Raw genomic sequence first — 115343 nt, forward strand, 5'->3', positions numbered from 1 at the left:
AACTGGGTAGAGTTAATTCGAAACAGCAGTAGTTCGAGCCGATTTTCACCGACGAGTTTGGTTCGTTGATCTACGGTTGCAAGCACGTTTGCCATAATGCGACTTCTCTACTTTGGAGGAACAGCTTTCCTCACCAGTGACGGATTAAGCTAAATTATAGCGGTAAACTCACCATGAGAACCATGCGATAAGTCGATTTTATCTAAAAATTACAATCACTCGGCAATCCTTTATCCTTCGCAATCACCCCAATAAATAAATGATTCGCTTACGGCTATCGCCGCAATTTATCCCCTTTATGCCATGCGTTTTTGGGCCAGCACCATGCCCGAAAGGTTGAGAAGATTTCTCTCGCAGCGGATCTCAAATCCCCCTTGGCGCAGTCCAGTTAACCATTCTTGATGGTTAAATCGATTCTGTTGTGGATGCTCAAACAACCGTCGACTCAAGGGATTGCAAATGGCGGCGTGGTATAAATCCTCTATAACAAAGTAGCCGTTGGGTTTTAGCACCCTTGCCACCTCGGCAACCGCCGCTTGCCAATCGGGAATATGGTGAAACACGGCGAAATTGAACACCACATCAAACTGGGCATTTGCAAAAGGCAATGCAGTAGCATCGGCAACACTGAATGCCAATTGGCTTAACCCATGGGGTGAATCATCCCAGCGCGCTTTAGCGGCGGCGACCATCTCAGGATCAAGATCAACGGCCGTCACTTGCTCGGCCCCAAAATGATCGCGGATCAGCTGAACTCCGTTACCAAAACCACAACCAATTTCGAGAGCGTGACGTAGATAAGGAAGGGGGTTGGGCATCATAGAAGTCAGTAATGGCGCTTCAACATGGTTTTGCAACCAAAAACGCAGCGGATGCTGGACTAACTTTTTCTCGAATGGATTTAACTTCATCTCATCCCCTTAAATGAATCGGTTATTGCTTGGTACACTGATCAAATTCTGTATATGGTACGTAATGATATAGACATAAGTTCACTTGAGGCCACTATGAAATTACCTCTTTTTCCTTTGCCAATCTGTTTATTACCAGAGGGATATACTCAGTTGCGCATTTTTGAACCTAGGTATAAACGCTTAGTCGCTGAATCCCTAAAATCAGGCGACGGCTTTGGGTTGTGCATGACATCGGAAGATGGCAAAACCATTTATCCCATCGGCACACTCGTGCATATCATCGATTTTGAAACCTTACCCGATGGTATGCTCGGAATTAGCATTCAAGGAAACCAACGCTTCACCCTCGGCGATATTGCAGTCGAGCCAGATGGTTTAAAGCGCGCCGAAGTTAACTTTATCGATAATTGGCCGCCATCGCCTATCCAAGAAAATGAACGTTACTTGAGCAAAATGCTACAAAACATTCTCAAGGAGTACCCGCAGCACCTTCAACATTATCAAGTAGAACAATTTGAGGATATCGCCTGGGTTTGCCAACGCTGGTTAGAAATTCTGCCCGTGCAAGCATCAGAGAAATACACTTGTATCAATGCCTTAGATCATCAACTGACACTGGACTTATTACGCACTGTGATTAAGTAAACCTAAGTGATCCATTATTCAGCACTCTACGTATTACTCCGCATGCTTATCGAACGTCGGCCGTGAGGAAACATCCTTTGCGATGTTCTGACTGGATTGAACCTTAAGAAAGAGCTCAATAATGGAAAATTTTCAATCACATTTAGCGCAAAATCGCTATGATAGGCAGTTATCACCTCCTATCGACATGGCTATGGAAAACGATAGCACTATTTCAACCGCCAATGAGCTAATCACAGATCCCGATCCTTTGGCTCGTGCCATTGCTAAGGTTGCAAATCAAAGGGATAAAGCAGCCTTTGCTGAGCTGTTTAACCACTTTATGCCCAAAATTCGCGCATTCGGTCTGCAAAGATTAAATCAACAGGGTCTTGCTATGGATCTGGTACAAGAAACCATGACCCTAGTTTGGACCAAGGCCCATTTATACAATGCGGACAAAGGGTCGGTGGCGACCTGGGTATTTACCATTATGCGTAATCAGTGTTTCGATATGCTAAGACGGGTACAGCATAATCGAGAGGATGCTTTCGGTGACGATATCTGGCCACTTTGCGATGTTGCCGTTAGCCAAGAGAACAACACCGACCATAAATTGACTGCCAAACTACTCGCACATTTAGATGCCCTGCCCCTACCTCAACGCCAAGTGGTGCAAGGGATCTATATGCAAGAACTCACGCAACAAGAATTAGCCGATGCCTTAAAAGTCCCGATTGGCACGATAAAATCGCGACTCAGATTGGGGTTAGAAAAGCTGAAAAGCTTTTTGGAGACACAACATGATTAAACATCATCCCCATACCGATTTACTGTTAGCCCATGCACAAGGCGAGCTGCCTTTATCCATGTCTATCGCAATCTCGGCCCATTGTGCCCTATGTCATGAGTGCCAATCCCAAGTCAGCCGCTTTACAGAGCAGGCGGCTGAACTCGCCTTTTTAGCGCCGAGCAAAATCACTGAACAAGCTTTAATCAGCGAAACCGATTCAGCACAAGATGACGCTTGGCAGCAAATGATGTCACAGATTATGGCCTTACCCGAATCAACGCCAACTGAAAGCGACTATCCTGCTAAAACTACGGTTTCCCTTAATCATAAACATGTGCGTTATGAGATCCCGAGAGTGTTTCGTCAGCATATCGCCCATCCATGGCAACAAATTGGCAAGGTCAGCCGCATGCGTTTCGATGTGGATGAAAATAATACCCGCGCGAGCCTTTTACATATCGATGCTTTAGGTGAGATCCCGCAGCACACCCATAAAGGATACGAACTGACCTTGTTATTAGCGGGCGAATTTTCGGATCTTCACGGCCAATATGTTCCTGGTGATTTTATTATCTTAGACGGGAAAACCCATCATTCTCCCAAGACCCAAACAGGATGCCTCTGTTACACAGTGTTAGACGCACCGCTGTATTTTACAAAAGGGCTCAGTAAATTATTGAACCCGATTGGAGAACTGATTTATTAAATTGATCATTGCCAAATAAACAAATCGAGCATTTAAGCAACAATTAATACAAAATTTAAACACCGATATTTCCCGCTGAGTAAAAAATAAACTTGCCAGCGGGGGTTTTACTGCTATACTGCGCTGCGTTTTGAGAAGTTTCTTGTCGTTATCCTTTTTACATCGATTTGTACATCCGCCTAAGCAATGGCAAAATCGATCCTCACGAAGAAAGCCTACAACAAGTAAGTCCCACAAAAATAATGAGTTAGTGATTTTCTACATCGACTCAAAAACAGTGAACTAATTAATTCAGCCAATGTCATAGTATTGTCACTTTTCTATGGTCAACTTGGCTAATTGAGATGTTCCATTGACATAATCGCTGATATGCATTAGTTATCAATAAAGCATCTCTTGATTAATCATGGTGGAATGGGTAACCTCAAGACTCATTAGTATCATCTTTCGCAGCTATGCTAAGGATATTTTATCGTTATTACTTGCTCACCTAAGGGTGAATAAAATTAAAAGGAGTGTGGCCTATGTCATACAAAATTAACGGACATGAAATCACAGTGAACTTCCCTGTAGATTCAATTTCAGTCAACAAAACATCAATTGCTTTTACCGATAGACAAGGTAAAAACAGACAAACTTTTTCAAAACGTACCGAAGCCTTAAACTTTATGAAATGGCTTTTGTCGTCAAATAAATAAGTTTGATTTAGTATTCATTGAATACAAATAACGGCATGTTGGTTTATTCGGTTCTCATTTTCCTCGCCATACCGAAATCGACTCGCCTTTATTGATAGCCTAATATCACGATCCGCTATCCCTTCACGTCGATATGACGAACTCGTTTGGTTCAGCCAGTATCTAACTCACACAGATACATGCTGAGCCAAATGTGTATTCCTAATCTAGATCAAATTAATCTGTATATGCCTCTGCTAATATAGTCACTCACTTCGTTTGTGAATATATTTTCTATGTCAAAACCCGATACCAAAACGGCGATGCAAGCCTTGATAACCCATATCCAACAGCTGATCCCACTCAATTTAGATGAAGCACAAATGTGCCAAGGTGAGTGTTTAGGCTGCTCTAAAAAAATGCTCGAAATGCTCGATACCGAAATAAGTTACTGGCAATATTCAGCCGATACTCCGGGATTAAAAGATCTCAAACATCTTGAAAAGATAGCCACTCGCACCCACAAAATTTTAAAACGCAATCACCTGATTGAGTAATCGTTATCGTTCAGCAGCCTCTCCAAATTTTCGCCGATATCTCGGTAACATAGTTTCATTACCTAATAATCCGCCCTGATGAATGTAAAGAATGGGAGAAATTTTATCACGCCGTAAATAATCCTCTAACACAATAAAACCTAAGGGGTCGTAGAGTAGTTCAAATTGCACGCCGCTGGCACTGAGCCGCTGCCACATGGCATAAAACTCAGGATAGAGTTTCCCGAAATGGTATTTCTTCCCCACATTCAAAATCTGTGGATGTTCAGCAGAGTTGGGATTTAACTCATAAAACTGCTGCGTTAAATACTCATCGCCGCCGACAACGGCGCAGGTAAGCACTCGAATATTCAATTGCTGACGCACAAAATACTGATTTAAAAATAATGCAGTGGTGCCTGTACCTGCCGGTAAAAACACTTTTAGATCTATCATCCCCCGTTGCATTGCCCAAGTTTCAATATCAGCCGCTAATTGACTAACACCATATTCTGCATACAGGCAGCGTCCGCCTTCAGGAATAAACAAAGCGTTAGGCTCAGCCGGCAAGACATGCTGCTCAATATAGTCATGGCAAGTCCAGTTAAACTCTTGCTGCAGTGAGGGGGTTGCTGTAATAAGACTTGATAAATCAATGATGCGCGTACCGTTAGCTATGGCCGCAGCATAGTTTCCCGTAGGCAACGTGAGCACATGGCTGGCAATATGATCCACATAAAAATCGCACTGCCAGCCTTTCAGTTTTGCGAGTGCCGAAAGGGAATAAAGCGAGTTGGCCTGCGCAGAGCCATGGCCAATCACCTTAGTGACACTGGCAAACTCATGATCTAGAAAATAGGCAAACTTGCGCGCCTTATTACCACTAAAAGCGGGATGCAATAAATCATCTCTCTTGAGAAAGATCTCGCGTCCAGCGAAGGAAAAAGACTCTATAGGACTTTGAGCGAGCAGACTGTTTGCAAACTGGCTATTGGTTAGCATGGATACTCTCTAATGAAAACAAGCTGTTTAGTGTAACGCGAGCTTGCCTAAATCGTCCGTAATTATTAAGCGTTTTCGCGAAAATCTAGCATTTTTTACCACGTCATACAGTCGCCAAGATAAATATTACACTGATAAATAAGGAAAAATATTTTGGCACAATTCTCGCTTACTCCATTTAAGTATCAATTAATGATCCTGTGTGTTGGCTCAGAGATTCCCAACACAATTTTGAGAAACGTTAAGGAGTGTTCAATGTCGTTATTACGGTTAATTTTCAATATTGCTTGGTTTGTCCTTGGCGGATTTGTGATGGGTCTTGCCTGGTGGCTTGCGGGAATTTTGTGTTTTATCAGTATTATCGGTATTCCCTTCGGCAGAGCTTGTTTTGTTATTGGTGAATTAACCTTTTGGCCCTTTGGGCAGGAGCAAATGAATCGCCGCCATTTAACCGGACGTGAGGATTTAGGCACTGGCGCCTTCGGTATGGTCGGCAATATTATTTGGTTCTTGCTGTTTGGGATTTGGTTGACCATAGGTCATTTGGCCCATGCCCTCGCCTGCTTTGTGACGATTATTGGTATCCCCTTCGGGATCCAACATATCAAGCTGGCGCTATTAAGCCTGACACCGATTGGGCAAACCATTGTAGCGAAAGCGTAATAACCATAGTCGCGAAAGCGTAACTGGTGTCACTCAGCACGACTCAGCGTCTTTGGGTAGTGCTAATGAATCGTTTGGAAGTACAGCACTAACCTTGCCTCATGACTAATCTTGTCTCATGAAAGTCCGTTTCCTCATCGAGCAAGTCACCACAATCAGCGAAAGGCTCACTGGCTTCCCCTAGGGGTGGACTGATGATTTCAAAGAGATAATGCGCCAGTTTAGCAGGAGCATCTATAGTGATGTCGTGGCCACAATAGGCTAAGACAACTAAATCAACCTTAAAATGCTGTGCCAGCGCCCTGCTGGTTTGAATATTCACTAACGCATCCCGATCACCCGCTAAAATACTCACGGGCACAGGCAAAAACATAGAACATTCATAGCGAAATGCTGCCCACAATTGCCTGCAACCGTTGATAAACGTCGGGCTCGCCTCTTGCCGATATTGGCTCCAGCGTGCAATCAAGACCCTATCACGTCGATGTCGAAAACTGGTTAAGCGGACAATAGTGGATTCGATAGGATGAAGCTGTCGTCCTCGGCAACGTTTAACCAAGGCACTCAGCGCATTCAATAAGTTAAATCTATGATACCAAGGCGATAAATTAGCGGCGCTGCTATTAAGCACAAACACATGCTTTACCTGCCAAGGGCGTTGCTTGGCCATTTCTATCGCTAACATGCCGCCCATCGATAAACCGAGCAGATAAAAAGCTTGTCCCGCTAGGCTTGCATCCAGTTGCAGCCACACAGAGCTGGCATATTCGGCGATGGTCAAAGGACTGGTTTGACGATTAAGGATCCCATTGCCGGGTAAATCGGGCGTCACGACAGTGCAGCCCCGTTGCCTTAACCTCTGATCAAAGCCATTCCAATGGCGTTGATCCCGCATTAAGCCCCTGAGTAATACCCAAGTCGTCATCACAAGTTCTCCCGATACCAAAATTGCTGTGCACTCAGTGCCAATTGTGTGAGATGTTCAGGCGTCAGTCCTTCTAGTTCTCGTGCGTACGCCGCCTCCATCAAGAACTGCATCAGTACTGTGTGCCGACGTAAAATTCTGTGGTGCCTGTGTGTTTTTTGCGGATTAAAAAAGCCCGCAAAATTGAAGATTTGCCTTGGATTTTTCTTAATCCATGCCCATGACCCCATCTCTAAGGTCAAAGGTAAAAAGGGAATGTTCGCTTGAGGATCCTGGGTATGATGCTGGCGGTACAAGTAATCCCAAATATCGCCGTGGGTGCGATAAAACTGGCTCTGGGGGGCAAGTCGATAATGACCATGGTGGGGATAACTGGCTTCAAACAATTGTTTTAAGTGGAAAATAAAATGAGCGTTTTCAAAGGATGCGCGTGTATGGGCATAGGGAAACCAAATATGATCCGTCAAACCAAAGCCGGAATGCGCATCGAGGGAAATCAGACTAGTGCTTTGTTTGAGCAGTTGTTGCACATAGGCCACCAGCCCCGCAGTTTCAAGCTCCATGCCGCCAAGGCCACGAAACCAAGGCAGCTTAGAGGATAACCGCTGCCCGCCCACCATAAAAGAGACTTTTTCCCGGGACTCTATCGGCGCGTTACGCATCAAGTCGACCTGATTTCCATTACCACGGCTCCCCAGCAACAAACCGACAGGATTCACCACAGGTACAAAGGCTAAGCGAATGTCCGTTAATAACTGTTGTAGGTGTTTGTCCCACGCAAGGCGCTGCAACAGACTGTTAAGTAAGGCCAAAACCACCTGAGAACCAATCCGCTCCACCCCATGCACACCACCAACAAATAACACAGTTGGACAAGGTCTATCGGTCACCCCTAACTCAATGCTGTAGAGTGGGAAATGTTGGTGCCGAAATGGTATATCAGCGAGTACCTGATATTTCAGCTTAAGATAATGAGTATCAATGAGTTGCGATAAGGTATCTAACTCAAAAGGAATGTTTTCGAAGGGAGTGTTCTTCATACCATCCTAGAAAATGAAATGAGCACCGACTCATAGCCTTAGGACAATATTAATAACGAACCACGACAAATTTATGACAACAGATTAAGCGAAAACCGGCGTGATTTAGCGGAGGGAAGCTTCTTCATGAAACAATAATTCCCCCATAATGCTTTCAATATCTAATTGAGCTAAGCCTTGGTCGAAAACATCCCGCCAATGCCGCCCCTCCTCCGTATTGCGAAACGCAACATACAACTGTTTGTTAGCAAGCAGTTGTTTATTCACCTGTAATTTATCCGCCAATGGCTGCAAATGAGGTTGCTTTAACAGGAAATAGAGTACGTTGACATCAATCACTGCGCCATCGATGCGACCAGCTGCCACCTTCTTGATGTTTTGTTCATCGGAGGTCACGGCTTCGACTGGTTGACTCCCTGAAGCAATCATCAGATCCAGCGAATCTGTGTTCACATAGTCTTTTACGACGCCTAAGGTATAGCGATTTAAATCGGTTAAATAGTGCCAACTTATGGGGTGAGATTTTTGCTCAACAAGACCTAATGGACTGATCCCTATTGGTTTTGAAAAAACAAACTTATCTGTTTCAAAATAATATTCAGGAAAATAGCCAATGTAATCAGAACTTGGCATGGCCGCTAACTTAATCGCCCTGCTCCAAGGATAAAAATCTACTAGAAGTTGTTGCTCCATGCGCGCAAAGGCGGCTTGGGCAACAGCAACACTGGCACCTTGTTGTGCCAGTTGCTGACCAGAATAAGGGGGCCACAGTAAAGACGTGAGCTTTAGCGTGTCTGCAAAGACTGTATTAGCCATGCTTAACAGGCAACAGAGCATCAGTGGGTACCAACGATTCATAACACCTCCCTCAAAAACTCATCTGTTTAATGGCTTGAAAAACAAACAATTCATCACTTGATCATCGGTTGAACTCTTTTCAGTATAATCAGCCATGCCTCAAGGTACAGTGAATATTTGTTACATACTTTAGCCGATAGAAATCTAGCTAAGGGAGAAATGATAGGAGTACACTGAGTTAATATTGCCACTGGTTGTACACCATTTGCGGCAGTACTGGTTCATTAGATAAAACCTTTGGGAGCGTCCTATGCCGATTTCCTTCAAAGACAATAAGTTAATATTTGCTCATCCCGCGATAAACCGAACAGTCATCACAGTGTTAGGTGCATGTTTTACCTTAGTCGGCGGGATTTTCTTACTCTTACCTGGGCCAGGATTGCTCTTTATCCTTATCGGATTAACCCTCTTGAGCACCCAATATCCTTGGGCGAAACGTTGGTTGCGCTTAAGCCAGCGTCAATTAAGCAAGAGTGCGGCTTGGCTCGACAATCAAATTCGGCATTACCGACGTTAATCTAGGGCGCACAGCTAAAAAGAAACCCAAGCCATCGGACTTGGGTTTCTTCTTAATGCACCCTAGGCATTAATATCCTCATATAGCTCTTGATACATCAGCTCACGCATTTTAAATTTCTGGATTTTGCCCGTGACAGTCATGGGGTATTGCTCCACAAACTTGATGTAGCGAGGTACTTTAAAATAGGCGAACTTTTCGGTGAGGAAATGACGAATATCCTCCTCTGAAATCGTGGCGCCACTGCGAATCTTGATCCACGCGCACACTTCTTCGCCGTATTTATCACTATGAACCCCAAACACTGCTGCATCTTGCACATCTTTATGAGTATAGAGTTTCTCTTCAATTTCACGGGGATAGATATTCTCGCCACCGCGAATAATCATATCTTTAATACGGCCAACGATTTGCACATAACCTTGCTCATCCATTTGCCCAATATCGCCAGAATGTAGCCAGCCTTCACTGTCGATAGTTGCCGCCGTTTTTTCGGGATCATTCCAGTAACACTGCATGATGCAATAGCCACGGCTACAGACTTCACCGGGCGTATTGATTGGCAGCACTTCACCAAATTCATCGACGATTTTCACTTCGGTATGGGGTAAAGCACGGCCAACGGTAAGCACACGTTTCTCAACTGGTGAGTCGATTTCAGTAATGTGGTTCAGCGGGCTGCACTCGGTTTGCCCATACCCAATTAACACTTCCTGCATATACATCAGGTTTTGTACCCGGCGCATCACTTCTTCTGGGCAAGTCGCTCCCGCCATAACACCGGTACGCAGCGAGCTTAAGTCAAAGCGTTTAAATTCGGGGTGCTCTAACTCGGCAATAAACATAGTGGGAACACCGTGTAGTGCGGTGCAGCGTTCACGCTCAACCACCTCTAGGGTGGTCAGCGGATCGAAGGAATCCCCAGGAAAGACCGCCGCCGCGCCCTTAGCGAGGCACACAAGGTTACCCAACACCATGCCAAAACAATGGTATAAAGGCACAGGAATGCAGAGCTTATCTTCACAGGTAAACTTCATTGCCTCGGCCACTAAGTAGCCATTATTCAGGATGTTGTGGTGCGATAAGGTCGCCCCCTTTGGGCTGCCCGTGGTGCCAGAGGTAAATTGAATATTAATGGCGTCATAAGGGCTAAGTGACTCGGCGATTTGCTCGAGCGCCGCCTTGTCATCTGGCGTCACTTCAAGCAATAAATCATCAAAGTTCAACATACCGGGAGACTGCTCCGCCCCCATGCGGATCACAAATTGTAACTCGGGCAACGCTTTGGCCTGTAATTGCCCTGCGGCGCACACCTTAAGCTCTGGCGCTAACTCGTAGAGCATCTGTAAATAGTTACTGGACTTGAATTTATCGGCGCAAATCACCGCCCTACAGCCCACGTTAGTCAGGGCATATTGTAATTCTTCAGGGCGATAAGCGGGGTTGATGCACACCATGATGGCGCCAATTTTGGCGGTGGCGAATTGGGTTAAGCACCACTCAATATTATTGGGCGACCAAATGCCCACGCGATCCCCTGGACCTATGCCCAGTTTGAGTAAGCCTGTGGCCAAGGCATCGATTTGTGCAAGGTATTGGCGGTAATTCCAACGGATATCTTGATGATTCACGACAACGGCTAACTGTTCGGGATAAGTGTTAGCGATATCGTTAAGGTACTGTCCTATGGTTTTTTCAACAAGCTCCGGGGAATTAGGTCCCCGGAACTCACTGTATTTAAGTGGGTTTGTTGCTTGAGTCGTTGAAACAGACATTAAGGCCTCCGTGCTTTTTTATTATGTTTAGCATGGTCCAAACTAACCAATCCTCGGAACATCTCACAAGTAAAAAAGCATGGTATTAGACTAAAGAGTAAGGATATTCTGTTACTCGAAAACCGGAATTAACGGGTAATAAACGCCACCTGTTTATCAGTGGTTAAAACCTCTAAACGCTGTAAACGTTCCATAATCGCCAGCAATACCCCTTGGCGACGCATATTCTCTAACACCCCAGGGCTAAACACTTCGAGACGAGTCATCGCGGTTAATAGCAGACGGCATTGAGCGACACTGGCATCACGGATATAAGCGGGTTTATCGACTAAGTAACTGTTGTTATACCAGTAATCCCAGGTAAAATTCGCCAGTAACCAGCCCTGAGTGGTTAAATCGCTGATGAATTCCAACATGCGTTCGCGGTGCAGGCTCACATCCCCTGCGGTAAAATCTTTAAGGTATTTAGTGTATAGGCCACTGTCTGTGGTCATTGCTGAAGTTTCCATAACACACCTCACTGTTTCAACATCACTCATATAAGAAGTCGGGTATTGAAATAAAGCTTGGATTGGGACCTAAAGCTGCCAACTTTGCATCGATTTGCGGCGTCATAGCACCAACTGCATAAGGCATACCAGACTCGATAGTGACGACAGAGTAAGCTGGGTTAACTGAACACTGACTTAACGCGCCGGATAATGCTTAACGTCAGGAGATCAGAGAACGGTTAACTGTGAGGCAAACAAAAACTAGGATAAACTCAACGCATTAACGCGATGAGACGGCTATTTCAGTAAAGGATAAAAGATGAACTACTGGCTTATGAAATCGGAACCCGACGAATTTAGTATCGACGATCTTAAGGCTTGCCCTAATCAAACCGAAGCCTGGTTTGGGATCCGTAACTACCAAGCACGTAACTTTATGCGAGATGCGATGCAAATTGGCGATCAAGTCTTCTTTTACCACTCAAGTTGCAAAGTCCCCGGCATCGTCGGCATTGCCGAAGTCGTGACCAATGCCTATCCTGACAGCTCGGCCTTTGACCCCGAATCAAAGTATTTTGATCCTAAGTCCGATCCACAGCAGCCACGATGGTTAAGGGTAGATATTCGTTTCGTCAAACAATTTAAGGAAATCATCCCCTTAAGTTTGATCAAAAGTTTGCCGCAACTGGCCGATATGTACTTAGTCTCTAAAGGTTCTAGGCTGAGCATTCAACCTGTTACCGAAGAACAATGGCAAGCCGTGCTTATGCTCGCCCGCTAAGGGCAGATATTCAGCTAAAGTTCATTTAAGCTAAACTAGAGTGACACACAACAACCTCATTATTCCCTAAGGGAGCTAGTATGAATAAATTAACAGCAACACTGATAGGTGGAGTCGTACTCAGTCTGGTCGCCCCGATAGCGGCTTTTGCAAAGCACGATAATGATAAGAAGGACAAAGATCTGCCCCCTGGTCTACAAAAGAAAGTCGACAAGGGGCAGCCTCTTCCCCCTGGATGGCAGAAAAAACTGCGTCGTGGCGATATCCTAGATTACGATATTTATGACCGCGGCCGCGTTGTCGTCCCCATCGACAGAGACGGCAGAATCAGCATTGAAGTCGAAGGCTCCATCATCAAGCTCGATGAAAAGAGCCGTAAGATCCTCGATATCATCAATGTGGTCACCTATTGATCTGAATTTACAAACAGCTTCCTGCGCACACTTAACCCGTTAAGTGTGCGCATTTTGCTTTTAGGGTTAACGCCCGTCGAGCATGCGGCCAAGCCCGCCGAGGACTGAACCTTCACCGCGGTCACTTCCACCAGCAGAGGGAGCGTGAGCGATAATGCGATCCGCCATCCGCGAGAATGGTAGACTCTGCAACCACACAGTGCCATGGCCTTTTAAGGTCGCTAAAAACAGCCCTTCTCCACCAAATACCATCGATTTTAACGAGCCAGCCCGCTCGATATCGTAATCAATCCCAGGGGTAAAACCGACCAAACAACCTGTATCGACACGTAAGGTTTCGCCTTTGAGTTCTTTCTTTATTAAGGTGCCGCCCGCATGAATAAACGCCATGCCATCACCCTGTAAGCTTTGAAGAATAAAACCTTCACCGCCAAAAAAGCCCGTACCTAGGCGGCGATTAAACTTCATGCTCACTCGCGTCCCAAGGGCCGCTGCGAGGAAGCTGTCTTTCTGGCAGATCAGTTCTCCGCCATATTGGGCAAGATCGAGAGCCAAAATCGTCCCAGGATAGGGCGCGGCAAACGCCACTTTACGTTTCTGATGTCCAAGGTTTGTAAAGTGCGTCATAAAGATGCTTTCACCCGTCAGCACACGTTTACCCGCCCCCATCAACTTGCCAAAAAAGCCAGATTCAGGCTCGGAGCCATCACCCATTTTGGCCTCGAAGCTAATGTCTTGCTCTAGATAATTCATCGCGCCGGCTTCGGCGATCACCGTCTCATGCGGGTCGAGTTCGACCTCAACCAACTGCATGCTGTGACCGATAATCTCATAGTCCACTTCATGGCAACGTCTAGACATACAATTCCCCTTACTCTGTCAGTCCAATTAATGTGGCGAACCAAATTCATCAGTGCCACGATATTGGACTCACTTTATGACATAAAATGTCAAAAGGCGATCGTTTTTATCCCAAGGTTGCGTCAGTAAGTTGTTTCAAAAGATGACAAGTAGTAGAGGATTAACCTAATCCCACCCCATTAAACTGCCCTGCTTTAGCAAATTCCTCTAGGATTAATTCGGTAAAGAGTTTGCCAGCGCGGCCCAAGGGGCGCTCAAGGGTCGACACTAATTGGGGAGTAAAGGTATAGCGACTGCCACCGACAAAGTCGACCTCCACAAGCTCACCGCTCAACAACTCCTCCTGCACCAGAAAATCAGGCAACCAACCAAAACCGAGCCCTTTTAACAAGGCGTTCTTTTTCATAATAAAACCAGAAAGATAGAACACTTTATCGCCACCGAATTGCAGCTCATCTCGATAAGTCTTATTGGGGGAGGAATCTTCGATGGTCAGCTCAACATGTTGCTGTAACTCGGGCAAACTGATGTGTTTTTGTTGAGCCAAGGGATGTAAAGCACTCGTCACCAGTACACTGGTTATCGCAGGGAGGGGCTGTGGGTGATAATAGGGGCCTGTGCGGTAGTCTTTAACCAACATCAGATCTGCATTGTCACGCTCGAATCTGTGCTGCACACCACCCAAAAACTCCATATTGAGCTGAATTTTTGTCGGAATTTGATGCTCTGCCATCCGTTTAAGTGCCGTCATAATCGGCTCCATCGGCAAGGCGCCATCGATCACTAACTCAAGCTTAGGCTCCCAACCTTCACTGAAACGACTGGCAAGATGTTCAATATTGGCAAGGTGTTGCAACAGTCTTTGCCCCTCGGCCAAGATCACCCGCCCTTCACTCGTCAACTCGGCGCGGTATTGATCCCGACTAAAAAGTTGCACACCTAAATGTTCTTCCAGCTTTTTGACCTGATAGCTGACCGCCGATTGCGCCTTGTGTAAACGCTCGGCGGCTTTGGCAAAACTGCCCTCTTCCACCAGCACTTGCAGCACATTAAAAGCATCAATATCGATGCGCATGGGGACTCCTAAGCTTTCATTAACATGTCACGGAAACGCTACGAAGCGTAAAGCAGTTAATACCATCTAATTTTTAGATTGAGATAACAGATTTATTATTCTTTTTTTTGTTCATTCAAGCAACTAAATTGATAAGAAGATCACACTAATGCAACTTGCAGCATAACGACTCGCGGTGTAGGCAAGCCTGCAGCGTAACTTTGAAGGAATCACCATGCCATTTTATGTGAAACAAGGCCAAGTCCCCCATAAGCGCCATATCGCATTTGAGAAAGAAAACGGCGAGCTATACCGTGAGGAGCTGTTTTCAACCCATGGTTTTTCCAATATTTACTCGAATAAATATCACCACAATATGCCGACTAAGGCCTTGGAAGTGGCACCCTACCGCCTCGGTCACGGTGCCCAATGGGAAGATTCATTAGTTCAAAATTATAAATTGGACTCTCGTACGGCCGATCGCGAAGGCAACTTCTTTAGCGCCCGCAATAAAATCTTTTATAACAATGATGTGGCCATTTATACCGCAAAAGTGACTCAAGACACGCCGGAGTTTTACCGCAATGCCTACGCCGATGAAGTGGTGTTTGTACATGAAGGTGAAGGTACGCTCTACAGTGAATATGGCACTCTAGAGATCAAGAAATGGGACTACTTAGTGATCCCACGCGGCACCACACATCAGCTCAAATTCAACGATTACAGTAATGTGCGCTTATTTGTGATTGAAGCCTTTTCAATGGTGGAAGTGCCAAAACATTTCCGTAATGAATACGGTCAGTTACTCGAGTCTGCACCCTATTGTGAACGCGATATACGCACGCCCGTATTGCAAGATGCCGTGGTTGAACGTGGCGCCTTCCCGCTGGTGTGTAAATTTGGTAATAAGTACCAACTGACTACCTTAGAGTGGCATCCCTTTGACCTTGTGGGTTGGGACGGCTGTGTTTACCCCTGGGCATTTAACATCACCGAATACGCACCTAAAGTCGGCAAAATTCACTTACCGCCTTCAGACCACTTAGTGTTTACCGCCCACAACTTTGTGGTGTGTAACTTTGTGCCGCGTCCTTATGACTTCCACGAGCGTGCCATTCCTGCGCCTTACTATCACAACAATATTGATAGTGATGAAGTGCTGTACTACGTCGACGGCGACTTTATGAGTCGCACAGGGATTGAAGCCGGTTACATCACCCTACATCAAAAAGGGGTAGCGCACGGTCCACAACCCGGCCGCACCGAAGCCTCGATAGGCAAAAAAGAAACCTATGAATATGCAGTGATGGTGGACACCTTCGCCCCACTGAAATTAACCGAACATGTGCAAAATTGCATGAGTAAAGACTACAACCGCTCTTGGCTAGAAAACTAACGCTGCACCGCAGCATGAGTGAATGGCTTAACTAAGCCTACTAGCCGTAAGTCACCACAGCGAACAAGGCAAAAAGAGTGACTGCGTGTTGAATTAATCAAGAGGAACAGATCATGGCAAGCGAACTCAATCCACTGGGCTTACTCGGTATCGAATTTACCGAATTTGCAAGCCCCGATAGCGATTTTATGCACAAAGTGTTTATCGACTTTGGTTTTTCACTGCTGAAAAAAGCCAAAAATAAAGACATTTTGTACTACAAACAAAATGACATTAACTTCCTGCTCAATAATGAGCGCGAAGGGTTTTCAGCAGAATTTGCCAAATCCCACGGCCCTGCTATTAGCTCTATGGGCTGGCGCGTAGAAGATGCCAGCTTTGCTCACCGTGTGGCGGTAGAGCGCGGCGCCAAAGCCGTGGCTGATTCGGCCAAGGATCTGCCTTATCCAGCCATTTATGGTATTGGTGACAGCTTAATTTATTTTATCGACACCTTCGGTGCCGACAACAATATCTATGCAACTGACTTTGAAGACTTAAGTGAGCCTGTGATCACTCAAGAGAAAGGCTTTGTCGAAGTAGACCACTTAACCAATAACGTCTACAAAGGCACCATGGAACATTGGGCGAACTTCTACAAAAACATCTTTGGTTTTACCGAAGTGCGCTATTTCGACATCAGCGGCGTACAAACCGCATTGGTGTCTTACGCCCTGCGCTCACCCGATGGCAGCTTCTGTATCCCGATTAACGAAGGTAAAGGCAACGATAAGAACCAAATCGATGAATACCTGAAGGAATACAATGGTCCAGGTGTACAACACTTAGCCTTTAGAAGCCGTGATATCGTTAAATCCTTGGATGCGATGGAAGGTAGCTCGATTCAATGCTTGGATATTATTCCCGAATATTACGACACCATTTTCGATAAAGTCCCACAAGTGACCGAAAACCGTGAGCGTATCAAGCATCACCAAATTTTGGTGGACGGCGACGAGTCAGGCTATTTATTACAGATCTTCACTAAAAACCTGTTTGGCCCGATCTTTATCGAAATCATTCAACGTAAGAACAACTTAGGTTTTGGCGAAGGTAACTTCACCGCCCTGTTCCAATCGATTGAACGTGACCAAATGCGCCGCGGCGTGCTGTAATCGCGACCATTAATGTTATAAGAAAAAACGGTACGCACTGCGTACCGTTTTTTTATGCCCTATAGTGACCCGTTGTTTGTCACGCTTCGCGTATGGCCTTTCGATTATTTTCTTTCGACATCACCTTTTGAGTATCGCCCCTTACGGTACGCTGGAGCATCGCACTTTCGAACAAAGCTTCTTGGCGTGGTCCTTAAGCTTGATACTTTACAATCGTGTTTTTGCCCTGTGCCTTAGCTTGATATAAAGCCTTGTCCGCCAAATGCAGCAACGACTCGCCAGCGATACCTTGCTGATACTCCACCCAACCAATGCTCACAGTGCAGTAAATCGTGTGCTCCTCGGCTGCTATCGACATCTCAGCAAAGGATTTTCGAATACGCTCAAGCACGGGATACACCTGCTCGGCATCAATATCCCTTAGCACAAGGGCGAACTCTTCACCGCCTAGGCGCGCGGCAATATCTTGGCTACGGCTATGATTGTGTATCAACTGCGCCAACAGCTGGATGACCCTATCGCCCACACTGTGACCATAGGTGTCGTTAATCATCTTAAAGTTATCGAGATCCAACATAGCGACCGAATAACGCGCTGTCGGGCCATTAAGATTTGTCAGCTGTGGCATAAAGCCGCGGCGATTCAGTAGCCCCGACAAGGGATCATAGAGCGCCTCTTGCACCGCGGTCTGCTTATCTCTCTCGGTTCGGCGCAGCTGTGCCCGTTGTAACGACACCCCAAAAATGGTTAATGCCGATGACAACACAAAAGCCATCATCTCCGCATTGGTTTGATACGGCGTGGCATTGATAAACGGACCATAGCCCTGAGCTGTCGCTAAAATCATAAACAGCATGGAGGCGCTGCTAAACAGTGCGAGGTAAAAGCGAGTGACCTCAAAGGAGAGCACAACCAACAGCGGCGGGATCACATAAAATAACCAGCCCAGATCGAACTTAACCCCAACCAAACAAAACAGTGGCAAGCCAATCAAGGGCAAAAGGATATGGCGGGTTTTGGCTATGCTTAGCGCATTGGGTTCCACCCATCCGGCATACAGCTGATACACCAACACTATGCCCAGAATATCGGCAAAGAAAAACATTTGCCCCATACTCCAAAACGCGCTGGGTAAAATATAACCGCCAAGCACTAAGTTAGCGGATAACAATGCGCTGGAGCCGAAAATGGGGATGATGCCTGCGACCACCACAAACTTCATCAAGTCATTCGCACTTCCCGTCCCCTGTGGCAAGAAGCGTCTGAGTAACAACATCGACATCGCAGGCGCGAGCATATCGCTTAACGCAGCAATCGAAGTATGCAGCAGCGAAAGACCAAGGGAGTCCTGTTGTAACATACCTTGAAAATTCAAGGTAAAACTGCCGAGGAATATCAGCACCAATGCCTTACGCCCCCACATGAGTAACATCACCAAGGCAATGCCGGAGGGCAGCCAAATCAAGGTGATATTCTCAGGTTGCAAGCTAAATAACGTTTGGCCTAAGGCGCCGGTTAGCCAGTAGATAATGCCTGCGCACAGCAGTGCGATATGGCTTTGTCTTGCTGGCAATAAAGGCGAAAAAAGTGTCTTCAATCGGTAATCAACCTCAAAGAGCGCTAACGCGATAAAATTAAACGGTTTATTGGGTCGCTATAAAGCTTATGCCATGTGCATTAAATGGCAGTATAACCAAGTTTACATATAAACTCGGCGAGGCTTTAACCTCAGCGACCAAAAGCCCTGCGACCTAAAACCAGTACGATTGAGCTTTAGTCCGCGTTAGGTGTAGTGATTTGCTTAATCACCCTACAAGGATTACCCACAGCCACACTATTGGCTGGAATATCTTTATTCACCACACTGCCCGCGCCAATCACGCAGTTATCGCCAATGGTGACACCGGGCAATACACTGACATTACCGCCGAGCCACACATGGTGACCAATATGAATAGGCTTACCAAATTCTGTTGTAAGACGAGCAATGGGGTCAATAGGATGGGTCGCAGTAGAAATCAGTACATTGGGCCCAAACATCACATGGTTGCCAATCGTGACCTGACAAACGTCGAGTATGGTTAAGTTGTGATTCGCATAAAATTGCTGGCCAATTTGGATGTTATAGCCGTAATCACAAAAGAAGTTAGGCTCGATATGGGCACAACTAGGCACATTGAGTAGCTCGCGCAAGTGGGCCATACACGCCTCAAGCTGGGTAGGGTCGGCATGATTAAATTGATGACACATTAATTTAGCCCGCATTCTTTCGGCTAATAAGGTTTCATCGCAGGCTTGATAGGGTTCACCCGCCAACATTTTTTGCTTTTCCGTCATCTGAGTTCAACAAAAATCCCTGTTGTAATGACGCAACCCTAACAATCGACTATCAATATTTCAAGAGCATCAATAAATTAGATGCCATTATTCCGTTTCTTTTAAACTCTCTTGTAGTGTTTAGCGACGATTACCCCGCCAAAGTTCAAGATGCCAAGATAAGCCATAAAAAGCCGCTCATTACAGGATGAATAGGTCGAAAAACATTGGACCAAAGCCGATAGAGTCAAACTTACGGCCATTCTTGCCTGAGTGCTATTTGACACATTGGCTAACTCAGCCATTTTCATTACACTAGCGTTCCTTCATTCTTCTAGTAGACCGTTTAGACCATGCCAGATTTTGCCTTACTCGCTGTGTTTATCCCGACCTTTTTCTTTGTTTCTATCACCCCGGGAATGTGTATGACGCTCGCCATGACGCTTGGGATGAGCATTGGTGTGCGCCGTACCCTGTGGATGATGCTCGGTGAGCTTGTTGGGGTTGCCTTGGTCGCTACCGCAGCGGTCATGGGGGTGGCGAGTATTATGCTTAACTACCCTGAGGTTTTTCAGGTATTTAAATGGGTTGGCGGCATTTACTTAGGCTATATCGGCGTGCAGATGTGGCGCGCCCGAGGCAAGATGGCCATACTTAGCGATGATGACACTAACCCAAGAGCCAGTAACTTTACGCTGATTTCACAGGGTTTTATTACCGCCATCGCTAACCCTAAGGGTTGGGCGTTTATGGTGTCGCTATTACCGCCATTTATTAATGCCGAGCGCGAGGTCGCGCCGCAGCTCCTAGCCCTCCTTAGTATTATCATGGTGACAGAGTTTACTTCTATGTTGGCCTACGCCAGTGGCGGTAAGAGTCTGAGAATATTTTTAAGTCGCGGCGATAATATTCGTTGGCTAAATCGTATCGCCGGAAGCCTTATGATTGGCGTTGGCATCTGGTTAGCAGTGAGCTAGTTAAACATGCTGTCTTGAGTGATATGTGCTTAGTACATCACTCTTTTGTGTAGACCCATTCGCGTCGCGCCAACGTATTTGTTGACGTGACGCTCTACGTTTATGGTGGTTATTAGCCCTTTTTATAGGGCAACACCTCGCGCATCTGCTGCATATACGCTTCCATTTGTGCAGCTTCCTCCTCGGTAAAATGCGCTATGGCTCGCTTAAAGTCGGGATGAGCAATATTGTGGTAGGAATAAAGCGCCACAGGCTCGAAGCCGCGCAGCACTTTATGTTCGCCCTGAGCGCCTGCATCAAAGATATCAATCCCATGGGCGATACAGTATTCAATACCCTGATAATAACAGGCCTCAAAGTGCAATCCCTCAAGCTCGACAATACTGCCCCAGTAACGACCAAATAAGCATGTCTGCCCTTGCTCGTTGCGGCCCGTAAAATACAGCGCGCCCGCTAACATCTGCCCTTTCGCATCACTTATTACGAGCAAAACAATTTGCTCACTCAACCGCTCGGCAATCAAGTTAAAAAATGTTGGGGTTAAATAGCCACGATGGCCGGAGCGCTTAAGGTAGGTTAATTGATAACATTCAATAAAATGCTGCCATTGCTGACGGCTAATATCCGCTCCCGCGACAAATTGATATTGCAAGCCATAGGGCTGTAGCTGGGCGCGCTCCTTAAGAATATTTTTACGCTTACGGGAGGTGAGCGCCGCTAAAAAGGCTTCAAAATCTTTATAGCCACGGTTATGCCAATGGAACTGGGTGCTTAAACGCTTAAGGGAAGTGGGATTGGATGCCTCAGTAAATAGCGTTTGCTGCGAAGGCGAGACAAATAAGCAATGCCACGAGGACATTGGCGCATCCACGTTCACTAATTGCTCATTTAAGCAGGTAAATACGGCGCAGCTTAGCTGCTGCGCTTCCTCTGCCAAAAGCGTAGACGATAGCCCCAACCGCCGCCCCTGCACCGGCGTAAATGGAATGGCATTTAACAATTTAGGATAATATTCAAAACCATGGCGCTCATAGGCCTGCGCCCATGCCCAATCAAACACGTATTCACCATAGGAGTGGGATTTTTGATAAAGCGGCATCAATGCCAGCAGGGGTAAATCCATAAAATCTGCGGCATCTTTTTGGCTAACAATAACGGCATCTGGCGCTAATTCTCGCGCAAATTCACTGCCAGTTGCGTCGAACACACATAAATGATGTGGGCGCCAGCCCGTCGCGGCACAGGCCGACAAGCTCTGCTCTAAGCTGAGGAAATAAGCATGCTGGCAGAAGGGATTATCCGTCCCCATCAATCGGTCCCAGCTGTTAGCGTCAATACTCTGCGCCGCGCTGGCAAAGGCCAATATCAGTTGTCTCATTCGTTGAATTCTTATCCGTTAAACACACTAAGCAAAGATCCAAGGTTGCAATTAAGCCTAATTCTCGGCACATTGCATAGCCAAAATGAAAATAAATTCAGGATTGAATATGCGCCGCGCAGGAACTTTTAGACCTCTTATTCTCGCCATTGCCATGGCACTGCCTTTGTTGTCTTCGCCCACTCTCCATGCCGAAGAACCTTCGATTTTCAGCCAAATGGCCACGGCACAACCCGTATGGGCAAAACATGGAATGGTCGCCAGCCAAGAAGCGCTGGCAAGCCGCACTGGCATCGAAATTTTGAAGCAAGGCGGTAATGCCGTCGATGCTGCGGTGGCGGTCGCATTCAGTTTAGCCGTCACGCTACCCCGCGCGGGCAATATTGGTGGTGGTGGCTTTATGCTTGTCCATCTGGCTAAAGAAAACAAAACCATCGCCATCGATTACCGTGAAATGGCGCCATCAAAGGCGAAAAAAGACATATTCCTCGATGAGAATGGCGATGCGGTAACTAAATTAAGCCGTGAACATGGCCTTGCAGTCGGCGTCCCCGGCACTGTGATGGGCATGAGTTTAGCCCTTGAAAAATATGGCACGATGACCATGGCGCAAGTCACGGCGCCCGCCATCAAAATGGCACAGGAAGGCATTAGCGTGACCCCAGATCTTGCGGTATCCCTTGCAGGCTTAAAGCGCCGCATGAGCCAATGGCCCAGCACGGCAACCATCTTCTATAAGGCCGACGGTAGTGACTACCAAGTGGATGATATTTTAAAACAGCCAGAACTCGCCCACTCCCTGCAACTTATCGCCGAGAAAGGCACTAAAGGGTTCTACGAAGGTGAAACTGCGGAGAAACTGGTTAAGGCCGTGCAAGATGCTGGCGGCATCATGACCTTAGCGGATTTAGAACACTATAAGGCCGTCGAGCGTGAACCGGTTCGCGGTCAGTACCGTGGGTATGACGTGGTTTCTATGCCACCACCATCCTCGGGCGGCGTGCACATTGTCGAGATGCTCAATGTGTTGCAGCAGTTCCCTATCGATAAGTTCGGTCACAACACGGCGCAAACCATTCATGTCATGGCCGAAACCATGAAACATGCCTACGCCGATCGCAGCGAATACTTAGGCGATCCCGATTTTTATAAGGTGCCCGTCAAGCAGTTAACCAATAAGGACTACGCCAAAAAAATCGCCAGCCAAATTGCGCTAAATAAAACTACGCCCAGCACCGAAATCAAACCCGGCAATCTAGCGCCCTATGAGAGTGACCAAACCACCCACTTCTCGGTGGTCGATAAATGGGGCAATGCAGTGTCTAACACTTACACCTTAAACTTTAGCTACGGCTCGGGTTTAGTCGCCAAAGGCACGGGCATTTTACTCAATAACGAAATGGATGATTTTTCCGCAAAACCCGGCACACCTAACGGTTATGGCCTAGTGGGTGGCGATGCCAACGCGGTGGAAGGTAATAAACGTCCGTTGAGCTCAATGAGCCCAACCATAGTGATGAAAGACGGCAAACCCTTCTTAGTTACGGGCAGCCCAGGCGGTTCACGCATCATTACCACCACGCTGCAAATCATTATGAATGTAATTGATCACGGCTTAAACATTGCCGAAGCCAGCAATGCCGCGCGGGTACACCACCAATGGCTACCCGATGAACTGCGAGTCGAAAGCAGCCTGAACCGCGATACCATTTCGTTACTCGAAGCTAAAGGCCATAAGGTGAAAGTGCAATCGGCCATGGGTAGCACTCAATCCATCATGGTGACAGACCAAGGGATTTTTGGCGCCTCTGACCCACGCCATTCGGGTAGCGAAGCCGTCGGTTACTAATCACTGATTGGCATACTAGCGATATGTATAAAGGCAAGGAAACCATGGATTGGAGTGATAAGGCTAAGCGCAAAGCTGCTCGATATTGAGCATTCAAGCTAAGCCGCGATATCGAATCGTTCAGGAAGAGTCAGCCGCATCAACAAGCCCTGCTATACACCACTGTATACGCAGGGCTTTTTACTCTTTGAGATAAAAGCCTAGCCCGGTCACATCATTCAGCCTTTACCATCTTCGACCGCGCTACGGTCGCGATACCAAGATGATAATACCGCTATCCCAACACAAAATTGCAAGCAGAACAGACGCTAAGCCATCACGCAGATAAAGCAAGTTTAACTTTAACGTGGTTTACTCAATGAAAAGATAAAATGTAACTGAATGTCTTTCTGGAGGGGAATGGATTGACCCAGCATTAACTCGCTCTATAGTATCCAGCTCTAACATATTAATTAAAAAGGAATTTATTGTGACAATAGTATCACTGATTTTGCTATTGCTCTTAGCTAGCATGATGTTTTTCGGTATGTTGAGTTATTCGCTCGGTCGCAAAAAGACCACGAACCCTAAGCTCACAGGGATGCTAGGCGCAGTATTGGGATTGTTTCCGTTATTAGGTGTTATTTTCTTGATTGTCTTAGTGCTAAAAGCCGACATCACAACCCCAAGCATGCCCCAAGGAAATAGCCTGCTCTAGCTAAAATGCGGTTAACCGACCTAGATTTATTTCAACAGTTAATTTAGAGCGAACATATCGCAATGAGTTTTAAGCCAGAAGAACGCTTCAAGAGACAGTTGGGTTTGTGTTGATTCCAACTGTCATTTTCGGATGCCGATTTTAAAGAAGTTACCTGACTCACTTTTTGATATAAGCAATTGATTTTTATATCTATTTGTTGGGTGTTGTCATTATTTCCCCAGTGACACGCCGCCTCTTTATTTAACATGAAGTATCCCTATAGGCTCGACGGCGACATCTGCAATACATGGAAGTGTAAATGCCGCGTTCACATGGATGTGAAAGAGCGGCCATGTCGCCAACGGTCAATGGTGCCCCAATGCCAATTTTAACTACCCATTTGCGATATATACGTAAAAAGAAAAGGGACAAAAACGTGTCAGGACATCGGCTGCATCAGGTGAATTTCGGATAAAAATTTATATGGAGATAACTTCTAATTAAACGGCGGCACGCAGTGCCGTCCAGTGAACGAAGTGAACGTGTTTGAATTATTTGTTATGCGCTTTTGTTGGCAAATGAAACCAGACACTAATGCTAATAAATCAGCAAGAAGGCTATGCGTTAATGCGAACATCAGAAAACCAAACCGCTTGCCAACGCGCAATTTTTTCAGCGGTGGAGAGTTTCTTGGGAGACGCAGAACAGGTATCACCAAAACCAGCCTCTTTGATGATATTCGCATTGATGGTGGCGTAAATATTTTGAGCTTGTTGAAAAGACACACCGACTAATACGCCGCATTGACGACAAAAGAGAAAATCAGCAGTACCACTGCCTTGATGATATCGGCCTAACAAAGAAGGTTCATTCACAGAGAGAGTGAGTTTGCCTTTAGGGTCGGAAATGTAAGCAGCACCATGTTCACGGCAGAAATCGCAATCACATGCGCGAGGATTTAATGCTGCGGGTGGTGAGGTGAGTTCAATATCAGCGGTGATATTGCCACAATGACAGCGACCTTTCAGTTTACAAACAGACATAAATCATCCTTGAAAAAGGTTGGAATTCAACACAGATAATTGAGCAGAAAGCATAACGCCCTAATCTAGCAAATCCCCAGATAAATTCTACAACTAAATTCGGCCAACTAAATTCGGCCACCCATTTTAGATCAACAACATAATGCACTTTCCGTTTACCTACAACTTGTAAAAGTTAATATTGTTTACACAAGAACCATCAAAGTCACAGGGACAGTATCTGAGGCAATAAATTACGCTACTCCCTTAAAAAAATGGAGCATTTCAGACGAGGTAAGTCATCCCTTAGTGCTTAGGATGTGTTCTGGATGGGGGCTTTTGAAGTGATATAAGCAGTTGTTAGTTACTGTTAAAGTGCTGGCAGCTTGCCGCAAAATGCCGTCGTCGCTTTTCGAGATGTTCGCAGTAATCGGTCAGCTCTTGCAATGTACCTACAGGGCCATGAAATAACTTGCCAAACTCGGTAGTCAGCTTGAGCCAATTGTCATGGGGGATATTTAATTTTGTCAGTATCTTGGCACTACTTTCACTGATGTATCCACGTTTATCATTACGAATAATTCGACCAGTATCATCCACCAACAGAAGGTAATCAGTTAATGAAAACGCAATGCCATTGGGTTGGTCGTTGCACTCGTTACCGATAAAAGGTAGGAGATTGCTTGGCTGCTCACCTTTTAATGCGGCCCGAATACGTAGTTGAATACTGGTATGGTCGGATTGTTCTGGTGTATCAGCGAGTTTCGCTCTTATGGGATTCAAATCCACATAAGCCATACAGGCTAATACCGCAGCTTCATCGAGTAGGGCTTGGGATTTAAACCGACCTTCCCAGAACCTGCCCGTACAGTTATCTTCTTGATTTGCTTGCCTTGCTATTGGTTCATTCAAACAGCGCATAAACCATGAAATATCACACAAACGACTGCGATAAATGGCAATTGAATGCTTTAATCTGTTCACCTCATGCGCTTCAACTAACTCACCTTTAGCGAATTTTTGCGTTAATTCATCGCCTTTAAACAACTTATGCCACTGCTCAAGAACTTCGCGGTCAGTCCAACGATTTGCCGTCTCGATATCCACCCGCAACACCACATGCAGATGATTCGACATCACAGCAAATGCCGCGATATCAATAGAAAAAACTGCTTCAAGTTCAAACAGTAGCGATTCTACCCAAGCGCGGCGATGGTCATAGTTTTTACCCGAATAGGCATCATCGCCACATAAAAATGCCCGCCGAACAACGCGGCTACAGCAATGGTAATAGGGCGTGTCTTCAAGACTTATTTGAGTTCTGCGAGGGCGCGGCATACAAACCTCCTTGTTCAATGCTTAACCAAAGCATAGTCGGAGGTTAACTAACGCGCTATTAAGGTTGGGTGTCCAAGTTTTGCTTTAATTAGCGGCCATGTCGCCAACGGTCACTGGTGTCCCAATGCCAATTTTAACTACCCATTTGCGATATGTACGTAAAAAGCTAAGGGACAAAAGCGTGCCAGGACATCGGTTGCATCTGGTGAATTTAGGATAAAAATTTATATGGCGATAACGCCCGCTTAAGGGGCAGACAACGCTACTACCAACTTTCCGCATAACATCGTAACCACAAAAACCAACGCATGGTAAAAATGCCGCGCGTTGGCTGTCCCTCTTGAAGCGTTTGTTAGGCTTTTTGATCAACGTTAAATATAGCTGTACAACCCAATCCAGTAGAATGAAGTATCATATTTACGCCCCCTTTATTCTGCATCCAGATGTAATCTCCAGTTTCAGCAACATAGTCAAAAGCAGACATTTCCTTAGCGTATGCCATACATGATTTTGAAGATTGAATTACTGTAGTAAGGTCATACTTGCATTGAGTTCCAACTTTAAACAACGTAACTTTGTCAAAAACAGAATCCCCTTTGCTACCCCAAGTACCAATCATTGTAAGTTGATTTGGGTTGTCATTATGTTTGGTAACATTAATGCGTATGTCAGAGCCTCCCGCATTTTCATATATCTTTTTTATAGCAGTATCACAACCTGTAAAGCCTTGGTTATGAGCTTGTTTTACTGCAAAAGCTATAAACTCAGGATCTCCAGAAAAGGATGGAGATGAGATAAAAAGTAATGATAGTAACGTAGTTCTAATTTTCACAAATATTCCTCAATAGTAATTTTTAAGCCTAACGCCTCAAACACCGGCTTGGTGAAGTTGGCGGCTTTTTTGGAACAAAAAAGGTGACAGCTTTACCAAGTCCGAGTGCTTTGACTTGTTAAGCATTGTTTAGCAGAGGGTTAACCAAGTCAAAAGATGACTCGGGTAAAACCTCACCAGTAATAACGCCTAATACTGCCATATCAAACCTTTCCTTGAACTCGTAAAGTTGCTCACCTTTTAGATTTGTGATTTTAAAAACATCATTCTCGGCAAAATGTGCTGCAACTAAATTAAGCACTCTTTGTTGTAAATATAGGAGCATATATGCAAGGTTACGATCTACCGGATTTTCATCAGCTAACTGGGCTAGCTCGACCAGTTCTCGATGCAGTAGCCAAAAGGCCTTGTGATCCCATTCTCCATACTCGGTGAGTCTTTCGAAGAAAGAGCCTTCCCAATTTGAATGGCCGGGTATATTTCTTTCTAGTTCTTGCACGAAATCTCCGAGATGCTTAACATTTTATTCATGCGCATGCGCGTTTACCTCGTTGGACCAGTGAAAACGCGCACGGTTAACTATCTGTATGCAAAGAACTTATCAGCTTTTTGTTTAATACACCATCTGGAAAAACGCGCATGCGCGTTTTCCAAACCTATTAACTAAAACTCAGCCTCTATAGTCAATTGATTTTATAGCGTTTTATTTATTGCGGATGGAATTAGTGCGCACTAATTTTGTCTAAAAATCATACCAAAACACCTAAACTTAAATATGACTGTATACCCATACATTGTTAGCCGATTTCTGGTAAGGCCAAATACTAGGTCAATGGATGAGATTTTGTATGGCAACAAGAGTGGGAATTTTCGACTGAACTAACGAGCCAAAACACGGAATGGGGCAAAAAGCTTTTAGCAAGATGAACGGTTCAATGGTCGTAAAGATTGCCATTGTTGCAACTGTTACCGTTGGCGGCATGGCCGCTCTTTCACATCTGACCCATAGGGATATAGGAAATGCCACTATGATGTCGGGAACATCATAGGCCATGTGAACGCGGTATTTACACTTCCATGTGTTGCAGATACCGCCGTCGAGCCCTCAGGGATGCTTCTTGTGAAATAAAAGGGTGGCGTGTCACAGTGGAAACAATGACAATTCATCCTGCACACCTGACGACAAACTTATCTAGATTTGAGGCAATAGTTTTAGCCAGATGAACTGTTGTTATCTCGTGTTAACAATTAAAAAAGCAATGGCGGTTATCTAAGATTAACCGCCATTTACTTATAAACGTGCGAAGCAAACTTCTTTCAGTCTTCGAAGTATTTCACCCATAACTTCAATTAATCACATTAAAAAACGCACTATTTTGCAGCAGTTAACTCAATAAAGGCGGCGGTGTACATTTTCAGATTCAGCATAAACTGTTTATGGGTAATAAATTCTTTCTCCGTGTGGCCAGTGTATTCCACGCCCGGCATGGCGGGGCCAAAACTTAAGGCGTTGGGGAATAATTTACTGTTGGTTGAGCCGCCAATGGCCACAGGTTTGGGAGATGCTATGCCGGTAAAGTGGGCAAATACATCGAGTAAGGTCTGTTGATGCGGTGCATCCTTCATCACCATAGGCTCGCCCCAATAACTTTCTACGTCGATGAGTGTCACTTGATGCTCAGCTTGCCATTTGTTCAGCGCGTCCTTGGCTTGGGCTGAGAGTAACTCAGGCGTTTTGCCCACAGGGCGACGTAAATTAATGGTGACTTCCGTCCCTTTGCTCGTTTGCGCAACGACAGTGGGGGCAAGCGTTAAAGCGCCCATAAAATCATCTTTATAGGCCAGCTCGCCAAACTGCTCGGCATAAATCCCCAACCCCACTAACTCATTCATGGCAGCCACAGTGAGTGCTGCCGTGGTTTTTGGCCAAGTGTATGGCTGCAGTAATGCGGCCAAATGCGTCACGGCATTCACCCCATCTTCTGGTGTGGAGGAATGGGCCGCCTTACCGTCGGCAAAAATATGCAAGTCGCACACGACCTGCTCGCAAGTTCGCTCGAATCGATACTTCATCCCCTGCTGGTTGGTGGCGCTAGTTTGTAATTTTTCAAACAAGCTTGGGGTGATGGCATGAACTTTAGCCTCGGCTTGCTGTGGTACTTGGCTTGCAAAATAGCCGCCGGAAAATGCCGTTAGGCTCGGAACATTCGCTGCCGCGCCCTGCTCCTGCGTTAACTCGAGATTCGGTACAGTAAAGCCAATCTTACTCCAACCCTTTTCGGCGGTAACCACAGGATACTCAGCATCTATGGTGATATTCATCTGCGCTGGGGTGTAATGGGCTAAAAAGGCCTTTAGCGGATCCCAATCGGACTCTTCGGCTAAATACACCAACAGTTCAATGCGTTTTTCCCGTTTGAGTTGTTTATCTTTGATGGCCTTCATCGCATACATGGCGGTGACAATCGCGCCTTTATCATCTTCAGTGCCGCGACCTATCAACTTGCCAGGTTCAGACTCGGTATCCAGCACATAGGGGCTCTTGGCCCATAGCGCGGGATTGGCGGGTTGCACATCGCCGTGGGTGACGATGCCCAATTTCTCAACCTGTGAGCGTTGGGCATCGACAACATTGGCATCGAGACCTATCAGCACCACATAACCGTGATCGGCATAATCGAGCCCGAGTTCTTGGCTCAAGCTTTTTAAACTCGACTTAAAACCAATAAAGGCAGGGTTGGTATCGGGCGTTTGCCCCTCCACCGCTTGGGTATTAAAACTGATTAAATGCGCCAGACTCTCGACCATCTGCGCGTCATAGGTGCTCACCGCATAATCGGCCACCTTAAGCGCATCTTGGCTAAGCGTGATTGGCGATGCTGCAGCTTGCGTCGATGTCCACAGCGCAGCGGCTAATAGGGAATAAGAAAAACGACGATAGAGGCTCGTACAGTTAAACTGAGGCAATTCCATAGAGGTCCTATTTATTATTTGTATGATTAGGGACTTACATTAAAACGCACCAAAGCAATAGCTTTATCCTTTGCCCAATATTGCTTTAGTGCGCGGCTCAGTTTGCCATAGTTCTTCCGTTAAAAACCGCAGACTAACCATTTGTTACAAACAAAACACAAAATCGATGGAACCCTTAGTCGGATACATGCTAAACAGTCACCTTAAAATAACATTAATGGTCTGCAGTACCATTAATCCAACAGAATAATAATCACCTAACGGGGAATTGACATGAAGGGACTAAGCCTAAAATCACAGGCCCTTAACGCGCGCACACTCAAACCACACGCTATTAAACTGACCTTTAGCGCCATCACGCTCGCCCTCGCCTTAAGTGGCTGCAGCGCACAGCACAGCGATACTGCGGCGCAGGCGACAGTCGCACCGAATGCGATGTCGGCGCAGATCATCAGCCAAAATGCCAGCAACCCATTCTTTAAACCCTATGATACGTTTATGGAAATTCCGGCCTTCGACAAGATTAAGCCTGAGCATTTCCTCCCTGCATTTAAGGCGGGTATCGCCCAGCAACACGAAGAAATTCAAGCGATTGTCGATAACAAAGACAAGCCTACCTTCGCCAATACCATCGAAGCAATGGAATTTTCGGGCGATCTCGTTACCCGCGTATCCAACGTCTTCTTTAACTTAACTGGCGCGGATACCACTCCTGAGCTGCAAGCTATTTCCAAGGAAGTCTCGCCGATGTTATCGTCTGCCGAAGACGATATCTTATTGAACGATAAACTATTTCAACGTGTTAAAGCCGTTTATGACAGCAAAGGCAGCCTAAAGCTCAACACGGCGCAGGCCAAATTACTCGAAGACACCTATAAGTCGTTCACCCGTGGCGGTGCTAACCTCAGCGAGCAGGATAAAACCAAGCTGCGCGCCCTGAATGAAGAAATCGGCAAGCTTAACTTAGCCTTTGGTGACAATCTGTTAGCCGAAACCAATGCCTTCGAGCTGGTGATTGATAAGCAAGCTGACCTGTCTGGTTTACCCGCCGATGTGATTGCCACTGCCGCCGAAACCGCGAAAAAGCGTGGCCATGAAGGCAAATGGGTATTTACTACATCACGCCCATCTATCACGCCGTTTTTAACCTATGCCGATAATCGCGAGTTACGCGAAAAGCTCTATAAGGGTTATATCGAGCGCGGTAACAACAATAATGCCAATGATAACAAAGTCATTCTGGCAAAAATTGCCGCACTGCGCGCCGAACGTGCACAGCTCATGGGCTATAAAACCCATGCAGATTTTGTGTTAGAAGAGCGCACCGCCAAGACACCAGAAAATGTCTATGGCTTACTCAATAAAGTCTGGCCAGCAGCCCTTGCCCAAGCCAAGGCCGAAGTTGCGGATATGCAGGCATTAATCGACAGCCAAGGCGGCAAGTTTAAGCTGCAAGCTTGGGATTGGGATTACTACGCCGACAAAATCCGTGTCGCGAAGTACAGCTTTAACGAGCAGCAAACTCGCCCTTACTTCTCCCTCGACAGCACTTTAAAAGGCGTGTTCTATACGGCCAATCGCCTCTATGGCTTAACCTTTAAAGAACGTACTGACTTACCTAAATACAACCCAGAAGTACGTACTTGGGAAGTGTACGATAAAGACGGCAAGCTTATGGCCATCTTTATGGGCGACTATTTTACCCGTGATAGCAAACGCGGCGGCGCCTGGATGAACTCGTTCCGCAAGCAATACCATATGAATGGTGTCGATTCGAAACCCATTATTGTCAACGTGTTGAACTACCCTCGCCCAGCGGGTAATGAGCCTGCGTTACTCACCTTCGATGAAGCCAGCACCCTGTTCCATGAGTTTGGCCATGCGCTCCACGGCATGTTATCCAATGTCGAATATCGCTCTCAAGGCGGAACGGCAGTACCTCGCGACTATGTAGAGTTCCCTTCACAGGTCAACGAAAACTGGATGACTCAGCCTGAAGTGCTCGCGCAATTTGCTAAGCACTACAAAACTGGTGAAGTAATCCCGCAGGAACTGGTGAAAAAAATCCAAGCCGCCAGCAAATTCAACCAAGGCTTTGCGACCGTTGAATATATGGCCGCCACTAAGCTCGATTTAGATTGGCACACCCTAACCGATACCACGCCTAAGGATGCCGCCAAGTTTGAGGCCGACTCCTTAGCCGCCATGGGATTGATTAATGAGATCAGCCCACGTTACCGCAGCACTTACTTCTCGCATATCTTCGCGGGCGGTTATTCTGCTGGGTACTACAGCTACCTCTGGTCTGATATTTTAGGTGCCGATGCCTTCGAAGCCTTTAAAGAAAATGGCATTTTCGATAAAGCGACAGCCGATGCCTTCCGTAACAACATCTTGTCTAAGGGTGGCAGTGATGACCCTATGCTGATGTATAAAAACTTCCGTGGTAAAGAAGCTGGCATTGAGCCACTGCTACGTAGTCGTGGTCTGTTAGCGGAGTAATCGCATTCCCTAAGGGGAAAGCAAAAGAGATAAAAATGGGGAGCTAAGCTCCCCATTTTATTGCGCGTAAACGCACTCACCGCACATAAAACCACTGCTTAGCTAAATAACTCCACCGGCGCATCGTTAGGAGTAAGCTGCAACAGGGTTTCAAACGACATGCCTAATTTATTCAGCAGCGACTTAGAGGCCTGATTATGCGGGCTGACGATCGCGACAATCCGTTCAATCCCTAAGGTTTTACCAAACTCCAGTGAGGCCTTAGCGGCTTCAAACGCATAACCTTTACCCCAATACTGCGGCAAAAAGGCATAGCCTAAGTCCACATCCGCCAGCGTTGGCCGTTTAATCAGGCCGCAAATGCCAATCGGAAAACCATTTTCGGCCAGCACCACGGCAAACAAGCCAAAACCATGCTCGCGATAGCTAATCGCGGGTCCATTGGCGATATAGTCCTTGGCATCCTGCAAACTACGCACGCCCTTATCGCCGATATTATCGATAAATCCTTGGGTATTGAGTAATACCAAAATAAATGACGCATCATCGGGCGTTAACTGCCGCAGCAGCAATCTTGGGGTTTGGGCAACTTGCATACTAAGGACTCCCATTCAGAGGGGATAAACTAGGTTATAGGTAGCGGGCGTACTGGCTGCCATCCTTTTGCGGTTTTTTCGGTGCGGCTACCGCTGGGGTGCCCACGTATAAAAAGCCGACGATTTGATCCTCTGGCGCTAAGCCTAATGCCGTATTCACGTTGGCGTCGAAGGCAAAATCCCCGGTGCGCCACACAGCGCCTAATCCTAGCGCGAATGCCGCTTGCTGCATCGCCATTGTGGCGCAGCCCGCAGCGATTTGCTGCTCAAGCACTGGCACTTTAGGGTGCTGTTGGGTTTTCGCCACAACTGTAATCACCATAGGAGCGCGCATCGGCATCCCTCTGGCTTTATTGATAAAATCTTCATCGGCGCCGCTGGCTTTGGCCGCGTTAACATAGATATCTGCTAAGGTGTCTAACCCTTGGCCTGTGGCAATAATAAATTCCCACGGTGCTAAGGCGCCATGATCTGGCACTCGAATCGCCGCATCTAAAATGATTTTAAGCTCATGCTCGTTGGGCGCAGGCGCGGTTAATCTTGGAGTGGATTGGCGGGTGAGTAAAAGTTCGATAGCGTCCAAGTGATTATCCCTGTTCTGAAAAATAGGTGCGTGTAAATTGGCTCAAGCATAGCAAATTGCGGCTAAAGAGGTACAAAAAATCCCACGTAAAGGTGGGATTGAAAGTGTTGCAAGCAAAGTCACTTGGCTTACTTTACGTTATAACACTTCGCGATAAAGTAATCGAGACTGGTATAACGCCCGCCTCCTAGGCTAAAGAGTGCCAGCAACATAATAAAATAGGTCGCTGCGAACTCAATGCCATTATTCAGCACCACCAAGTTACCCGAGCTGGTCAACCAATCGTAATTGCCGTATTCCTGCAACAGGGATTTGGCCTTATCCAGCTTATCACCCGCATCGAGCACCCGCTCATTGGCGAGCCATGAACTGCCATCGGCAATCGCCAACCAACCATTAGGCCAATGCACAGTAAACGCCGCCACCAGCATGGTTATCATCAAAGGGATAGAAATCAGCCGCGTCGCTAAGCCAACGAGTAATAAAAATGCGCCAAAAAACTCAGTGCCCGCCGCCAAGGCAGCCATTAACGTCGGCATAGGTAAACCCAATCCCCAATCGGGATTAGCAAACCAAGCCACAGTGTCTTCAAAGTGCGCGAGTTTGTTATAGCCAGCTTGCATTAGCACTGGCGCGAGATACAGCCTAAGGGCTAAGGGGGCAAGCCCCTCACCATAACGGCTCGCATTGAGGAATTTTTGATAAAGGTTAACAAGGGACATGGGCAATCTCAACATTAGATGGAGTTGCCCAATAGACCTTGGCTTAGGGATTAATCTTTCGTGGCTTTTGCCACTTTTTCGATCCCCTCTTGATTTAGTTCACGAAGATCCTGAATAAGCTTATTCAGCTTTTTATAAAAATGCTTGGACTGCTTCGCCGACAGACTGGCATTGATCGTGAGTAACAAGCCGCCGAAGGCTTCGGTGTTTTGCCTTAAAATGGCGCGGTGCTTTTCCGACTTAAGCTCGTCAGGGCGCGTCATCAACAGGGTCAATCGTTCGGTCAACAGCGGAATATCGCTGCGCTGCCCAAGGGCAACCTCAAATTGGCGCAGCCATTCGTGGCGGTAATCGAGCCACATATCTAAGGTCGACAGTCGCTGCTGATTATATTGATGAATAAGCGTTTTTTGCTCATCCGTTACACTACCCAGCCAGTCATCAAATTGCTCAATAAGATTCTCATCGGCCTCTTGTTGTAACTGCTCGGGGGTTTTACCAGCAAATTCCTTAATCAATTCCTGCTCGTCTTTTCGCGACTGGGCAAGAATTTGCTTCACCTGTTCATCGGTTAATGATGAGATGATCGGCAACATTTCCGGCAGTGCAAACTCAAATAGCCGAAACCAATGCCGTTTGGCGAGTGTGACATGCTCGGCCCACAATGCGGGAGTTAAGGTATTGGTTTGGATCTGCTGCTCAACTTCGGTTAGCTGCGCCACATAATGGCCGAGTTCTTCGGATTGGTGCCAAAGTACAAACTTGTCGATAAGCCCATCGACGACCTTTTGCTGGTTTTTATCAAGGCTGACATAGTCATCCAGCTCCCAACCTATGGCCCAGTCGAGAAAATGATAACTAAATTTGGTCGAGCAGGCCGTTAAGCCAAACAGCAACACCAGTAACAACACACCTTTTTTCATCAATTTGCATCCGTTCAGCCTTAGTCATCCTATGACACTGAGGTTAATAGAAAGTTTATTTTTTTAACACAACAACCTTAACCAAGCCGTGGCAATGAGAAACAAAATACTTAGGATGCATGGCTGATAAGTGGCCAGAATTGATCGAACCAGTCGAAGTATTCCTGCTGCCGCTCGCCATGGGTGTGCGCCGCCATCAATAATGCCCAATACACGGCAAACACCCAATACATCTCGATGGCAGCGGGTATCGCCTTGATGGCATCCGAGGTTAAGCCGGTGTGTCCAGTCAGATACTGTCGCACTAACAGATGCCGCTGCGCGGGCGTTAATAGGTGCGTGGCGAGCACAACGGCCAGTTCACACAGTGGATGGGAGGCGGTTGTATACTCAAAATCGATGCAATACAACTGATTATCTTTAAGCAGCAGATTATGGGGATTTAAGTCGCGATGGCAAAACTGCGGTTTCACTAAACAATCGGCTAAGGTTGCCGTCCAGCCATGGATCTGCCTTTGAATGCTGAGCAATTGCGCCAATCGGCTCTGCCACGCCTCGCCCTTATCCGCTGCGGCAAAGTCTAACAACTGCGTGTGATATTCCTGCCATTGCTCAGTGATACTGATGTGGTACGGCCCAGTCGCTTGCTCGCGAAGCTGTTGCAGCAATTGCAGTAACAGGCTGTGGGCGCGATTCGGCGTTAAGGCTTCCAATAAGGGGAACCGTTCGGACGGATACCAAGCCTGCTTGTATGCTGCACCCTTGATATCGGCATGAGATTGCAACCAAGCCTCAATATGCGCTTCACCTTGGCAAAAGGTCGCCGCACAGCATTGAGACTCTAATTCTTTCCAGCTTAAGTTTGGCAAGCTCAGTTCTTGATAACCTGATGCCATACTTGGCTCGCGTGGCAACTCGGGTTGCTCAAGTTTATAAGTCCCACTTGCCGCAATAGACTTTTCGGTAAGCAGATTTGCCCTGCCCTCAATATCCTCCATCAGCGGCGCAAACTGAGATGCTATAGGAAGGCTTGGGAGAGATTGCGCAAAGATAAACTCGCTTAGGTAATAACGCTGATCGCCACTCACCCACAGCAACTCGGGGGCAAGCTTTGCCTTGGCAAGATGGCGCCAATAGAACAACTCTTGCTCCCGCGAACAAAAGCTGTCGGCGGCATCGGCGTTTTCACGCAAGACATAATGCGCCGTCGGCGTCTCGATATGATAGTTGTGGTTACTTAATCCATGCGCTAACGGCTGGATTTGGCTGATATCAGTAAGGCCTGCCTGTGCTAATACCGCAAGCAGCGTATCCTTGTGCTGTCCAATAATCGGCGGCATTAGCGGCTTACCACAACAATCATGTTAAATAGCGTATTAGGCATTCGCAGCCCTTGTGTATTGGCCATCATCTATTCATATCTGCCACCGTTAGCCGAGTAGTTTTGCGGCGCTCGACTCCAGATGGGGATTGCGGCTATCGGCAAGGGCAGCGCGCCACAGGAAATAGCCGACAACCGCCAGGCCAACATAGAGCACAAATAATAAGGAGGTCAGCATCAGTCCCTTACTGAGATAAAGGTAAATCGATACCAAATCGATAACCACCCAATACAGCCAATTCTCCAATACTTTTTTGGCGACCAAATAGGTCGTCATCACCGCAAAACAAGTGGTCGCCGCATCGAGATAGGGAAAAGAAGCCTGGGTAAAGGTTGCCATTCCATGCCCAACGCCAAGGGAGACAATTCCGGTCGCGACAATTAGCTTTAAATGGGTTTTCAGCGGCCAAGTAGTCACTTTCACCCCTTGGTGTTTGTCGCCGCCTTGGGTCCAGAGCCAGTAACCATAGAGTGCCATGGCCATGTAATAGATATTCAGCACCGACTCCATCAGCAGTGCGACTTTCCAAAACAAGACAGTGTAAATGGCCGTGCTGGTAAATGCCGCCGCCCAGCACCAAACGCTTGCCTTCATAGCCAGTAGCAAATAGGCCATGGCCAATACCACGGCTAAGGCTTCCCATGCGGTCATCACATGGACTTCCCCTAGGGCCGCATAAACACTATTGACCAGCGTTAACCATAATTCTGTCATTGCCTTACTCTCACTCTATATCGCTTGCTTGAACCACTTCGCTTTAGCGTTCAAGTTAACTCAGGGCGTTACTCGCTGTGGGCTAAATTCAGCTCACCACCAATAAACTTACATACAAACACCGCTTTGCCCCATTTTTCATGGGCGGCTTGCATCTCGGTCGCCAGCATGGCCATCACGTCTTGATATTCGCCACAGACTTGCGTCGCCATGGCATTGGTAACACGTTGAATCGTGGGGTAACTGTCCAAGCGATGGATAAACCATTTGATCGGATCGAGATAATTTTCATTAAAGGGATACATGCTAATTTCGGCGGTGAGTTTCATCTTCACTCCTTAGGTCAAATGCTAATAATGCAATCGTCAGGCGGTGGCGCAATGAGCGAGCACAGCCTGACATCTGATGTATCATTCTCAAGGGATTACATAAACTTAACGTTTAGTGTGACCCCAATTTGGCGTGGGTCGCCGTAGCGGATATATTGCTTTTCCGCCCAGCCGTTATCCGGCTCATTGCCAAAATAGAAACCACGCACACCATATTCTTCATCGAACAGGTTGCGGCCCCATAAATACGCCGACCAAGCACTCGCCTCGTAACCTAAGCGCGCATTCACAATGGTGTATGGCTCAGAGCGCGAGTCGTTGCTGTCTGAGTAGTAAAACTCACTCTTACCACTCATGTTGACGTTGGCAAACCAACCCGAGTTCGCACGATAGGTGCCGCCTAAGCTGTAGGTCAAGTGTGGTGAATGGGCCAAATCGCGACCCGTTAAATCCACATCGCTACCGTATTTATCTTGGTACTGGTAATCGCCGTACGCCGTCTCTAACCAACCTAGGCTTGAGTAAAACTGGAGATTATCGGTGGCATACCAAGTGGCGTCCAACTCGGCACCGTAGTTGTGTGAGCTACCCGCATTTTCAGTGTAGAGGATAAAGCGTTGTGGCTTGTTAGGATCTTGCTGGGATGCGGCCACTTGCTGATCCTGTCTGTCCATATAGAACAGCGCCAGATTCGTATCGATAAGCCCTTCAAACCAATGGGATTTAAGACCGATTTCGTAGTTGTATAGGGTTTCGGTATCAAACTCTTTTTTATCATTGAGTTCGACTGGCAAGGTCATGTTAAAACCGCCCGCCTTGTAACCGCGCGCCACACGGGCGTACACATTATGGGATTCATTCAGCACTTTGCTCAGCGCAATATGGCCGCCCCACATGGTTTCACTCGGATCAAAATTATCATTGTTAGTGTCTGAGTAGTGGCTATTGCGACGCTCAACACGCAGCCCCACAGACAAGGCATAATCGGCGCCTAAATCCGTATCCAGCTGACCAAATACGGCGTAATTAGTTGCTTCATATTCGGAATCTAACACCTCATCGGGCCAAGTATTATATTCAGAATACAGTTGGTTATCTTCTTTAAGGTTCATCGCATAAACCCCAAGTAACCAGTCGGTTGAGCCGGCAAAAATACGACCTTGGTCGGTCGAGCTTAAGCGGAACTCTTGGGATAAGGTCTTACGCTGACCGGTTTTGTCCCAGAAGTAATCGTACTGACAAGGGGCGAGATTGCCCTCATCCTCACATTGCTTGGAGGCCCAATATTCAGGGTTCGCCCAATCGCCATCGTAACTATAATGGTGATCGGTATTGGCAAATGAAGTCAGCGAGGTTAACTCAAACGACTCAGCGCCCGAGTAAGTTGCTTTAAATCCTGCGCCCGTGGTGCGCTGGCTATCGACACCCGGCTGATCCGAAATAGTATGTTTAGGATCGTTGGTTAAGCTCCAGGCATCGTAGCCGTTATCAAAATCGGCATGCAGCAGAGTTAAATCGAGTTGCAGATTGTCGGTGGCATACCAGCGTAATTTAGCGCGACCAGTAAATTCATCACGACCATTGGTATCTTCTTTATTTAAATACAGATTATCGCGATAACCGTTTTGTTGATGTTGCTGCAGCGACACACGGTACAACAATTTACCCGAATCGGTTAACGGCCCTGAGCTAAAACCGCTAAAGGTTTGCAAATCGTCATTGCCTAAAGAGGCCTCGGCGCCATGTTCAAACACATCGGTCGGGTCATTACTCTTAAGGTAAATCAAGCCCGCTAACGCATTGGCGCCATAGCGGGTACCCTGCGGGCCGCGTAACACTTCGACCTGCTGCAGATCGTACATACTCGACACCATGCCAATACCAGATAAATCAATATCATCAATGATATAACCCACAGATGAGTTAGGTGCACCTTGATATTGCTCCTGCTCCCCTACGCCACGGATCTGGAAATACTTAGGACGTGAGCTGCCACCCGACCAGTTAAAGTTAGCGATGGAATTCATCACGTCTTCAAAGTGTTGGGCGCTTTCATCTTGGATTTGCTGGGCATCGATAACGGTAATGCTCGATGGCATTTTTTCTAAACTGGCACTGCGAAAATCCGCAGTCACCACCATGATTTCCATATCATTGCTAGGCTCAGGTTTATCGATAGCATCGGTTTGCGCCCATGCGGCCGTGCTTAACGCAGCCGAAATGGCCAGCGCTAATGGCGCACGCGTTAACGAAAAGGAGAAGTTGGAACTCTTGGTAGACTTTTTGTTATACATAGGACCTCAAATACATGTTTGAGATCCGGCAACGAATAAGCGATTCAGAAGTGTGCTGTTGATTGGCCCATTCCTACGCCGGTATTAGCCGGATCAGGTTCTAAGGGTTCGTCTGATGACATCTCAGTCTGCCACTTTGTTGGCAAACACCCCTTGGCGGCGCTAAGTATACATGACAAGCAGGAAAGAAAGACACTTTGAAATTAAAAATGCCAGCATTGCTGGCATTTTTTGGCTTAATGGCCGTTTAATCGATATCGACTGGGGGTTAGCGTAATGAAATGCCGCTGTATTCTTTAGCCCACACTCACATTCACACTAACACTCGCAAAACATTAGTTTGAATAGGTCTCGCGCACATAAACATCGAATTTCGCCACTTGCGCATTTGGGGCTACGGCCGACACTTGTAGCTGTTGTTTACCGTGTAATTTCACCGATTTCCAACTGGTGGCTTCATCTTCGATGGTAAAGCCGCTGGCATCATACCAAGTGAACTTATATTGCACTCGCATATCGCTTGAGGACTTGCTGACAATCAACGCCGAACCTTGGATAAGATCGCCAACACGGCGCGCCTCAACCCCTTCAACACTGATATCACGGGCAAAACTTTTGCTATCGACGCGGGTTTCTCCCAGTGAGTTCACCGAAATGCCCGCCGTATTAGTACAGGCACCGAGTGTCAGTGCTGCAGCCAAGATTAATCCACTGTAAATTGCTTTCATTTTGTTTTCCCTCACTCACAAAAACCTAGGTGCCGAACAACGGATGGGCAATGACACTACGCGACGCCAGCTGAACTTATGCTTAACATAGTCATCGGCAAAACGTGCTCATCCTGCCCCGCCCTCGCGATTAATCGATTAAAAAGTGCGCCCTTGCGGTTGCGATCAACTGCTTACGATTGGTTTGCCAACAATTGATATTCACGTTGGCGACCCGTCGCCCCTGACGGGTGATACGACATTCGGCAAAACTGTCCTTATGCAGGCCTGCTCGCAGGTAATCAATCGAGAAATCAACTACTTTTGGCACTTTTGCCGTTTGCATAAACACCATTAATTGCACTATGGCTGACATTTCCATAAAACCAGCAATTACCCCACCATGAATCGCGGGCAGGATGGGATTACCGATATTGTCGTCCTTAGCGGGGAGTTTGAAAATCAGCTCGTCGCCAAAGCGCTCGACCTTCATACCAATAAACTTAGCATAGGGCACATGTTCGAGTAGATGACCAAAGTCATTCAGCTCGGTGGCGCGTTTTACAATTCCCTGCACATCGAGGGTTTTCTGCTCGGTCGGCTTATTTGAGTTCATCTGTCTCTCCTAAGGGCGGCACGGCTTCTCCCATCAAGGCTTGTCTAAATGCATCGCCCACCATTTCGGGGCTGATCCGCATAAAAGAGCCCACCGCATGGGCGATAGGATCATCGATGCTGTCCTGATAGGCGATGGCGCGGGTAAAGGCGATATTAGATGACAACTTATAGCATTCCGCAAAGCCATAAACTGGCTTATGGGGCTGGGCGGGCTTCATATAATCGACCCGTAAGTCGAGGGTGGGCGAAATTTCTAAGGATTGATATTTTTGAAAAATCGCACTCACCACCGCGCTGCCACAGGCGGTGTCCATCAGGGTGGTTATCACCCCGCCGTGGATAACACCCGTATCGGGATAACCAATTAACTCAGTGCTATAGGGCAACTCAATCAGTACGTGGTGCTCACTGGCTTCGAGCACGGTTAACCCTAAGCGACGGCACTGGGCGAGCTGATCGACAAATCGCTGCGCCATTTGAGTCAGCGGAAAAAAATCAGGATTTACCTTCATTGACCTTGGCTCAACATGGGTCCCAGTGGCTCTCCGCCAACGAGATGAATATGGATATGGTACACTTCTTGTCCGCCATGTTTGTTGCAGTTCATGATCAAACGATAACCATCTTTGGCAATCCCCGCCTCTGCCGCCAGTTTAGCCGCCACTGTCATCATCCGGCCGAGTGCAGGTTCATCCGAGGCTTTCATATCATTTGCAGTTGGGATCAAATGATTCGGCACAATCAGAATATGGGTTGGCGCCTTTGGTGAGATGTCTCTAAATGCGGTCACCAGCTCGTCTTGATACAGGATGTCGGCGGGAATTTCGCGGCGGATAATTTTGCTGAAAATGGTTTCTTCGGCCATGGGGAGTCCTCCTTGGGTTAATTGGGATAGTATACTAGCAATTCAACGCTTTGTGTCTCCAGATATTTTGCGTTTCATTTGCCTGTTGTGCGCATTTTTGGCAGCATGACGCCCATTAAAACGCATCGGTTTTACAGGATAAATTATGATCCACTATCACATCATTCCCGTCGATCCCAAGGCGCACTTGTTCGCCGTCACCATGACGGTACAAAAGCCTCACCCTAAGCAAGTTTTTAGCCTGCCCGCGTGGCTTCCCGGCAGTTATATGGTGCGGGATTTTGCCAAGAATATTATCGACCTTAAAGCCACAGGCGATAACGGCGAGCCGCTTAAGCTCACTCAACTGGATAAACAAACCTGGTCGGTCGAACATCTCTGCACCCAACTTACCTTAACCTATCAAGTTTATGCTTGGGACTTGTCGGTACGCACCGCGCACCTCGATATGACCCACGGTTTCTTTAACGGCAGCAGTGTGTTTTTAGCCGCCCACGGCTTTGAGGCAGGTTTACACACAGTAACAATGGCGGCGCCGACCGAGCCAAGCCTAAACGAATGGCGACTCGCTACTAGCATGACACGCCAAAGTGGCGATGAATTTGCCTTTGGTGAGTTTTGCGCGCAAAGCTATGACGAACTTATCGATCATCCGGTTGAGATGGGCCTATTCACCCACGCTAGTTTTGAAGCCTGCGGCGTAAGACACGATATCGTACTAAACGGTCGCCACCGCGCCCATATGCCGAGACTCTGCCAAGATTTAAAGGCGATTTGCGAATATCAAATCAAGCTGTTTGGCACGCCAGCGCCCTTCGAACGTTATCTGTTTATGACAACAGTGCTCGACAATGGCTTTGGAGGTTTGGAACACAGGGCATCGACAGCACTCATGTGCTCGCGCAAGGATTTACCGCTGTCGATGGATGCGCCGATTAATAATGACTACCGCACCTATTTATCGCTCTGCAGCCATGAATATTTCCACAGCTGGAATGTCAAGCGCATCAAGCCAGAATGCTTCTTACCCTATCAACTCGAGGCGGAAACCTATACGCCGCAGCTGTGGGCCTATGAGGGCATCACCTCCTATTATGATGATTTCCTTACCTATCGCGCAGGCTTAGTCGATGAGCAAAGCTACTTAGATATGCTGAGCGAAACCTTTACCCGGGTATACCGCAGTCAAGGCCGCTTTAAACAAAGCATTAAGGACTCGAGTTTTAACGCTTGGACTAAGTTCTACAAACAGGATGAGAACGCCCAAAACGCAATTATCAGTTATTACACTAAGGGCGCCCTGTTTGCCCTGTATCTGGATTTAACCCTCAGAAGCGAGACTCAAGGAAAATACAACCTCGACGATCTAATGACCATTCTGTGGCAGGAATATGCCCTGCAAAATCGCGGCACCACGGATGAATGTCATCAAAGGATTGTTGAACGCTTATTGGGGCGCGATTGCCAAGATCTCTTCGCCTATTTAGACAATACCGACGATATCCCGCTGGCACCGCTACTGGCCGAGTTTGGGGTTGAATTGACACTGAGAGCGAGCCAAGGCGCACAGGATGTCGGCGGTGGCTCGGCCAAAGGGTATGAGATTGCCTTTGGTGCTAAGACTCAAGCCGCACCAATCGGCCTTAAAGTAACCACTGTCGCCCAAGGCAGCCCTGCGCACCTTGCGGGCTTAAGCGCCGGAGATATCTTAATTGCGGCGGATAATCTGCAGGTGACAGGTCAATTTGAAGCGCTGCTTCAGCAATACCCACTCGGACAACGCCTAAGCCTGCATTGGTTTAGACGCGATGAATTGATGACGGGAGAACTGATTATTGCCGAGGCGCCAAAGGATACGGTTGCCTTAAGCATCACAGATAAAGATAAGCTCCACGCTTGGCTAGGTCGTTGATCTTTAATGTATTAGTCTTTAACCCATAAAGCACAAAAGGGGCAATCGTATCGACGATTGCCCCTTTCTATTTGTTTCTTTGTTTGTGTAATTGAATATTGGCTTAGCGACCCATCAACAATGGGTTACACCACCACATCGTGTAAATAGGTTTGCGCCCAAGCGATGGCTTGACCACGGCTAGACACACCAATCTTACGGAAGACACGGTACAAGTGAGTCTTAATGGTGCTTTCACTCACAAACAATTGATTGGCGATATCGAGGTTAGTGCTGCCAGACAGCAGGGCTTGTAACACTTCGCGCTCACGGATAGTTAATGGCTCGGTATCTTCGAACAGTCCAAAGTCATCATTCACCCCGTTCACCAATTGGATAGGGATCACTCTGTGTCCACGTAGGATGTTGGAGAGGCCAAGGCTGATTTCAGTCAGTCCTGCATCCAGATAAAACACCCCAGCCGTAGTCGAGGCTTGCATTAAGAAACGGGCATCAACCTGCTTAGGAAATTGGATATAGACGACTCGCACACTCGGGTGTTCGCGGGCGAGCAAGCGTTGAAATTGATAGGCTTTCTGAAGGTCGACGGTGGAAAGATCAATCACCACCATGGAAGCTTGGTTATCTTTGATTTGATCACACATCTCGTCAGGGTTCACCTGCGATAGCTTCACCAGAAATTCCTGTGGCCAGCGTCCTGCCAGTAATTCCATCAGCACTTGTGATCTTGACACTACAATCCAATGTAATATTTTGAACATCCTGCTCACTCCCTGTCTGGTTAACGATTATTCATTTTGAAAGATGAAACATCTCTCAATACCACTTCAACATCCGTTCAATAGACTTCCAAGTCTACCGTGCACACGATATTAGCATTAGATAAAACAGATTCAAAAGACTTACGATAAAAATATTTACCGTACGCAAATCAAAAACTTCTGCAACTTTAGCGCCGAACATTGTCAATCAGAAGGCTGAATCTAAACTGAAAATAATGCGCTATTCATAATTGAAAGGCGTAAAATAAAACGACACAAACTATAAGGAAATATCATGCCCAATCAACAGCCAACATCAATCGAAATGCAATCATATCGGGTATGGGACAGACCTACCCGCCTCTTTCATTGGATCAATCTTATTCTTGTGCTCGCCATGCTCATCATTGGAGGCATGATGATGTTTCGCAGTGACTTAGGCATTACCGAACTCTCCGGTAAAATCGGGCTTAAAACCCTGCATGTCATCATTGGCTATGCCTTTGCGATTAATTTACTTATGCGTTTAGTGTGGGGGTTTATGGGCAATAAATACGCCCGCTTTAGCCATATGTTCCCCGATGCCAATAGCAAGGCCGAGTTACAAACCTATAAAGCAGAACTTGCCGCGGGTAAAAATCCCCAATACCTAGGCCACAATCCTAAGGGAAAATTTGCCGTACTCGCCATCATGCTCTTATTGATCACCATAATGGCGACAGGCCTAATTCGCGCTGGCACAGATATTTACTATCCACCGCTCGGCAGCACAGTACAACAGTATTTAGCGGCAGCGAATGTTGACCCGAGTAGTTTAAAACCCTACGATGCCACAGGCGTAGATACAGATAAAGCCAATGCCATCAAGCCCATGAAGGGACTGGCCGGTGAAGTCCACGTATACGCAGTGTACTTATTAATGCTCCTTATCGTGCTGCATGTGTTTGCGGTGATTTACACCGAAATCAAACGCCAACCAGGGATCATTTCGGCCATGTTTTCCGGTAATAAACTGATCCAAGGGCAGCCGAAGGACGAGTAAAAGAAATAATGAACATAAAAAACGCCAGCGATCGCTGGCGTTTTTTTATAAAGCTAATTCTGCAGAAAAACTTATTTCTTCAGGACAGAGTCAGAAGTACGACCATCGTCGTGGCAGCTTTCACAGGTAGGCTTTTGACCTACGTTCATATCGTGCGGTGCGTGACAGTCAGCACACACTAAGTTGCCATCGTGTGGCTTATGCACTGCGTCCATTTCAGCCAAAGAGCCGTGGCAGCTTTGACATTGTTCAAATTCGAAAGCACCATCAGCAGAAGGCGTACCATCCTTATGACAGCTTTCACAACCACCTGACTCAGCATGGAAGTCTGATAATTTTTGATCCGCGGCAAATGCGGTTGGTGACAGCGCCAGCGCTGCAAGACTTGCCCCGAAAAGCGCACTTAATAGTTTTTTGCTCACAATTGTATCCTCCAATGGCGATTGACAGTGGAAATTCTTGTCAGGGTGACTTCCATCTCGCAACCAATGTAAATAGCACGACTCGATTTAACTTAGCTAAGGATTGAGCAATAAGCAACCCAATCTTAATGCAAAGTAACTTTATCAATATACCAAGGGGTAAAATGTGCGCTGCATCATGTAACCACATGCTTATATAAGAGTTTTACATTGACTTAACCTATCGCTCACAACTAAAAACGGCCCTAGCCTAATCCGTAGAAAAAGAAAAGCCCCAATAAAAAAAGGAGACGCTAGGTCTCCTTTTTTGATCTGCGCTTACGACTACCTAGTCAGATTACCCCACGAGAGCATCGGCATAACCCATGCGGGTTAAGGTCGTGCGGACTAAATCGAGGGTCTGCGGATCTTCAATGGTCGCTGGCGCCGTATATTGCTGATTATCGGCAATTTTACGCATAGTGCCGCGCAGGATTTTACCCGAGCGGGTTTTTGGCAGCTTTTGAATCGCACTCACCAACCTAAAGGACGCGACGGGACCAATTTCTTGGCGAACGAGGGCAATTAACTGCTTATGCAGCTCCTCGTCCGTAATGGTCACGCCCTTTTTCAGCACCACTAAGCCCAAGGGCACTTGGCCTTTGAGTTTATCGTCGACACCAATCACGGCCGCTTCGGCCACATCGGGATGCTGACACAAAACCTCTTCAAACCGCCCGGTGGAGAGTCGATGGCCCGCTACGTTAATAATGTCATCGATACGGCTCATGATATACAGATAACCATCTTCATCCATATAACCCGCATCCCCAGTGAGGTAATAACCTGGGTACATAGATAAGTAACTATCTTGATAGCGTTTATTATTTTGCCAGAGTGTAGTGAGCGTGCCCGGTGGCAGCGGCAATTTGATGACCACATTACCAGAGACATTCGCCGCCACTTTGGCGCCCATCTCATCGACCACATCGACCTCATATCCTGGGACGGGTCGACCGGGCGATCCCGCTTTAACGGCAATCGGTGCCACACCCATCAGGTTTGCCGCCACTGGCCAGCCCGTTTCAGTTTGCCACCAATGGTCGATAACCGGTTTATTCAGTTTGGCTTCGGCCCAATGTAAGGTATCGGGATCACAGCGCTCCCCAGCCAAAAAGACATTCTTCAAGCAGCTTAAATCGACACCTTGGATAAATTCGCCGTCGGGATCTTCGCGCTTAATGGCGCGGATCGCCGTGGGCGCGGTGAAAAAGCTTTTGACTCGATACTTTGCAATTGTGCGCCAAAAGGCACCTGGGTCTGGCGTACCTACGGGTTTACCTTCATATAACAAGGTCGTCGCCCCGACAAGTAGCGGACCATAGACAATATAGGAGTGTCCCACCACCCAGCCCACATCCGATGCCGCCCAAAATACATCCCCTTGGGCAATATCGTAAATATTGGCCATGGACCAAGCCAATGCCACCGCATGGCCGCCATTATCCCGCACCACGCCTTTGGGTTGACCCGTGGTCCCCGAGGTATAAAGCACATACAGGGGATCGGTGGCTTTCACCGTCACACAATCGGCATTGTTGCTAGCGCTTAAGGCTGTTTGCCAGTCCTTATCGCGCCCCGCTTGCATCTGCGCCTCATATTGGGGGCGATTTAAAATCAAGCAATGCTCAACCTTGTGCGTTGCTTCATTTAATGCTTTATCTAGTAAGGGTTTATAGGGCACAACGCCTGAAGGCTCAATCCCGCAGGAGGCAGACATCACCAATTTTGGTTTGGCATCATTGATACGGGTCGCCAGCTCATTGGCCGCAAAGCCACCGAAGACCACCGAATGAATAGCGCCAATTCGCGCGCAGGCAAGCATCGCATAGGCGGTCTCGGGCACCATGGGCATGTAGATGACCACGCGGTCTCCCTTAGTCACGCCAACGCTTTGCAAATAGCCCGCAAGCCTTGCCACTTGGGCCAGTAACTCACGGTAAGTAATGCTGTATTCGGTTTCAGTCACAGGGCTAACATAATGAAGAGCAATCTGATCACCGCGCCCCGCCAAAACATGCCTATCCACCGCGTTGTAGCAAGTGTTTAACTCGCCATCGCTAAACCAGTGATAAAACGGTGCCTCGCTTTCATCTAATATTTGTTTGCTCGGCGTAACCCAGTCTAAGGCCTTGGCCGCTTGTTGCCAAAATGCCTGTTTATTCGCAATAGATGTCTGATGTAATTGTTGTCCAACATCTGTCATAAGGCCTCCCATCATGACACTCACCCATGTCACCACAGATGAAACTCTCCCCTTCCTTCCCTCAGGGATTATGACCTGCCCAGCGCTATTCCCCCATTAGACTAAGGGATATAACCGCTAAAATTGTTAAACATGTTGGATAATTGTACATCTCGCTTGCTGTGCGAAATGATTCAACATAGTCTTATGTCTTTAATGGTTTTTTTCATGGAAAGAAATACTCATTATGATGCGCTTCAAACAATTCAAACCTGCCTTACTCCTGATCCTCAGTCTCGTTAGCGCGAGCAGCTTTGCATCAACCCAACAGCTAGAGACTTTACTCGAACCCTTATCTATCGGTGAGCGAGCCAAAGTCGACAACACTCAGGTCATTAGTGCCAAGTTGCTGTCGAGGGTCTACCAAGTGCGTCAATACCAGCCGCTCTGGCAAGACAGAGACTACGCGGGCACAATGCTCGATGTGATAAAAAGTGCCGATGATGAAGGATTGTCGAAGGAAGATTATCACTACTCCAAGTTAGTCGAACTTTACCAACAGCTCAGTGCCTCGAGTTGGCAGGATGAATACCGCAGTAACATATTTGAAGTGCTGCTAAGCGATGGGATCATCACCTACGCCATTCATTTACTGAATGGCAAAGTGAACCCCAGTATGCTCGGCAAAACTTGGAACTATGATGAAACCCATCTGGATTTCGACACCACATTAAAGCAGCTCGAAGAACACATTAAAGCCCATACCGTGGCTGACGCTATTGCAGGCTTAGCGCCTAAGATTGCGCCCTATCAACAGCTTAAACAGTATCTAGCCCAGTACAAAGACTTGGTGACGCGTTATCCTTTTAGCCCCATTCCCTATACGGAAGTCATCAAACCGGGCAGTACTTCCCCCTCGGTACAAGGCATTGCCACACGGCTAACAGAGTTAGGTTACTTAGCTGCAAGTGCGCCAGCGGACAATAGCGCCGCCGTGAACCAGCCCTTAACGTACGACAGCACACTTGAAGCCGCGGTGCGTCAATTCCAAACCGACCATAGTCTTAAAGCCGATGGCGTGATTGGTGCGGGCACAATGGCGGCGCTCAATGTGCCCTACTCGCAACGGGTCGAACAGATCCGTATTAACCTCGAGCGTGCCCGTTGGTTATCGGCAAACTTGCCCGCCAATTACCTTATCGTCAATTTAGCAGGTTACGAGCTGTTACTCTTTAAAGACAACAGCTTAAGCTGGCGAACCGACATTATCATCGGCAAAATTAACGCTAAAACGCCGCTGTTTAAATCCAAGTTAAAATACGTGGTCGTTAATCCGACTTGGACTGTGCCCCGCAGCATTTCCACAGAGATCATCAATCACTTACGTAAAGATCCCGATTATTTACAGAAGAAACACTTTAAAGTGGTCGAAGGCTCAGGCACGCCCGTGGATGCAAGCGGCATCGATTGGCACAGCATGACGCGCAAGAACTTCCCCTACTGGTTTGTGCAAGAACCGGGTGAGGATAACTCCCTTGGGGTAGTCAAGTTTATCTTCCCTAACCAATACTCGATTTATCTGCATGATACGCCAGCTAAAAGTCTGTTTGAACAAACGGATAGGGCCTTCAGTCATGGCTGTATTCGAGTCAAAGATCCACTCGTGCTGGCGGATAAATTGCTGAGTGCCAATGCCAATTGGTCAAGTAACACGCTCAGTAGCAAACTGAGTGAGGGAAAAACGGAGAACCTGTTCTTAGATGAACCCTTAGATATTTTGATCATGTATTGGACCGTCACCTTAAAGGACGGGAAAATCAAGTTTTACAATGACGTATATAAACGCGATCCGGTACTTATTGAAGCATTAAACCGCCCTACCTATGAGGGTGTGTTAGCCGATGATGGTTTACTCAACACCATGGAGTAAGTCCGATAATCGCGGCATTTGATACAAGTTGTTTGCTCAATCCACAGCGCTGCGTTGCCCAATAGTAAGACGAGGGCAGCGCGGCACGTCACCGCTTCACCAGAGCCTTTATCTCTCACGCTTACATCATTAATATCAATAGTTTGAACTGAAGTCGCTAGAGCGAGTGGCAACAAGAATTGACAAAAGTATCAGACTAACCACGTCGCAATCTTTACCTTTACGTAAACTTCATATATCTTGCATAAAAATGATTAACTAAGGTGCCTGAATGAGCGCAACTAACACGCCACAAACGACTTATTCGATCAGTGATCTCTCCAAAGAGTTTGATATCACGACCCGAAGCATTCGTTTTTACGAAGACCAAGGCTTACTTAAGCCAAAACGTCGCGGTCAAACCCGCATTTACAGTCTCAAAGACAGGGTTCGACTCAAACTCATTCTGCGCGGCAAGCGCCTTGGGTTCTCCCTCGCAGAAACCCGTCGTCTGTTCGAACTCTACGATGCCGACAAGAGCAGCACCACCCAGCTCAATACCATGCTTGCCCTAGTGGAAGAGAAAAAATCCGCACTGCAGCAGCAAATGGACGACATTAAAGTGGTACTGATGGAGCTGAATTCGGCCGAGCAACAATGCCGCCTCGCTTTAGAAGAAAGCAAGGCCAAGGCCTAATTCCTTCGAGGCTTGCGAGCATAGCATTAATCAACACCTCAGTTGGTACGACCGCGTGACAGGGACATATCACGCACTGTAAGACGGTTTTAAAGACTCAAGCACCTAATAATCATAAAAATATAAATTAGAACCTAAGATAGGACACAAGCAATGAACTCACTCTACACCAGTCTCAATTTTGGCCTAGGCGAAGAAGTCGATATGCTGCGCGATGCGGTGCAAGATTTCGCTAAACACGAAATCGCCCCCATTGCCGCGAAAGTCGACCACGACAATGCCTTTCCTAACGAAATTTGGCCCGTGCTCGGTGGAATGGGGCTCTTAGGTGTCACTGTGCCTGAGGAATACGGCGGTGCAAACATGGGCTATCTTGCCCACGTGGTCGCCATGGAAGAGATTTCCCGCGCCTCGGCCTCTATCGGATTAAGTTACGGCGCCCACTCTAACCTGTGCGTAAACCAAATTAACCGCAACGGTAATGCAGAACAAAAAGCCAAGTATTTACCAAAGCTGGTCAGCGGTGAACATATTGGCGCTCTGGCAATGAGTGAGCCCAATGCAGGGTCAGATGTGGTTTCGATGAAGCTGCACGCCCGTAAAGAAGGCGACCACTATATCCTCAATGGCAACAAGATGTGGATCACCAACGGTCCCGATGCCAATACCTATGTAATTTATGCCAAAACCGACTTAACCAAAGGCGCACACGGCATCACGGCCTTTATCGTTGAGCGTGGTTTTAAAGGTTTCAGCCAAGCGCAAAAACTCGACAAGCTGGGGATGCGCGGTTCAAATACCTGTGAACTGGTGTTTGAAGATGTCGAAGTGCCAGAGGAAAACATTCTCGGCGGCCTCAACAATGGCGTCAAAGTGCTGATGAGCGGCTTAGATTACGAGCGCGTCGTGCTCTCAGGCGGCCCGCTGGGGATCATGAACGCCTGTATGGACATCGTCGTACCTTACATCCACGAGCGTGAGCAATTTGGTAAATCCATCGGTGAATTCCAATTAGTACAAGGCAAATTAGCCGATATGTACACCGGCATGAACGCCGCTAAAGCCTATGTGTATAGCGTGGCGAAATCCTGCGATCGCGGTGAAACCACTCGCAAAGACGCCGCGGGCGCCATTCTTTACAGCGCGGAGCTGGCGACCAAAATGGCACTGGATGCGATTCAATTACTCGGCGGTAACGGTTACGTCAACGAGTATGCCACTGGCCGCTTACTGCGCGATGCCAAACTCTATGAGATTGGCGCCGGCACCTCAGAAATTCGCCGTATGCTGATTGGCCGTGAGCTCTTTAACGAATCGAAATAAGCAGCCTAGGGCGAGCGGCGCATGACGAGCGTTAGCCTTTCATGCCCCTCGCCCACCGAGCCAACTGATACTGAGTTACCGCTTTATAAGGACAATCAAAGTGACGCAATTAAGCAGTCGTATCAACGCGCGTAGCGATGAATTTAAAGCCAAATCCGACGATATGGCCGCCCTCGTGGCCGATCTCAAAACCAAGCTCGCCAAAATTGAACTCGGCGGCGGCCCCGTTGCCCTAGAGCGCCATTTGGCCCGCGGTAAACTCCTTCCTCGTCAACGGGTTGAGAAACTCCTCGACGCAGGTTCGCCCTTTTTAGAATTGTCGCAATTTGCGGCATTTGAAGTCTATGACGAAGAAGTCCCCGCCGCAGGGATTATCGCCGGTATTGGCCGTGTGAGCGGCGTAGAGTGCATGATTATCGCCAACGATGCCACGGTCAAAGGCGGCACTTACTACCCTATCACGGTCAAAAAACACTTAAGGGCACAGGAGATTGCCAGCCGCTGTCATCTGCCCTGTATCTATTTAGTCGACTCGGGCGGCGCTAACTTGCCCCGTCAGGATGAAGTCTTTCCCGATCGCGACCATTTCGGCCGGATTTTTTACAACCAAGCGCAAATGTCCGCCAAGGGCATTCCACAAATTGCGGTGGTGATGGGTCTGTGTACCGCAGGCGGCGCCTATGTGCCTGCTATGGCCGATGAATCGATTATCGTTAAAGAACAAGGCACTATCTTCTTAGCTGGACCGCCTTTAGTTAAAGCCGCGACCGGTGAAGAAGTCAGCGCCGAAGAACTCGGCGGCGCCGACGTACACACTAAAATTTCAGGTGTCGCGGATCACTTAGCCCAAAATGATGAGCATGCCTTAGAGCTTGCCCGCCGCGCAGTGCTGCGTCTGAATCATCAAAAACAAATCAACAGTCTGCTAAGCCCAGTAAAGCCACCGAAGTTTGATATCAACGAACTCTACGGCATCGTCGGCACCGATCTGAAAAAGCCCTTCGATGTGAAAGAAGTGATCGCTCGCATTGTCGACGACTCGGATTTCGATGAGTTTAAAGCCAATTATGGCGCGACTTTGGTCTGTGGTTTTGCCCGTATTCACGGCTATCCCGTAGGGATTGTGGCTAACAACGGCATTTTATTCTCAGAATCGGCGCAAAAAGGCGCGCACTTTATCGAGCTGTGCTGCCAGCGCAAGATCCCGCTGCTGTTCCTGCAAAACATCACCGGCTTTATGGTGGGTAAAAAGTACGAACACGAAGGTATCGCTAAGCACGGCGCCAAGATGGTGACCGCAGTGTCCTGTGCCAATGTGCCTAAATTCACTGTGATTATCGGTGGCAGCTACGGCGCGGGTAACTACGGTATGTGTGGCCGCGCGTTCGAACCGACCATGATGTGGATGTGGCCCAATGCGCGCATCTCAGTGATGGGTGGCGAGCAAGCCGCCGGCGTATTAGCGACAGTGCGTCGCGACGGTTTAGCCCGTAAAGGTGAAGAATGGTCTGCTGAGGATGAAAAAGCCTTCAAAGCACCGATTATTGCCCAATACGATAAGGAGGGGCATCCCTACCATGCCAGTGCCCGCCTTTGGGATGACGGCATTATCGACCCGGCGCAAACCCGTGATGTGGTGGGCCTTGCCCTGTCAGCCGCATTAAATGCCCCTATCGAAGACACCCGCTTCGGCGTCTTCCGTATGTAACGCATCTTGCGATGCCTTACGTATCACTCATAGAGGGAATTAAGATGACTGACACACAACACCAGAACACTAGCACTCAATCCTTAGCTAATTTGCAGCACGTCAGCTATACGCTGAATAATGGCGTGGGCGAGTTAATCCTTAACCGAGCAGAAGTGCACAACGCCTTCGATGAGGTGATGATCAGCGAAATGATCGCCGTCCTCGGTTATTTTGCCGAGCACAAAGACTGCAAACTGCTGGTATTAAAAGCCAATGGCAAAAACTTCAGCGCAGGCGCCGACTTAAACTGGATGCGCAAACAAGCCAAGATGGATTTTGATCAAAACCTGAATGACGCCAAGGCGCTGGCTAAGCTGATGCAGGATTTAGATACCTTTCCAAAACCCACTATCGCCTTAGTCCAAGGGGCAGCCTTTGGCGGCGCGCTTGGGTTAATTTGCGCCAGTGATATTGCCATCGCTACTGAGCGCGCAAGCTTCTGCTTAAGCGAAGTCAAACTAGGGCTTATCCCTGCGGTGATTAGCCCCTACGTTGCCCGCGCCATGGGCAATCGCGCCTCACGCCGCTATATGCTGACCGCGGAGCGTTTTGATGCGCAAACGGCGCTCAAACTCAATGTTATCCATGAGATAAACGACGATTTAGCGGCCGCAGCAAAGCCCATTATCACCGCGCTGCTCGCCAACAGTCCCCAGGGAATGGCATGGGTAAAGACCCTGCTCGCCTGCCTCGAAGACGGCGTGATAGACCAAGATACGATTGATTACACCAGCGAGCGCATCGCCCGCATTCGGGTATCTGATGAAGGCCAAGAAGGTTTAAACGCCTTTTTTGAGAAACGTCAGCCGAACTGGCACACGCCAACAGATACTCAAGGAGTTCTTTGATGTTGACTAACAGCATGTTCACTAAGCTTTTAATTGCTAACCGTGGTGAAATTGCCTGCCGCATTATCAAAACCGCGCAGGCCATGGGCGTTCGCACCGTTGCCTTATATTCCGATGCCGATAAAAACGCGCGCCATGTTGCCATGGCTGACGAATCGTTTTACTTAGGTGGCAGCGCCCCGGCGGATTCTTACCTGAAGGGCGACTTGATTATTGAAATCGCCAAAAAAGCTCAGGCGCAAGCCATTCACCCAGGCTATGGTTTCTTATCAGAAAATGCCGACTTTGCCCGCAAGTGTGAGGCGGCCGGAATCGTATTTGTTGGCCCAGGCAGCGATGCCATCGATGCCATGGGCAGCAAGAGCGCGGCCAAAGCCATTATGACGGCGGCGCAAGTGCCTTTAGTGCCGGGTTACCATGGCGACGATCAAACCGATGCCACCCTCAAGGCCGAAGCCTTAAAAATCGGCTTCCCGATGCTGATTAAAGCCGCCTACGGTGGCGGTGGCAAAGGCATGCGTATCGTTGAGCATGAAGGCGAAATCATGGACGCCATCAACTCGGCGCGCCGTGAGGCGGCCTCCTCCTTCGGTAACGATAAGTTATTGATGGAGCGTTATTTACGCCAGCCTCGCCATGTCGAAGTGCAAGTGTTTGCCGATACCTTTGGCAATGCGATTTACTTATCGGATCGCGACTGTTCGATTCAGCGCCGCCATCAAAAAGTGGTCGAAGAAGCACCAGCACCCGGTTTAAGTGATGAACTGCGCGCCCAAATGGGTGAAGCCGCCGTAGCGGCCGCCAAGGCCATCGATTATGTCGGCGCGGGAACCGTTGAATTCCTGTTAGATACCGACAATAGCTTCTACTTTATGGAGATGAATACTCGTCTGCAGGTAGAGCATCCGGTGACCGAAATGGTGACGGGCCAAGACTTAGTCAAATGGCAGTTAATGGTCGCCAGTGGTCAGCCTTTACCGCTCAAACAGGACGAAGTGCGTATCCATGGACACGCCTTTGAGGTGCGTATTTACGCCGAGGATCCGCAAAATGAGTTTTTACCTGCCAGCGGTAAGCTCAATTTCCTGCGCGAGCCCGAGCAAAGCAAATACGTGCGTATCGATTCCGGCATCCGTGAAAACGATGTGATCAGTAATTTCTACGATCCTATGATAGCCAAGCTCATCGTGTGGGATGAGTCGCGTCCACGTGCGCTGCAACGCCTAGTGCATGCCCTCGAGTCCTACCAAATCAGCGGGCTTAAGCACAATATTGAATTTTTGGCGAATATTGCCGAGCATCCTGCCTTCGCTAAGGCGGATTTTAGCACCGACTTTATCAACCGTTACGGCTATGCGCTGATTGGCAGTGCTTCGAGCGAAACCGATACGGCTATCGCTTTTGCCGCGCTGTATCAAGTACTTGCCCGTAAAGAAGCCGCCAAGGCACAGGCAATTAATAGCGCCGATCCTTACTCGCCTTGGGGCCAAGTCAGTGGCTTTAGACTCAACAGCGTTAGCCAGCATACTATTGCCCTGCTCGACGATGCCCACGAGTTACAACAATTGGTGCTATTAGACTTTGGTGATCACTACCAGTTATCCCAAGCCGCAGCAGAGGGCCAAGTGAGCAAGTCCCTGAGTGGTGAACTTAAGCAGGATTTACTGTTAGCCGAAATCAACGGCCATAAGAGTAAAGTGCCTGTCAGCGCTCAAGGCGATGATTTTACGCTGTTTTTACCCTCAGGCAGTTATCACTTCAGGGCGGTAAAAACCCAAGTGGTTGAGGCAGAATCCAGCAATGAAGATAAACTCAAGGCACCGATGAACGGCACAGTCGTCACCCACTTAGTGGAAGTCGGTGCAGAGGTGAAGGCGGGACAAGGACTACTGGTGATGGAAGCGATGAAGATGGAATACACCATCGAAGCGCCCTTCGACGGTATTGTTACCGAGTTCTACTTCAAGGCGGGCGAGTTAGTGAGCGATGGCGCAGTGCTGCTCCATGTTGAGCCCAAAGCCCAGAGCGAGGAAGCCTAAATGTCAGCGCTGGATCTTGCGAACTTAAGCGCGACCTCGGTAAGCGCCAGCTCGGATAGGGTTAGCCTGTTCGAGATGGGGCCACGTGATGGCTTGCAGAATGAAGCCGCCGTCCCGACACAGGCCAAAGTCGCCTTGATTGAATCCCTCGCCGATGCGGGCGTGAAGCGAATTGAAGCAGGCAGCTTTGTGTCACCCAAATGGGTGCCACAAATGGCCGATAGCGGTGACGTATTGCGCCAAATTCGCCGTCAAGCGGGCGTGGTTTACAGCGCCCTCACCCCCAATGTCAAAGGCTTAGAGCTGGCGCTGGATGCAAAAGCTTCCGAAGTCGCTATCTTCGGTGCGGCGTCACAAAGCTTTAGTCAGCGCAATATCAACTGTTCGATTGAAGAGTCGATTGAACGCTTTATCCCGTTGATGGACATGGCAAAAGCCGCCAACATCCCAGTGCGTGGCTATGTGTCCTGCGTTTTAGGTTGCCCCTATGAAGGGGAAATCGCGGCGAGCGAAGTGGCAAGAGTGTCTGAAATCCTTTACAAAATGGGCTGTTACGAAATTTCGCTCGGCGACACTATCGGTGTAGGCACGCCGTTAAAAGCCCGTAAAATGCTGCAAGCCGTGATGGAGCGAGTCCCGGTTGATAAGCTCGCCCTGCACTTCCACGACACCTATGGCCAAGCATTAGCCAATATTACCGCCTGCCTCGACTTAGGTGTGCGCAGCTTTGATGCCTCAGTGGCGGGCCTAGGTGGTTGTCCGTATGCGAAAGGCGCGTCGGGCAATCTAGCGAGTGAAGACTTGGTCTATATGCTCCACGGGCTCGGTTTGAAAACGGGTATCGATTTAGAAAAACTGGCATTAGCGGGTTTTGGGATCAGCAAACAATTAAATCGTCTTAATGGCTCTAAAGTCGCCAATGCAATCTTGCAGGGCGCTAAAGCCTAGACTCAAGCGTCGAGGCGCTAAACATACCTAGCGCCTTGGGGACTGAATAACAGTAAAAGGACATCAAAATGGCAGGACTCAATAAAGTCGTCAGCAGCTATGAAGAAGCGTTAGCAGGTTTATCCGATGATATGACCATTATGGTTGGCGGTTTTGGCCTGTGCGGTATTCCTGAAGGCTTAATCAATCAAATGGTTAAGATGGGCGTTAAGGGCTTAACCGCCATTTCAAACAACGCTGGTGTGGATGATTTCGGTCTGGGCTTATTGTTAAAACACCGCCAGATTTCGACCATGATCGCCTCCTACGTCGGTGAGAACGCCACCTTCGAACAGCAAATGCTCTCGGGCGAACTGAATGTGATTTTAACGCCGCAGGGCACGCTGGCGGAAAAAATCCGCGCGGGCGGCGCAGGTATTCCAGCATTCTTTACCGCCACAGGCTACGGCACCCCCGTGGCGGAAGGTAAAGAAACCCGTGAAATCAAAGGCCGTCACTATGTGTTAGAAGAGTCTCTAACTGCCGATTTTGCCCTCGTTCGCGCCTGGAAGGCCGATACTATGGGTAACTTAGTGTTCCGCAAAACCGCCGCTAACTTTAACCCTATGATGGCGACTGCGGGCAAAATCACGGTAGTGGAAGCCGAGTTTATTGTGGAGCCGGGCGAGCTCGATCCTGATCATATCCATACTCCCGGCATTTATGTTGATCGCGTCATCCAAGGCAAGTTCGAGAAACGTATCGAGCAGCGCACGGTAAAAGCGGCGAAATAAGCAACGCTGAACGATTAACTACGCAAGCTAAAGCGATAGAGTCTTAGCTCAAACTAGAGCCCAAAGTAAAAGCCTAAAAATTGAGGCCTATAGCGACTCTAGGTAAAGGAAGGATAAAGATCATGGCATTATCAAGAGAACAACTGGCACAGCGCGTTGCCAAAGAATTACAAGACGGCTACTACGTCAACCTCGGTATTGGTATTCCCACGCTCGTGGCCAACTACATTCCCGCAGGCATGGAAGTGATGCTGCAATCGGAAAATGGCCTGCTCGGCATGGGTGAGTTTCCGACGGAAGAAACTATCGATCCGGATTTAATCAACGCCGGTAAACAAACCGTCACCGCGGTAAAAGGTGCCTCGTTTTTCTCCTCCGCCGAAAGCTTTGCCATGATCCGTGGCGGCCATGTGGACTTAACCGTACTCGGCGCCTTTGAGGTCGATGTGAATGGTTCTATCGCCTCATGGATGATCCCAGGCAAGCTCATCAAGGGCATGGGCGGCGCAATGGATTTAGTGGCGGGTGCGGAAAATATTATCGTCACTATGATGCACGCCGATAAGTACGGCAACTCTAAGCTGTTACCCGTGTGCGAATTGCCCCTCACAGGTTACGGCTGTATCAAACGTGTTGTTACCGATTTAGCCTTTATCGAGATTAAAGATGGCGCCTTCCATCTGTTAGAACGCGCGCCCGGTGTCAGCGTTGAAGAAATTGTCAGCAAAACCGCTGGCAAATTAATCGTGCCAGACCATGTACCAGAGATGGTGTTTTAAGCGTTCTTTAAAATGCGTAAATAACCTATAGCAATAAGGCTTGAAACTTACGTTAAATTGAAGCTTTAGCCTAAAAAGTGTTGAGCGTTAACCGATTTTTTAGTTTTAAAAAGCCCAGAAGATGATTCTGGGCTTTTTATTGCTTTGCTTAACTGTCGAGTGCAACAGCACTTATGCTCTGGCGACACGCCGTAAACCCATCCTTGGGGGCTCAGCGAAAAAGTCCCTTTTTTCGATGGTCGCCAACGCATCAGCGCTGTTTGCTGCAATGTTCTGCGTATTCAACCCTGCTTTACAAATCTTGTGCATGGGTGACTTGTATAGCCGTTTTACTTCACAGTTAGTCACCTGGTATGCAGTTGGGGTAAACTTGCCGCAGCCTAAATAGTAAGGATGCTCAAGTTGTTAACTAAATATCTTAATGTTGGTGAGAAATAAGTCTTATACTAAACTGTCAATTAACCCTGCTCGAACCGTTTAAGATTAAACGTGGCCAAAAATACAGATTCATACTAGTTGCTACTACCAACTCCAAACCAAGCTACAACTGAGTATTAAAGTATCATACTCGTTGTAACTCACTTCGGGACAAAAGCGTGATAAACCCTTTGCTCTAACTTTTCTGTTTCAGATTAAAATTTCTCTGGGTTTAACGTTTACGACACTCCTCGTTCTGAAACTTCACCAACATCGATAGCAAAAGCGCTTAACTATCTATGACTCATAAAGAAAGTTGGCAAACTTGACCCAAAAATATTGGAGTTTTACTCAGTAATTAAATGTTGCTGTCAATTAAGTCAAACCCCAATTTTGGCCCCAACATCTGCCGCGATCGATTTGTCGCGTTGACAAAAGTTGGTGAGCTTTCTAGCTTAATAATCGAGACTATTATCTCATTAACAATGTACAAGGATGTATTTATGTTTAAATTAATTGCTCTAGTTGCTGTGTTACTCTTTTCTGCATACATAAAATCTGCTGAATATCCTTCGCATGTAGGCAAATCGCCATTTAGTTTCGATACAATTAACACCCCATCAAATACGTTTGTTGTTTCGGATAAAGGTCAAGATAATGATGTATATATCTTGAGCGATGATGCAAAAACCTTTGACTTACAATTCAGTCTGAAAATTGATCGTTATGTCATGTTGGGTTGGAGTAATTTGAAATGAACAAGCTGATTTTAAATATATTATTAGGTATCTTAGCTGCGCTCTATACTTTTAGTGCTAGTTCAATACCACAAAGCATACAGATTCATAAGTCAGGCGAGATTATAAATGGTGAGTTTTCAACATCATTTCTGTCACCTGCTCTTGACAAGTTTGTCATTTCGATCTCTATGGTTTCTGATACAAATGTTAGCGATATTCGGTTAATTACCCCGAGTGGAGTTGTCATTAACTCCGAGAATGCTTCAAGTTACAATTGTAACTTTTTATTCTTTACCCCATTGACTCCGGAAGAACACTTAATTTCGTTAGAAAATAGCATTATCATAGAGCTCAATAATGTTGCCTCAGGTAAATATGTCATTACAGGAAAGGCGAGTGGCACTCAAAATCTAATTCCAATCAGAATAAAATTCCCTACATCAAAAATAAATTTTGCATTGACACTTGGTGAAGTTGGTCCAAATAAAAAACCAATTAGCGTAGGAAATATCTTTCCTGTTTATGTGCAACTGTATGATGATAGCGTTCCACTGGCTACAGCCGAAGCCTCTTTTGAATTTGTGAAAGATGGTGCTGTAGTCAGCAAGATTATAGCTGTAGATGATGGCTCTGGAATGGACTTCAAAGCTAGAGATGGGAGTTATCATGCTTTTTTCACCCCTGAGGTTGAGGGGGAGTACGCTGTGCTTGTCAGAATACAAGGCACTAATCTAAGCGGTGAGTTGTTTGAGATGAGTGTAACTCAAAATTTTATTTCTATACTCCCGCAAGTATATGTGACTGGTAAGGTTGAAGAAGTCTTGGTTGACTTGGATAAAGACGGTTATATTGATGAACTCAGATTGGAGTTTGAGACTGCTGGCCCATTTCAATCTACAGGATTTTATTATAACAGGGTTACGCTAGAGACCGAAGATGGCACTAAATTTTTTGCTGGTCGCAAAATGGATGCTACAGAAAATAAAATTTCTGTAACGTTTAAAGGGGAGGAACTCAGGAGGTTAGGATATTCAGGTAAATTTACAGTTGCACATTTCTGGCTTGATTATGGTTATGTGAGGATTCAAGATAAAGATAATTTTTACATTACTTCATATTTTAAAAATGATTCCTGGGAGCGTGACGATTTACTTTATTTAGGCAATGTGATATTCGAGCCTATTAACAGTGAAGATAGCCGTTTCATCGAGAAGATAGACGTTTCTTTTGAGGTTGATACACTTCCCGCAACAGCAAAGTTTGGCTATTCGGCGACAATAACCACTGTCGGTGACGAGCATGTCGGAGTCTATGGCAATCCTGACATTGAACTGAAGAAGGGGGTTAACAGAATTACATTCTCCATTCCTGAAGCTGATTTTGCAAAACTACAATCAAATACAGCATTGAAAATAAAACAATTAACCATGTATCCCTTAATAAAAGGTGGCAAGGTTATATCTAAAAGAAATGTGGCTACCAGTTTAGTATATTCGTGTTGGGACTTTCGAGGTTGTTCTACGGCCGACAATGCGATTCCTGTAGCAGTAGATGATGTTGTAACTTCTCTTGGAAAAGCAATGTATATACATGTTGCTCAAAATGATCTCGATGATGACGGCGACTTACTTAAGGTTAACTCAGTAACACCCGCTCAGCATGGGATAGCAGAAATAGTCGGTAATTCTATTCAATATACGCCAACTTCAGGCTTTGAAGGTGATGACGTTTTTCAATACGAAATAGTTGATATTCATCCAAGAAATAATATTTTGAAGGGAGGGTCTGCAATTGGCACTGTGCGCGTATCAGTAAAACCTAACCATGCACCTATTGCTAATGTTGATTCCTATCACATCCCCGAAAACATGACCTCGTATTTCTAGGTGCTAGTTAATGATACTGCTCCGGATGGCGACGGACTCTATATTTCTTCGTTCACTCAACCTAGTCACGGTACTCTTTGAATCGCCACTAACATCGTAGACACTTTCTAACATTACAAAAATTAGATCAACAAGCTAGTACCAAGCAGAGCCAGTTCAGTCATGCGAAACACGGAATGGGTCAATTAGCTTTTTTGCCAAATGAACAGTGCAATGGCCGTCAAAATTGCCATTGTTACAACAGTGACCGTTGGCGACATGGATGTCGCCGTTGAGCCTATAGGGACATATTCACGGCGTGTCACTGGGGAAACAATGACAATTAATCCTACACACCTGACGACGAACTTATCTCGTTTTGGGGCATAATGGGTTTAGAAATAGCAGCGTACCTATGAGCTCGCTGCCATTTTAGTATGTGACTTTATTACTCCCCCACACTTAATAAACACAGTCACAAACATATGGGTGATTATGTTGCAACGACAGGGAGCGGCGGATTGATGATGCGGCCGATGACGTGTTAACCGACACATTAACCAGAATACAAACGAGAGGACAAAGGATGTACCAGATTGCGATTGTGATATTTGATGAATTTACCGATATCGATTTCTTTTTAATGCGCGATATTCTCGGCCGCACAACAACCGATTGGACAGTCAAAGTGCTAGGCACCAAACCTAGCCACAGGTCGAGTTTGGGAATGACGGTAGAAACCCATGGTCATGTCGCGCAAGTCGCCGATGCTGACGTGGTATTATTCAGCAGTGGCTACAAAGGCGTACCTGCCGCACTTGCGGATCCTGAGTTTATGTCGGCCCTTAAATTAGATCCCTCGCGGCAATTACTTGGCAGTATCTGTGCGGGCTCATTCTTCTTTGCGAAGTTAGGCTTACTCGACAATATTTCGGCGACGACGCATCCCGATGCCAAACCCGCATTAGTGGCCATGGGCGTGGAGGTGGAAGACTCCGCTCTGGTGATCAATGGCAATATTGCCACTGCGGGAGGTTGCCTGTCCTCACTCTATTTAACGGGTTGGGTAGCGGAGCGTTTATTTGACAGTACAAAGCGCCGCGAAATTCATCGGCAACTGATCCCCGCAGGCCAAGCCGATGTTTTTGACGCTTTAATCGAATCCTCGATTACCTCAGCCATTCGCTAACATAGCGCCTCAGGATAAAAGGCCTTCAATAATGACACTCAAAGCACTACTCAATCAGTTAAAAACCGAACACAAACTCACCAGCGCAGCCGAACTGGCGGCGCTATTGGCGCAAGATGAAGCGCTAGTCCAGCAGATCAAACAAGCGGATGCGCAGTATTGGGTCAACTTTAGCAAGCAGACCTTTGATGGTTGGTACTGCGTCGCTACGCCATCGAATGCCAGCTACCATGTGTACTATCAAGAGCGTGGGCAACATTGCTGGGAAGAAGAAGTATTTAGCGATCAATACTTGGCCATAGCCACCGCGATATTTGCTTCAGGACTGTTCCATGCAGAATAAATACATCAGTGCCAAGCCTTAATAACGTTAGATGAATCTAGCGGCAGAACAATTAATGCCAAGGCTTTATGCCTAAACCGGATTCCCCCCCGTAACAAAGCCATCAATCTGCCGCCGCTTACTATATTGATGGCTTTTCATCTAAATCACTTACTGTTAAGGTGATGTTTTTATAAGCAATTGACGTTCTAGTTCAGCACGACAATGGCAGCGGAGCATTCACTATGGACTGGTTACTGATCGCCCTCGCAGGCTTACTCGGCGGCATGTTAAATGCGGTGGCGGGCGGCGGCAGCTTTATCACCTTATTTGCCCTTGTGTTTGTGGGTGTACCGCCACTGTTGGCTAACGCGACGGGCACCGCCGCCCTGCTTCCCGGTTACCTTGCCAGTGCTTGGCGTTTTCGAAAAGAGATTGAATATCCTGCAAATCTTAACCTAAAAACCCTGTGCCTGATCGCCATTGCGGGCGGATGCCTAGGCGCGGCGATTCTGCTAAGCACCAGCGAGCAAGTGTTCGCTAATCTCGTCCCTTGGCTGATTTTGCTGGCCACACTCGCCTTTATTGGTGGACCTTGGTTACTGAAAAAACGCTTAGCGAATGCCAGCATCACTCGTATGAATACCGTCAAGCCACTGACTGCAATGATGATTCTGAGTCTCGTCTGTATTTACGGCGGCTATTTTAATGGGGGATTAGGGATCATTTTACTCGCCACCTTTGGACTACTCGGCCAGACCCAATTACATGGGATGAACGGGCTTAAGAATTTACTCTCCGCCCTACTCACCACCATTGCTGTGGTGATTTACGCCCTAGGAAATCTGATTGACGGGCAGTATCTATTACTGCTTGCCATTATGGCGATTATTGGCGGCTATCTTGGCGCCGCGCTAGCTTATCGCATTCCCCAATCTCTGTTGCGGGGTTTTATTGTGCTTGTCGGTTTCGCCATGAGTGTGGGATTTTTTATGCGTTAATGACATCTCGAGAGCAGACATAACATTTTTAAGACACTCAGCAAGCGAAATTAAACAGTTAAGATCCAAACAGATGGGAAGTAAGAAAAACTTTCTATCATCTAATACTCCCAATATGACAAGGCTTGACATGTATATCCCTAAAAATATGGCTCTCCACGATAAGCAAGCGATAGCCGACTTAATTAACCAATTTGGTTTTGGACTGCTCATCTCCCCTTCCTTAGAAGCGACCCACTTACCTCTACTTTATGAAGCGGCCGAGGATGGGCAAGAGTATCTCTATGGTCATATGGCAAAAGCCAATGGTCATTGGCAGCAGCTCGATGGTCAACAGGTACTAGTGGTGTTCTCTGGGCCGCATTCCTATATTTCACCCACTTGGTACGCTAGTGGTCCTGCGGTACCCACTTGGAACTATGCTGCAGTTCACTGCACTGGCAGAGTCGAGATCTTAGATGCAAGCGCAGCCGCCAAAGCCATAGACAAATTAATCGAAAAATATGAACCTAGCCTATCGGGAAATGCAGCCATAATGCCTGCTGAGTATGTCGACAAACTCTCGCAGGCGATTGTCGGCTTTCGCGTAATTGTCGATTCGATTCAAGCGAAGGAAAAATTAGGACAACACAGAAAGCGAGAAGACCAAATGGGTGTCTATCACGCCTTGGCCAATAGTGCTTCAGCCGAAAGTCGCGCCTTAGCAGAATACATGCTTAACAGAAATCTTGGGACTGGGCAGAATAAGGAAGCATGATGGGCTTTATTGCAATTAGACAAGCACAGATAACAGACCTTAACGCCATGGCTAACTTACTGCTGCAGCTGGGTTACAGTGCCAGCGAGGCACAATTAAAGCAGTATCTCGATGCTCCTAAAAGATCGGATGAAATCTATCTCGCCGAGTCTGAGGGAGTCGTGTTTGGGTTGATAAGTTTGATCTTTTTTGATTATTTTCCCTCGCAGCAGAAAATCTGCCGCATTACTGCTTTAGTAGTGACTGAGGCCAGTAGAGGCTTAGGCGTGGGGACGCAGCTGATTGACTTTGCCAAAGACAGAGCAAGTGAGCGGGGTTGTCACCAGCTTGAGGTCACCACCTCTATGCGCCGCGAGCAGACCCAAGTCTACTATGAGTCCATTGGCTTTGAGAAAACCTCCTTTCGCTATATTCAAGCCATTGACGTTAACCCAAAGTGATTTCGCCCAAAGTGATTTAGCCCAAGTAAAGAATCCGCCTTCTTAGAAGGCGGCTTTGATTTGCCCCTGGAAGGGGCTATTTCCTTACACCTACTTCATCTGTAGCGACAATTGAGCATCATGCTCTAGATCTTGCTTATCTTGATGGCGAACATAGCGTCTTATGATTTCCTCATTTACGCCTACCGTATCAACAAAATAACCCCTCGCCCAAAAGCTATTTCCCCATAACTTCTTGCGAACATGAGGGAATTTGTTAAAAAGCCTTATTGCGCTCCTACCCTTCAATATCCCCATTAATGTGGATACTGACAACTTTGGCGGAATTATCACGACTAGATGCACATGATCTATCTGGACGTTTAATTCTAAGACCTCACAACTTTTCATATTGCATAGAATATAAATCGACCTGTAGAGCTCTTTACCAAGGTTACCTTTTAGAATTTTGAATCTGTACTTAGGCGTCCAAACGATATGATATTTACAACGCCAGTAAACATGTGATGAACTTCTGTAATCGCCCATGTTTCTCGTTTCCTCTTACTTGTGGTGAATAAGAAGGTCTCTTTTAACATGGGCGTTATTCAGGCTATAGCCTTAAGGGACAATCACCACCGCCAGAGGCGGTGGTTTTGGGATGACAATAAAATAGGCGCTTAAGTGAACTTAAGCGCCTATTTAGCTAAGCGTTCGCGTGGAATTAATCCTGCGCCAACTCCTTATCTAATTGCTGGGCAATCGCTTCTGGCGAACCGCTGTTACGGGCAAAGAGACCGTAGGCGGTTGGGATCACAAAGATAGTGAACAAGGTCGCCAGCATAATGCCCGAAAGCACCACCACACCAATCACGAAGCGGGTTTCCGCCCCCGCACCAGCGGCCAATACCAGAGGTACTGCGCCTGCGGCAGTGGTAATCCCCGTCATTAGGATGGGGCGTAAACGCTGACAAGAGGCTTGAATAATGGCGCGGTCGAAATCGACGCCCTTATCCCGCAACTGGTTGGCAAATTCGACGATAAGAATACCGTTTTTCGCCGCAAGGCCCACCAGCATAATAATCCCAATCTGGCTGTAGATATTGAGACTCTGGCCCGTAAACCACAGCCCAATCAAGGCGCCAACCGTGGCCAGCGGTACCGTCAGCATGATCACCATAGGGTGAATATAGCTTTCGAACTGCGCCGCTAATACTAGGAATACAATCCCCAGCGCCAGCAGGAACACAAAGTACATTGAGCTGCCAGACTCTTGATAATCCAAAGATTGTCCCTTGTAGCTGATCACAGCTTCCGCAGGCAGATAAGCACGCGCCACCTGATTGAGGTAATCCAGCGCCTCACCTAGGCTATAACCATCCGCCAAGCTGGCTTCTATAGTGATCGCCCGCATACGGTTATAACGGTTAAGGGAGCTGGCATCGGCAAACTCTTCGACCGTTACTAAGTTCGACAGTGGGATCAACTCCTTGGTCCGTTCAGAGCGAACATAGATATTTTGCAGATCGGCCGCGGTATTTTGGTTACTGCGTTCCCCTTCCACAATCACATCATACTCTTCGCCATCGCGCATAAAGGTGGTGACTAAACGCGAGCCCAGCATCGATTCTAAAGTGCGACCAATATTGGAAATCGATACCCCAAGGCTGGCCGCCCTGTCCCTGTCGATCACGACTCTAAGCTGCGGTTTGGTCTCTTTATAGTCGTGGTCAAGGCCAAGCAATTTAGGATTTTCCGCCGCCTTTTCCATCATAATGTCGCGCCAGCGGGCCAACTCTTCGTAGCTTGGGCCACCAATCACAAACTGCACAGGTTTACCCACGCCACGGCCAAAGGCTTGACGCATCACAGGGAAAGCTTGCACACCGGCTAAATCCGCGAGGCGCTTGTTAATATCGCCGATCACTTCTTTCATCGGGCGACGTTGTCCCCAATCTTCGAGCACGATAATCGCCATACCATTAGAGAAGTCGGCGGCGCGGCCAAAGCCACGGGGCGCACGGATCAGCAAGCGTTTAATGTCTCCCGAGTCCACCAACGGCATTAACCGGTTTTCCACTTCGTTCATGTAGGATTCGATATATTCGTAACTCGCACCCTGCGGCCCGTTCACCATCAAAAATAACGAACCCCGGTCCTCCTGCGGCGCAAATTCCTGCGGCACTTTTTGGGCGAGCAGCACACTGCTCCCGAGCGCAATCAAGACTAATATCGACATCAGCACAGGTCTTGCCATCGCCTTCTCAAGCGAGCTTTGATAGCCACGGGAAATCCCCGTCATAATGCTATCGACCTTACGCACTAACCACGAATCCTGCGACGCGGGTTTAAGCAGCTTAGAACACATCATCGGGCTTAAGGTTAAGGCCACGATACTGGAGAAGATCACCGCCGCGCTCATGGCCACCGCAAACTCCTTAAAGAGCTTACCTAAGTCCCCTTCTAGGAAAGTGATCGGCATAAATACCGCCACTAGCACTAAGGTGGTGGCGATAACCGCAAAGGCCACTTCACGGGCACCCAAGAATGCCGCCTTTAAGGGTGAATCCCCTTCTTCGATACGGCGGTGAATGTTTTCCAACATCACAATCGCATCGTCTACCACCATACCGATGGCGAGGATCATCGCAAGCAGCGTCAACAGGTTGATTGTGTATCCTAGCGCATAGAGGACGATAAACGTCCCGAGCAAAGACACGGGCACGGTAATAGCAGGGATTAACATGGCGCGCACGCTGCCAAGGAACAGATAAATCACGATGATCACCAGCACCATGGCGGTGAATAGGGTTTGGTATACCTCTTTAATCGAGGCTTCGATAAACACTGAGCTGTCGTAGCTGCGTTTAATCGACATGCCAGCGGGTAAGGTTGGATTGATTTTATCGACTAAGGCGTTAACGGCGCGGGCCACTTCTAAGGTGTTGGCGGTCGACTGTTTCGACACACCAAGACCGATCATGGCCTCCTTGTTGCCGCGGAACATGATGCGCTCTTCTTCCGAGCCAATTTCCACCTTTGCCACATCGCCAAGTTTGACTAAATAGCCGTCTTCGCCTTGGGAAATCACCAAATTGGCAAAGTCCTCGGCGGTGCGATAACTACGCTCTAAACGCACGGTAAAGTGGCGCTCCTTGGACTCGAGCGAACCTGCGGGCAACTCAACGTTTTCAGCCCTTAACGCGGCTTCAACATCAGCAACTGTAAGGCTTCGGGATGCAAGGGCTTGTCTATCGAGCCACACGCGCATGGCGTAAACTTTGCCACCACCGATACGGATCATCGACACCCCGTCCACCACGGACAGACGGTCGGATAAATAACGACGGGTGTAATCGGTCAGCTCTAATGTGGTCATTTGATCCGACACTAGGTTGAGCCACATAATCACTTCATCGCCACCGTTGGCCTTTTGTACCTCTGGGGGATCGGCTTCTTCGGGTAAGTTATCTAACAGGCCCGAAATTCTGTCGCGTACGTCGTTGGCCGCATCTTCAATGTTGCGGCTGATATCGAACTCTAAGGTCACCTGCGAGCGACCATCGCTGCTCGATGAACTCACATGGCGAATACCTTCGACGCCGCTGATCCTATCTTCAATCAGCTGGGTGATACGGCTCTCAACCACGGCGGCACTGGCGCCGCGATAGTTGGTTTCAATCGAAACAATCGGCGGGTCGATGTTAGGGTATTCCCGTAGCGGTAACTTATCGAATGCCACTAAACCAAAGGCCACCAGCAATAAGCTAATAACCGAGGCAAATACCGGTCGTTTAACGGAAAGATCTGTCAGGATCATACACTTGGCTCCGCATTAGCATCGGAAAGATAGCTAAACTTCTCAGCCAATTCGGTTTTGACCACATCGCCTGGGTGCACTTTGAGTAGCCCGCGGATCACCACATTTTCACCAATCTCTAAACCACCGAGGATTTCGACCCAGCCGCGGGTACGAATACCAATGGTGACTTGCTTACGCTCAATCACATTGTCCTTATTGACGCTGTAAACAAAGTGCTCTTTTTGGATTGGGATAATCGCCGACTCAGGCAACATCAAGGCCTCACGGCTGCGCTTGATGAGTTTCACCTTCATCAGCATGCCGGGCAGTAAACGTAAATCTGGATTTGGGATTTCGGCGCGCACAATCACGGCGCGAGTGGTTGGATTAACGCGGCTATCGATAGAAATCACTTTGCCTTTAAAGATTTCATCGGGAAACGCTACGGCTTTGGCTTCGACTTGTTTGCCGGGCTGTAAGTCTTGAATAAAGCGCTCAGGCACCGAAAAGTCTAATTTAATCTTAGAGATATCATCGAGTGTGGTGATCTCAGTACCCGGAGTCACTAGGCTACCCACACTCACTTGGCGCAGGCCTAAACGACCATTAAAGGGCGCAACTATGCTGCGATCATTCAGGGATGATTGTGCCTGCTCTAACTCGGCACGGGTGGTATCGATTAAAGTTTGCAGGCGGTCACGCTCTAACTCTGCCACAGTGCGACTGGTCACCAGAGAGCTGATCCGCGCTAACTCGCGTTGATTATCACTCACCTTCACCTGCGCCACTTTCACTTTGGCTATCTGCTCGGCATTTTGCAGTTGCACCAATAAGTCGCCCTTCTTAACGATATCTCCATCATCAAATTTGAGTGAGGTGACCACATCGGTGACTTTAGGCGTGATAGTGACAGACTCATAGGCCTTGTTGGTGCCTATGGCTTCAACTTCGTCACGCACAGGCGCCATAGCGGCAGTCGCGATGACCACATTAGGGGTGAGCTTAACATTAGCTTTCTGCGGAGCTTGGGGTTGCATACTTTGGTATCCAAACCAGCCCGCAGCCAAAATAGCGATGATAATTATGATTTTTTTCATCTGGCTTCCAAATGATGATGACTCGCATTAGTGACGGCTAGTTTACCCACTCGCATCATTGCATCAATACGTTTTACTTTTTCTTACAAATTACGCCAACTGCATAAAATATGTAATAAATGGCAATTCGAGTCAGAAAGGATAATCAGGATTAAGAATGCAGTAGGATAATTGGCACTTTTAGCGAATTGCTTCAACAAAAGTCAAAATTGAAAACACTTTATCTAAAACCATGCTTTAAATATTGATATACGCCAGAAATATTCTGAAGCATCATTCTGTATAGTTAACGCACAAGGTGAGCATAGCGGCGCTCAAATGGCAGGCACAAAAAAGGGCGATTAAATCGCCCTTTTGTTGACTGAGGTAGGATTAACGCAGTTTGCGCTCTTCTTTCATCAGGTTCGACAGTGACTGATACACATTGGTCACGACGTCATTCGACAATGGTTGGTCTTCACCGTCGCGCAGCAGGATTTTGGTTTCCTCTGAGCTATCGCCGTCTTCAAGCAGTATGCGGTAACTGCCTTCCTTCAAGGCCAATTGCTTGTCGTTCCACAACGAACTCCAGAAACCAGAGTTGTCGGTAAACTTAATGAAGTAAAGTCCCTTGGCGCTGTCCATATCGGCAATTTCAAAGCCCATTTCTGGCAGCACGATACGCAGACGATCCCACACTTGTTTGTATGGCGCTTTCGCGGACCAGTAAGCAGCACCTTCTTCAGGCGTCACTAAATCCACATTGATCCCTAAGGTCTGCTTCAAACGGTTCGCTTGAATCGCTTGATCGCGCTTCACACTCATGTAAGCGATAGAGCTGTTGAGCATGTCGATGGTGTAACGCTGTTTATCTTCACTACTTAACAGGACATCTTGCTCTTTACCGTCGTAAAACTCTTGGTGTTCAACCAAGTGGATCACTATGTTAGCGGTACGACCGTGCGGACGAGTTTCTACGTCGAAGCGATAGCGTTGACGCAGCAGATACTCTTTATCAGAGCCCCACAGGCTCGATTCCAGCACTTCCGTGTTTTCAATCCAATCGGTTTCGATACTGCCTTTATCGAAATCACGGTTGCGAATGCTGATGCCTTGCTTAGCAAAGAAACCATCTAAGTTAGTGAAGATCTCTTGCTTAAGATCGACGCTGTTATCAATCGATTCAACCACGATCTTAATGTTATCGCTGCCCTCTTCCACGTGCGTACCTTCTGCCATTGGCAGTACTTGTAGTGGAGGACGGATATCGAGGTTTTTACCAACCAGCGCAGAATTCGCCTTTGGCCCTAAGTTAGGCACTTCAAATTCTTTATTATATGGCGGTGCTTTTAATCCCTCGGGGATCTTCAGCATTGGCGCTTGCTCGGCCTGCACATAGTCTTCACCGCCGTTTGCTTGGCGACGCTCTAATGGCGAGCTACAAGCTGCAACGGCAGCAACTAGGAACAGTGGGGTGACTTTCTTTAACATTAATTATTTAACCTCTATCTGGGCGCGAGTCATTGCATCTAACAACAGACCATGACATTGCTCAGAAAGTTCAGTCAAAGGTAAACGAATATGACCACACTCGATAAGACCCATACGGTGGGCGGCCCACTTCACAGGGATTGGGTTCGCTTCGCAGAACAGTGTGGTATACAGACCACGTAGCGGCTCATCGATGCTCGCCGCTAATTCGGCATTGCCCGCAAGTGCTGCATCACACATGGCTTTAAAGGCTTTTGGCACTATATTGTTGGCAACCGAAATCACGCCATTACCGCCAAGGAGTAAAAACTCCCGCGCCGTTGCATCATCGCCGCTATACAACATAAAGTCGTTACCACAAAGCTCACGTAAACGCTTAACGCGTGATACATCGCCCGTGGCTTCTTTTACGCCAATGATATTGCTCACGCCCACTAACTCAGCCACAGTTTCGGGCTTCATATCCACCGCGGTGCGGCCTGGTACGTTATAGAGAATTTGCGGAATATCAGTGCTTGCCGCTACAGCTTTATAGTGTGCGACTAAACCCTTAGGCGTGGGTTTATTGTAGTAAGGTGTCACGCCAAGCATGGCAGCAACTCCAACTTTAGATAAAGACTTGGTGAGTTCGATTGCTTCAGATGTCGCATTCGCGCCATTGCCACCAATCACAGGAATACGGCCTGCGGCAAACTTAACGGTTTGCGCGACCACAGTAACGTGCTCATTCATTGGCAGAGTCGCTGACTCGCCTGTGGTACCCACGGCGACGATGGCGTCTGTGCCTTGGTCAATATGGAATTCGACTAACCTTTCAAGACTTGCAAAATCTACTGAGCCATCACTGTTCATTGGCGTGATTAAGGCTACGATGCTTCCGTTTATCATCTGACTTCCCCAAAATTTCAGGATTCGCTATGGTACTGATGCCAACCATTAATGACAAGCACTAACGGGGCTCTCAAATTGAATTAGTTATGGTAGCATTACATCCCGCACAAAAACTCGGCACTCAGTCTCGAGTTTTCGCTCTATGATATCGAAAAAGTGAGGACAATTCATGACCAATTTCCTGGTCGTAACCGCAATGGGCGTAGACCGTCCTGGACTCGTAAGTAAACTAGCTCGGCTTGCCAGCGACTGTGACTGCGATATCGTCGACAGCCGTATGGCATTATTTGGTAACGAATTTACCTTAATCATGATGTTGTCAGGTTCGTGGGCATCCATAACGAAAATTGAAAGCCTGCTCCCGAGTCTCAGTGTTGAATTAGAACTGATGACAGTGATGAAGCGCACCTCTAAACATACGCCGCAAAACTACCTTTCACGCCTTGAAGTGCGCTTTACCGGTAAGGATCAGCGCGGCACCATGAAGCTTATCACCCAGTTCCTCGCCGACCGTTCCTTAGACTTAGCCGCAGTACGCTCTTTCTCTGAAGAACTCGACAACGGTGAGCAAACCCAGACGATTTCGTTAACCATCAATATTCCTGAAAAAGTTGAACTAGAAAAGCTCGAAAAGAGTATCTATCAACTCTCTGAAGAAATGGCACTGGATTGCACCATTAGACGCATGGAAGGCACCCCCTCAAGAAGCGATAGAGGATAATTGATGAACACATTAACCGCTGGCGCGAAAGCGCCGCTATTTACCCTTCAAGATCAACAGGGTAATGCAGTTTCCCTACAAGAATGCTTAACGCGCGGCCCGGTTTTAGTCTACTTTTACCCTAAGGCTTCAACCCCTGGCTGCACAGTGCAAGCCTGTGGTTTACGTGACAGCAAAGCCGAACTCGACAGCCACAAAGTGACCGTGCTTGGCATTAGCCCTGATCCCGTAGCTAAATTAGCTAAGTTTGCAGAAAAACAGTCGCTTAACTTTACCCTGCTTAGCGATGAAGACCACAGCGTCGCCGATGCCTTTGGCGTGTGGGGCGAGAAGAAATTTATGGGCAAAATCTACGACGGTATCCATAGATTGAGTTTCCTCATCAACACCGACGGCACCATTGCCCATGTGTTCGATAAGTTTAAAACCAGCGATCATCACCAAGTTGTGCTGGCGCAAGTTGCTGGTTAATTGCGCACTTTAGTGCCGCATTAATGTCTCGCGGCTCAACACAGCGCACAAAAAATTAGCAGTTGAACGCAAAAAGGCCCTTTGTCAGGGCCTTTTTTCATGAAAAATTTTCAGCTTGCGTCTAAAAATCAACCTGATTTGTGGAATAAATTCAAGCGGATGCTGCTTAGTTGCCCAAGATTAGGCCAGATAAGGCCAAATAATTGCCGCGGCAATGCTCCACATGGTCAACCAAATAAAGCGGTCTAAGTATCGCCACGCCGCTGGGCGGCTAAATATCGGCGCCAATAAACGCGCACCAAAACTTAGGCTGAAGAACCAAATAAACGAAGCCAATACCGCGCCCGCACCAAACCAAGGACGATGGGCATCTTCGAACTGAGTACTAATGCTCCCCAGCAGCACAACGGTATCTAAATAAAGGTGTGGATTAAGCAGGCTGATCCCAAGCGTGGTCAGCACGGCCTTACGCAAAGTGTCACCATTTTGCGCATTATCCATCTCCATCCCTTTAGCGACAAACGAGGCCTTAAGTGCATTAGCGCCGTACCAAATCAAAAAGGCGGCCCCACCAAAACTGGCCACATGTTTGATAGTCGGGAAGGCTTCGATAATGTGCCCAAGCCCCGCCACCCCCGCAGTGATCATTAAGGCATCGATGATTGAACAAAGCAGCGCAATCGGCAAAGGATAAGCTCGCTTAATCCCCTGCTTTAGCACAAAGGCATTTTGCGCCCCTACGGCAATAATCAAACTACCACCTATGCCCATACCTTGTATAAACGCCGTTTGCATAACTACCTCTCATGTCTGAAGAAGGCGCTAGCATAGACAAAACAACAAAATTAATATAACTAATGTTTTTTATGTATCATAAGTAAAATTAATAATTTTAAGGACAGCAATCATGTTGGAATACGCCAATCTTAAAGCGCTTGCGGTCGTCGTCTCCGAAGGCGGCTTCGAGCGCGCCGCCAAAGTGTTGCATATCACTCAATCGGCAGTGTCACAGCGCGTTAGACAATTAGAAGAACGAGTCGGCCAATCCTTACTTATTCGCTCGACGCCCGTGGTGGCGACTCCCACGGGTAAACGTTTATTGCGCCACTATTCTCAGGTGCAATTACTCGAGAGTGAATTGAGAGCCGAGTTAGATGCCGATGACCCAAACCATCCCACGACGGTGCGGATTGCCGTCAATGCCGACAGTTTAGCGACATGGTTTTTACCCGCCTTGGCCGATATGTTCAGCCGACATGCCTGGCTGCTGGAATTGATTGTCGATGATGAGTCCTACACCCATCACCTATTGAAAAATGGTGAGGCCGTCGGTTGTGTGACTACAACGGCCAACCCCATGGCCGGTTGTAGCAGCGAGTTTTTAGGGACCATGGAATATATGTGTGTCGCGACCCCAGCATTTGCGGCGCGTTATTTCGAATGGGCAAAAAATAGCGATGATCTCGGCGCTCAAATTACCCAAGCGCAGCTCGCGAAAGCCCCTGCCGTGGTGTTTTCAACCAAAGATAAAATGCATGAAAAGTACCTCGCCCAGTATTTTCAAATGTTGCCAGGCCAATGGTGGCAACACAGCATTCCCTCATCGGAGAGTTTTTTAGAGGCGATTAACTTAAGTCTAGGTTATGGTTTAGTCGGGCACTTACAGGCAAAACCTTTGATAGACAAAGGCATATTGATTGAACTCACCCCAGAAAAACGCATTCGGGTGCCCCTCTATTGGCAGCATTGGAATATAAAAGCCAAGCAAACGACCTTGGTCTATCGCGCCCTCGCTGCCACCGCGCAGCATCTATTACAGCAATGATGAGTGCCGCAATCGTTAGTACAACAACAATGGTTAGTACAAATAGTTAGTGGATAAAAAACTGAGCGCTCTGGCTCAGTTTTTATCTATTAGCTTTTACCTATCAGTTTTATCTACTGCCAGCGGCTTAGGCTTCTGCCGAATCCGCCTTCACCTGTGTTATCGCTACAGGTTCAATCTCGGTTTTCGGCCAAGCATTGATCACCGCTTTCACCAAGGACGCCAATGGGATGGCAAAGAACACGCCCCAAACACCCCATAAACCGCCAAACACTAACACGGCGGCAATGATGATGACGGGGTGTAAATCCACCGCATCGGAAAACAAGATAGGCACCAGCACGTTGCCATCTAACGCCTGAATAATGCCATAACCTAACATCAGATAACCAAACTCGGAGCTAAACCCCCACTGGAAGAAGGCCACCAAGGTGATGGGCAAGGTGACTAAGGTCGCGCCCACATAGGGAATGAGCACAGACAAGCCGGTCAACACCCCGAGTAAGGCCGAGTATCTCAGCCCCATAAAGGCAAAGAAGATGTAGCTTGCTACTCCGACAATCACAATCTCAATCACCTTGCCGCGGATATAGTTGAAGATCTGCTGGTGCATCTCAAACCATACCTTGCGGGCCAACTGTCGATTGGTAGGGAAAAAACGTTTACTGCCACTGATCAGCTGGTCTTTATCTTTAAGAAAGAAGAACACTAATAAGGGCACTAAAATGGCGTACACCATCAGCACCAATAAGGAGGCCGAATAACCAATCAGTTGCTTAGCAATATCGAGCAGGTGCTGGGTGTCGAGCAATTTTTTAAGCTCGGCGACCATTAAATTGAGCTGATCTGAACTGACAAACTGCGGATACTGGGTCGCTAATCCCTGCAAGGTTTGTAATCCCTTGTCGATCATACTCGGCAAATCTGTCATCAGACTCACGCCTTGGCGCCACACGCTCGGGATAAGACCAAAGGTCAGCACCACCACTATCCCTAAAAACAGCACTAGCACTAAGGAAGCGCCCGTCGTGCGGTTAATCCCCAATTTCAGCATTTGTGCCACAGGCCATTCAAGCAAGAAAGCCAGCACCAAGGCCACCAACAAGGGCGCTAATAAGCCGCCCGCAAAATACAACACAAGGGCAAGACCCACGAGAATGGCCAGCAGCGTCACCGCCTGAGGATCGCTAAAGCGCTCTTGATACCAACGAGAGAAAAAACTAAACATGAATTCGTTCCAATGAGGTGATTGGCTTTCCGAAAACGCAGGAAAGATGCTTATGCTTTGGTGGTTAACCTTATCGCATCCGTTTTACTGTGTATATGCTTGAAAATCAGTTAACTGCTACCTATGACCGACACGCCTAGGCGAAGTTGCAGCCAGCTAAGCCAACTGGCCATTTTTACTGCGGCATTGAATCATGCTTTGGGCGTGCTTAGCCCTGCGATAAATCAACTTTTGTGATTAATAGCCCTAATTGGCCGGCGTCATCTTGCAATGTCACGACGGTATGCCCCTGTTTTTTAAAAAACGCGGGAACATCTCGGCGGGAACCTGGGTCTGAGAGTAGGATATGTAAGCTGTCGCCAGCAGACACAGACTTCAACGCAAGTTTGACCTTAACCAAGGGAACGGGGCAGCGAAATGATGTTAAATCAATAAAAATCATAATGAACTTGCTATGAACGAACTTGGGCTATTATCCTAAGTTGCAACTCAAACTACAAGCTAAGTGCTACCCTAGCCTTAGTTGAGACAATTAAAAGAATTAAAGGATCCACTTGCGTAATTTGACGTTTTTGACCCGATGTAAACCCCTTGCGGCGAGTGTGCTTTCATTAATGTTACTCGGTGGAGCCGCAAAGAGTTTTGCCAACAACGACTTGCCCGACTTGGGCACCGCCGCCGTCAATACCTTCAGCCTAGAAAAAGAAATGGTCTATGGCGATGCCTATATGCGCGTTATTCGCTCATCGGCGCCCATGCTGAACGATCCGGTATTGAGCCAATATTTGACTGAACTGGGCAATAAATTAGTCGCCCACGCCACGGGAGTTAAAACGCCCTTTTATTTCTTCCTACTGCAAAACGATGAGATTAACGCCTTTGCCTTCTTCGGCGGCCACGTTGCAGTACACACAGGGCTATTCCTTAACGCCGATAACGAAAGTGAACTGGCCTCAGTGCTCGGCCACGAAATTACCCACGTGACCCAACGTCACTTGGCGCGCTCCCTCGAAGCGCAGCAAAAAAGTGGTCCGGCGACCGTTGCGGGGCTACTCGGGGCCATTTTATTAACCATCGCCGTGCCGCAGGCGGGGATGGCCGCGCTGGCAACCACTCAAGCCATGGCGACCCAATCGAAGATCAACTATACCCGTCTGCATGAAAAAGAAGCCGACCGGATTGGCATGCAGATTCTGGTCGATGCGGGTTTTGACCCCAATGCAGCCGCCGACTTCTTTGGTAAACTCGCCAGTCGTTACCGTTTTACCACTACGCCGCCACAAATGTTGCTGACTCACCCATTACCCGAGTCACGGATCTCCGAAGCGCGCGATCGCGCCCACCAGTATCCACACCGCTATGTGCCGGATAATCTCAACTTCCAGCTCGCTAAAGCCCGTATCCAGGTGCGTTTTTCCAGTTACAGCGACGATGCGGTATTGAGCATGTTTGAAAAGCAGCTCAATAAGCAAACCTACGGCTTTAAAGAAGCGGCCCTCTACGGCAAAGCCTTAGCGCTGTTTAGATTGAAGAAATTTGACGAGTCCGAAAAGATTGTCGATGAACTGTTAAAAATCGATGATAACAACTTGTTTTATATCGATACCAAGACGGATTTGCTCAACGAGCGCAAGGATTATGCTAAGGCGACTAAGTTACTCGAAGCGCAACGTAAGATGAAACCCACATCGCAGGTAATTAACGCGAACTTAGCCAATATCTATATTGAGGCCGGTGAGCCAGCGAAGGCTATCCCGTTGCTAGAAGATATAATTTTCCTCGATAAGCAAAATCAACTGCCCTATCAACTGCTCAATCTTGCCTATAAAAAATTGGGCAATCAGGGAATGGAGTATTTCTCCAATGCCGAGTTGATGGCGCTGGGGGCTAACTATAAAGGGGCTATCGATCAATTGAACTTTGCCTACCGCGCCTCGGAAGGCAATCCATTACAACTGGCACGAATCGAAGCTCGTATCCGCCAATTTAAACAAGCGGATAAAGAGATGGATTCCCTGAAGTAAAATCGGCTCTGTTATTTCATCTATTAGCTAATCCCTTATAATTGCGCCCCGAACATCCTGACGGGGCGCTGTTTTTTCTGCTATCATTCGCGCCATTGTTTTAGCCGATTGAGCATAAGTACTATGACCCAAGCAACGATTTACCATAATCCACGTTGTTCAAAGAGCCGCGAAACCTTAGCCCTACTCGAGCAGCAAGGCTGTGATATCACAGTCGTGGAATACCTTAAGAATCCACCAAGCGCCGCCGACATCCGTGGAATTTTAGCCACACTCAAACTCAGCGCCCGTGAGTTAATGCGCACTAAGGAAGACGAGTATCAAGCACAGGGACTCGCCAATCCGGCCTTAACCGAAGAGCAACTGATCGATGCTATGGTCAAGACGCCAAAATTGATTGAACGCCCAATCGTACTGGCCAATCAACAGGCAGCCATTGGTCGTCCACCGGAAAATGTACTGAACATTCTCTAATCTTCGGCCATTTCACCATCATTCGATGCGATTAAGATAGGAACATCATGACCTCAAGCACTCTGCTGACACTGAGCCGTTTAGGCTACCTTGCCCTCGTTCTCCTGCTGGGCGGTTGGTTTATTGGTCAGGGCCTCAATGGGGAATACACCTTATTATTCAGCCTACTCTGGCTAGTACCTCTGTTGCTGCCGTTAAGAGGAATTTTGAAGGGCAACCCATACACCTATGCATGGGCCAGCTTTATTTTATGCTTATATATGCTGCACGCCCTCACCTTGTTGTATGTCACGACCGATGCATTGACCTTTGCCATTATCGAAGTCCTGCTGATTGGCACCCTGTTAATCGCGTTCCCATTTTATGCTCGTATCCGTGGGCGTGAACTTGGCCTAGGTCTTAAGAAAAAGTCCGACAAACAAGACTGATTGTGAGCTTCAATCAATCTCATCGCTGCCAGCGACCAACAAGTCGCGATTAGCCAGTGCCGATGAGCAAGTTCAGATAAGCAAGTTCAGATTAACAAGCGCGGTTCGGTTTTAATAACGCTCCGCGCTCTTTGTTTCGAGAAGTCGTGATTAGAGATGTCATGATTCAATATGTTGTGATTCGAAACATCATAATTCTATAAATTCGAACCCCGCTTTTATAACCCTCACTCACAGCCAAATCCGCTGTTGTATTAACCCCTTTTCGGCAAAACCCCCCCCTCAACCCGACAACATTTAACTTACCTTTCATCACTTTTTGTAACCAAAAGAGCGTGCTATAGTCGGTTGATATGCCAAGCAATGACGGCCAACCAAGCCAGTCATACTACAAAAACAATAACATAGAGTTAATTGGAGTGAGTCATGATGGGAATATGGGTTCCAATACGTCGATTAAGTATTATCGCGGCGGCCGTCGCGCTCAGTGCCTGTGGCGGCGGTGGTGGAGATAATAATGATGGTGGTACAGTCACCCCTCCACCTACCACTAACGTGCCACGCTGCGCCACTGTCACTCCGCTAGTGACCACGGACTCAGGCGCCATCCGCTTTAAAACTGAGCCTCAATATGTGGCGGGACAATCCAGTGCCATTATTGCCAGCCTAGGGAATCGCGATTCACAGGCTCTCACCTTCCGCTGGCAACAGTTAGAAGGCCCCAGCATTGAACTCGTGAGTCAAAATAGCCCAGTATTAGCCTTCGATATCCCCGCAGCAGGCAGCTATCGTTTTAGCTTACATATCAGCGGCAGCAATATCGATGAAACGGCTGATATAGCGATCAATGCCGACAGCAGCGCGGGGGCAATGCTAAACATTCGTCAGGATCATCAAGCCGTTGAGGGTAACGATGTCAGCCTACGCATCGCTCAACAAGCCGGCCTTAGTGCATCTAGCATCAATTGGTGTATCGCCGAGGGCCCCAGTGTCAGTCTCGATATCAGCGATCCCTTTAGACCCCTATTTACTGCGGCCACTGTTGCTCAAGATACCTTAACTCGCCTTAGGGCATCGGCCACGATTAACGGTAATACCGTGACAGACGAAGCCTATGTGCTCACCACGGCTGCGCCCGCTATAGACCCCAAGAGCTACTTCGATACGCCAGTGGCACGCACCCACGCTTATCATCCCGCTTCTCCCTATGCCAGCGCCTTAACGAGCTGTGTGTACTCAAATCAGTTAAAAGAAGCCTGTACTATCAATCAATTGCCGCTTATCGGCCAAGTCTCAAATACGCTCGATGTCGACACTATTCTCGATCGCGTCTTAGTGTCCCACGATTGGATGGGAGACAATTTCGAAGCATTTTTACGTCAAATGGACCCGAGCAGCGATTTTGCCCGCCTACTACAATCGGTCACTGCCGTGGTGATAAGCTATGATGTGCGCCCCTCGTTTTATTGGGTGGTCACAGGGGCGATTTATCTTGACCCGAATGATTTGTGGCTCACGCCAACCCAGCGCGACACCATTAACGAAGCCCCAGATTATCGCAGCGACTTTGGCAGTGAGCTCAATTTCATCATGCCGTGGCGTTATGTTAAAAATAACCAATATGCTTCACAGGGATTCCCAATCACTACGCGCGCCACGCGCACGCTCAGTCAGATTAATCCCGATCTCGCCTCACTCTTGTACCATGAGCTCGCCCACGCCAATGACTTCTTCCCAAGAAGCATACACGCCACACTCACAGGCCCCAGATTGTTGGACGACTATAGCCGTAGAAATGCCAATAAGAGTTTGATATCCGATCAAGTGAGTCGCAGCTATCCCCTCACCAGCACAGAGATGACAGGTCTTGCGGCGGTGAGCTTCTTAGGCGCCAAAGCCACTGCAGCCCAAAAAGCCTATCAACCTTCGGATGTGAGTACGTTTTTCTCCGGTGATATCGCCAATGACTTTTACAACTATTCCAGTACCCGTGAAGATGCGGCGATGTTGTTCGAAGAAGCCATGATGAGTTATCGCTATCAAATCCAGCGCGATGTGGCCGTCACTAACCTGCCCGCCGTGATCACAGCAGATACTGTGATTGTTGACTGGGGACAAAGGGGCAGAGTTGGCGATGATAGCCTAGCGAACCGCGCTGCCTTGGTGATCGATGGCATGCTGCCAGAGCTTGATGGCATCAACCTGCTCACGAGCCTGCCCGAGCCAATAGCGATGACGCAAGGCCAAAGCTGGCGCCAAACCCTGGGGATTTCGCCCAATACCACAGTGAAAGAACTACAAGGGGTTGCGGCAAGTAGCGAAACGCTTATCGAGCCAGAGCTCCGTTTCAGTGGCGATCGTCACCGCCATCCACAGCAATAAAATGACGACTACCGTAATGTAGAGAGCTAGGCAAGCTGACATGCCAGATTTAAACATTTCAGCATGCCTTAGTTAGAGAGGTTGGATACAAAAAAGCCCATCGTTACGATGGGCTTTTTCAAAATTGTGGACTCGATTAACGGGTCTGTAAAGCGGCGATACGCTTCTCTAATGGCGGGTGGCTCATCATCAGCTCAGCCATTGAACGCTTGCCGTTAATACCGAAGGCTGACATTTGTGCTGGCATTGCCGAGCTTTCAGGGCCTTGGCGTAAACGCTCAAGCGCTGCAATCATCTTATGCTTACCCGCTAAACGTGCTGCACCTTCGTCAGCACGGTATTCACGGATACGTGAGAAGTAAGCCACGATAATCGAGGCCAAGATACCAAACAACATGTCGAGGACAAACACGACCGCCATATAAGCGAACATGCCTAAACCTTCACCTTCTTCATCGTTGCTCGATACGAAGTTATTGATAATGCCCGCAACAACACGCGCCGCAAAGATAACAAAGGTGTTCACTACGCCTTGAATTAAGGTCAGAGTCACCATATCGCCGTTGGCGACGTGGCTCACTTCGTGGGCGAGAACCCCTTCTACTTCGTCTTGGCTCATACCGTATAACAGACCGGTACTCACGGCGACTAATGAGTTGTCTTTGCTTGGGCCTGTGGCAAAGGCGTTCATTTCTGGTGACTGGTAAATCGCCACTTCTGGCATTTTAATTCCAGCTTGTTGCGCTTGACGGGCAACCGTTTCCAATAACCAACGCTCAGTGCTATCACGTGGCGTGGTGATCACTTCACAGCCCATGGTCTTTTTCGCCATCCATTTTGAAATGGCTAAGCTGATGAAGGCTCCGCCGAATCCAAAAATCGCAGCGAACACTAACAGTCCACCCATAGTAGACGTATTCACGCCCAGAATAGACATCACAATTGAGGCTACCAGCAACACGGCTAGGTTAGTCGCAATTAATAAAAAAATACGCTTCATTTCAGCTCCTTTACGGCAAACACATGCCATTTAACTTTGCTCAAAGACATAATATGTCCAATTAATCGAAATTCAAGGGGTAAAGCTAAGAGTTTTTCTACTCGCTAATTTTTCTCTCAATTTAGACATTGCCTTTCATGGCTCGTGAGTCTAGGGACAGTGTATTAATCTAAACTTAAATCTAGGCTCTGTCAGCGTTACAGCCAAATTCATGTGCGTTTATCTATGTTTATCGCGATTAAACTTTGTTAACATGCCAGCACATTCCGAGATTTCAGGATAAAAAAATGACAGTCAATGCCCTACTGCTTAGCAGTTCACGCGTCGGTGATACGCCTTACCTTTCCCATGCGATTCCCTTTATCAAACCGCTCACCACTAACGCCCAAAAATGGATTTTTATTCCCTATGCCGGTGTCAGCATGAGTTACGACACTTATTTAGCCTCAGTCGTAGCGGGATTAAGTGAACTTAGGCTCGATATCAGCGGCATTCACCAGCATCCCGATCCGCGCCAAGCGATTAAAGATGCCGATGGCATTTTGATCGGTGGTGGTAACACCTTTCATTTATTGCACGAGCTCTATAAGTATGATTTAGTGCATCTTATTCGTGAAGAAGTGATGAATGGCAAGCCTTATATTGGCTGGAGCGCAGGCTCTAACGTCTCGGGACTGAGCATTCGCACCACCAACGATATGCCGATTATCGAGCCACCTTCGTTTACCGCGCTAAATATTGTGCCGTTTCAGTTAAATCCACATTATTCAAACTACCGCGCACCGGGACATAACGGCGAAACCCGCGCCCAGCGCTTACTCGAATTCACTCGCGTCGATCCTATCACCCCAGTTGTGGGTATTGTCGAGGGCAGCGCACTCTGGCGTCAGGGTGAAACCTTATCCCTACTCGGTGACAATCCGGCCTATTTATTCTGTGGTGAGCAGCAAGAAATCCCCATCCCTGTGGGCAGCGATTTATCCCATTTACTGAAATAAGATCTATTCGGCGGCATTGCCTCGTCTAATCTGCTACTATCGGCCACCGAGTGTGAGTTTGTCATCAGACTTGCTGGCCGATAAAATGCCGCAAAATGTCATATAAAAGAGGCCACTATACCTCGTGCGGTCAAACCGGATAGCAGTAATATCCCAAGTTAACACTCAAGCTACCTGATGTTTTAACCGATAAGGTCAGCACTTATCCTGCGGGAGAAAAGACTTGCACCACTTAAGTAACTGCTCTAATTTCGTTGTCGAACACTTTGATTAACAAGATTAAATTTTCATCCACCCCTAAACACTTCCCGAACTAATGCATTCTAAGTGATTTATAAATCGGGAGTTTTGGGCACGTTACGGGTGCCAATCTTGCACCTTAGCCCATTGAAGTGAGGAGTACCTATTTTGCGACTGCATTCAACAATCAATCATTTAGCCCCTATCACACAGCGAAAAACGAGCCAACCTAAGTTTTTTCTCGGTTCTCTACTCGCTTGTATGATGGGCATCAGCAGCTTAGTGCCCGCCTATGGCGCCGACTCAACTCAAGAGAAAAAAGCCAAGGCCTTCTCCCATGACACTGTTATTGAACTGGCCCAGCAACTGGCACAAAAACCGTTTAAAGAAGCCCGAAAAGCCCCTAAGGAACTCATTGATCTTGATTACGCGACCTATGGCAAAATCAATTATCAAGAAAATGCCGCGATTTGGGGCGGCACTCCCACTAAGTTTTCGGTACAACTCTTTGCCCCCGGTTTTTTATACAAAAACCTCGTGGATATCGATGTGGTTGAAAACAGCCAAGCCTTGCCCATCGAGCTAACAGAGTCCTCCTTTAGTGTCCCAAATGGCGCCATTGAAAAATTACTCACTCAGGTTGGCCAATATGCGGGCGTACGCCTGCACTACCCTATCAATGACGATGAGGTGAAAGACGAGTTCATCATGTTCCAAGGCGCGAGCTATTTTAGAGCGCTGTCTAAAGGACAAATTTATGGCTTATCTAACCGTGGACTGGCTATCGATGTGGCCCAGCCCAAAGGTGAAGAATACCCATTATTCAAGCGTTTTTGGGTAGAGCGCCCCTCTAAGTATCAAACCGCCATTGTGGTGCATGCGCTGTTAGACAGCCAGAGCGTCACTGGTGCCTACCGCTTCGGTATTTACCCTGGCGCACCAACGCGAGTCGAAGTGGATGTCACGCTATTCCCACGCAAAGACATCGCCCATGTGGGCCTCGCACCACTGACCTCGATGTTCCTCTATGGCGGGTTGGATACTTCAGATAAGCCAGACTATCGTCCTGCGGTACATAACTCCGAAGGATTACAAATCGATCGCGGAAATGGCGAACGCTTATGGCGCCCACTTAATAACCCAAATAAATTGCAGATCAGCGCCTTTGGCGACGAGGACATCAAAGGTTTTGGCTTGATCCAACGTCATCGTAACTTCGATTACTATGAAGATCTGAGCGCAAACTATCAGCAACGTCCTTCTGCTTGGATTGAACCGCTAAACGATTGGGGTAAAGGCCAGTTAGTGCTACTGGAAATCCCATCGAGCGCCGAAACCAACGACAACATAGTCACCTACTGGGAGCCTCAGGGCGGCTTAAAGCAAGGTGAACCCTATCGTTACTCCTATCGCATCACAGCGTCTAACGATAGCCCCAGTGCGAATACTAAGGCGCGAGTGGTTCGCAGCTCCAAGGGACAAAAGCAAGCCAAAGGCAAAGAACTGCTGATCGATTACAGCAATATTAAACCGCAAGATATTGAAAAAATTACCATTGATGCCAGTATCAGCAAAGGCAAAATTCTGTCTTCTCGCATAGTGGCTCATCCGGATATCAATGGTGCTCGCGTTTTCGTGACTTTCGAGCCTGAAAGTACCAATGTGGCAGAGCTCAGAATTCAACTGCGTAAAGATGAAAAGCCACTCGCTGCCACTTGGCTGTACCGCTGGAACAGTGATGATTGGCCCTAGGCCACTAAGTTAACACTCGATTTGAGCTTTGCTTAACACCATAAAAAACGCCGGAAGTCCGGCGTTTTTTTATGGGTAAAATCGATATTGCTATACTCAGCTTAATAACCTTATAGTTAAGTGGTTTAATATTTACGATGGTTTATTACAGTAGGTTGTGGAATAAATAGGATTATTTTTATCTAACAAAAATAGGGATTTTCAGTTCCAATTTTTGAATCCTATTTAGCGACTCACAAGATTTACTCCCCTATCCAATGACGTTATATTAGCGCCTCAAAATAACTGAATATTCGCACAACACGTTTTTATAAGATATCTATCTATTGCGCTCACCATATTCAGTATTAGTGATATTTCGCATTATGAATATGTCAGAGATGAAATGAAGTTACCCACATTAACTGCTGCGCATTTGCGTAAGCCTGCGACGATATTGTTAATTATAAGTGTTTTACTCGCCCTGTATTCACTGCCCATGCTTGGGCGTATTATTTGGCTTGCGCTCGTATTACTTTGCTACACACTGCTTTAAATGAAATTAAAATGTTAATTTCACCCAAAGAGTTTACATTTTGATTTCTGTTGCGAGCACATCCTCTTTGCTCGCAAAGTTCATTTTCATCAACCATCGAACCTACTCTATTCCTTGAATAATGTGGGGGGATATTTAAGCTATGCCGTTTTTAAACTTTAAACCTACTCTAGTGCTACCTTTGTTGCTTGCACCGAATGCCTTTGCCGCCACTGTCGATTTTAGTGATTACGGACCATTACGGACCTATGCTCAATCACCAACCCAAGCAGGCAGTTTAACCCCGATGCTGCGTTCAGGCTTTTCCTTGCCCGAAGGACAAAAAGAGTTGCATCTCTCGGCCAGTGCGGCCAGTGTTTGGGCGGAAACCGACGACTATTTTGCCGACTACTACCATAACACGCTCGAAGGTGGACTCACCTGGCAAATGACAGACAAATGGTTGCTAGATACGAGTTACCACTGGCGTTTTAGCGGAGATAATCACTTAGACTCAGTGACTATGTGGTTCCATGATGCATTTGGGTTTAGTCAAAATGGTCGTGAAGATGCAGGTAAACACCAGAATCAGATTTTCTCAAAGGACGGAATAAATCAGCGTAATATTTCGGGAGAAACCCTGAATAATGCAATTACCCTTTATCTCGGTTATCAATTGTTTGAGAACCAATATCACGGCTTATCTTTAGGGGGCAGCCTATATTATAACTATGTCGACGCTGGCCCCTTCGAAAATGAAACCTTTGAACAAGCCTTGCAGCTCAATTACAGCTTTCGTTATGAAAAACATCATTTTCATTCTACCGCTGCCGTGAGTTTTAGGCAGGGTAATGAGGTTCTTTCGGGGATCCGCTACGACAATCATGCTTATTCCGTCAATTTCGGTTATGAATATATCACTGGGCGCCATGGTTGGTTAATTGAACTGCATCATTACCAAGGCTTACTCGAAACCGAAAATGATTTTTCTAAAGCTTCTAACGAAATATTACTCGGCTATCGTTATTACTTAGATAGTAGTGCAATAGAGTTCTCCATTGTTGAAAACTATTTCAATATGGATAACAGCACCGATATCGCCTTTAATATTGGCTATCGCGTTAAGTTTTAGTCACACTAAATTAAATTTGTACTAACAAAAACAGAGGCGATATAGCCTCTGTTTTTGTATCTCATGTGCCTTTCATTGGATGACACTATTTCATCAATAAGGGCTGAATATCAATAAAGTTGGCGGCATGCTCCGCATCCGCTTGTGTTAGATGAGGAATACAGCCAAGAAATGGCGCCGTCATCATCTCTTTGAGCGACACTAAGTTTTCATCGAACACACTCATATTGGGATCGACACAATTTGCCACCCAACCCGCTACGGTTAAGCCATCGGCCATTATCGCCTCTTGGGTTAATAAGGCATGATTTAGGCAGCCAAGTTTCATCCCCACAACCAAGATCACCGGCAAATTAAGCTGCTGCACTAATTCCGATAAATAACGTCCGTCCCCTAAGGGTAAACGCCAGCCGCCCGCACCTTCTATCAAGCAAAAATCAGCCCGCTCAAAGGCTTGTCTGTCTAGTTTTGCCAAAATCGCCTCTGGCGATATGTTAATCCCCAGCTGTTTTGCGGCAATATGCGGTGCGATGGCAGGCTCAAAACTCACTGGGTTGACCTGCTCATAACTAAGTTTTAAAGATGAGGCCGACATCAGTTTCAACGCATCACTGTTACGTAAACCCTGCTCTGTGGTTTCACAACCCGATGCCACAGGTTTTACTCCAAGACTTAAATGCATAGCGCCTGTGCGAGCAGCCTCACGATTGAAAGCGGTCAAGAGTGCGGTCAACACTAAGGTTTTTCCGCTGTCGGTATCTGTTCCTGTTACAAAAAACATGCGTTTTCCTTATTAATCTGTCGCCAAACCCTTGCTAAAGGTTTATACCGAGCCGCCTTGGCGACGCACACGAAATTGAGCTATCTGATAGGTTAAAGGCAAGCCTTGTGTTTCACGAAACTGCTCAGCACGTTGCTGTAAAGCCTGCCAATCGCGGCGGCCACGCAATTTGCCTAAATGGGCTTCGGGATCTGAAGAAGCTATGGTCTGTACTGAGGATTGCACCGATGCGCCCACGCCCTTAATAGAATAGAGCAAGGTTTTAAGATCTTGAAAATAGACGGTCATTGGCACAAGTTGAACATCAAACAGTTGCCAATCAGAGGTATCAAAGGCAGCCTTTAAGCTTTCAAGGGATAAAAAACCGTTCACCCTCAAACCAAGATGGGATAACTGCGCCAAGCTGCCGTCGGCCACGATACTCAGATGCGCTTCTCCACCAGATTTTAAGACTCTAGCCATTTCACTGGTCGCAGCCGAAAAATCCTGGCACCACTGCAGAGCTAAATTGGAGTAAATACTATCGATACTCCCATCGGCAAAGGGGAGTTGCTCGGCATTACCGCACACACATTGGTAGCTAGGGAAAGTCGCTTTAAGTTGTTGCAGCATCCCTAGAGCGATATCGAGGGCATAAACCCTCATCTCCTCGCCCTTTGCTCGGTTGGCGAAATCGGTCCCCGGCCCCGCGCCAATATCGAGAATTGCGCCCTTGGCAGCAAATCCCTGCAACAAACTCGCGCCGCTTAAACGCTGTAAACAGTTATGCTCTTGATAGTGCTTGGCAGCAGCAGAAAACCGATCGGCAATATGCTCGACCTGACTGGCAGATTGATGGGAATTAACACTCACGCCAAGCGGCATAGACATCACAGATTATTCTCACTTTAACATCAAACTTTTACTTATAAGCTTTTACGTTCAAGCTCTTACTTTCAGACTTTTATCTTCAAGCTCTTATCTTCAAGCTCTCGAGCATTGAAGTGCCCTGCAATTCACCAGATATTCTGAATCAAACACTAGCTTACCGTTCAGGCCGCTCAGATACCCTCGGCAGTGCGCATTCCTTCAGCACAGTGGCAATCCCATTGACGCAGCGCCGTATTGCCGCCTCGCTATGGGCTGCGCTTAAGGTAATGCGTAATCTTGCCGAGCCAACGGGCACTGTGGGTGGACGAATGGCGCCGACCCAAATACCTAATGCCTTTAGCTTTTCCGCCACCAGCAAGGTTTGCGCCGCATCACCAATAATCAAAGGTTGAATCGCGGTGTCGCTACCTAGGAGTGGAATATCAGCATCTTGGCACAACTGCTTGAACAACAAGATATTGCTCTGCAATTTTTGCTTAAGCTCAGGATGGACCTCAGCGTATTCAACAGCGGCCAAGGCAAGGGCCGCATTGGCGGGCGACAAGGCGGTGGAATAGATATATTCCCGCGCATTGCTGACCAGAAATTCAATCAACTGCCGACTCCCGAGGATCGCCGCGCCCTGACAGCCTAACGCTTTACCAAAAGTCACTACCTGGATATCGATAAGGTTGGAAGCTGGAGTCGACTCAACTTGAGCACTCACAGCATCCACCACGCCAAAACCATGGGCATCATCGACAATCAACCAAGCATTGTTTGCTCGGCAAAGTGCGGATAACGCCGAAATCGGCGCGATATCGCCATCCATGCTGAACACACTCTCAGTGATCAAGGCTGACACTGCGTTCTTCGCTAATAGGCGCTCGGCACTTTCGGTGGCGTTATGCAAAAAACGCTTAAAATCCGCGCCGCTGTCGCGCAAGCCATCGATAATCGATGCATGGACCAGCTTATCCGCCAGCACCACATCCTGCTTATCGAACAAGGTTTTACACAAGGTGGTATTGGCGCTAAACCCTGAGCTAAAGAGTAGCGCCGCCTCAAATCCCGTCATCTGGCACAGCTTTGTTTCTAGCGCCAAATGCGCCTCGCTGTAGCCCGTCACCAGTGGTGATGCGCCGCTACCAACCCCATATTGCTTAGCGCCAAGGTGCAGCGCCTCGGCCAATTCGGGAGCACGGGATAGCCCTAAGTAATCATTACTGCTGAAGTTAAGATAGTGCCGATCCGCTAAGCCAAACTGAGGGCCATCCTCACTGAGTGCGGCCGCGCTCGACAGTGCCTGACGCTGCCTAAGTAAACCTTGCTCGGCTAACGCCTGCTGACGGGCGAGGATTTTTGAACCCAGTTTTGAGGTGAGTGGTGAACTCATTTTTTCTTACTCAACTTGTCTTGCTCAACTTTTCTTGCTCTGCATTTTACTTTGCTGGCTCACTCGGTGTCTTGACTCGTTTTCGCTCAGTATCAGACATAGAGACGGCTAAATTCTCGCTGAGTCTCGCCGCCCGCACTATCTTTGGAGCCTGCGCTTCGCCTTAACGAAGCACAAGTCCAAAGATGCGAGTTTTACTGAGGCGATAAGTCTTGGTTACAGCGCCGCCGCATCATAAAAAGGTGCCGAGGCTTTATCTTGGTGAGCCGCAGCTTTGGCTAAGACCGCCTGCTCATCATCGATAGTTGCAGCAGCACCCTGCTCAGGACGTAAGCCAAGACGGCGGAACAGGCCCATATCATCACTTTCTTCAGGGTTTGGCGTAGTCAGTAACTTACAGCCGTAGAAAATCGAGTTAGCGCCCGCAAAGAAACACATGGCCTGCAGTTCGTCAGTCATGTTTTCACGGCCCGCAGATAAACGCACACGGGACTTAGGCATTAAAATACGCGCCACGGCGATGGTACGGACAAACTCCAGCGGATCTAAATCATCGAGTTTTTCGAAGGGGGTGCCCGCCACTTTGACCAACATGTTAATGGGCACAGAATCGGGATGCTGAGGCAAATTCGCCAGTTGTTGCAATAAACCCGCTCTGTCTGTGGCCTTTTCGCCCATGCCAACAATACCGCCAGAGCAAACTTTCATGCCCGATGCACGCACGTGGCTTAAGGTATCTAAACGGTTTTGATAGGTACGGGTGGTGATCACATCGCCGTAATATTCAGGCGAGGTATCTAAATTGTGGTTGTAATAGTCAAGGCCCGCATCGGCCAGCTCATTGGCTTGCTCGGCACTAAGCATGCCTAAGGTCATGCAGGTTTCCATGCCGAGGGCTTTAACCTCTTGCACCATTTGCTTGAGGTATGGCATGTCTTTATCTTTCGGGTTACGCCAAGCGGCGCCCATACAGAAACGTGAAGCGCCCGCGGCTTTAGCACTGCGCGCTTCCGTCAATACGGTTTCCATCGCCAATAGGCGCTCTTTTTCAAGGCCAGTGTCGTAACGCGCACTCTGCGGACAATATTTACAATCCTCAGGACAAGCACCGGTTTTAATCGACAGTAATCGGCTGATCTGCACTTCGTTAGGATCGTACACTTCACGATGGATACTGTGTGCTTTAAATAATAAGTCATTCATCGGCAGCGCAAATAAGGCTTCGATTTCTTCCCGCTTCCAATCATGACGAACTTGCAACTGCGACATTGAACACCCTTTAATTTTTGTATTTTACCTTGGCTAGGATAACCTCAGCCCTTAAACTGTCAACGCCAACCAGTGATACAGGTTTACCACTGATTACTTTTCAATCAACACTGTGAGCTTTTATGCGCAATTTACTCGATTTGGATTTTGATTTTGATAGCGCCCATATTTGGCATCCTTATACTTCAATGACCCGCGCACTTCCTGTTTTTGGGGTACACAGTGCCCAAGGCTGCGAGCTGGAATTGGTCGATGGCCGTAAGCTTATCGATGGCACTAGCTCCTGGTGGGCCTGCGTGCATGGCTACGGACACCCGGCGATATTAACGGCGATGGAGCGGCAACTGCAGCAACTCAGCCATGTCATGTTTGGCGGCATTACCCATGAGCCCGCCATTACACTCTGCAAAAAACTGCTGGCGATGACCTGCGAGCCCCTCACTAAAGTCTTTCTGTGCGACTCAGGCTCGATTGCCGTTGAAGTTGCCATCAAAATGGCGCTGCAATATTGGCAGGGGCAAGATTTGCCTTTAGTGCAAAAGGCCCAAAAACAACGCATTCTCACGGTGAAGAAGGGATACCATGGCGATACCTTTGCCGCCATGAGTGTCTGCGATCCCGAAGGGGGTATGCATACCATGTTTGGCGAGGCTGTAACGAAACAGTGTTTTGTCGACGCGCCGCAAACGCCCTTCGGCGAGCCATTAAGCCAAGATGATTTAGCGCCAATGCAACGTATTTTACGCGAGCAACATCAAGAGATTGCCGCCGTGATTATCGAGCCGATTATGCAGGGTGCAGGGGGAATGCGATTCTACAGCAGCGACTATTTACGCGGCCTGCGTGCCCTGTGTGATGAATATAATGTGCTGCTTATCCTCGATGAAATCGCTACGGGTTTTGGCCGAACCGGTAAGTTATTTGCCTATGAACATGCCGATATCACGCCCGACATACTCTGCCTAGGCAAAGCGTTAACGGGGGGTTATATCAGCCTTGCCGCCACCTTGTGCACAGATAACGTCGCCCAAGGCATTAGCCAATCGCCCGCAGGCGTCTTTATGCACGGCCCAACATTTATGGGCAATCCCCTCGCCTGCGCTGCCGCCTGCGCAAGCTTAGATCTGATCAATCAACAGGAGTGGCCAGCGCAGGTTGCCGCCATCGAACAGCAAATGCAGCGCGAGCTTGCCGATGCCAATGATATTCCCAGCGTGAAAGAGGTGCGCGTGCTCGGCGCCGTCGGCGTGCTCGAAATGCACCAAGCGGTCAATACCGCGGCGCTGCAGCAGCAATTTGTCGACTTAGGCGTATGGGTTCGCCCCTTTGCCAACCTAATTTATATTATGCCGCCCTATGTGATAACCCCAGCGCAACTGACACAACTGACTCGGGCGATGAAGCAAGTGGCAGCGACGATTACGCCGCCACAGGCCGCTCAAACCGAGGCGCTTGCGAATGAAAGCATCACCATCAGCCATGGTTAAATGTATCAATGGCATTGATCACTGAGTCTTCTTTACTAGGCTTGAGATCAATGCCCGCAGTGCCGCGGGTTTAATCATCTTCGCCATATAGTGATAACCCCGGCGCTGCACATCTTCCACTATCTCTTTGCGGGTATTGGCCGTAATTAAAATCCCCGGTAAATCTTTGCCATAAAGCGCGCGGATCCCGTCCATCGCATCGACACCGTTTTGACCATCGTCCAAGTGGAAATCCGCTAAAACGATATCTGGCGCCACCCCTTTAAGACCTAATTTAATCCGCGCATCGGATAAGTCCTTGGCGCATATCACCTCGCACTGCCAGCGACTGAGTAGACTCTCAAGCCCCGCCAAAATCGCCTCTTCATTGTCGATACACAGCACTTTAATCCCAGACAAGGGTTGCAATAGGGACGGTAAAGCCTTCACAAGTGGCTGACGCACGGTTTCCCCCAAAGGTACGCTAATGGAAAACACTGAGCCGCGCCCCAGCTGCGAAGACACCTGAATACCGTGATTCAGCACCCGGCTGATCCGGTCGGCAATCGCCAGCCCTAAGCCGAGGCCGCTGACGCTCTTACTACGTGGATTATTTAAGCGTTTAAACTCTTTGAAAATTTCACGGGTTTCGTGCTCATCAATGCCGCAGCCCGTATCCAATACTTGGATCTCTAACTCACTGCCTCGATGACGACAGCCAAACAGAACCCGTCCACCTCGCGCATAACGGTAAGCATTGGTTAAGAAGTTTTGCAGCACGCGTCTGAGAAGCGAAGGATCGGAATTTACCGTCGCGCTACAGGGGATCATCTTAAAGCGAATTTGATTGTCCGCCGCCATCGCCTCAAATTCGACCGACAGGCCATTGAGCAGCTCGGATATGGCAAAATCACGGCGATTGACCTCTACCATGCCGGAATCGAGCTTAGAAATATCCAGCAAGTCAGTAAGTAGCTCGCCAGCGGTTTTGAGCGAGCTATTCACATGGGATAAGGTGGTGCGCGCCTCACGGTCCAGATTTGGATACTGGGACAAGGACGCGGTAAACAGTCTCGCCGCATTCAGGGGTTGCATTAAGTCGTGCCCTACCGCCGCTAAGAAGCGACTCTTAGAAGCGTTCGCCATTTCTTCCAGCGCCTTAGCCTCAAGCAACTCACTGTTTAACATGGCTAATTCATAGGTTCGCTCTTTGACTCGCGATTCGAGAGTTTCATTGGCTTCAAGCAAAGCCCGCTCCTGCTCACGGTATTGAGTAATATCGGTAAAAGTCATCACAAAGCCGCCATCGGGCATAGGATTGCCTTGAATTTTAATCACTTTGCCGTCTTTACGTTGCCGCTCTGAGGTGTGCGGCGTGCCATTGCGCATATGCTGCACGCGTTTTTCGACCTGCGACTCAATATCCCCCTCGCCGCAATATCCCCGCGCCGCGTTAAAGCGGATCACTTCACCGATGGGCATGCCTTGCTGTAAAAATCCCTCAGGATATTGATATAACTCGACATATTTGTAGTTCCATGCCACTAGGTTCAGATCGCTGTCGATAACGCTCATCCCTTCATAGGCATGCTCGATAGCTCCTCGCAGCATATCTTGGCTAAGCATAATTTTGGATGAGGCTTCATCCACTAGGCTAAAGACTTCGTCTAAGGCCAAGTCGCGCCCTTGTAACACCGAGTCCATTACCAAGGAGGCACTGGAGGCACCGAGTACCCCGGCGAGTAAACGTTCGGTGTGGGCGATAAGCTCAGGTGTCGCAGCCTTGTGCCAGCTGTCACTCTTGACCGCCTCGGTGGAGAATCGGCTAAAGCTTTCATAGGCGCGGGTTGGGCTAACAAAACGGCTGGCTAAGATCAGCAAATCCTGCTGAGAGATGGGACCATTTTTCTTATTAGCATTATTTTTAAGTTTACCCGGGCTGACAAAGGCACTGGCTTGAATACGCTCAGCAACCCCCGCCCTAAACCAAATCGAGCCTAAAATATAGCAGGCAATATTGGCAAACAAGGCTGTGAGGGCATCGCGCACATTGGGGGTAATGGCATCTAACAGATCGATATTACTCGACAATAAGGTCGCCACATTTTGGCCGTCATTCATGCCGCTTAGCATGATGTAAAACCACAGGCCAAAACCCACACTCAAGCCTAAAAACACCCCGGCGCGATTACCGTGCTTCCAATAGAGCCCGCCCACCAGCGCGGGAGCAAGCTGGGCAAACGCCCCGAAGGATAACATCCCAAGGTGCGATAGCGAGTCACTGTCGGCGAGCGCCAGATAACTGCCATAACCCAAACCAAGGATGATAACGATGGCAAGGCGGCGCGCATTTAATAGCATCTGCGAAAACTGGCTGAAATTTTTCTCACGGATATTGCCCGTGCGCAGCATCACTGGCACCAACCACTCGTTACTCACCATCACGCTTATCGTCACTACCGCCACAATCACCATGCCGGTTGCCGCAGATAAAGTGCCTAACAGCGCAATGACGGCAAGCAGTGGATGATCTAAGGCAAGCGGTAAATTGATCACATAAGTATCGGCGGCAACGCTATCACCGAGGATCACTTTACCCGCTAAAGCCAGTGGCCCAACGAATAAGCCAAATAAGGCCAAATACAGCGGAAATAACCAGCGCCCCTTGGACAACACCGACTCATCGGCACACTCCACCACCATCACGTGGAATTGCCGCGGCATACATAAAAACGCCGCCATGCCGACGAGTAGCTCAGGCATTAAGGCTTCGATTCGAGGATTAGGGTAATTAATTAATGCTTTTTCGCTCGCCTGCTGCCAGATATCACTAAAACCATCGAACACGCCAAAGCTAATCACAATCCCCACCAACAAAAACGCCGCCAGTTTGACTAACGATTCAAAGGCAATCGCCAGCATCATACCGGGGTTATGTTCGGTGGCATCGAGCTTACGCGTCCCAAATAGAATGGCAAAAATCGCCAGCAGCGCGGTGATAAGTAGCGGGATAGTAATGCCGTTTAAAGGATCGTCTGCGGGCTGAAACAAATTAAGGCTAAACACCATCGCCTTAAGCTGCAAGGCTATGTAGGGCATGATGCCAAATAGCGCGATGAGAGTAACAATAGCCGCCAAGGTTTGTGACTTACCGTAACGGGCGGCGATAAAGTCGGCAACCGAGGTAATATTTTGCGCCTTGGACACGAGCACCATCTTGCGCAACATGCCAAACCCTAAGGTGAAGATAAGGATCGGGCCGATAAAAATCGGGATGAAAGACCAAAAGTCCTTAGCCGACTGCCCGACCGTACCTAAAAAGCTCCAGGAAGAGCAATAAACCGCCAGACTTAAGCCATAAATGCCCACTTGCAGCTTCTTGGTCACGCCGCTAAACCAACGCTCCGCTCCCCAGGCTAAAAGGAATAAAAGTGAGACATAACAAATAGCAATAACGGCGACGACTAAGGTGAGATTCATATTTTTGCTCTTTTTTCCATTATTGTGCGATAAATAATGGCTGAAATCTAGCCAGTTTTTCTAATGCAACAGCCTAAATATAAAGGAGATTTTAAAACTAGACCAAGGTCTAATGGAGTTGCCTGCCCCTTGCATACCATACTCAGACTACGCAATTTTTAGAAAGGGAAGCCCTATGAGCTCGCAGTCTCTCTACAAAGTCTCCGGCAATATCGCTGCCAATGCACTTGTAAATAACGATCAATATAAAAAAATGTACCAAGAGTCGATTGTCAATCCAGAGGGTTTCTGGAGAGAGCACGGCAAACGTATCGATTGGATAAAGCCATACACTAAAATCAAAAAAACCTCTTTTGACGATCATAACTTATCGATTAACTGGTTCTATGACGGCACCCTAAACGCCTCGGCTAACTGCTTAGATCGCCATCTAGCAGAACACAGTGACCGCGTCGCCATCATCTGGGAAGGTGATAACGCCAGCGAACAACGTAAAATCACCTACGGTGAGCTACACACTCAAGTGTGTAAGTTTGCCAACGCCCTACGCAGCCAAGGCGTACGTCGTGGCGATATTGTGACCATTTATATGCCAATGGTACCAGAAGCGGCTGTGGCAATGCTGGCCTGTGCCCGCATTGGTGCCGTGCACTCAGTTGTCTTTGGTGGCTTCTCACCCGATTCTATCGCTTCACGGGTCATCGATGGTAAATCTAAGGTCGTGATCACCGCCGATGAAGGTATGCGTGGCGGCCGCGCTATTCCGCTCAAACGCAACATAGACGATGCGCTAAAACATCCCGATGTGACTAGCGTTGAGAAGGTAATCGTACTTAAACGTACTGGCGGCAAGGTTGATTGGATAGAAGGCCGCGATGTGTGGTGGCACTCTCTGGTTGAAACCGCATCCGAGCACTGCGCCGTTGAAGAAATGGGCGCCGAAGATCCGCTCTTCTTACTCTATACCTCAGGTTCAACTGGTAATCCCAAGGGCGTATTGCACACTACCGGCGGTTATATGGTGTATGCCTCGATGACCCACGAGTATGTGTTCGATTACAAACCCGGTGAGATTTACTGGTGTACCGCCGACGTGGGTTGGATCACTGGTCACTCCTACATGGTATATGGCCCGCTTGCCAACGGTGCGACCGTGCTCATCCACGAAGGTATCCCCAATCACCCAAGCCCTGCGCGTTTAGGCGAGATGATTGACCGCCATAAAGTCAATATTCTCTATACTGCACCAACGCTTATTCGTGCACTAATGGCCGAAGGTAAACAACATTTTGATAAGTACGATGGCAGCTCACTGCGCATCATGGGCTCGGTAGGCGAACCCATCAACCCAGAAGCTTGGCGCTGGTACCACGAGGTCATCGGTCATGAGCATTGCCCAATTGTCGATACTTGGTGGCAAACCGAAACTGGCGGTATTTTGATCACCCCACTGCCAGGCGCAACCGATACCAAACCCGGCTCGGCGACTCGCCCTTTCTTTGGAGTACAACCGGCGCTCGTAGACAACATGGGTAACATTTTAGAAGGCGCAACCGAAGGTAACCTAGTACTGCTCGACTCTTGGCCAGGCCAAATGCGTACCGTGTATGGCGATCATGAACGCTTCGTACTGACCTACTTCAAAACCTTCCGTGGCATGTACTTTACCGGTGACGGCGCACGACGCGATGAAGATGGTTACTACTGGATCACTGGCCGTGTGGACGATGTGATTAACGTCTCTGGTCACAGATTAGGTACCGCAGAGGTAGAAAGTGCACTGGTATCACATGAACTGGTCGCTGAGGCCGCAGTTGTGGGCTATCCCCATGATATCAAAGGCCAAGGTATTTATGCCTACGTGACGCTAACCCGCGGCACAGAAGAGAGTGAAGAACTTCGCCAAGAGCTGCGCCAATGGGTTCGTAAGGAAATTGGTGCCCTAGCCACACCGGATCTTATCCAGTGGGCAACGGGGTTACCTAAGACCCGTTCTGGCAAAATCATGCGCCGTTTCCTGCGTAAGATTGCCGCTAACGAAGTGACCAACTTAGGTGACGCATCAACACTGGCCGATCCAGCCGTGATTGAGACCTTGATTGAAACTCGCTTGAATCGTAACGAGTAATCGTTATCCAGCGCTTAATCGTGATTTATCACGGTTAAGCGCTGCTTTAGCTCCTGTACGTTTGAACCTGACTCCGTCGAGTACTGGTTCTTTTAAATGAAGCAAACCCTGTTGAGAAAGTGCCTGATTGCCCCTTTCTCTTAGTTGCCCCTCCAACCAAGGGGCATTTTTTTGGTTCTGTGTTAAGCTTGGCGCCAAACTCAGTCGACCAAGAATATCTAGCAGCGTGTCAGTTAATTCCAGCCCGAGCGTTACCCTCAGGGATTATCAGCAACAAGCCGTCGATGCCGCCATCGCGCATTTTAAAAAAAGCACCGATTCCGCCGTGTTAGTCCTGCCAACGGGTGCCGGAAAAAGTATCGTTATTGCCGAGCTGGCCCGCATCGCCAGAGGACGAGTGCTGGTTTTAACCCATGTGAAGGAACTGGTTGCCCAAAACGCGCAAAAGGTCGGATTACTGACGACTGAGGCCAGCATTTACTCCGCTGGGTTAAATCAAAAATCGACTGACGGCAAAACCGTCGTGGCCAGTATCCAATCCGCCGCGCGCGCCTTAACTCAATTCGATGAGCTCTTCTCGTTAGTGATTATCGATGAGTGCCACAGAGTCAGCCTCGAAAAAACCAGCCAATATCAGCAACTCTTAAGTCATTTACAAGAGCGTAACCCCAAGCTCAAATTATTAGGCCTGACGGCCACTCCCTATCGGCTCGGGACAGGTTGGATTTACAAACGCCACTACCACGGCAAAGTCGGCTCGCCTGAACTTGGGATCTTCGAGCAGTGTATTTTCGAGCTCCCCATCCGTCCGCTGATTAAACAAGGCTATTTAACCGCGCCCACTTTATTTGATGGTTTAAGCGCCCAATATGACTTCAGCCAAATCAAGCCCAATGACAATGGCGAATATCCCGAAACCCAAGTCAATGCGCTGCTGAATCACGCAGGGCGAGCAACAACGGCGATTGTGAAGCAACTGATTGAACTGAGTCACCATCGCCAAGGGATCATTATTTTTGCGGCAACAGTGCGCCATGCTGAGGAAATTGTCAGCCAGCTTAACAAGGAGCACGGCGAGCAAACGGCAATCGTCACGGCGCAAACGCCAGATAACGAACGTGATGAACTTATCGAGCGCTTTAAAGCGAGGGAGCTTAAGTTCCTTGTCAACGTGGCGGTATTGACCACCGGATTCGATGCGCCCCATGTCGATTTGATTGCGATTTTACGCCCCACCGCATCGGTGAGTTTGTTTCAGCAAATGATTGGCCGCGGTCTTAGGATCTGTGAAGGTAAAAAAGATTGTTTAGTGATTGATTACGCTGCCAATGGCTATGATTTGTATTTTCCTGAAGTCGGCCAAGCTAAGCCCAATAGCAAGTCGGTTCCGGTACAAGTGCACTGCCCTGTCTGCCAGTTTGCCAATATCTTTTGGGGATTAACCGACAATGATGGCGATATTATCGAACACTTTGGCCGTCGCTGTCAGGGCATAGTCGAGCATCATGGACAAAAGCAGCAATGTGACTTTCGATTTAGATCTAAATCCTGTCCAGATTGCGGACAAGAGAACGACATAGCCGCGCGTATTTGCCAGCATTGCCAGTCGACCTTAATCGACCCCGATAAACGCCTTAAGCAAGTATTGAATAAGCAACACCATCATCTGTTCCGCTGCCAGCATATGACGTTAATGGATGATGCTGGCGATCTTAAGGTGCAATATCTGGACATTGAAGGAAACGAGTTTAATCGACGCTTTAAACTGCAAACGCCCGCCCAATGGCGTGCCTTGTATGCGCTATTTATTTTCCCCCATAGTCGCACGCCGGGCCTAAAACCTAAGCAATACAAAAAAGTGTCTGAGCTGATTGCCGATAGCGCCGCTTTTCGGATGCCAGATCTGTTACTGCTGAAAAAGCATAAAAAAGGCTGGGATCTGCTCGAAAGCTATTTCGATTACCAAGGGCGCTATCAAACTGAAAATAAACACATCTGACATTATCAATTCGGTTAGCGCTATGGTATAAAACGCTTAAAGTAATCCTAAGGAGCTATTATGTACGTTGTTATTTTTGGCCGTCCTGGCTGTCCTTATTGCGTGCGAGCAGTACAACTGTCAGAGCAACTCGTTGAAAAACGTGATGACTTTAAATTTAGATACGTGGATATCCACGCCGAAGGGATTTCTAAAGCGGATCTAGAGAAGACTGTCGGCAAGCCAGTCGAAACTGTGCCACAGATCTTCGTTGATGAAAAACACGTAGGTGGTTGCACCGATTTCGAACAATATGTTCGCGATAACAATCTGTTAGGTTAATTCTAATACAAAATAAAAAGGAGACCTGAGATCTCCTTTTTATTTATCTAAATAAAACCTTAGAGCACATACTTCGCCGAGAAGATGATCCGGCTTAAATCACCATCATCACCATTCTCTTTACTATTCTGGGCGTACATATATTCCACCCCAAAGGTCAATGGTTTGCTAGGGGAATACAACAGGTTGATATAGCCAGAATAAGCATCCTTATTCACCCCTGTGCCCGTTAAGGCCACATCATTATCCGCTTGCATGCCAGAGAATGTCACACTGGTGCGCCACTGTTCGTTCCACCAATGACGGTAAGACACAAAGCCGCCGAAGGTACGAATGGATTCAATATCGCCGCTCGCATCTAACACGCCGGCATTAATATAGTTAAGCGCCATATAACGCCCTAAACCGTCACCATAGGTTGCGGTAAAGCGCAGATCATCTTTCCCAATGGGAATAATCCCCGCCACACTGGCGCCGTAGCCGAAGCTCGAACTGTCGATTTGAGTCGCACCGATTTTGGTCTCTAAATTGAGTTGCCGAGCAATACCTGCAAACGAGAATGAGGCGCCACCGTCCGTCTTGAGATTGTATCTCGCCACCACATCAGGCACGACACCATTACCACTGGTGATCCGTGCGCCACCTTGATTCGGTGTTACCGTTGTTTCAGGGTTTTCTATCGCAAATTGGAAATTACCATGGGTATAACGCAGTAACGATTGGCGCACAAAGGGCGTACCATCTGCAGCACCCACAAAGTCGAGGTTTTCAGGCAAGGCAGCAGGGTTTTGGAATGTGGTCCAGGTTTGACCTACGGTCCAATTATCATAGGACACATAGGCATGGCGGATACGTGGTGAATAGCTGTTAGACACCCGCTCATTACCATCTGTGTGGGTCATAAAATCCAGCTCAATAAAGCCCGATAAGCTATGGCCATCAAGATCCGTTGTCGCTTTGAAATTGAATCGCGTCTCACGGGCTTGGAAATCCACCACTTGGTTACCATTGCCTTCTTTACCGTAAATGGTACCCGGTACATAAAACTGACGGGATAAATCCCCCGAATCTGGTGCCCCATTGCCATAATCGCTGAACATTACGTCAGCCTTGATATAGCCACCAAATTCAACGTCAGTATTTTTTAAAGAAGCCGCATTGGCAGAGCCCATAAATGCCAATAAGGTTGCAGAGTAAAGCAAGCTAAGTTTTGCTTGTTTCATTTTATGTTTCCCCAGTTGTTATTATTTGTCCGCAGCCAATATGGACAATTTAACAAGCGAGCAACATTGGCAATAAGTCTATGAGACAAAAGTAGAAAATGCCGTGAAACAAAATAAGGAGCTTGAGTGATGTAAAGCGAACGAAATTTTTTACTGGGGGAGGTATAAAGAGTGGTGGGTCGTGAAGGATTCGAACCTTCGACCAATTGGTTAAAAGCCAACTGCTCTACCGACTGAGCTAACGACCCATCTAAGGACTCTGAATTTTACACTTTCAGAAAAGTGGTGGGTCGTGAAGGATTTAAACCATTCGACTGATTGGTTAAAAGCCAACTGCCCTAGCTTTATAAAATAAGCGACTGAGCTAACGACCCATCTAAGGACTCTGAGTTTTACACTTTCAGAAAAGTGGTGGGTCGTGAAGGATTCGAACCTTCGACCAATTGGTTAAAAGCCAACTGCTCTACCGACTGAGCTAACGACCCATCTAAGGACTCTGAGTTTTACACTTTCAGAAAAGTGGTGGGTCGTGAAGGATTCGAACCTTCGACCAATTGGTTAAAAGCCAACTGCTCTACCGACTGAGCTAACGACCCATATGGTTTGCACTGATTTATACACTTTCAGTAAAGTGGCGAATCGTGAAGGATTGAAACCATTCGACTGATTGGTTAAAAGCCAACTGCCCTAGCTTTATAAAATAAGCGACTGAGCTAACGACCCATCTATTGAACTCTGAATTTTACACTTCCAGAAAAGTGGTGGGTCGTGAAGGATTCGAACCTTCGACCAATTGGTTAAAAGCCAACTGCTCTACCGACTGAGCTAACGACCCATCTATTTTTGCACTGATTTATTCACTTTCAGTAAAGTGGTGGGTCGTGAAGGATTCGAACCTTCGACCAATTGGTTAAAAGCCAACTGCTCTACCGACTGAGCTAACGACCCAACTAAGGATTCTGAATTTTACACTCTCAGAAAAGTGGTGGGTCGTGAAGGATTCGAACCTTCGACCAATTGGTTAAAAGCCAACTGCTCTACCGACTGAGCTAACGACCCATCTTATTTACAACACTTCAAATACCGCTAACTTATTCTATTTACTAGAGTAAGTGGTGGGTCGTGAAGGATTCGAACCTTCGACCAATTGGTTAAAAGCCAACTGCTCTACCGACTGAGCTAACGACCCATTTACTGGTATTTTGCGCCTCGAACGACCTCGCCGTTCCGAGGGCGCCTATAATACCTTTTTCATTTTCCCATGCAAGCGTAAATTCCCAATTTTTTGTCGTTTGCATGAAAAACAGACTAAGAGTATGTTTTTTAGTTAATTATGCTTTAATTGCAGCCAATTGTTGTTGGGCAATGCGTGCTGCAGCGCTGTTGGCGTAGTCTTTTACCACTTGTTGGTAGTATTGAGTCGCACCGGCTTTATCACCTGTTTTCTCTGCGATCATGCCAAGCTTCACTAGACTATCACCACGTTTATTGGAATCACTAAAACGGGTCACGACGGTATTGAAAGCTTGTTTGGCTTCAGCAAATTCACTCTTATTAAACAGCAGCTGGCCTAACCAATAGTTGGCGTTGGCAGCATAGACGGAATCTGGATACTGTTTAATGAAGGCACGAAACGCTGGGATAGCATCGTCATACTTGCGCTCTTTCAGCACTAAGTTCACCGCACTTTCGTAGCTGGCCGTTTCACTTAAGCTACTGGCGGCGGCATTGGCACTTGCTGCGGCAGCCGCGGGCGTTGCTGGGGTAGAAGCAGCTGGCGCGGCAGCGGCTTTGGAGGATAAATTGGCAATTTCATCGTAAAGCTGACGCTGACGTTGTTGCATCTGCTCTATTTGATAATTCTGTTGTTCGGTCAAACCACGTAAGTCGAGAACTTCTTGCTGCAAAGTATCCAGACGGCGCTGCATATCAATTTCGCTTTGTTGTCTCGATTTTACAATGCGCTCTAAACGAGCAAGTCTGTCATCACCTGAACCACCAGCAATATCTTCAACAGGAGCAGGAGCTGCAACTGCAGCTCCTGCGCCGAAGAACATTGCCGTAATTAAGACGGCACGTTTCATCTCGTTACTCTCCGTAATTCAATCTTAGTAAACTAAAACTGCACGACGGTTTTTAGCAAAACCTTCATCGGTACGAGTGAAGTCAAGTGGCTTCTCTTCGCCATAGCTTACGATGCTCATTTGGCTAGGTTGTACACCCATGCCTTGTAAGTATTTAGCAACAGCTTTAGCACGACGCTCACCCAGTGCGATGTTGTATTCTGGTGTGCCACGCTCGTCGGCATGACCTTCAATCAATACGCGTACGCTTGGGTGCTCAACTAAATAAGTACCGTGGGCTTCCAGTACAGCAGCAAATTCAGTTTGAACTTCACTGCGGTCGAAGTCGAAGTAAATGATGTGTTCTTTTCTCAACTGCTCGAGTTGCTGACGTTGTTGCTCTTCAGGTGACAACATTCCACCAATACCGCCAGTTTGAACGCCACCACCATTCAGTTCGCTACCAGAACCGCTTGTAGAGCCCATTGCATCAGTTTCTGATTCAGAAGTTGAGCTACACGCACTAATAGCCATAATTGGAAGTGCTACCAACATAGCTTTTAACAACTTGTTCAGATCCATTATCTGTTCCTTATAAAATTAAATGTGAATAAATCTAGCTAATACATTAGAGAAACGGAGACCAAGAAGGTGATTTCACCTCACCCTGACCCACCGGTAATCTCGCTTTAAAGCGTCCGTCCGTAGAAACAGCTGCTAAAACTTGCTTGCCTTGATACGTAGTGCCATAAATCACCATAGTACCATTAGGGGCCACACTTGGAGATTCATCCAAACGTGTCGATGTCAGCACCTGCATAAAGCGCGTACTTAAATCCATACGTGCAATATTAAATTTACCGTTTGTGCGATTCACAAAAATCATGCTGCGACCATCAGGGGTAATTGAACCACCTAAATTCCATTCACCTTCAAAGGTTTCACGGGTCACTTTGCCTGAATTTAAATCTACACGATATAACTGTGGTCTACCACCGCGCTCGGAGGTAAACAACAATGACTTGCCATCGGGATACCAAGATGGCTCAGTATCGATGGAATAGTGGTTGGTAATACGTTTTGCTGCCTTAGTGGCGATATCGATAACGTAAATCTCAGGTTGACCATCCTTTGAGAGGGTCACTGCTAAGGACTTACCATCGGGCGAGAATGTCGGTGCACCGTTAATGCCTGGGAAGCTACTCACCTTAGTACGTACTTGGGTGTAAAGATCCTGCACAAAAATCTCAGCCTTTTTGTTTTCAAAGCTCACATAAGCTAAACGACGGCCATCGGGTGACCAAGAAGGAGACATCAGCGGCTCTGGAGAGCGCAGTAACATCTGCTCGTTGTAACCGTCATAGTCGGCGATCATCAGTGAATAAGCCGCTTTCTGGCTGTGGTTAACCACCACGTAGGAAATACGGGTTAAGAAAGCACCACGAATACCCGTCAGCTTCTCATAGACGATATCGCTGATACGGTGGCCATATTGACGGAACTGCGCCGCAGAAATCACCGTTTGGCGACTATCCATCAAAAATTCTGTCGCACTGGTAGGCCCTTTTAGCGCTTGGTTTTGCGCTTTAACCAAATCGATAAGGTCAAAGCTCACCAAAAACTGATCTGTGCCATAGGGTTTTACCGAACCCACAACAACGGCTTCGGCACCCACATTCGCCCACGCACTCGCGTCAAACTGGGCTAAAGCACCGATACCACGTTGTGGTAACCCTAATTCATCTAATGGTTTGAAGGTACCGCTACGTATTAAATCTGACATCACCACATCGGCGATCGCCTGAGGTGGTGCACCCGCTCCTTGCCATTGGAATGGCATCACTGCGATTGGACGCGCCGCATCCACACCCTCAGTGATCACAATATCCAGCGCCGCTTTTGCCGGCATAGTGCAAAGCAGAACCGCCAATGCTAACCATTTTGCCAAAATTTTCATGGGACTCCTTTAATTAAACGTTGGTTCAACGATTAAGTTAATTTCTTTCATCAAGTTATAAACCGCAGGGTCCGGAGACACTGGTAACTTGCCCGCTTTTAAGATCGCCGCTTTAGTTGCACGGCACACGTTAGGATCGCCACCCTGTGTCTGACTGCTGATCACAAAACCATCATTGGCTAAACGCACAGAAACAGTACAGGTTTTACCACGCATCGACTCGTCAACCACTAGGTTGCGTTGAATCGTCGATTTAATCATCGCGGTGTATTTACCCACTTCCGTCTGCATTTGCTTATTCATGGTTTGTGATAACGCAGCCTGTTCGGCGGCTAACGCATCGGCCATTTCCTGCTCTTGCTGAGCACGCGCTTTAGCTTCTGCATCCGCTTTTGCCTTAGCTTCGGCCTTTGCTTTCGCTTCAGCATCTGCCTTGGCTTTTGCCTCCGCTTTGGCCTTAGCTTCTGCCTCTGCTTTCGCCTTGGCTTCGGCTTCCTTCTGCTTACGGTCTGCCTCGGCTTTCGCGGCTGCGGCCTCTTCTACTTTGCGTTTTTCCGCCGCTTTTTGAGCTGCATCTTCAGCAAGTTTACGTTCTTGCTCCTTTTGCTTGCGGTCGGCTTCAGCTTTCTGCGCTTTTTCCTTTTCCTGTTGTTGCTTCACCTGCGCGGCTTTCGCGGCATCATTGGCCTTTTGGGTCTCAATTTCCTGCTGCTTACGTTCTTCCGCCAGTTTCTTCAACTGTGCTTGTTCACGCTCACGGGCTTGCTTTGCTTCCTGTGCTTTGCGTTCAAGTTCGGCTTGGCGCTCACGTTCGCGGCGCTCAGCATCGCGCTTTTCCTGCTTAAGCTTTTCAACTTGATTAGCCACTTTTTGCTGATCAACCATAACAGCTTTTACTGCAGGGGCGCTAACTTGTTGCACAGGTTCAGGTTTATGGGTGAAATCTATGCCAATGGCCAGAATAATTATCACGCCAATATGAATACCTGCTGAAATTGACAGAGGTAATGCAACATTTGAATTATCCGCCACCTATTTCTCCTTGGGTGAATCCGTCATCAAACCGACTGAGGGGACGCCCGCCTGCTGCAGGGTCACCATCAATTGGATCACGTTATCGTAAGGAATATTTCTATCGGCTTTCACCACCACTGGGCGTTCAGGCTCTGTCACCATGATCGCCGCGACGGCGGTGGCTAACTCATCCAATTCCATCTCTTCGTTATTAGAACCGCCCTGATTGAGGAAATAAGCCCCGTCGGCATCGATAGACGCGACCACTGGCGGCTTACTGTCCGCAGGCAATACTTCAGCCGCCCCTTGAGGCAGCTCCACTTTCACCCCTTGGGTCACAATCGGCGCTGTTACCATGAAAATAATCAGCAGCACGAGCATGACGTCGATATAAGGCACCACGTTGATTTCGGCAACGGGGCGACGACGTTTACGCTGATAACCGACTTGCATTATACGCCTTCCTTCTCACTGTATGCTTGGCGATGCAGGATGCTAGAAAACTCTTCCATAAAGTTAGCGTAACCGATTTCCAGCTTTTCAACTTGAGTCGCAAAACGGTTATAAGCGATAACTGCTGGAATGGCCGCAAACAGACCCATTGCGGTTGCAATCAGTGCTTCTGCAATACCTGGCGCCACCATGGCGAGCGTCGCGTTTTCCATTGAGCCGATAGCGATAAATGAATTCATAATACCCCATACCGTACCAAACAAACCGATATAAGGGCTAGTCGAACCAATAGTTGCCAATAAAGGTAAGTTGGCTTCTAACTTTTCTAATTCACGGGATAAGGTGACGCGCATGGCACGTGAAGTCCCATCCATCACCGCATCGGGCACTTTGTTATTTAATTTATTTAGACGTGAATATTCTTTAAAACCCGTCACAAATAATGACTCTAAGCCAGTATTATCTGGACGAGCCGATAATTCCTTATACAGACGATTTAAATCAACGCCTGACCAAAATTTATCTTCAAATTTTGCCGATTTACTTTTTGCAGATGTCAATAAGCTACGGCGTTGTAAAATCACCGTCCAAGACATTACAGACAAGCAAAGTAAAGTGAACATCACAAATTTCACTAATAAACTGGCTTGTAAAAATAACCCAACAATCGACATATCAGCTTGCACTGTCAAACTCCTGCACAATATTTAAGGGAATAGCTCGGGGACGCATTCGTGATAAGGCAACACAGGCCACTAGCACTGTACCTTCACAATAACAGTCTCCCTGATGATCAACCAAACGTTGATGAAATACCAACGAGGCCTTTTTCAACTCTATGACCTTAGTTTCTACAATAAGGTTCTGTTCAAAACGCGCGGCTCTTTTAAAATCCAATTCCGCCCGCTTAACCACAAACGCTGTATCATCGGCTAACAGTGCAGTCTGGCTTACGCCTAAGGCTCTTAACCACTCGGTTCGCGCCCGCTCAAAAAAATTGAGATAGTTCGAATGATAGACAACGCCGCCTGCGTCGGTGTCTTCGTAATAGACTGAAATGGGCCAATTAAACGTCATTTGAAATCAGCAAATTTTGGTTGAAAAATTGACGCTTACTATACCTAGGGAAACAAGACTTGTGAATGACCCGACGAAGATATAGATAGGGATAGCGCGGGTTTCAGCGCAATTGAGGGATTTGTAAATAACAATGGGGCCAAACGACCCCATTTCATTAACATAGTTCGCTATTTTGCGAGGGTTTGCGGCAATGTCAGCCCGAAGCTTTGCCACAGGAAGCTGTAAATGTCGGCAAACTCGTCGATCTTCATCGCCGTCGGTTTGCCCGCACCGTGCCCGGCATTGGACTCAATGCGCATAATGACGGGTTTATCGCCCTGCTGCTTCTCTTGCATCATGGCAGCAAACTTAAAGCTGTGTAGCGGTACCACGCGATCATCATGGTCAGCCGTCATCACCATAGTCGCAGGATAGGCCTGCGCTTTAACGTTGTGGTATGGCGAGTAAGCCAATAGCGCAGGGAATTGCTCGGCGTTGTCAGCACTGCCGTATTCACTGGTCCAAGCCCAGCCAATGGTGAACTTGTGGAAGCGCAGCATGTCCAGCACACCCACGGCCGGTAACACGGCGGCAAACAGTTCCGGACGCTGAGTAACCGCAGCGCCCATCAACAAACCACCGTTACTGCGACCATAGGCACCTAACTTAGTGCTGTTGGTGTATTTTTCGTTGATTAGGTATTCGGCCGCCGCAAAGTAATCATCAAACACATTTTGCTTCTTATCGAACATCCCAGCTTGGTGCCAGCTTTCACCGTAATCCGCGCCGCCACGTAGGCTTGGTACGGCGTAAATGCCGCCCATATCTAACCAAGCGATGTTGGCAGGACTAAAACGCGGCGTCATTGAAATCGCAAAACCACCATAGGCATACAGAAGCGTTGGGTTTTGACCATTCTTCACCAGCCCTTTCTTGTAGGACACCATCATAGGGACGCGAGTACCGTCCTTACTGGTGTAAAACACTTGTTCAGACACATAGTCATCGGGATTGAACGACACCTGCGGCTTAGCGACCACAGTCGACTCTGCCGTTTTAAAATCGAACTTATAGGTGGTTTCGGGTTGAATATAGCTGTTAAAGACATAGTAGAAATAGTCTTTGCTCGCTTTACCGAAAGGCCCTGCGACATTACCTTTACCAGGTAAAGTGACATCCTGACGCTTTTGTCCGCCCATGCTGAAAATCGATAACTGTCCCAATACATCGTGCAAATAACTCACGACTAAATGGTCATTAATAATGGCCACTTTATTAATAGGATCTTTCGATTCTGGAATAATGGTTTGCCACTGGGATTTATCACTATTACGGGTATCGATGGCAATCACTTTACCGTTTGGCGCATCTAAATCGGTCTTGAAATAAAATACCGCGCCATCATTCCCTAAAAACTCATATTCCGCTTCGAGGTTAAGGATTAATTCAACCACCTGCGCTTTAGGTTCAAACAGTGATTTATAGAAGAAACGATTACGTTTGTCTGTGCCTTGCGAAATTGACAACAGTAAATATTCGCCCTGCTCAGACACATCGATGCCAAAACCCCAATCTTTATTTTGTGGGCGCTCGTAAATCAATAAATCTTGGCGCTGATCTGTGCCTAATTTGTGGTAATACACTTTTTGATTAAAATTGACATCGGCCAGTAAATCACCGCCCGCGGGCGCATCGTAACGGGCATAGAAAACACCTTGGTTTTCCTTATCCCACACTGCGCTGGAGAATTTAATCCAGTTGAGTTCATCTTTCAGCTTTTTACCCGTGGCAATATCGACAAACTGCCACTGCTGCCAGTCAGAGCCCGACTTAGACACGCCATAGGCTAAAATCTTGCCATCATTACTGACAGAAACGCCGGAAAGCGCCACAGTTCCATCGGCCGAAAAACCATTTGGATCCAGTACGGGTTTCTCAACGCCATCTTTGCCTTTTACATACAGCACCGATTGCGCTTGTAAACCATCGTTACGGTAATAAAACTGGTTATCGCCATTCTCGAAGGGGGCAGAGATTTTCTCGTAGTTCCACAGCTCTGTGATACGGTCAACTACGGCTTGTTTGTTGGGGATCTTCGCCAAGTATGCTTGACCAAAGGCCTGTTGTTCTTTTACCCAACTTTCAGTTTCTGGCGTGTTTTCTTCAAGGTGACGGTAAGGGTCTGCCACTGCAACACCGTGAATAGTCTCGACTAGGTTGTCTTTTCGAGTTTCTGGGTAAACCAATTTGTTTGTGCTGACTTGCTGTGCAGCACCTTCTTCTGGCGTATTACCACTCTGACAGGCGGCCAACGCCATGCCCAATGTGGCCACTAATAAACCTTGCTGGGCAAGGCGAAATCTTAATGCCATCTTTTATCGTCCTTCTCGTGATTTCCGGCTTAACGCTCTTTTGCAGCAAGTACTATACAAGCAAAATTTTTCATGGCAATGCCACAACAAAAGATGAGGTTTTCTAGCCAAGATGCAAGATTTAACAAAGTGGTAGCAATGATGAGTTTATTGAAGTGTATTTTTATGCATTAATTTTGACTGACAAGTTGTTAATCAAGCTAAATAGTGACTTAAGTGAGCCAGATCACTTAATTAATCATTAGTTTTGCTAATGTGTATGGGCAATTTTTCTCGTTTGTTTGAGTCCTTGGGACACACTAGAATGTGCTTGTTTTCAGGAGATATCCGCTAGCGGATATGGAAAACAAAGAACTTTTAAACTGATGTATTTTTGAGTACGTCAGTTCATCCCTGGTTCTTATGCTTGACTTCCTTCCTTCAATTTGTTGATTGCAAATGCATTTTTTTGCGGCCCGCTTAGATTAAGCGGGCTTTTTTTTACCTCGATTCAAATACGCCGCGAAAATCTAGCGATTTACAGTCGTTTTTTGTTACATAAAAATCTTATTCCTCTTCCCTAAAAACGCAGCAATGAACTCACGCCATAACGTCACTCTTAACATTGCAGCACTTTAAGAAGCCAAAAGCTTGATGATTGAGATTGGAATAACACTCATGCGTTGGCGAGATGCACGCTTCATAAATGACAATGCCAAGTCCGAAGACTTGGCATTGTTGTTTGTAACGTATTAGGACTAAGCGTCACGCTATCTTATAAGCGATAAGTTATGGGCAACAACTTAGAGACGTCACATCAGTGGCTTACTGATCCGGATAACCACGCGGCGGTTAAGTGCCCTCTCCTCAATATCTTCATTGGACGCCACATGACGGCGCTCACCATGGCCGACGGTGACTATCCTATCCTGTGGGATCCCACTGGCGACAAAGAAATCTTTGACCGACTCGGCGCGTTTATCCGAGACTTTTTGGTTTACGGAGCGACCACCGTAACTGTCGGTATAAGCATCGACTAACACCAGTTCCACATCCGGATCGTAGGACAAGTATTCTTGAATACGCGAAAGCTGCTGCTGCGAGAAACGGGTTAAATCCGTTCCGCCTTCATCATAATTAAGTACGGTAAAGGCAATATCTTCAAAGCTGTAGGGCAATAAGTGCGATAAACACGACTTAAACTCAGCATATTTGCGACCGAAATTCGCCGCCGACAGTCCTACGGCAATTTTATTGGACTCATCATACCAATCGGCATAATAAAACGTCGGCTCCATGCCACGGCTCAACTCGGTCAACATAGACCAGGCGGCACGCTTAGGCACTTCACCATTAAAATACTTTTGATAACGTAGAGAAGTGATTTCTTTCGATACCACGCCTGGTCGCCATTTCGGCGCTCTACTCATCAGCTTAGCTTGGGTGACTTGGTCCGGTTTCACCCACATATCTAAAGTGAAATTTAGATTTAGTTGTTTTCCTGCTTCACTGGTAAAAATCGCCTTACCATAGGAGGGAATATCATGTTCAAGACGGCACACAATGGGACTGTTTTGACTAACTCGCCATTGGGATTCCCCCAAAGAGGCCACATAGTGGCGCAACTCTGCCATTGCAGTTGCTGGAACGCATAAAATTGATACTAATATCAGTTTTCGCCACATAGCCCTTACTCGTGTTTATTCGGTTACGAGGTTTTATCGGCAAACTTTTTAGTTCCTTTAGCTCATAAAACCATCAATCAAACATGACACACCCTAGTACATTAAGCATAATAGCGCCCTGTGATTTTTCTTGGGTACTTTAATGAGCGATATTAGCGACGCAAACAAATTGAAACACCGATTTCGAGGCTACTTTCCGGTTGTCATAGATGTCGAAACGGCGGGCTTCAACTCTCAAACCGATGCGTTGCTAGAAATAGCCGTCACGCTGTTAAAAATGGATGATGAAGGCTTGCTCGGGATTGATAAAACCCTGCATTTCAACATTGAGCCCTTTGAAGGCGCAAATTTAGAGCCCGAAGCTCTGGCCTTTAATGGTATTGATCCCACCAACCCATTACGGGGCGCCGTAAGCGAAAAGGAAGCTTTTTTAGAGATTTTCAAAGCCGTTAAAAAAGCGCAGAAGGCCTCCGATTGTCACCGC

The 115343-nt window shown here is 47.6% G+C and carries 106 protein-coding genes, 9 tRNA genes and 1 riboswitch (2 of these 116 only partly in view); of the genes, 49 read left to right on the top strand and 66 right to left on the bottom strand.

What is annotated here, in order from left to right; genetic code table 11:
* On the bottom strand, positions 1-95 hold the beginning of the coding sequence (locus SHEWMR4_RS11940; protein WP_011623033.1) for a chemotaxis protein CheV. The gene continues 850 nt to the left of window position 1, outside the view; only the first 95 of its 945 coding nucleotides appear in the window; it begins with the start codon at positions 93-95; its stop codon lies off the left edge, out of view.
* Between the two features lie 201 nt (positions 96-296).
* Entirely contained in the window at positions 297-911 is a 615-nt protein-coding gene (locus tag SHEWMR4_RS11945) for a class I SAM-dependent methyltransferase (protein ID WP_011623034.1), read from the bottom strand.
* 96 nt (positions 912-1007) lie between these two features.
* On the opposite strand from SHEWMR4_RS11945, the gene SHEWMR4_RS11950 reads away from it, so the two are divergent.
* The 5 genes from SHEWMR4_RS11950 to SHEWMR4_RS11970 all read left to right on the top strand — a co-directional run bounded on the left by SHEWMR4_RS11950 (position 1008) and on the right by SHEWMR4_RS11970 (position 4271).
* Entirely contained in the window at positions 1008-1559 is a 552-nt protein-coding gene (locus SHEWMR4_RS11950) for an LON peptidase substrate-binding domain-containing protein (RefSeq protein WP_011623035.1), read from the top strand.
* Between the two features lie 121 nt (positions 1560-1680).
* On the top strand, positions 1681-2349 hold the full coding sequence (locus SHEWMR4_RS11955; RefSeq protein WP_011623036.1) for a sigma-70 family RNA polymerase sigma factor: 669 nt from the start codon (positions 1681-1683) through the stop codon (positions 2347-2349).
* On the top strand, positions 2342-3037 hold the full coding sequence (locus SHEWMR4_RS11960; RefSeq protein ID WP_011623037.1) for a ChrR family anti-sigma-E factor: 696 nt from the start codon (positions 2342-2344) through the stop codon (positions 3035-3037). Before SHEWMR4_RS11955 ends, SHEWMR4_RS11960 begins: the two co-directional genes overlap by 8 nt.
* A gap of 524 nt (positions 3038-3561) precedes the next feature.
* Positions 3562-3735 (top strand): hypothetical protein, encoded by a 174-nt coding sequence (locus SHEWMR4_RS11965; RefSeq protein WP_011072074.1) that lies wholly within the window; start codon positions 3562-3564, stop codon positions 3733-3735.
* Positions 3736-4010: 275 nt separating this feature from the next.
* Entirely contained in the window at positions 4011-4271 is a 261-nt protein-coding gene (locus SHEWMR4_RS11970) for a hypothetical protein (RefSeq protein ID WP_011623039.1), read from the top strand.
* Between the two features lie 3 nt (positions 4272-4274).
* On the opposite strand, the gene SHEWMR4_RS11975 is transcribed toward SHEWMR4_RS11970, so the two are convergent.
* On the bottom strand, positions 4275-5222 hold the full coding sequence (locus tag SHEWMR4_RS11975; protein ID WP_041409077.1) for a 1-aminocyclopropane-1-carboxylate deaminase/D-cysteine desulfhydrase: 948 nt from the start codon (positions 5220-5222) through the stop codon (positions 4275-4277).
* 285 nt (positions 5223-5507) lie between these two features.
* On the opposite strand from SHEWMR4_RS11975, the gene SHEWMR4_RS11980 reads away from it, so the two are divergent.
* The gene (locus tag SHEWMR4_RS11980; RefSeq protein ID WP_011623041.1) at positions 5508-5915 is read left to right on the top strand and encodes a YccF domain-containing protein; all 408 of its coding nucleotides are present in this window, start codon (positions 5508-5510) and stop codon (positions 5913-5915) included.
* A gap of 88 nt (positions 5916-6003) precedes the next feature.
* Here SHEWMR4_RS11980 and SHEWMR4_RS11985 read toward each other — a convergent pair whose 3' ends face one another.
* From SHEWMR4_RS11985 to SHEWMR4_RS11995, 3 genes are all read right to left on the bottom strand, one after another.
* The gene (locus tag SHEWMR4_RS11985; RefSeq protein ID WP_011623042.1) at positions 6004-6840 is read right to left on the bottom strand and encodes an alpha/beta fold hydrolase; all 837 of its coding nucleotides are present in this window, start codon (positions 6838-6840) and stop codon (positions 6004-6006) included.
* Positions 6840-7880 carry a M14 family metallopeptidase gene (locus tag SHEWMR4_RS11990; RefSeq protein WP_011623043.1) on the bottom strand — a complete coding sequence of 347 codons (1041 nt, stop codon included), beginning with the start codon at positions 7878-7880 and terminating at the stop codon, positions 6840-6842. Before SHEWMR4_RS11990 ends, SHEWMR4_RS11985 begins: the two co-directional genes overlap by 1 nt.
* A gap of 105 nt (positions 7881-7985) precedes the next feature.
* Positions 7986-8738 (bottom strand): substrate-binding periplasmic protein, encoded by a 753-nt coding sequence (locus SHEWMR4_RS11995; RefSeq protein ID WP_011623044.1) that lies wholly within the window; start codon positions 8736-8738, stop codon positions 7986-7988.
* Positions 8739-8988: 250 nt separating this feature from the next.
* Here SHEWMR4_RS11995 and SHEWMR4_RS12000 point away from each other — a divergent pair, with 250 nt between their 5' ends.
* A complete protein-coding gene (locus SHEWMR4_RS12000; protein WP_011623045.1) occupies positions 8989-9255 on the top strand; it encodes a PGPGW domain-containing protein in 267 nt (88 codons plus the stop codon).
* 62 nt (positions 9256-9317) lie between these two features.
* Here the strand turns inward: SHEWMR4_RS12000 and SHEWMR4_RS12005 are convergent, their stop codons facing one another.
* Entirely contained in the window at positions 9318-11030 is a 1713-nt protein-coding gene (locus tag SHEWMR4_RS12005) for an AMP-binding protein (protein WP_011623046.1), read from the bottom strand.
* A 128-nt stretch (positions 11031-11158) separates the two neighbouring features.
* Complete coding sequence (locus SHEWMR4_RS12010; RefSeq protein ID WP_011623047.1) at positions 11159-11539, bottom strand: DUF6508 domain-containing protein; 381 nt, start codon at positions 11537-11539, stop codon at positions 11159-11161.
* 301 nt (positions 11540-11840) lie between these two features.
* Between SHEWMR4_RS12010 and SHEWMR4_RS12015 the strand changes: the two genes are divergently transcribed.
* Positions 11841-12302, top strand: a complete 462-nt coding sequence (locus tag SHEWMR4_RS12015; RefSeq protein ID WP_011623048.1) for an EVE domain-containing protein — start codon at positions 11841-11843, stop codon at positions 12300-12302.
* A gap of 80 nt (positions 12303-12382) precedes the next feature.
* On the top strand, positions 12383-12715 hold the full coding sequence (locus SHEWMR4_RS12020) for a hypothetical protein (protein ID WP_011623049.1): 333 nt from the start codon (positions 12383-12385) through the stop codon (positions 12713-12715).
* A 66-nt stretch (positions 12716-12781) separates the two neighbouring features.
* Here the strand turns inward: SHEWMR4_RS12020 and SHEWMR4_RS12025 are convergent, their stop codons facing one another.
* Together SHEWMR4_RS12025 and SHEWMR4_RS12030 are read right to left on the bottom strand one after the other, a co-directional pair.
* Positions 12782-13576 carry a TIGR00266 family protein gene (locus SHEWMR4_RS12025; RefSeq protein ID WP_011623050.1) on the bottom strand — a complete coding sequence of 265 codons (795 nt, stop codon included), beginning with the start codon at positions 13574-13576 and terminating at the stop codon, positions 12782-12784.
* 160 nt (positions 13577-13736) lie between these two features.
* Entirely contained in the window at positions 13737-14651 is a 915-nt protein-coding gene (locus SHEWMR4_RS12030) for a LysR family transcriptional regulator (protein WP_011623051.1), read from the bottom strand.
* 214 nt (positions 14652-14865) lie between these two features.
* Here SHEWMR4_RS12030 and SHEWMR4_RS12035 point away from each other — a divergent pair, with 214 nt between their 5' ends.
* On the top strand, positions 14866-16026 hold the full coding sequence (locus SHEWMR4_RS12035; protein ID WP_011623052.1) for a homogentisate 1,2-dioxygenase: 1161 nt from the start codon (positions 14866-14868) through the stop codon (positions 16024-16026).
* A 113-nt stretch (positions 16027-16139) separates the two neighbouring features.
* Positions 16140-17180 (top strand): 4-hydroxyphenylpyruvate dioxygenase, encoded by a 1041-nt coding sequence (gene hppD / locus SHEWMR4_RS12040; RefSeq protein ID WP_011623053.1) that lies wholly within the window; start codon positions 16140-16142, stop codon positions 17178-17180.
* Positions 17181-17373: 193 nt separating this feature from the next.
* Here hppD and SHEWMR4_RS12045 read toward each other — a convergent pair whose 3' ends face one another.
* Positions 17374-18777 carry a sensor domain-containing diguanylate cyclase gene (locus SHEWMR4_RS12045; protein WP_011623054.1) on the bottom strand — a complete coding sequence of 468 codons (1404 nt, stop codon included), beginning with the start codon at positions 18775-18777 and terminating at the stop codon, positions 17374-17376.
* Between the two features lie 176 nt (positions 18778-18953).
* The gene (locus tag SHEWMR4_RS12050) at positions 18954-19517 is read right to left on the bottom strand and encodes a sugar O-acetyltransferase (protein WP_011623055.1); all 564 of its coding nucleotides are present in this window, start codon (positions 19515-19517) and stop codon (positions 18954-18956) included.
* Positions 19518-19849: 332 nt separating this feature from the next.
* Between SHEWMR4_RS12050 and SHEWMR4_RS12060 the strand changes: the two genes are divergently transcribed.
* Positions 19850-20473 carry a LysE family translocator gene (locus SHEWMR4_RS12060; RefSeq protein WP_011623056.1) on the top strand — a complete coding sequence of 208 codons (624 nt, stop codon included), beginning with the start codon at positions 19850-19852 and terminating at the stop codon, positions 20471-20473.
* 112 nt (positions 20474-20585) lie between these two features.
* On the opposite strand, the gene SHEWMR4_RS12065 is transcribed toward SHEWMR4_RS12060, so the two are convergent.
* Positions 20586-21851, bottom strand: coding sequence for a GNAT family N-acetyltransferase (locus tag SHEWMR4_RS12065; RefSeq protein WP_011623057.1), 1266 nt, complete (start codon positions 21849-21851; stop codon positions 20586-20588).
* A 109-nt stretch (positions 21852-21960) separates the two neighbouring features.
* On the opposite strand from SHEWMR4_RS12065, the gene ggt reads away from it, so the two are divergent.
* Positions 21961-23700 (top strand): gamma-glutamyltransferase, encoded by a 1740-nt coding sequence (gene ggt, locus SHEWMR4_RS12070; RefSeq protein ID WP_011623058.1) that lies wholly within the window; start codon positions 21961-21963, stop codon positions 23698-23700.
* Positions 23701-24169: 469 nt separating this feature from the next.
* Entirely contained in the window at positions 24170-24397 is a 228-nt protein-coding gene (locus tag SHEWMR4_RS12075) for a hypothetical protein (RefSeq protein WP_227499201.1), read from the top strand.
* Between the two features lie 599 nt (positions 24398-24996).
* Here the strand turns inward: SHEWMR4_RS12075 and SHEWMR4_RS12080 are convergent.
* The 5 genes from SHEWMR4_RS12080 to SHEWMR4_RS12100 form a co-directional block, all read right to left on the bottom strand.
* The gene (locus SHEWMR4_RS12080; RefSeq protein ID WP_011623059.1) at positions 24997-25422 is read right to left on the bottom strand and encodes a GFA family protein; all 426 of its coding nucleotides are present in this window, start codon (positions 25420-25422) and stop codon (positions 24997-24999) included.
* A gap of 339 nt (positions 25423-25761) precedes the next feature.
* Positions 25762-26739, bottom strand: coding sequence for a hypothetical protein (locus tag SHEWMR4_RS12085; RefSeq protein ID WP_011623060.1), 978 nt, complete (start codon positions 26737-26739; stop codon positions 25762-25764).
* A 352-nt stretch (positions 26740-27091) separates the two neighbouring features.
* Positions 27092-27571 (bottom strand): hypothetical protein, encoded by a 480-nt coding sequence (locus tag SHEWMR4_RS21110; protein ID WP_041408791.1) that lies wholly within the window; start codon positions 27569-27571, stop codon positions 27092-27094.
* 118 nt (positions 27572-27689) lie between these two features.
* The gene (locus SHEWMR4_RS12095; RefSeq protein ID WP_011623061.1) at positions 27690-28070 is read right to left on the bottom strand and encodes an Imm41 family immunity protein; all 381 of its coding nucleotides are present in this window, start codon (positions 28068-28070) and stop codon (positions 27690-27692) included.
* Positions 28071-28942: 872 nt separating this feature from the next.
* Complete coding sequence (locus SHEWMR4_RS12100; RefSeq protein WP_011623062.1) at positions 28943-30544, bottom strand: dipeptidase; 1602 nt, start codon at positions 30542-30544, stop codon at positions 28943-28945.
* A 273-nt stretch (positions 30545-30817) separates the two neighbouring features.
* On the opposite strand from SHEWMR4_RS12100, the gene SHEWMR4_RS12105 reads away from it, so the two are divergent.
* Positions 30818-33046, top strand: coding sequence for a M3 family metallopeptidase (locus SHEWMR4_RS12105; RefSeq protein ID WP_011623063.1), 2229 nt, complete (start codon positions 30818-30820; stop codon positions 33044-33046).
* A gap of 98 nt (positions 33047-33144) precedes the next feature.
* On the opposite strand, the gene SHEWMR4_RS12110 is transcribed toward SHEWMR4_RS12105, so the two are convergent.
* The 12 genes from SHEWMR4_RS12110 to hinT form a co-directional block, all read right to left on the bottom strand.
* Entirely contained in the window at positions 33145-33642 is a 498-nt protein-coding gene (locus SHEWMR4_RS12110) for a GNAT family N-acetyltransferase (protein ID WP_011623064.1), read from the bottom strand.
* A gap of 34 nt (positions 33643-33676) precedes the next feature.
* The gene (locus SHEWMR4_RS12115; protein WP_011623065.1) at positions 33677-34225 is read right to left on the bottom strand and encodes an NAD(P)H nitroreductase; all 549 of its coding nucleotides are present in this window, start codon (positions 34223-34225) and stop codon (positions 33677-33679) included.
* 128 nt (positions 34226-34353) lie between these two features.
* Complete coding sequence (locus SHEWMR4_RS12120) at positions 34354-34947, bottom strand: DoxX family protein (RefSeq protein WP_041408792.1); 594 nt, start codon at positions 34945-34947, stop codon at positions 34354-34356.
* A 50-nt stretch (positions 34948-34997) separates the two neighbouring features.
* Positions 34998-35870 (bottom strand): DUF6279 family lipoprotein, encoded by an 873-nt coding sequence (locus tag SHEWMR4_RS12125; RefSeq protein ID WP_011623067.1) that lies wholly within the window; start codon positions 35868-35870, stop codon positions 34998-35000.
* Between the two features lie 110 nt (positions 35871-35980).
* Positions 35981-37210 carry a phosphotransferase gene (locus tag SHEWMR4_RS12130; protein WP_011623068.1) on the bottom strand — a complete coding sequence of 410 codons (1230 nt, stop codon included), beginning with the start codon at positions 37208-37210 and terminating at the stop codon, positions 35981-35983.
* Between the two features lie 90 nt (positions 37211-37300).
* Positions 37301-37966 (bottom strand): nicotinamide riboside transporter PnuC, encoded by a 666-nt coding sequence (gene pnuC, locus SHEWMR4_RS12135; protein ID WP_011623069.1) that lies wholly within the window; start codon positions 37964-37966, stop codon positions 37301-37303.
* 68 nt (positions 37967-38034) lie between these two features.
* Positions 38035-38295: a hypothetical protein gene (locus SHEWMR4_RS12140; RefSeq protein WP_011623070.1), complete on the bottom strand. Its 261-nt coding sequence runs from the start codon at positions 38293-38295 to the stop codon at positions 38035-38037.
* Positions 38296-38390: 95 nt separating this feature from the next.
* Positions 38391-40589, bottom strand: a complete 2199-nt coding sequence (locus SHEWMR4_RS12145) for a TonB-dependent receptor (protein ID WP_011623071.1) — start codon at positions 40587-40589, stop codon at positions 38391-38393.
* Between the two features lie 53 nt (positions 40590-40642).
* Positions 40643-40753, bottom strand: a riboswitch (TPP riboswitch).
* Between the two features lie 171 nt (positions 40754-40924).
* Positions 40925-41317 carry a YcfL family protein gene (locus SHEWMR4_RS12150; RefSeq protein ID WP_011623072.1) on the bottom strand — a complete coding sequence of 131 codons (393 nt, stop codon included), beginning with the start codon at positions 41315-41317 and terminating at the stop codon, positions 40925-40927.
* A gap of 130 nt (positions 41318-41447) precedes the next feature.
* Positions 41448-41912, bottom strand: a complete 465-nt coding sequence (locus SHEWMR4_RS12155; protein WP_011623073.1) for a PaaI family thioesterase — start codon at positions 41910-41912, stop codon at positions 41448-41450.
* Complete coding sequence (locus tag SHEWMR4_RS12160) at positions 41899-42426, bottom strand: PaaI family thioesterase (protein ID WP_011623074.1); 528 nt, start codon at positions 42424-42426, stop codon at positions 41899-41901. Before SHEWMR4_RS12160 ends, SHEWMR4_RS12155 begins: the two co-directional genes overlap by 14 nt.
* On the bottom strand, positions 42423-42779 hold the full coding sequence (gene hinT, locus SHEWMR4_RS12165) for a purine nucleoside phosphoramidase (RefSeq protein WP_011623075.1): 357 nt from the start codon (positions 42777-42779) through the stop codon (positions 42423-42425). Before hinT ends, SHEWMR4_RS12160 begins: the two co-directional genes overlap by 4 nt.
* Before the next feature lie 145 nt (positions 42780-42924).
* On the opposite strand from hinT, the gene SHEWMR4_RS12170 reads away from it, so the two are divergent.
* The gene (locus SHEWMR4_RS12170) at positions 42925-44691 is read left to right on the top strand and encodes a M61 family metallopeptidase (protein WP_011623076.1); all 1767 of its coding nucleotides are present in this window, start codon (positions 42925-42927) and stop codon (positions 44689-44691) included.
* 125 nt (positions 44692-44816) lie between these two features.
* On the opposite strand, the gene SHEWMR4_RS12175 is transcribed toward SHEWMR4_RS12170, so the two are convergent.
* Entirely contained in the window at positions 44817-45452 is a 636-nt protein-coding gene (locus SHEWMR4_RS12175) for a LuxR C-terminal-related transcriptional regulator (RefSeq protein WP_011623077.1), read from the bottom strand.
* Positions 45453-45747: 295 nt separating this feature from the next.
* Here SHEWMR4_RS12175 and SHEWMR4_RS12180 point away from each other — a divergent pair, with 295 nt between their 5' ends.
* Positions 45748-46494 carry a cytochrome b/b6 domain-containing protein gene (locus tag SHEWMR4_RS12180; protein WP_011623078.1) on the top strand — a complete coding sequence of 249 codons (747 nt, stop codon included), beginning with the start codon at positions 45748-45750 and terminating at the stop codon, positions 46492-46494.
* Positions 46495-46565: 71 nt separating this feature from the next.
* Here SHEWMR4_RS12180 and cctA read toward each other — a convergent pair whose 3' ends face one another.
* A complete protein-coding gene (gene cctA / locus SHEWMR4_RS12185) occupies positions 46566-46916 on the bottom strand; it encodes a tetraheme c-type cytochrome CctA (protein ID WP_011623079.1) in 351 nt (116 codons plus the stop codon).
* 337 nt (positions 46917-47253) lie between these two features.
* On the bottom strand, positions 47254-49161 hold the full coding sequence (locus SHEWMR4_RS12190) for a propionyl-CoA synthetase (protein WP_011623080.1): 1908 nt from the start codon (positions 49159-49161) through the stop codon (positions 47254-47256).
* Positions 49162-49387: 226 nt separating this feature from the next.
* Here SHEWMR4_RS12190 and SHEWMR4_RS12195 point away from each other — a divergent pair, with 226 nt between their 5' ends.
* The 17 genes from SHEWMR4_RS12195 (at position 49388) to SHEWMR4_RS12275 (ending at position 66937) form a co-directional block, all read left to right on the top strand.
* On the top strand, positions 49388-51070 hold the full coding sequence (locus tag SHEWMR4_RS12195; RefSeq protein WP_011623081.1) for a L,D-transpeptidase family protein: 1683 nt from the start codon (positions 49388-49390) through the stop codon (positions 51068-51070).
* Between the two features lie 271 nt (positions 51071-51341).
* On the top strand, positions 51342-51746 hold the full coding sequence (locus tag SHEWMR4_RS12200; RefSeq protein WP_011623082.1) for a MerR family transcriptional regulator: 405 nt from the start codon (positions 51342-51344) through the stop codon (positions 51744-51746).
* Between the two features lie 153 nt (positions 51747-51899).
* Entirely contained in the window at positions 51900-53069 is a 1170-nt protein-coding gene (locus tag SHEWMR4_RS12205; RefSeq protein WP_011623083.1) for an isovaleryl-CoA dehydrogenase, read from the top strand.
* A 100-nt stretch (positions 53070-53169) separates the two neighbouring features.
* A complete protein-coding gene (locus tag SHEWMR4_RS12210) occupies positions 53170-54777 on the top strand; it encodes a carboxyl transferase domain-containing protein (protein WP_011623084.1) in 1608 nt (535 codons plus the stop codon).
* Between the two features lie 44 nt (positions 54778-54821).
* Complete coding sequence (locus tag SHEWMR4_RS12215) at positions 54822-55667, top strand: enoyl-CoA hydratase-related protein (RefSeq protein WP_011623085.1); 846 nt, start codon at positions 54822-54824, stop codon at positions 55665-55667.
* Entirely contained in the window at positions 55667-57706 is a 2040-nt protein-coding gene (locus tag SHEWMR4_RS12220) for an acetyl/propionyl/methylcrotonyl-CoA carboxylase subunit alpha (RefSeq protein WP_011623086.1), read from the top strand. The genes SHEWMR4_RS12215 and SHEWMR4_RS12220 overlap by 1 nt, the downstream gene beginning before the upstream one ends.
* Positions 57707-58654 carry a hydroxymethylglutaryl-CoA lyase gene (locus SHEWMR4_RS12225; RefSeq protein WP_011623087.1) on the top strand — a complete coding sequence of 316 codons (948 nt, stop codon included), beginning with the start codon at positions 57707-57709 and terminating at the stop codon, positions 58652-58654.
* A gap of 68 nt (positions 58655-58722) precedes the next feature.
* On the top strand, positions 58723-59427 hold the full coding sequence (locus SHEWMR4_RS12230; protein ID WP_011623088.1) for a CoA transferase subunit A: 705 nt from the start codon (positions 58723-58725) through the stop codon (positions 59425-59427).
* A 122-nt stretch (positions 59428-59549) separates the two neighbouring features.
* Positions 59550-60206 (top strand): 3-oxoacid CoA-transferase subunit B, encoded by a 657-nt coding sequence (locus SHEWMR4_RS12235; RefSeq protein ID WP_011623089.1) that lies wholly within the window; start codon positions 59550-59552, stop codon positions 60204-60206.
* A 920-nt stretch (positions 60207-61126) separates the two neighbouring features.
* Positions 61127-61381, top strand: coding sequence for a hypothetical protein (locus SHEWMR4_RS20810; RefSeq protein ID WP_176370361.1), 255 nt, complete (start codon positions 61127-61129; stop codon positions 61379-61381).
* Positions 61378-63249 (top strand): Ig-like domain-containing protein, encoded by a 1872-nt coding sequence (locus SHEWMR4_RS12250; protein ID WP_011623091.1) that lies wholly within the window; start codon positions 61378-61380, stop codon positions 63247-63249. Before SHEWMR4_RS20810 ends, SHEWMR4_RS12250 begins: the two co-directional genes overlap by 4 nt.
* Entirely contained in the window at positions 63250-63330 is an 81-nt protein-coding gene (locus SHEWMR4_RS21270; protein WP_413540390.1) for a hypothetical protein, read from the top strand.
* A gap of 484 nt (positions 63331-63814) precedes the next feature.
* Positions 63815-64417, top strand: a complete 603-nt coding sequence (locus SHEWMR4_RS12255; protein ID WP_011623092.1) for a DJ-1/PfpI family protein — start codon at positions 63815-63817, stop codon at positions 64415-64417.
* Between the two features lie 31 nt (positions 64418-64448).
* Complete coding sequence (locus tag SHEWMR4_RS12260) at positions 64449-64760, top strand: hypothetical protein (protein WP_011623093.1); 312 nt, start codon at positions 64449-64451, stop codon at positions 64758-64760.
* Positions 64761-64984: 224 nt separating this feature from the next.
* Entirely contained in the window at positions 64985-65740 is a 756-nt protein-coding gene (locus tag SHEWMR4_RS12265; protein WP_011623094.1) for a sulfite exporter TauE/SafE family protein, read from the top strand.
* 130 nt (positions 65741-65870) lie between these two features.
* Positions 65871-66497 carry an FMN-binding negative transcriptional regulator gene (locus SHEWMR4_RS12270; protein WP_041408795.1) on the top strand — a complete coding sequence of 209 codons (627 nt, stop codon included), beginning with the start codon at positions 65871-65873 and terminating at the stop codon, positions 66495-66497.
* Positions 66497-66937, top strand: coding sequence for a GNAT family N-acetyltransferase (locus tag SHEWMR4_RS12275; protein ID WP_011623096.1), 441 nt, complete (start codon positions 66497-66499; stop codon positions 66935-66937). The genes SHEWMR4_RS12270 and SHEWMR4_RS12275 overlap by 1 nt, the downstream gene beginning before the upstream one ends.
* A gap of 90 nt (positions 66938-67027) precedes the next feature.
* Here the strand turns inward: SHEWMR4_RS12275 and tnpA are convergent, their stop codons facing one another.
* The 5 genes from tnpA to dapA all read right to left on the bottom strand — a co-directional run bounded on the left by tnpA (position 67028) and on the right by dapA (position 74173).
* The gene (tnpA, locus tag SHEWMR4_RS12280) at positions 67028-67465 is read right to left on the bottom strand and encodes an IS200/IS605-like element ISShes4 family transposase (RefSeq protein WP_011623097.1); all 438 of its coding nucleotides are present in this window, start codon (positions 67463-67465) and stop codon (positions 67028-67030) included.
* A gap of 175 nt (positions 67466-67640) precedes the next feature.
* On the bottom strand, positions 67641-70736 hold the full coding sequence (locus SHEWMR4_RS12285; RefSeq protein WP_011623098.1) for an efflux RND transporter permease subunit: 3096 nt from the start codon (positions 70734-70736) through the stop codon (positions 67641-67643).
* Positions 70733-71815 carry an efflux RND transporter periplasmic adaptor subunit gene (locus SHEWMR4_RS12290; protein ID WP_011623099.1) on the bottom strand — a complete coding sequence of 361 codons (1083 nt, stop codon included), beginning with the start codon at positions 71813-71815 and terminating at the stop codon, positions 70733-70735. Before SHEWMR4_RS12290 ends, SHEWMR4_RS12285 begins: the two co-directional genes overlap by 4 nt.
* A gap of 372 nt (positions 71816-72187) precedes the next feature.
* Positions 72188-73285, bottom strand: a complete 1098-nt coding sequence (gene bamC / locus SHEWMR4_RS12295) for an outer membrane protein assembly factor BamC (protein WP_011623100.1) — start codon at positions 73283-73285, stop codon at positions 72188-72190.
* A gap of 3 nt (positions 73286-73288) precedes the next feature.
* Positions 73289-74173, bottom strand: a complete 885-nt coding sequence (gene dapA / locus SHEWMR4_RS12300) for a 4-hydroxy-tetrahydrodipicolinate synthase (RefSeq protein WP_011623101.1) — start codon at positions 74171-74173, stop codon at positions 73289-73291.
* Positions 74174-74345: 172 nt separating this feature from the next.
* On the opposite strand from dapA, the gene SHEWMR4_RS12305 reads away from it, so the two are divergent.
* Both SHEWMR4_RS12305 and bcp read left to right on the top strand, forming a co-directional pair.
* Entirely contained in the window at positions 74346-74897 is a 552-nt protein-coding gene (locus SHEWMR4_RS12305) for a glycine cleavage system protein R (RefSeq protein ID WP_011623102.1), read from the top strand.
* A gap of 3 nt (positions 74898-74900) precedes the next feature.
* Entirely contained in the window at positions 74901-75368 is a 468-nt protein-coding gene (gene bcp / locus SHEWMR4_RS12310; RefSeq protein ID WP_011623103.1) for a thioredoxin-dependent thiol peroxidase, read from the top strand.
* A 180-nt stretch (positions 75369-75548) separates the two neighbouring features.
* Here the strand turns inward: bcp and SHEWMR4_RS12315 are convergent, their stop codons facing one another.
* A complete protein-coding gene (locus SHEWMR4_RS12315) occupies positions 75549-76163 on the bottom strand; it encodes a LysE/ArgO family amino acid transporter (RefSeq protein WP_011623104.1) in 615 nt (204 codons plus the stop codon).
* A gap of 112 nt (positions 76164-76275) precedes the next feature.
* Here SHEWMR4_RS12315 and SHEWMR4_RS12320 point away from each other — a divergent pair, with 112 nt between their 5' ends.
* Positions 76276-77193 (top strand): LysR family transcriptional regulator ArgP, encoded by a 918-nt coding sequence (locus SHEWMR4_RS12320; protein WP_011623105.1) that lies wholly within the window; start codon positions 76276-76278, stop codon positions 77191-77193.
* A gap of 127 nt (positions 77194-77320) precedes the next feature.
* Here the strand turns inward: SHEWMR4_RS12320 and SHEWMR4_RS12325 are convergent, their stop codons facing one another.
* Positions 77321-78421, bottom strand: coding sequence for an AI-2E family transporter (locus tag SHEWMR4_RS12325; protein ID WP_011623106.1), 1101 nt, complete (start codon positions 78419-78421; stop codon positions 77321-77323).
* 208 nt (positions 78422-78629) lie between these two features.
* Positions 78630-78863, bottom strand: a complete 234-nt coding sequence (locus SHEWMR4_RS12330) for a sulfurtransferase TusA family protein (protein ID WP_011623107.1) — start codon at positions 78861-78863, stop codon at positions 78630-78632.
* Positions 78864-78975: 112 nt separating this feature from the next.
* Here SHEWMR4_RS12330 and SHEWMR4_RS12335 point away from each other — a divergent pair, with 112 nt between their 5' ends.
* The 4 genes from SHEWMR4_RS12335 to SHEWMR4_RS12350 all read left to right on the top strand — a co-directional run bounded on the left by SHEWMR4_RS12335 (position 78976) and on the right by SHEWMR4_RS12350 (position 83729).
* Positions 78976-80445 carry a M48 family metalloprotease gene (locus tag SHEWMR4_RS12335; RefSeq protein WP_011623108.1) on the top strand — a complete coding sequence of 490 codons (1470 nt, stop codon included), beginning with the start codon at positions 78976-78978 and terminating at the stop codon, positions 80443-80445.
* A gap of 123 nt (positions 80446-80568) precedes the next feature.
* On the top strand, positions 80569-80919 hold the full coding sequence (arsC, locus tag SHEWMR4_RS12340) for an arsenate reductase (glutaredoxin) (RefSeq protein WP_011623109.1): 351 nt from the start codon (positions 80569-80571) through the stop codon (positions 80917-80919).
* A gap of 47 nt (positions 80920-80966) precedes the next feature.
* On the top strand, positions 80967-81347 hold the full coding sequence (locus tag SHEWMR4_RS12345; RefSeq protein ID WP_011623110.1) for a DUF2069 domain-containing protein: 381 nt from the start codon (positions 80967-80969) through the stop codon (positions 81345-81347).
* 429 nt (positions 81348-81776) lie between these two features.
* Entirely contained in the window at positions 81777-83729 is a 1953-nt protein-coding gene (locus SHEWMR4_RS12350) for a hypothetical protein (protein WP_041409078.1), read from the top strand.
* 136 nt (positions 83730-83865) lie between these two features.
* Here SHEWMR4_RS12350 and htpX read toward each other — a convergent pair whose 3' ends face one another.
* Complete coding sequence (gene htpX / locus SHEWMR4_RS12355; protein ID WP_011623112.1) at positions 83866-84729, bottom strand: protease HtpX; 864 nt, start codon at positions 84727-84729, stop codon at positions 83866-83868.
* Between the two features lie 287 nt (positions 84730-85016).
* Between htpX and pepE the strand changes: the two genes are divergently transcribed.
* The 3 genes from pepE (at position 85017) to SHEWMR4_RS12370 (ending at position 89365) form a co-directional block, all read left to right on the top strand.
* Positions 85017-85727, top strand: a complete 711-nt coding sequence (pepE, locus tag SHEWMR4_RS12360) for a dipeptidase PepE (protein WP_011623113.1) — start codon at positions 85017-85019, stop codon at positions 85725-85727.
* A gap of 408 nt (positions 85728-86135) precedes the next feature.
* Positions 86136-87719, top strand: a complete 1584-nt coding sequence (locus SHEWMR4_RS12365; RefSeq protein WP_011623114.1) for a glucan biosynthesis protein G — start codon at positions 86136-86138, stop codon at positions 87717-87719.
* A gap of 677 nt (positions 87720-88396) precedes the next feature.
* Positions 88397-89365, top strand: a complete 969-nt coding sequence (locus SHEWMR4_RS12370) for a DUF3187 family protein (protein ID WP_011623116.1) — start codon at positions 88397-88399, stop codon at positions 89363-89365.
* 85 nt (positions 89366-89450) lie between these two features.
* Here the strand turns inward: SHEWMR4_RS12370 and bioD are convergent, their stop codons facing one another.
* The 4 genes from bioD to bioB form a co-directional block, all read right to left on the bottom strand.
* On the bottom strand, positions 89451-90146 hold the full coding sequence (gene bioD, locus SHEWMR4_RS12375) for a dethiobiotin synthase (protein ID WP_011623117.1): 696 nt from the start codon (positions 90144-90146) through the stop codon (positions 89451-89453).
* Positions 90147-90188: 42 nt separating this feature from the next.
* Positions 90189-91016 carry a malonyl-ACP O-methyltransferase BioC gene (gene bioC, locus SHEWMR4_RS12380; protein ID WP_011623118.1) on the bottom strand — a complete coding sequence of 276 codons (828 nt, stop codon included), beginning with the start codon at positions 91014-91016 and terminating at the stop codon, positions 90189-90191.
* Between the two features lie 154 nt (positions 91017-91170).
* Positions 91171-92391 carry an aminotransferase class I/II-fold pyridoxal phosphate-dependent enzyme gene (locus SHEWMR4_RS12385; protein ID WP_011623119.1) on the bottom strand — a complete coding sequence of 407 codons (1221 nt, stop codon included), beginning with the start codon at positions 92389-92391 and terminating at the stop codon, positions 91171-91173.
* Between the two features lie 216 nt (positions 92392-92607).
* Positions 92608-93660, bottom strand: coding sequence for a biotin synthase BioB (gene bioB / locus SHEWMR4_RS12390; RefSeq protein ID WP_011623120.1), 1053 nt, complete (start codon positions 93658-93660; stop codon positions 92608-92610).
* Positions 93661-93782: 122 nt separating this feature from the next.
* Between bioB and bioA the strand changes: the two genes are divergently transcribed.
* Positions 93783-95147, top strand: coding sequence for an adenosylmethionine--8-amino-7-oxononanoate transaminase (bioA, locus tag SHEWMR4_RS12395; RefSeq protein ID WP_011623121.1), 1365 nt, complete (start codon positions 93783-93785; stop codon positions 95145-95147).
* An 18-nt stretch (positions 95148-95165) separates the two neighbouring features.
* Here the strand turns inward: bioA and SHEWMR4_RS12400 are convergent, their stop codons facing one another.
* Positions 95166-98606 carry a NahK/ErcS family hybrid sensor histidine kinase/response regulator gene (locus SHEWMR4_RS12400; protein ID WP_011623122.1) on the bottom strand — a complete coding sequence of 1147 codons (3441 nt, stop codon included), beginning with the start codon at positions 98604-98606 and terminating at the stop codon, positions 95166-95168.
* Between the two features lie 175 nt (positions 98607-98781).
* On the opposite strand from SHEWMR4_RS12400, the gene acs reads away from it, so the two are divergent.
* From acs to SHEWMR4_RS12415, 3 genes are all read left to right on the top strand, one after another.
* The gene (gene acs / locus SHEWMR4_RS12405) at positions 98782-100734 is read left to right on the top strand and encodes an acetate--CoA ligase (RefSeq protein WP_011623123.1); all 1953 of its coding nucleotides are present in this window, start codon (positions 98782-98784) and stop codon (positions 100732-100734) included.
* A gap of 226 nt (positions 100735-100960) precedes the next feature.
* On the top strand, positions 100961-102733 hold the full coding sequence (locus SHEWMR4_RS12410) for a DEAD/DEAH box helicase (RefSeq protein ID WP_011623124.1): 1773 nt from the start codon (positions 100961-100963) through the stop codon (positions 102731-102733).
* Between the two features lie 60 nt (positions 102734-102793).
* A complete protein-coding gene (locus SHEWMR4_RS12415) occupies positions 102794-103054 on the top strand; it encodes a GrxA family glutaredoxin (RefSeq protein WP_011072684.1) in 261 nt (86 codons plus the stop codon).
* 59 nt (positions 103055-103113) lie between these two features.
* Here the strand turns inward: SHEWMR4_RS12415 and SHEWMR4_RS12420 are convergent, their stop codons facing one another.
* From SHEWMR4_RS12420 to motY, 19 genes are all read right to left on the bottom strand, one after another.
* Entirely contained in the window at positions 103114-104277 is a 1164-nt protein-coding gene (locus tag SHEWMR4_RS12420; protein WP_011623125.1) for a DcaP family trimeric outer membrane transporter, read from the bottom strand.
* A gap of 172 nt (positions 104278-104449) precedes the next feature.
* Positions 104450-104525: transfer RNA gene (locus SHEWMR4_RS12425), tRNA-Lys, on the bottom strand.
* Positions 104526-104560: 35 nt separating this feature from the next.
* Positions 104561-104651: transfer RNA gene (locus SHEWMR4_RS12430), tRNA-Lys, on the bottom strand.
* Positions 104652-104686: 35 nt separating this feature from the next.
* Positions 104687-104762: transfer RNA gene (locus tag SHEWMR4_RS12435), tRNA-Lys, on the bottom strand.
* A 35-nt stretch (positions 104763-104797) separates the two neighbouring features.
* A tRNA-Lys gene (locus tag SHEWMR4_RS12440) sits at positions 104798-104873 on the bottom strand.
* Positions 104874-104909: 36 nt separating this feature from the next.
* A tRNA-Lys gene (locus tag SHEWMR4_RS20950) sits at positions 104910-105000 on the bottom strand.
* 36 nt (positions 105001-105036) lie between these two features.
* A tRNA-Lys gene (locus tag SHEWMR4_RS12445) sits at positions 105037-105112 on the bottom strand.
* A 37-nt stretch (positions 105113-105149) separates the two neighbouring features.
* Positions 105150-105225: transfer RNA gene (locus SHEWMR4_RS12450), tRNA-Lys, on the bottom strand.
* A gap of 35 nt (positions 105226-105260) precedes the next feature.
* Positions 105261-105336 (bottom strand) — tRNA-Lys (locus SHEWMR4_RS12455).
* Positions 105337-105390: 54 nt separating this feature from the next.
* A tRNA-Lys gene (locus SHEWMR4_RS12460) sits at positions 105391-105466 on the bottom strand.
* 142 nt (positions 105467-105608) lie between these two features.
* Complete coding sequence (gene ybgF / locus SHEWMR4_RS12465; protein WP_011623126.1) at positions 105609-106361, bottom strand: tol-pal system protein YbgF; 753 nt, start codon at positions 106359-106361, stop codon at positions 105609-105611.
* 24 nt (positions 106362-106385) lie between these two features.
* Positions 106386-106922 carry a peptidoglycan-associated lipoprotein Pal gene (gene pal, locus SHEWMR4_RS12470; protein WP_011623127.1) on the bottom strand — a complete coding sequence of 179 codons (537 nt, stop codon included), beginning with the start codon at positions 106920-106922 and terminating at the stop codon, positions 106386-106388.
* Between the two features lie 46 nt (positions 106923-106968).
* On the bottom strand, positions 106969-108297 hold the full coding sequence (tolB, locus tag SHEWMR4_RS12475) for a Tol-Pal system beta propeller repeat protein TolB (protein ID WP_011623128.1): 1329 nt from the start codon (positions 108295-108297) through the stop codon (positions 106969-106971).
* A 9-nt stretch (positions 108298-108306) separates the two neighbouring features.
* Positions 108307-109329 carry a cell envelope integrity protein TolA gene (tolA, locus tag SHEWMR4_RS12480; RefSeq protein ID WP_011623129.1) on the bottom strand — a complete coding sequence of 341 codons (1023 nt, stop codon included), beginning with the start codon at positions 109327-109329 and terminating at the stop codon, positions 108307-108309.
* Positions 109330-109764 (bottom strand): protein TolR, encoded by a 435-nt coding sequence (gene tolR / locus SHEWMR4_RS12485; RefSeq protein WP_011623130.1) that lies wholly within the window; start codon positions 109762-109764, stop codon positions 109330-109332.
* Entirely contained in the window at positions 109764-110450 is a 687-nt protein-coding gene (gene tolQ, locus SHEWMR4_RS12490; RefSeq protein WP_011623131.1) for a protein TolQ, read from the bottom strand. The genes tolR and tolQ overlap by 1 nt, the downstream gene beginning before the upstream one ends.
* Positions 110440-110841: a tol-pal system-associated acyl-CoA thioesterase gene (ybgC, locus tag SHEWMR4_RS12495; RefSeq protein ID WP_011623132.1), complete on the bottom strand. Its 402-nt coding sequence runs from the start codon at positions 110839-110841 to the stop codon at positions 110440-110442. Before ybgC ends, tolQ begins: the two co-directional genes overlap by 11 nt.
* Before the next feature lie 170 nt (positions 110842-111011).
* The gene (locus SHEWMR4_RS12500; protein ID WP_011623133.1) at positions 111012-113195 is read right to left on the bottom strand and encodes a prolyl oligopeptidase family serine peptidase; all 2184 of its coding nucleotides are present in this window, start codon (positions 113193-113195) and stop codon (positions 111012-111014) included.
* Between the two features lie 791 nt (positions 113196-113986).
* The gene (gene motY, locus SHEWMR4_RS12505; RefSeq protein ID WP_011623134.1) at positions 113987-114859 is read right to left on the bottom strand and encodes a flagellar protein MotY; all 873 of its coding nucleotides are present in this window, start codon (positions 114857-114859) and stop codon (positions 113987-113989) included.
* A gap of 142 nt (positions 114860-115001) precedes the next feature.
* On the opposite strand from motY, the gene rnt reads away from it, so the two are divergent.
* On the top strand, positions 115002-115343 hold the 5' portion of the coding sequence (gene rnt, locus SHEWMR4_RS12510) for a ribonuclease T (protein WP_011623135.1). 327 nt of this gene lie beyond the right edge of the window; the window shows 342 of its 669 coding nt (coding positions 1-342); it begins with the start codon at positions 115002-115004; the stop codon falls past the right edge of the window.

The sequence above is a fragment of the Shewanella sp. MR-4 genome, from assembly GCF_000014685.1.
Lineage (GTDB): Bacteria > Pseudomonadota > Gammaproteobacteria > Enterobacterales > Shewanellaceae > Shewanella.

What these genes read in the sequence shown, in the direction of transcription:
- motY (WP_011623134.1), bottom strand. Translation starts at nt 114,859, where the DNA reads ATGTGGCGAAAACTGATATTAGTATCAATTTTATGCGTTCCAGCAACT.
- htpX (WP_011623112.1), bottom strand. Translation starts at nt 84,729, where the DNA reads ATGAAGCGTATTTTTTTATTAATTGCGACTAACCTAGCCGTGTTGCTG.
- SHEWMR4_RS12010 (WP_011623047.1), bottom strand. Translation starts at nt 11,539, where the DNA reads ATGGAAACTTCAGCAATGACCACAGACAGTGGCCTATACACTAAATAC.
- SHEWMR4_RS12005 (WP_011623046.1), bottom strand. Translation starts at nt 11,030, where the DNA reads ATGTCTGTTTCAACGACTCAAGCAACAAACCCACTTAAATACAGTGAG.
- tnpA (WP_011623097.1), bottom strand. Translation starts at nt 67,465, where the DNA reads ATGGGCGATTACAGAAGTTCATCACATGTTTACTGGCGTTGTAAATAT.
- ybgF (WP_011623126.1), bottom strand. Translation starts at nt 106,361, where the DNA reads ATGAAACGTGCCGTCTTAATTACGGCAATGTTCTTCGGCGCAGGAGCT.
- SHEWMR4_RS12060 (WP_011623056.1), top strand. Translation starts at nt 19,850, where the DNA reads ATGCCAGATTTTGCCTTACTCGCTGTGTTTATCCCGACCTTTTTCTTT.
- SHEWMR4_RS12500 (WP_011623133.1), bottom strand. Translation starts at nt 113,195, where the DNA reads ATGGCATTAAGATTTCGCCTTGCCCAGCAAGGTTTATTAGTGGCCACA.
- SHEWMR4_RS12265 (WP_011623094.1), top strand. Translation starts at nt 64,985, where the DNA reads ATGGACTGGTTACTGATCGCCCTCGCAGGCTTACTCGGCGGCATGTTA.
- SHEWMR4_RS12100 (WP_011623062.1), bottom strand. Translation starts at nt 30,544, where the DNA reads ATGGAATTGCCTCAGTTTAACTGTACGAGCCTCTATCGTCGTTTTTCT.
- SHEWMR4_RS12120 (WP_041408792.1), bottom strand. Translation starts at nt 34,947, where the DNA reads ATGTCCCTTGTTAACCTTTATCAAAAATTCCTCAATGCGAGCCGTTAT.
- ybgC (WP_011623132.1), bottom strand. Translation starts at nt 110,841, where the DNA reads ATGACGTTTAATTGGCCCATTTCAGTCTATTACGAAGACACCGACGCA.
- SHEWMR4_RS12065 (WP_011623057.1), bottom strand. Translation starts at nt 21,851, where the DNA reads ATGAGACAACTGATATTGGCCTTTGCCAGCGCGGCGCAGAGTATTGAC.
- hinT (WP_011623075.1), bottom strand. Translation starts at nt 42,779, where the DNA reads ATGGCCGAAGAAACCATTTTCAGCAAAATTATCCGCCGCGAAATTCCC.
- SHEWMR4_RS12020 (WP_011623049.1), top strand. Translation starts at nt 12,383, where the DNA reads ATGAATAAATTAACAGCAACACTGATAGGTGGAGTCGTACTCAGTCTG.
- SHEWMR4_RS11955 (WP_011623036.1), top strand. Translation starts at nt 1,681, where the DNA reads ATGGAAAATTTTCAATCACATTTAGCGCAAAATCGCTATGATAGGCAG.
- SHEWMR4_RS12275 (WP_011623096.1), top strand. Translation starts at nt 66,497, where the DNA reads ATGGGCTTTATTGCAATTAGACAAGCACAGATAACAGACCTTAACGCC.
- pnuC (WP_011623069.1), bottom strand. Translation starts at nt 37,966, where the DNA reads ATGACAGAATTATGGTTAACGCTGGTCAATAGTGTTTATGCGGCCCTA.
- SHEWMR4_RS12085 (WP_011623060.1), bottom strand. Translation starts at nt 26,739, where the DNA reads ATGCCGCGCCCTCGCAGAACTCAAATAAGTCTTGAAGACACGCCCTAT.
- SHEWMR4_RS12345 (WP_011623110.1), top strand. Translation starts at nt 80,967, where the DNA reads ATGACCTCAAGCACTCTGCTGACACTGAGCCGTTTAGGCTACCTTGCC.
- SHEWMR4_RS12225 (WP_011623087.1), top strand. Translation starts at nt 57,707, where the DNA reads ATGTCAGCGCTGGATCTTGCGAACTTAAGCGCGACCTCGGTAAGCGCC.
- pal (WP_011623127.1), bottom strand. Translation starts at nt 106,922, where the DNA reads ATGGATCTGAACAAGTTGTTAAAAGCTATGTTGGTAGCACTTCCAATT.
- SHEWMR4_RS12325 (WP_011623106.1), bottom strand. Translation starts at nt 78,421, where the DNA reads ATGTTTAGTTTTTTCTCTCGTTGGTATCAAGAGCGCTTTAGCGATCCT.
- SHEWMR4_RS12190 (WP_011623080.1), bottom strand. Translation starts at nt 49,161, where the DNA reads ATGACAGATGTTGGACAACAATTACATCAGACATCTATTGCGAATAAA.
- SHEWMR4_RS12030 (WP_011623051.1), bottom strand. Translation starts at nt 14,651, where the DNA reads ATGCGCATCGATATTGATGCTTTTAATGTGCTGCAAGTGCTGGTGGAA.
- SHEWMR4_RS12180 (WP_011623078.1), top strand. Translation starts at nt 45,748, where the DNA reads ATGCCCAATCAACAGCCAACATCAATCGAAATGCAATCATATCGGGTA.
- SHEWMR4_RS11990 (WP_011623043.1), bottom strand. Translation starts at nt 7,880, where the DNA reads ATGAAGAACACTCCCTTCGAAAACATTCCTTTTGAGTTAGATACCTTA.
- SHEWMR4_RS12220 (WP_011623086.1), top strand. Translation starts at nt 55,667, where the DNA reads ATGTTGACTAACAGCATGTTCACTAAGCTTTTAATTGCTAACCGTGGT.
- SHEWMR4_RS12200 (WP_011623082.1), top strand. Translation starts at nt 51,342, where the DNA reads ATGAGCGCAACTAACACGCCACAAACGACTTATTCGATCAGTGATCTC.
- SHEWMR4_RS12035 (WP_011623052.1), top strand. Translation starts at nt 14,866, where the DNA reads ATGCCATTTTATGTGAAACAAGGCCAAGTCCCCCATAAGCGCCATATC.
- SHEWMR4_RS12125 (WP_011623067.1), bottom strand. Translation starts at nt 35,870, where the DNA reads ATGAAAAAAGGTGTGTTGTTACTGGTGTTGCTGTTTGGCTTAACGGCC.
- dapA (WP_011623101.1), bottom strand. Translation starts at nt 74,173, where the DNA reads ATGATAAACGGAAGCATCGTAGCCTTAATCACGCCAATGAACAGTGAT.
- SHEWMR4_RS12140 (WP_011623070.1), bottom strand. Translation starts at nt 38,295, where the DNA reads ATGAAACTCACCGCCGAAATTAGCATGTATCCCTTTAATGAAAATTAT.
- SHEWMR4_RS11985 (WP_011623042.1), bottom strand. Translation starts at nt 6,840, where the DNA reads ATGACGACTTGGGTATTACTCAGGGGCTTAATGCGGGATCAACGCCAT.
- tolR (WP_011623130.1), bottom strand. Translation starts at nt 109,764, where the DNA reads ATGCAAGTCGGTTATCAGCGTAAACGTCGTCGCCCCGTTGCCGAAATC.
- SHEWMR4_RS12130 (WP_011623068.1), bottom strand. Translation starts at nt 37,210, where the DNA reads ATGCCGCCGATTATTGGACAGCACAAGGATACGCTGCTTGCGGTATTA.
- SHEWMR4_RS11980 (WP_011623041.1), top strand. Translation starts at nt 5,508, where the DNA reads ATGTCGTTATTACGGTTAATTTTCAATATTGCTTGGTTTGTCCTTGGC.
- SHEWMR4_RS12370 (WP_011623116.1), top strand. Translation starts at nt 88,397, where the DNA reads ATGCCGTTTTTAAACTTTAAACCTACTCTAGTGCTACCTTTGTTGCTT.
- SHEWMR4_RS11965 (WP_011072074.1), top strand. Translation starts at nt 3,562, where the DNA reads ATGTCATACAAAATTAACGGACATGAAATCACAGTGAACTTCCCTGTA.
- SHEWMR4_RS12230 (WP_011623088.1), top strand. Translation starts at nt 58,723, where the DNA reads ATGGCAGGACTCAATAAAGTCGTCAGCAGCTATGAAGAAGCGTTAGCA.
- bioD (WP_011623117.1), bottom strand. Translation starts at nt 90,146, where the DNA reads ATGTTTTTTGTAACAGGAACAGATACCGACAGCGGAAAAACCTTAGTG.
- arsC (WP_011623109.1), top strand. Translation starts at nt 80,569, where the DNA reads ATGACCCAAGCAACGATTTACCATAATCCACGTTGTTCAAAGAGCCGC.
- bioB (WP_011623120.1), bottom strand. Translation starts at nt 93,660, where the DNA reads ATGTCGCAGTTGCAAGTTCGTCATGATTGGAAGCGGGAAGAAATCGAA.
- SHEWMR4_RS12270 (WP_041408795.1), top strand. Translation starts at nt 65,871, where the DNA reads ATGTATATCCCTAAAAATATGGCTCTCCACGATAAGCAAGCGATAGCC.
- SHEWMR4_RS12205 (WP_011623083.1), top strand. Translation starts at nt 51,900, where the DNA reads ATGAACTCACTCTACACCAGTCTCAATTTTGGCCTAGGCGAAGAAGTC.
- SHEWMR4_RS12330 (WP_011623107.1), bottom strand. Translation starts at nt 78,863, where the DNA reads ATGATTTTTATTGATTTAACATCATTTCGCTGCCCCGTTCCCTTGGTT.
- SHEWMR4_RS12250 (WP_011623091.1), top strand. Translation starts at nt 61,378, where the DNA reads ATGAACAAGCTGATTTTAAATATATTATTAGGTATCTTAGCTGCGCTC.
- SHEWMR4_RS20810 (WP_176370361.1), top strand. Translation starts at nt 61,127, where the DNA reads ATGTTTAAATTAATTGCTCTAGTTGCTGTGTTACTCTTTTCTGCATAC.
- SHEWMR4_RS11945 (WP_011623034.1), bottom strand. Translation starts at nt 911, where the DNA reads ATGAAGTTAAATCCATTCGAGAAAAAGTTAGTCCAGCATCCGCTGCGT.
- SHEWMR4_RS12150 (WP_011623072.1), bottom strand. Translation starts at nt 41,317, where the DNA reads ATGAAAGCAATTTACAGTGGATTAATCTTGGCTGCAGCACTGACACTC.
- SHEWMR4_RS12215 (WP_011623085.1), top strand. Translation starts at nt 54,822, where the DNA reads ATGACTGACACACAACACCAGAACACTAGCACTCAATCCTTAGCTAAT.
- SHEWMR4_RS12260 (WP_011623093.1), top strand. Translation starts at nt 64,449, where the DNA reads ATGACACTCAAAGCACTACTCAATCAGTTAAAAACCGAACACAAACTC.
- SHEWMR4_RS12105 (WP_011623063.1), top strand. Translation starts at nt 30,818, where the DNA reads ATGAAGGGACTAAGCCTAAAATCACAGGCCCTTAACGCGCGCACACTC.
- acs (WP_011623123.1), top strand. Translation starts at nt 98,782, where the DNA reads ATGAGCTCGCAGTCTCTCTACAAAGTCTCCGGCAATATCGCTGCCAAT.
- bioC (WP_011623118.1), bottom strand. Translation starts at nt 91,016, where the DNA reads ATGTCTATGCCGCTTGGCGTGAGTGTTAATTCCCATCAATCTGCCAGT.
- SHEWMR4_RS12050 (WP_011623055.1), bottom strand. Translation starts at nt 19,517, where the DNA reads ATGACGGAAAAGCAAAAAATGTTGGCGGGTGAACCCTATCAAGCCTGC.
- SHEWMR4_RS12420 (WP_011623125.1), bottom strand. Translation starts at nt 104,277, where the DNA reads ATGAAACAAGCAAAACTTAGCTTGCTTTACTCTGCAACCTTATTGGCA.
- SHEWMR4_RS12110 (WP_011623064.1), bottom strand. Translation starts at nt 33,642, where the DNA reads ATGCAAGTTGCCCAAACCCCAAGATTGCTGCTGCGGCAGTTAACGCCC.
- SHEWMR4_RS12320 (WP_011623105.1), top strand. Translation starts at nt 76,276, where the DNA reads ATGTTGGAATACGCCAATCTTAAAGCGCTTGCGGTCGTCGTCTCCGAA.
- SHEWMR4_RS12080 (WP_011623059.1), bottom strand. Translation starts at nt 25,422, where the DNA reads ATGTCTGTTTGTAAACTGAAAGGTCGCTGTCATTGTGGCAATATCACC.
- SHEWMR4_RS11995 (WP_011623044.1), bottom strand. Translation starts at nt 8,738, where the DNA reads ATGAATCGTTGGTACCCACTGATGCTCTGTTGCCTGTTAAGCATGGCT.
- SHEWMR4_RS11950 (WP_011623035.1), top strand. Translation starts at nt 1,008, where the DNA reads ATGAAATTACCTCTTTTTCCTTTGCCAATCTGTTTATTACCAGAGGGA.
- SHEWMR4_RS11970 (WP_011623039.1), top strand. Translation starts at nt 4,011, where the DNA reads ATGTCAAAACCCGATACCAAAACGGCGATGCAAGCCTTGATAACCCAT.
- SHEWMR4_RS12025 (WP_011623050.1), bottom strand. Translation starts at nt 13,576, where the DNA reads ATGTCTAGACGTTGCCATGAAGTGGACTATGAGATTATCGGTCACAGC.
- SHEWMR4_RS12145 (WP_011623071.1), bottom strand. Translation starts at nt 40,589, where the DNA reads ATGTATAACAAAAAGTCTACCAAGAGTTCCAACTTCTCCTTTTCGTTA.
- SHEWMR4_RS12385 (WP_011623119.1), bottom strand. Translation starts at nt 92,391, where the DNA reads ATGAGTTCACCACTCACCTCAAAACTGGGTTCAAAAATCCTCGCCCGT.
- SHEWMR4_RS12235 (WP_011623089.1), top strand. Translation starts at nt 59,550, where the DNA reads ATGGCATTATCAAGAGAACAACTGGCACAGCGCGTTGCCAAAGAATTA.
- SHEWMR4_RS12170 (WP_011623076.1), top strand. Translation starts at nt 42,925, where the DNA reads ATGATCCACTATCACATCATTCCCGTCGATCCCAAGGCGCACTTGTTC.
- bcp (WP_011623103.1), top strand. Translation starts at nt 74,901, where the DNA reads ATGAACACATTAACCGCTGGCGCGAAAGCGCCGCTATTTACCCTTCAA.
- SHEWMR4_RS12160 (WP_011623074.1), bottom strand. Translation starts at nt 42,426, where the DNA reads ATGAAGGTAAATCCTGATTTTTTTCCGCTGACTCAAATGGCGCAGCGA.
- bioA (WP_011623121.1), top strand. Translation starts at nt 93,783, where the DNA reads ATGCGCAATTTACTCGATTTGGATTTTGATTTTGATAGCGCCCATATT.
- SHEWMR4_RS11960 (WP_011623037.1), top strand. Translation starts at nt 2,342, where the DNA reads ATGATTAAACATCATCCCCATACCGATTTACTGTTAGCCCATGCACAA.
- SHEWMR4_RS12175 (WP_011623077.1), bottom strand. Translation starts at nt 45,452, where the DNA reads ATGTTCAAAATATTACATTGGATTGTAGTGTCAAGATCACAAGTGCTG.
- SHEWMR4_RS12350 (WP_041409078.1), top strand. Translation starts at nt 81,777, where the DNA reads ATGGGAATATGGGTTCCAATACGTCGATTAAGTATTATCGCGGCGGCC.
- SHEWMR4_RS12285 (WP_011623098.1), bottom strand. Translation starts at nt 70,736, where the DNA reads ATGATCCTGACAGATCTTTCCGTTAAACGACCGGTATTTGCCTCGGTT.
- pepE (WP_011623113.1), top strand. Translation starts at nt 85,017, where the DNA reads ATGACAGTCAATGCCCTACTGCTTAGCAGTTCACGCGTCGGTGATACG.
- SHEWMR4_RS12255 (WP_011623092.1), top strand. Translation starts at nt 63,815, where the DNA reads ATGTACCAGATTGCGATTGTGATATTTGATGAATTTACCGATATCGAT.
- SHEWMR4_RS12315 (WP_011623104.1), bottom strand. Translation starts at nt 76,163, where the DNA reads ATGCAAACGGCGTTTATACAAGGTATGGGCATAGGTGGTAGTTTGATT.
- SHEWMR4_RS12400 (WP_011623122.1), bottom strand. Translation starts at nt 98,606, where the DNA reads ATGAATCTCACCTTAGTCGTCGCCGTTATTGCTATTTGTTATGTCTCA.
- ggt (WP_011623058.1), top strand. Translation starts at nt 21,961, where the DNA reads ATGCGCCGCGCAGGAACTTTTAGACCTCTTATTCTCGCCATTGCCATG.
- SHEWMR4_RS12000 (WP_011623045.1), top strand. Translation starts at nt 8,989, where the DNA reads ATGCCGATTTCCTTCAAAGACAATAAGTTAATATTTGCTCATCCCGCG.
- SHEWMR4_RS12290 (WP_011623099.1), bottom strand. Translation starts at nt 71,815, where the DNA reads ATGAAAAAAATCATAATTATCATCGCTATTTTGGCTGCGGGCTGGTTT.
- tolB (WP_011623128.1), bottom strand. Translation starts at nt 108,297, where the DNA reads ATGAAAATTTTGGCAAAATGGTTAGCATTGGCGGTTCTGCTTTGCACT.
- hppD (WP_011623053.1), top strand. Translation starts at nt 16,140, where the DNA reads ATGGCAAGCGAACTCAATCCACTGGGCTTACTCGGTATCGAATTTACC.
- SHEWMR4_RS12305 (WP_011623102.1), top strand. Translation starts at nt 74,346, where the DNA reads ATGACCAATTTCCTGGTCGTAACCGCAATGGGCGTAGACCGTCCTGGA.
- SHEWMR4_RS12415 (WP_011072684.1), top strand. Translation starts at nt 102,794, where the DNA reads ATGTACGTTGTTATTTTTGGCCGTCCTGGCTGTCCTTATTGCGTGCGA.
- SHEWMR4_RS12195 (WP_011623081.1), top strand. Translation starts at nt 49,388, where the DNA reads ATGATGCGCTTCAAACAATTCAAACCTGCCTTACTCCTGATCCTCAGT.
- SHEWMR4_RS12155 (WP_011623073.1), bottom strand. Translation starts at nt 41,912, where the DNA reads ATGAACTCAAATAAGCCGACCGAGCAGAAAACCCTCGATGTGCAGGGA.
- SHEWMR4_RS12015 (WP_011623048.1), top strand. Translation starts at nt 11,841, where the DNA reads ATGAACTACTGGCTTATGAAATCGGAACCCGACGAATTTAGTATCGAC.
- bamC (WP_011623100.1), bottom strand. Translation starts at nt 73,285, where the DNA reads ATGTTAAAGAAAGTCACCCCACTGTTCCTAGTTGCTGCCGTTGCAGCT.